This window comes from Pseudosporangium ferrugineum (genome assembly GCF_003002065.1).
GTDB classification, from domain to species: domain Bacteria; phylum Actinomycetota; class Actinomycetes; order Mycobacteriales; family Micromonosporaceae; genus Actinoplanes; species Actinoplanes ferrugineus_A.
In genome coordinates, this window is the sequence record NZ_PVZG01000016.1 from 1 (window position 1) to 115343 (window position 115343).

Below are 115343 nucleotides of genomic sequence, written 5' to 3' on the forward strand. Positions count from 1 at the left end.
GATTCCGCAACCCCGAAAACCAGCGGCTACGCACCCGCACCGCCACCACCCGCCGACACCGCGGACACCTCAACCCCGCTTAACTTCGAAGAGCCTTCAATCTCTGTAGCCGAGCCACCGCACTGTCCGCGGCAGAACAGTGCGCGCTCAGGACAGCTCCCCGTGCGCTCAGATCAAACAGAGGCATTTTCGGTCCCCATTGGGACAAGACTGCCGCTGCTATACGAGGTAAGGAATTACGACCAGCGGGGAGGGCGAAGCCTTCGGGCCAGATTTAGCGATGGGCGCACAGCACCGCCACAACCTCCAGCGCGATGAAGAGGCCCATCACGGCAATGCACCACCGGATCCGCCTGCCGCGATCTTCGGGTGTGAGAACAAGCGCATGCCCGGACCTATGCACGGGCTTCCTGGCCCGCGACACCAACGGATCTCGGAATCCGGAGAACCTGCGGTTACGGACTCCACTCCGCCACTACCGCGTCGCCACCGCGGACACCGCAATTCCGCTAACTTCGAAGAGCGGATTGAGGGTACGCGTTCAGAGATACTGTGTAAGCCAGTCGGGAATGCTCTGATCGTCAACCCCCCACGACTCCACCACCGTCTCGTCCTCCTGCCAGGTGTTTTCGTTGCCATCGAAGAACTTCTGCCTGTGGCACTTGTACTTGACGACGGTGTCACCCTCGAGCCGGTACTCGTTCCAGTAGTAGTTCTGCTTCCCGTGGCCGTTCCACTCCCGGGTTGTGTAGATCGTCGCCATGGAGGCAAAGTGTAGCCAGGACGGCAGTGAGACGCCGCTGGACCTTGGCCGCAGTGTTGGATGCAGGGCGTCCAGCTACGCATCGGCGCTGACTTTGAGTCCAGGCACCCTGGCACGATAGAGGCACAGGCCGAGAAGACGCTCACTCGTTTCCACGATCAGCCCGGCCACAGCGAGACACCGCCGCAGGCCGCCGACCGATCGGATTGCGGCATGAGAGTGACATGATCTCAGCGAGGCTGCCCTTGGAGCCTCAAACGATATCATCTTTGACTGAGTTGGATGTCGGGGGTTCAATTCGGATTTCGCCGTTAGGCGCATATGCGAACCAGCTATCCCCACCGCCAGCCGTCAGTGACACTGCGCCATGCCCGGGGTTCGCCCAGCGTTCCGCAATGAATCTTGTAGCACGGCGCGCGTGAGATAGCAGATACACGGCTGCGGCAGCAAACGCAACTGTTAATATGATGATGATTCCGTAGTATGCTAACTCGACCAGGTAGAACTTACCCAAGATCCATATGGCCAGTGATGCAGCTCCCGTAAGGGTGGTCACAATAAGGATGGCTGCAAGGCCAAACAGGAACGGCCCCACGTGCGTCTGATCGTCACGCTGCAGTGCCACGTCCCGCCGCCGATATACAACATCGGCCTCTTCATTGTGAAGCTTCGCCCCCTTCCATGCACGCCAGGCACCCCCGTCCGCCGCGAAGGCGAAGGATACTGAATCGCCAGGATCCAGCTGACCGATCTTGTATCTCGGGCCCGCGAACGCCGGGTCTTCGTCCGTGATGTCCCGCACCCCCAACTCTGGTTCCGGAATCGGGTCAAGTTCACGCTGGAGGATCTTGGCTCCCTCTGGTATATCAAATCGAACCGATTGGTTCTTGATGGACGTGTTGCCGGCGTTGGTGATGGTGTAGCGCACGTTGACCAAACGGTCGACCTCGCGGCCTCGGTAACTTATCTTGACTCGGTCAGCCCGCTTTGCTCCATAGTTGAGTTCTGGTTGTTCGACCTCCAGATCCCATGCCAAGAGAGTTTTGGGTCCTCGTCTAGTTTTAATTATTTCCAGAAGATAACCACTTACAAAGCCCAGCAAGGCCGCTACTACCGGAATGACTAACTTGCTCGACGACCAGTCAGAGGATTCTTGCCCAGCTGCTGCCATGAGGAACGAGGACATGTAGGCAATCTACAAGGGAGGAGTCCGCCCATGGTGATGCGGTACAGGGTGGTGGCACTCGCCCATCACAGTAGTCGATCTACGGACTAGAGGTTCACGAGCAGTTGCCCGTCTGTCGGAGGTGATCGTCTGCGCTTACCTCTACTGTCGACCGGCCCGGCTTGGCAATCTTCGAGACTTGATCGAACGCACTCTTCTCGGCAGTTGAGGGCGCCAGGTCCGCGGAGAATGCGATCTCCGTAAGGCGAGGAACGCTCGAGAACAGATTTCCTGCAAGCGGTGGATGGTGCCGTGACGCGACTCCCCGGCCGCGCCGGTGCCACCGCGCCCGGCCGGAGCGAAGCGTGACGACGACCTTCGAGCCCAGCCCGGAAGCGGCGCCCGGTCATCGTGTCAGCACGGCCACCGCGTTCGCTACGCAGGCGACGAGCCAGCGGTCAGCGACGGGATCCGCGACGATGTCCACCGGACCGCGGCCGTGTTTTCCGCCGCCGAGATCGTATTCCTCGACCCGGCGCTCGGTCGCGGTGTCGATGACGATGACGGTCCCGGGCTCCCAGAGCGCGACGAGCAGGAGCGCTCCGTCGCGGCTGAGCGCGATCCCGTACGGCTGGGGGCGTGACATCGCGACGCCGAGCGACACCCCGCGGCGCGTACTCAAGGTCTGCGTGGTGATGCTGCTCGACACCTCGCACGTGCCGGTATCCACGACGGTGATCGCTTGGGACCATCGGCAGGCGACGTAGAGGCGGTCGCCGTCAGGGCTGATCGCGAGAGCGCCCGGCCCGTCCCCGACCGGCACGGTGGCCGTGGCGGTCAGCGTACGCGTGTCCACGACGCTCACCGTGCCCTTGCGGAAGTTCGCTACGTAGAGCCGGTCGCCGCCGGGAGACTGGGCGAAGGCGCACGGCCCCTCGCCGACCTCGATCGTCGCGGTGACCGCGCGGGCCTGGGGATCGAGCACGGACACGGTGCGCCCGCCTATGCCGGCTACGTAGACCCGGTCGCCCGCCGGGCTGACCGTGAGGGCACGCGGTTCCGGGCCCACGCCGATGCGGGCAGTCTCCTTGTGCACTGCGGTGTCGATGATCGACACCGAGTTCGAGCCGAGGTTGGCGGCGTACACCTCGCCCCGCGACGGATGCGCGGCGACAGCGATGCACCGGCGGCCGACCTTGATCCGCTCGATCTCGGTGCCCGCCACGAGGTCCACGACCGACACCGTGCCCGCCCGCCGGTGTCCCAGGAACGCGTGCATGCGATTGTTGGCCAGGTAGGCATGGCCGTGGCGCGGATCCAGGGCCAGACCCTGCGGGGTGTCTCCCGCGGCGATCACCCGAATGTCCACTCTGCGCTTGCCCCTCATCAGCGACGTCCAGCCAGACTACGACCACATTCGGAGCGAGGGGAGCCGGAGCCGGCGTTACCGTTGACGGGTGATCGGCAATCTTGAGACGTTCCAGGACGAGCTGGCCGCCTGCGGGTTTCCGCCGCTGGTCAACAAGCTGGCCGGGCCCGGCTTCCGGGGCCGGGTCGCAGCCCGTGAGCTCGGGCCGCTGCGGCTGGTCTCCCTCGAGACGCCCGAGAGCGTCTGCGTCGGGCGGGAACGCGACACCCTCGACGGCGAGAACCTGGCGATCAAGGTGATGATCCGGGGCCGGACGCGGATCGGCCAGGGGGGCGGCGACGCCGAGCTCGGGCCGGCCGACCTGGTGCTGCTCGATCCCACGCGTACGCTGCGGTTCGAGAGCACCGCTTCGGCGCACGTCACCATGGTGTTCCCGCGCCGGGAGCTTCGGCTGCGGCCCGCTCAGGTCGACCGGCTCGCCGGCGAGCGCATCGACGGCAGCCACGGTCCGGGCGCTCTCGTCTCCGTGCTGGCCCGGGAGTCGGCGCGGCTGGCGACCGAGTTCCGCGAGGCGGAGGCGCTGCGGTCGGCGGCGGCCGTCATCGAGCTGATCGCGGTCGCCCTGGAGGCCCGGCTGGGCGACGAGCAAGCGGCCCCGGACGAGTGGCTGCGGAACCGGATCGCCGGCTACATCGAGGCCCGGCTGGCCGACCCCGGCCTGTCCCCGCCCGGCATCGCCGCCGCCCACCACATCTCCGTGCGCCGGCTGCACAAGCTGTTCGAGGACCAGCCGCTCACCGTCGCGGCCCTGATCCGCCGTCGCCGCCTGGAGCGCTGCCGGGCGGAGCTGACCGGCAGCGGGCGTACGGTCACCGCCGTGGCCGCCCGGTGGGGGTTCTCCGATCCCGCGCACTTCAGCAAGCTCTTCAAGACGACGTACGGCTACAACGCCCGCGCACTGATGACCAGCAACCGTGCACGGACGGCCAAGACGCGCCCGGCCGGCCCGGAACAGGATGGTGGTCACCAAGGTCGGCAATAGCGTTGGGAGACAGTCGTGGCGAAGGTGAACATCGTCCGCCCCGGTGAGGGCGAGATCCTCGGCAGCGGGGCGCAGCAGATCCGCATCCTGGAGAACGGCGAGCACACCGATCACCGGCTGGGGTTCGCCGAGGTCACCATCCCACCGGGCACCCCGAGCCCGTTGCAGCACCGCCACGCCCAGCACGACGAGGGCTTCTACGTGCTGGCGGGAACGTTCCGGTTCACCGTCGGCGAGGACCAGTACGACGCCGGACCGGGCACCTGGGTCATCGTGCCGACCGGGGCGCCGCACACGTTCGCCAACGTCGGCGACGTCAACGCGGTCATGCTGAACACCTTCACGCCGGACCTGTACGTGCAGTACTTCCGCGACTTCAAGGCCATGATCGATTCCGGGCAGCCGATCAACGCCGAGACCATGACCCCGCTGTGGAAGAACTACGCCACCGAGATCTCCAACGAGTACGCCTCGTGAGAACGACCGCTGCGGCCGCCCGGAGGTGACGCGGCTCGTAGAGCTCGCGGCCCCGATCCGTCGTCGAGTTGGCCTCAGAGGGCCCGCGCCGGAACCCCGGCGCGGGCCCGCGCTCTTCCCGCCCGGCGTAAGCCGTTGCGGGCCACCAGCCACTTCACCTGCCCCGAGGTTGGCCTTGCCCATGCTGTCCTCTCATCGAGGCGCTGAACCCTGGCGGGAGTTGATCACCCCGCGGGGGGTTCCCAGGAAAGCGGTGGTCGGCCCCGGATGCTGTACTGGAGCGGATATTCGCTCCGGCGGCCAGTACAGGTGGAGGCGTCGCGTAGGACCACGCTTCTTGTCTCCGCGTTTGTGAACCGATGGCCGTCGTCTGGCCGAGGTCAGGTGTCTGCGCGTACGGGGTATATGGAGGCGGAGGCGGGACCTGCTGGTTCGGGGCGCCTCCGCCGTAGGCCTCGAACGGTTCACCGTGGTAACCGTCGGCCATCACCGGAGATGGCGAAAAAGGCGGGCCAGAGGGTGTCCGGCCGGTGGCCGGGGTTGCCGGATAGACGCGCCAACCCGGCGGGACAGACGTGCCCGCGGAAACCGGAGAAGGCATCTGCGGGAACGCAGATGGGCCTGTGGTCGGGGATACCGGAGAAACGGCCTGCATCGTCGGCACATTCGGGCGCTCCAGCGACCGGGATGCGACGTTCTCAAGCCCGTCCCATTGTTGTTGGTCGGGTGCTGTCGTGGTCGGCGCCCGACTACCGGCTTCGCTCGCCCGGCGGTCATGGAACCGCTGTCGCATCCCGTAGAGTTCTTTCTCGGCCTGTTGAATCTTTCCCAGATTTGTCAGCACTCCGCCAAGCCTGCTATGGCTTGTTCCCTTGTTCTTGGCCCGCGCCTTGTCTTTCAGCACGTTCAAGGCCTTTTCCAGTGGTGGCAGAACAGACTCTTCGAAATGCCGCTTCTGCCCGGCATACCACTCGCCACCGTCTGATCCACGCACATAGATACCGCCATGATCACCCCGGCCCTGCAGGTTGTGCTTCCGCCACTGCGCGACCGCCTCGTTGATGGCTTTGATCTTCTTGTCATCATTGGTGATGACAAGAAGATTATTGAGTTTGATGACCTCGCCAAGAGAATAGCTGGTGCTTTGGTACAGGCGATCCAGCCGCTCGGCGAATAATTGGATTTCTCGCTCGTTCGTCATACGTTCCCTTCAAACCTCGATGCCCACCTTCCACCAGACCTTTCGCAAAATCGCGATATGACCGGACGGCCACTCACGGCTGTTGGCCCTCCTTCGAGGTGCGGCGGGTGTGGCGTTCTTCGTGTGAACGTGGCGCGCCGATCTCAGGTTCACGATCCAGTGCCACGTCATCGTGACTTTCCCGCCCGCCCCCGCGACTCTGCCCGGTCATCGACAGCTGCCGATCCGGCCACCGCCGGCCGCGGGCGATTTGGGCCGCCGAGGGGACAGCAGGCCTCGGTGCGCCGCTGACCGCACGGCCGGCCGCCGAGGTGGCGACGCGGTTGATGTTCCCGCCAAGCCTGCCCCCTGCGACCATCGGGGCATCTCACACGCCGGCTGTGGTCAGCGGCGCCGGTCCGGGGTGCCGGCGCGGCGGAGGCCGGCGGCGAAGACGAAGATGCGGCGGCGGGCGACCGCCTGGCCGCGCCCGTCGAGCTGGTAGCCGTCGAGCCAGATCCAGCCGTCATAGGTGGGGCGGTCGTCGACCGCGATGATCCGGAACGCGAAGCCGGAGCGGCCGGTGAACTGGACGCTGGCCGCCCGGCCCACGAGGACGACGTCACCGGGGCCCAGGGGACGGCAGTCGCTCGCCGGGGGTGCCACGGGTTCACCATGCGGCCTGGGCGGGCGCAGCTCAATGGCACGGGCGGATCTGGCACGAAGGTAACCCGTCCGCGGGGCGGATCAGCTCCGGTGCGGCCACGTGCGGGCCGCGCCGAGGCGCCCGGAGGTGGCGCGGTGGAACCAGCTGTCGTGCCCGTCGCGGACCCGGACCCGGCCGCCGGCGCGCTCGTACGCGTCCCGCCAGTCCCGGACCGTCTCGAACGCGCCCTGGTCGAGGTAGTCGAGATGCAGTTCCAGCGCCACCGTCCCGCCCGGGGGCACGGCGGCGAGTTCGCGGGCCACCCGGCCGGCGCCGACGAAGGCGAGCGTGCCGGTGATGACCACCGTCCAGCGTCCGGGGCCCGGCGACGAGCGGGTGATCTCGCACCGCGCCAGCCGGGCCAGCATCACCAGCACCGCCGCGGCGATGCCCAGCGCCACCCCGGTCAGCAGGTCGGTGAAGATCACCCCCAAACCCGTGATCAGGTACGTCGGCAGCTCGCGGTGCCGCGCGTACGTCCTGATCCGGGCCACGCTGACCAGCCGCAGTCCCATCACGACGAGCACGGCGGCCAGCGCGGACAGCGGGATCTGTTCGAGCAGCGAGCCGAGGAACAGCACGGACAGGGCGATCCAGAGCCCGTGCAGCACGGCGGACGCACGGGTGCGCGCCCCGGCCGCCACGTTGGTGGAGCTGCGGACGATCACCCCGGTGACCGGTAGCCCGCCGAGCGCTCCGGAGACGGCGTTGGCGGCGCCCTGGGCGACCAGTTCCCGGTTGAGGCCGGCCCGCTCGCCGTCGTGCAGCTTGTCCACGGCGACCGCCGACAGCAGCGACTCCACGCTGGCCACCAGGGCGATCGTGACCACCGCGAGGGCGATCTCGGCCGGGGCGGCGTCCGGCCACCGCGGCAGGCCGAGCTCGCCGATCGGGTCCGGCGGCAGGTCCACCCGGGCCGGCTCGAGGCCGGCCAGGCTCGCCGTGGCGGTCGCGGCGGTCACCGCCACCAGCGCCCCCGGCAGCAGGGACAGCTTCACGAACCGGGGCCACAGCAGCAGGATCGCGGCGGTGAGCAGGCCGATGAGCAGGGCGCCGCCGTGGTGGGCGGCGACCTGCCGGTGCAGGTCGCGCAGGCTGTCCCAGGCCGAGCCCTGCGGGTTCCCGCCGAGCACGACGTGGGCCTGGCTCAGTGCGATGACCACGCCGATCCCGGCGAGCATGCCGTGCACCACGGCGGGCGGGAGGGCGAGCGCGACCCCGCCGAGGCGGGCGGCGCCGAGCCCGATCTGCACGAGGCCGGCCAGGGCGACGACCGCCGTGGTGCCGGCCCAGCCGAGGTCGGCGACCGTGCCGGCGACGATCACGGTGAGCCCGGCCGCCGGCCCGCTGACCTGCAGCGGGGCCCCGCCGAGCAGGCCGGCCACGACGCCGCCGACGACCGCGGCGAGCAGGCCGGCGAGCAGCGGGGCGCCCGAGGCGGCGGCGATGCCGAGCGACAGCGGTACGGCTATGAGGAAGACGACGATCGATGCGGGCAGGTCGTGGCGGAACAGCGTGCGCCAGGCGTCCGGCGTAGGCATGGTGGAATCCCAACGATTAGGACATTTCGCCCACCATAGCCAAGCTGGGTAAACGGATGGTTACGCGGCTTCCGTGCCTGCCGACGAACGTCTGTGCTGATCTTTGTCCGATCGCACGAAGTGGAGTGTGACGGGGGCCACCATAATGCTCCAATGACCGCGCGCCACGGAGATCACACTCGGAGCGACGACGCTCCCGCCATCCCGCGGCGGGTGCGTCGTCCGAACCCCGCCATCACGGGCTTCCTGTGGGTGGTCGGCGGCGTGGCGTTCGTCGGCGGCGGGGCCAGCGACATCGCCGGGTACCCCTTCGACGGCGAGGCCCCCAGCATCGCGTTCCTGGTCGGCATCGTGTTCCTGGTGTTCGCCTGGCGCCGCAGCGCCAAGGCCCACCGCCTGGAGAACCAGGACCTCTGAGAACCCGCCCGGTCAGCGGCTGTCCGAGCCGGCGCCCGCGACCGCCGCCCGCCCCGCCTCCAGACGCGCCACCGGCACCCGGAACGGCGAACAGGACACGTAGTCCAGGCCCACCTCGTGGAAGAAGTGCACCGATTCGGGGTCGCCGCCGTGTTCACCGCAGACGCCCAGCTTGAGCCGCGGCTTCACCGCCCGGCCCTCCTCCGCGGCGATCCGGATGAGCCGGCCGACGCCGTCGCGGTCGATCGACTCGAACGGTGAGATGCCGAAGATGCCGAGCTCCAGGTAGCGCCAGAAGAACGCGCCCTCGACGTCGTCGCGGGAGAAGCCCCAGCCCATCTGGGTCAGGTCGTTGGTGCCGAAGGAGAAGAAGTCGGCCGCCTCGGCGATCTGGCCGGCGGTCAGCGCCGCCCGGGGCACCTCGATCATCGTGCCGATCAGCACCTCGACCCCGCTGCCCGCGACCACCTCGGCGACGATCTGCTCGCACTCCTGGCGCACCATCTCCAGCTCCTGCACGGCGCCGACCAGCGGCACCATGATCTCCGGCCGGGGGTCGAGGCCCTCCGCGGCGAGCTGCACCGCGGCCTCGGCGATCGCGCGGACCTGCATCGCGAACAGGCCCGGAATGACCAGGCCCAGCCGTACGCCGCGCAGGCCGAGCATCGGGTTCTGCTCGTGCATCCGGCGTACGGCGTCGAGCAGCTGGGCCTCCTCGCTGTGCTCCTCGCCGCGCTCGCGGGCGACGGCGACGTTGACGGCCAACTCCTCCAGCGACGGCAGGAACTCGTGCAGCGGCGGGTCGATGAGCCGCACGGTGACCGGCAGGCCGTCCATGGCCCGGAACAGGTCGACGAAGTCGGCGCGCTGCAGGGGCAGCAGGGCGGCGAGCGCGTCGTTGCGGGCGGTCTCCGTCCCCGCGAGGATCAGCCGCTCGACCAGTTCCTTACGGTCGCCCAGGAACATGTGCTCGGTGCGGCACAGGCCGATGCCCTCCGCGCCGAAGCGCCGGGCGCGGGCCGCGTCCTCGCCGGTGTCGGCGTTCGTGCGTACGGCCAGCCGCCGGGTCGCGTCGGCGTGGCCCATGAGCGTGTGCACGGCTTCGACCAGCGTGGACTCCACCCGTTCGCCCTCGAAGTACTGCACCACCTCGGAGGGGCGTACGGGCACCGCTCCCAGGTAGACCCGGCCGCTGGTGCCGTCCACGGAGATGACGTGCCCCTCCTCGACCGTACGGCCGTCCACGGTGAACCGGTCCGCGGCGATCTCGAGCTGGTCCGCGCCGCACACGCAGGTCCGGCCCATCCCGCGGGCCACGACGGCGGCGTGGCTGGTCTTGCCGCCCCGCGCGGTGAGGATGCCCCGGGCGGCGATCATGCCGGCCAGGTCCTCGGGATTGGTCTCGCGGCGCACCAGGATGACGTCCTCGCCGGCGGCGGCCAGCTCGACGGCCCGCTCGGCGGTGAAGACGGCCTTGCCGCTGGCGGCGCCCGGGGACGCGCCGATGCCGGTGGTGAGGGCGGCCGGCTCGGCGGAGAGGTCGAAGCGGGGGAACATCAGCTGGGCCAGCTGCGCGCCGGAGACGCGGCTCAGCGCCTCGTCGAGGCTGATCATGCCCTCGTGGACGAGCTGGGCGGCGATCCGGAACGCGGCGCCGGCGGTGCGCTTGCCCACCCGGGTCTGCAGCATCCAGAGCTTGCCGCGCTCGATGGTGAACTCGATGTCGCACAGGTCGCGGTAGTGCCCCTCGAGCTTGGCCATGATGGCCAGCAGTTCCTCGTACGAGCGCGGGTCGAGGCGCTCGAGCTCCTCGAGCGGCACGGTGTTGCGGATGCCCGCGACCACGTCCTCGCCCTGCGCGTTCGCCAGGTAGTCGCCGTAGATGCCCTGGGCACCGGAGGCCGGGTCCCGGGTGAACGCCACGCCGGTGCCGGAGTCCGCGCCGAGGTTGCCGAAGACCATCGCCACCACGTTCACGGCCGTGCCGAGGTCGGCCGGGATCCGTTCCTGACGGCGGTAGAGCACCGCCCGTTCGGCATTCCAGGAGCGGAAGACGGCCTCCATCGCGAGCCGCATCTGCTCCCGCGGATCCTGCGGGAAGTCGTATCCCGTGTGCTTGGCGAAAATGCGCTTGTAGCGGTCGGCGAGGGCCTTCAGGTCGGCGGCGTCCAGGTGCAGATCATCGGTGGCGCCCTTGGCTTTCTTGGCCTCTTCGAGCGCGGCGGAGAAATCCTCACCCGGCACGTCGCAGACAGTTTTCCCGAACATCTGGATCAATCGCCGGTACGAATCCCAGGCGAATCGGTCGTCGCCGCCGGCCTGGGCCGCGAGCCCTTCGACGCTGGCGTCGGTGAGGCCGACGTTGAGCACCGTCTCCATCATGCCGGGCATCGAGAAGGCGGCGCCGGAACGCACCGAGACCAGCAGCGGATCATCCGGGTCGCCGAGCCGGCGGCCCATCGTCGCCTCCAGGGCAGCGAGATGCTCGTCGATCTCCTCGGCCAGCCCCGCGGGGTTGGCGCCGGTGGCCAGATACGCCTGGCAGGCGCGGGTGGTGACGGTGAAGCCGGCCGGTACGGGGAGCCCGAGCCGGGTCATCTCCGCCAGGTTCGCGCCTTTTCCACCGAGGAGCTCCTTGAGATCCTTGTGGCCTTCCGAAAAATCGTAGACGTACTTCTCCCCGGCCATTGTCGCCTCCATTGCCATCGCAAGCGAACGCTCGTTAATGGTGACCCGGAGATTAGGCGCGGCGCCACTCGGCGCCCTAGTGTTCGTGAAAAACTGCACAAGCATTCGCGTGAAGGAGCGCGGAAGAGCGTGACATCGCGCAGCCGCGCGCACCTTCGCGCACGCCGCGGGCGCCCGGGCGCCCCGTGTCGGGCCGATCATGCTTGGTCGAAGCCGGAAATGGGCACGTCACAGGTTCGGTACATGAGCTGACCAGGCTCCGGGCCGACGGACTGAACTTTTTTCGACCTGGCGAGGCCGGCAGTTCCCGCCGCTGGTCGACGGCGCGGCACCGTCGGGCTCGATGGCAGGTGGAAAAAGGTTCACTGAGCGACATAGGCGGTTGACACATGACGGAGACACTGCGGGTCAGCGAGGGCGACGAGGACCGCACCACGACCACCGGGCTCACCCTCGGCGTCGAGGAGGAACTGCACGTCGTCGACCTGAGGACGCGGGAGCTGGTGCCCCGGGCGCCGGACGTGCTCGACCAGCTCGACGCGGCGCACTACTCCGCGGAGCTGCACCGTTCGGTGGTCGAGACCAACACCCCGGTGGCGGCCACCCTCGACGAGCTGCGCGAGGGCATCGTCGCGCTGCGCCGCCGGGCCATCGGCGTCGCCGAGTCGCTGGGGCTGGGGCTGGTCGCGGCGGGCACGGTGCCGGTCGTCGACCTCGACTCGCTGCCGGTGACGCCCACCTCCCGCTACCGCCGGATGCTGGACGAATACCAGATGCTCGCCCGGGAGCAGCTGATCTGCGGCGCCCAGGTGCACGTCGGCATCCCCGACCGCGACGAGGCCGTCTCCGTGGCCCAGCGGGTCGCCCCGGCGCTGCCGGTGCTGCTGGCCCTCTCGGCGAGCTCGCCGTACTGGATGGGCGAGGACAGCGGGTACGCCAGCGTGCGCTCGCTCGTCTGGATGCGCTGGCCGACCGCGGGTGACAGCGGCGTCGTCACCGACGCGGCCGACCACGACGCGCTGGTCGCCGACCTCATCGCGTCCGGCACGATCAGCGACCCCAAGATGGTCTACTTCGACGTCCGCCCGTCGGCCCACCTGCCCACCGTGGAGCTGCGGGTCACCGACTCCAGCCCGGACGCGGACACGGTGGTGCTGCTCGCCGGCCTCTTCCGCGGGCTGGTGCTGCGCGCCCGGCAGGACCACCGCGCCGGCCGCCCGGTGGTGCCCACCCGGCCGCCACTGCATCGCGCGGCGATGTGGCGGGCCGCCCGCTCCGGGCTGGAGGGCGACCTGCTCGACCTGCCCCGCTCGCCGGTGCCGGTGCCCGCCGCGGTCGCCGTCGAGCGGCTGGTCGCGGACCTGCGCCCGCAGCTCGAGGAGCTGGGCGACTGGGAGCAGGTGTTCGACCTGTCCGTGCAGGCGCTGAGCCGGGGCAGCTCGGCGGCCCGGCAGCGCCGCGCGCTGGCCCGGCGCGGGCGCATCTCCGACGTGGTCGACCTGGTCGTCGCCGACACCCGCGGCGGCGCGACCGGCATCGGGCCGGGCGGGCAGACGGTGCCGGCGGGGCTGACCCCGTACGCGGCGACCGGCGATGAGGCCTTCCCGGGCGGCGACGTGGTGCCGGCGTACCAGCCGATCCTCACGGTGCTCAGCTCGCTCGGGCCGGCCGGCCTGCGCCGCCGCGAGGACGCCAAGGACGACGAGCAGCGCGCCCGCGGCATCACCTTCAGCGTGGCCGGCGAGGCCGCGACCCGGCTGTTCCCGTTCGACCTGGTGCCGCGCATCGTGCCCGCGGACGACTGGGACCGGCTGCGCGGCGGGCTGATCCAGCGGGTCCGGGCCCTCGACGCGTTCGTCAACGACGTGTACGGCGACCGCACGGTGGTCGCCGACGGCGTCGTGCCGGACTGGGTGATCGACGGCTCTCCGGAGCTGCGGCCCAGCGGCGCCCTCGTCCACCGCCCCGGCGTCCGCGCCCAGGTGGCCGGCGTCGACCTCGTCCGCGACGCCGCCGGCGGGTGGTGCGTGCTGGAGGACAACCTGCGGGTGCCGTCCGGGATCGCGTACGCGATGCAGAACCGCCGCCTCACCGAGGCCGTGCTCCCCGAACTGCCCCGCCCGGACGGGCTGCTCAGCCCCGAGGAGACGCCCCGGCTGCTGAAGCGGGCCCTGCTGGACGCCGCCGGGCCGGCCGCCGGCGACGACCCGCGCGTGGTCGTGCTCAGCCAGGGCCCGGACGATTCGGCGTGGTTCGAGCACCGGATGCTCGCCGAGGAGATGGGCGTGCCGGTGGTCCGCAGCACCGAGTTGCTCGTCGACGACGGCGTGGTGCACCGGATCGAGAACGGCCGCAAGCACCGCGTCGACGTCATCTACCTGCGGATGGGCGAGGACAGCCTGGTGCACTCGCCGGGCGCGGACGGGATGCCGCTGGGCCCGAGCCTGGTCAACGCCCTGCACGCCGACACCGTCGTGCTGGCCAACGCGCTCGGCAACGGCATCGGCGACGACAAGGCCGTGTACGCGTACGTGCCCCGCCTCATCGAGTACTACCTGGGCGAGAAGCCGCTGCTCGCGGACGTGCCGACGTACCTGTGCGGCATCCCGGAGCAGCGCGCGGAGGTCCTGGGCCGGCTGGAGGAGCTGGTCTGCAAGCCGGTCGACGGCTACGGCGGCGACCGCATCGTCATCGGCCCGCACGCGACCCCCGCCGACCTGGCCGCCGTACGCCGGCAGATCCTCACCGCCCCGCACCGCTGGGTGGCGCAGGAGGTGGTGGACCTGTCGACGCACCCGGTCTTCGACGGCCACCAGCTCGCGCCGCGCCACGTCGACCTGCGGGCCTTCGTCTTCACCGGCACGGAGTCCGTGGTCGCCCCGGCGGCCCTGACCCGGGTGGCCCCCGCCGGGAGCATGATCGTGAACTCCTCGCGCGGCGGCGGCAGCAAGGACACGTGGTTGCTGGGCTAACCCCTTTACGACCGCGACACATATCCGAAACGGAACCCGTGGAGGTTGGGAAGTCATGTGCGGAATCGGTGGCGAGCTGAGGTTCGACGGCCGGGCGGCCGACCCCGGGGCCGTCCGGGCGATGCTGCCGTGCCTGGAGTCGCGCGGCCCCGACAGCGAGGGCCTGTGGCACCGCGGCGCGGTCGCGTTCGGCCACCGCCGGCTCAAGATCATCGACCTCTCCGAGGCCGGCCACCAGCCGATGACCGACGAGCAGCTCGGCCTGACCCTGGTCTTCAACGGCTGCATCTACAACTACCGGCAGCTGCGCGAGGAGCTGCGGGGCCACGGCTACACCTTCGTCTCCACCTCCGACACCGAGGTGATCCTGAAGGCCTACCACCGGTGGGGCGCCGACTGCGTCAAGCACTTCCTGGGCATGTTCGCCTTCGCCGTCACCGAGCACGCCACCGGCACGGTCATGCTCGCCCGCGACCGGCTGGGCATCAAGCCGATGTACCTCGCCGAGTCCCCCGGCCGGCTGCGGTTCGCGTCGACCCTGCCGGCCCTGCTCGCCGCCGGCGACGTCGACACGTCGCTCGACCGGGTCGCGCTCCAGCACTACATGACGTTCCACTCGGTGGTGCCCGCGCCCCGGACGATCGTCTCCGGCATCCGCAAGCTGCCGCCGGCCACCGTACGCATCATCAAGAGCGACGGTACGTCCACCTCCACGGTCTACTGGGAGGCGTCGCACACCCGCGTCGACGCGCCCTCGAGCCGGCCGGAGTGGGCGGAGGCGATCCACGCCGGGCTGCGTACGGCGGTCGAGCGGCGGATGGTCGCCGACGTGCCGGTCGGGGTGTTGCTCTCCGGCGGGCTGGACTCGTCGTACATCGTCGCGCTCCTGGCCGAGCAGGGGCAGCGCGGGCTCACCACCTTCTCCATCGGCTTCGAGTCCGCGGCCGGCGAGAGCGGCGACGAGTTCGCGTACTCGGATCTCATCGCCAAGCAGTTCGACACCCGGCACCACCAGATCCGGATCGGCCGGGGCCGGTTCCTGCCGGCCGTGGCCCGCACGGTCGCGGCGATGAGCGAGCCCATGGTCAGCCACGACTGCGTCGCCTTCAACCTGCTCAGCGAGGACGTCTCGGAGCACGTCAAGGTGGTGCAGTCGGGGCAGGGCGCGGACGAGATCCTGGCCGGCTACAGCTGGTACCCGCCGCTGGCGGACGTGCCCCGGGACCGGGCCGTGGACGCGTACGCGAAGGAGTTCTTCGACCGGCCCCACGCCGAGCTGGCCCGGCAGCTGAACCCGGAGTGGCTCCTCGGCGACGACGTCAGCCGGGAGTTCGTCGCGGCGAGCTTCGCCCGGCCCGGCGCGACCACCGCGGTCGACGCGGCGTTGCGGCTGGACTCGCAGGTGATGCTGGTCGACGATCCGGTCAAGCGGGTGGACAACATGACGATGGCCTGGGGGCTGGAGGCGCGCGTACCGTTTCTGGACCACGAGCTGGTCGAGCTGGCGGCGGCGTGCCCGCCCGAGCTCAAACTGGCCCAGGGCGGCAAGGGAGTGCTCAAGGACGCGGCCCGCGGGGTCGTGCCCGACGAGGTGATCGACCGCACCAAGGGCTATTTCCCGGTGCCGGGCATCCGGCACCTGGAAGGGCCGATGCTGGAGATGGTCCGCGAGGCGCTGCACGCCCCGGCGGCCCGCGCGAGGGGACTTTTCCGGCAGGAGTACGTTGACGCGTTGCTCGCCGACCCGAACACTCCTCGTACGACCCTCGGGGCGAACCAGCTGTGGCAGCTCGCACTGCTGGAGATGTGGTTGCAGGACAAGGGGATCTAGAAGCCGGAGGAGGACCTGTATGACCGGTCAGCTCAACCGTGTCGACGTCACCGTGCTGCCCGCCGGGTGGCTGACGAAGGGCTCCTACCCGTCGGAAGTCAGCGGCAGCTGGTCGCCGGCGTTGTCGCCGGACGGCCGGCACATGGCGTACGTGTCCGACCGCAGCGGCACGCCCCGGGTGTGGGTGCAGCCGGTCGGCAGCGAGCTGACGTTCCTCGTCGACACGGGTGAGGAACCGGTCCAGTCGGTGCACTGGTCCACCGGCGGCGGCTGGCTGGCCTGCGTGATCGCCCCCGGAGGCGCCCCGCGTACGGAGGTGTGGCTGGTCCGCCCGGACGGCTCGGCGCTGCACCAGGTCGCCGGCTTCGGCGCGGACACCGCGGAGAACGTACGCTGGCTGCCCGGCCGCCCGCTGCTCGCCCTGACCGAGAACCTGGCCACCACCGTGCTCGTCGACGCGGAGCACGGCACCCGCGAGGTGGTCACCGAGGGTGAGCTGGTCTCCCTCTTCGACGTCTCGCCGGACCGCCGCCGCGCCCTGCTGCGCCACGGCCCCCGCGGCGGCCGCTACGTGGCGGTGCGCGACCTCACGACCGGGGTCGAGGAGTACGTCACCAGCGGCGAGCAGGCGTGCTTCGCCCCGGACGGCGCGATCTACGCGCGCGGCGACGCCGGTGAGCGGCCGGTGCTGCTGCGCGCCCGGGACGGCCACGCCGAGATCCTCGCCGAGTCGGAGACCGCCGAGGTGGAGGCGTTCGCGCTGACCTCGGACGGCGCGAAGGTGGCCGTGCTGTGGAACGCCGGCGGCGGGATGTCCGAGCTGACCGTACGATCCGCGGCCGGCACCACCCGCGTGCCGCTTCCGGGCTCGGTGGTCTCCGGCCTCGGGTGGAGCCACGACGGCAGCACCCTGGCCTTCACCGCCGAGGGCCCTGGTCAGCCGCACGGCGTCTGGGTCTGGGACGGCGGGCCGCCGCGCGCGGTCTCGGTCGAGGAGCCCGCCCCCGGCGCCGTGCACCCGGTGCTGCGCCGGTTCCCCTCGCACGACGGCCTCGAGATCAGCGGCTGGTTGTTCGAGCCGCCCACGCCCGGCCCGCACCCGGCCGTCGTCTGGCTGCACGGCGGCCCGGAGGCCCAGGAGCGCCCCGGGCACGGGCCGCTGTTCCAGTCCCTGGTCGACCGCGGCATCGCGGTGTTCGCGGCGAACGTCCGTGGCTCCTCCGGCTTCGGCCGCGGCTTCGTCAACGCCGACAACGGCCCGCTGCGGTGGGGCGCCGTCGCCGACGTGGCCGCGTGCGTCGCGCACCTGGTCGGGAGCGGGGTCGCCGATCCCGCGCGGGTGGGCTGCATGGGCCGCTCGTACGGCGGCTACCTGACGCTGGCGGCGATGACGACGTACCCGGAGCTGTTCGCGGTCGGCATCGACGTCTGCGGCATGGCCAACTTCGCCACCTTCTACGAGCACACCGAGCCGTGGATCGCCGCCGCCGCCGTCGCCAAGTACGGCGACCCCGTCCGCGACGCTGCGCTGCTGCGCGACCTTTCGCCGATCACCCGGATCGACCGGCTGCGCGCACCGCTGATGGTGGTGCACGGCGAGAACGACAGCAACGTGCCCGTCATCGAGGCGGAGCAGGTGGTGGCCGCCCTGGCCGAACGCGGCGTCGAGCACCGGTACCTGCTCTTCCCGGGCGAGGGCCACGAGTTGCTGCACCGCTCGTCGCGCGCGGAGTACCTGCGGGAGACGGTCGGCTGGCTCACCCGGCACCTGCGGGCGCCCGCCCTGCTCGGGGTTGATCTATGACGGGGCACACGCCCGGTTTGTGACGCTCCTCGTTGGCGATCGCCGTCGGTCCGCGAAAGGGTGGGTCGGTACGCGAGCGGACGGAGTGGGTTACATGCTGGGCGGTGCCCGGGCCTGGGCGGTGTGGACCGCCGGGCTCTCCGCGTACATCGTGGCGGTGCTGCACCGGACGTCGCTCGGGGTGGCCGGGCTGGACGCGCAGGAGCGGTTCGGCATCGGCGCGGGGGCGCTGGCCTCCTTCGCGGTGCTGCAGCTCCTCGTGTACGCGGCCCTCCAGGTCCCCGTCGGCCTGCTGCTCGACCGGTTCGGCTCGCTGCGGCTGGTCGTCGCGGGCGCGCTCGTGATGGCGTCCGGGCAGGCCCTCATGGCGGTCAGCGGCGACCTCGGCGGGGCGGTGGCGGCCCGCGTGCTGGTCGGCGCCGGCGACGCGATGACCTTCATCAGCGTGCTGCGCCTGGTGCCCCAGTGGTTCCCTGCCCGGCGGGTCCCGGTCGTCACCCAGCTCACCGGCATCGTCGGGCAGCTCGGTCAGGTGCTCAGCGCCGTACCGCTGGCGGCCCTGCTGGCCGGCGCCGGCTGGACCACCGCGTTCGTCTGCGCGTCCGCCACCGGGGTCTTCGTCGCGATCGTCGCGCTGGTCGCGGTGCACGACAGCCCGGGGCGCCGGATCAGCTCGGGCGACGCCGTCACCGCCCGCCAGCTCGGCGCCGACCTGGCGAGCGCCTGGCGGCATCCCGGCACCCGGCTCGGGCTGTGGACCCATTTCACCACCCAGTTCCCGGGTACGGTCTTCGCCCTCATGTGGGGCTACCCCTTCCTGATCGCCGGCGAGGGGCTGTCCCGGGGCGCGGCCAGCTCGCTGCTGACCCTGTTCGTGCTGGTCGGCATGGTGGGCGGCCCGATGCTGGGCGTCCTCGTGCAGCGCCACCCGATGCGCCGCTCCTGGCTCGTGCTGGGCGTCATCGCCGCCAACGCGCTCGGCTGGGGTCTCGTCCTCGCCTGGCCCGGCCGCGCCCCGCTCGCGGTCCTGCTCCTGCTCGTGGTGGTGCTGGGGCTGGGCGGGCCGGGCTCCATGATCGGGTTCGAGTTCGCCCGCACCTTCAACCCGCCCCACCGCCTCGGCACGGCCACCGGCATCGTCAACGTCGGCGGCTTCGTGGCGTCGCTGCTGTCGATCATGCTGGTCGGCCTCATCCTGGACGCCCGCACGGGCGGCCTGGCGGGCTACGACATCGCCGACTTCAAGGTCGCCATGTCGGTGCAGTACGCGATCGGCGCCGTCGGCGTGGTGGGCATCCTGCGCACCCGGCGGCTGGCCCGGCAGCGGATGGCGGCCGAGGGCATCCACGTCCGTCCCCTGCGCGAGGTTCTCGCCGAAAGAGGATGGTTTACCGCGGACCGGATCGGTAAAAGCTGAAGCTTCGTGCCCGGTTCGACAGTGTCTCGAAGAGAGGAGGACATGAGCGAGCAAGCGCCGGACCGGTTGTGGTCCGGGATCCAGATCAGCAAGGTCATCGCCGGCACCCTCGCCGCCGTGACCGCCGCGGTGCTCGGCTCCTTCCTGGGAGTTGCCGGCACCCTCGCCGGAGCCGCGCTGGCCAGCGTGGTCGGCTCGATCGGAACGGAGATCTTCAACAACTCACTGAAACGCAGCACCAAGCGCCTCCAGGAGGTGGCACCGACCTTCATCAGGGTCCCGGCCGCGGTGGGCACGCCCCCGGTCGCGGCGGCTACCGAGGAGGAGAAGCCCTCGCACACCGTGGCGCCGGAGCCCAGCCGCTTCGCGATCCGCTGGAAGCCCGTCGCGCTCGGCGCGGCCGCCGTCTTCCTGGTCGCCATGGGCGTGATCTTCATGGTCGAGGTGACCGCCGGCCGGTCGCTGGCGTCCCTCACCGGCCACGGGTCGAAGGCGGGCACGACGATCACCAGCCTCGTCTCCAAGAAGGACGACTCCGCCGCCAGGGACGAGAAGCCGGCTCCGAAGGTCTCCGAGTCGCCGGCGCCCGACGGGCCGGACGCCGCGGAGCCCTCGGCGACCGGGAGCCCGGCGCCCGGCACGACCGAGAGCCCGGACGCCCCGCCGACCACCTCGGCGACCGGCGAGCCCACCACGGCGCCGGCCACCCAGGCGCCCGAGCCGACCGGCGCCACCGGCGAGCCCGGGCAACCCGACCAGCAGATCGCGCCGGATCAGCAGATCGCACCGCAACAACCCGATCCGACGACCGAGTAGGAAGGCCGCCACCGTGAACGTCACCGAACTCCTCGCCGAGGCGTACGGACGCCTGCCCGATCTGGTGGGCACCGCCGTGGACGGCCTCGGCCCGGACGAGCTCCGCACGGCCCCGGACGGACGGGGAAACACGGTCGGCTGGCTGGTCTGGCACCTGACCCGGGTGCAGGACAGCCACGTGGCCGAGCTGCTGGACGAGGAGCAGGTGTACGTCACCGGCGACTGGGCGTCCCGCTTCGGCCGCAAGCCCGACCCGCGGGACACCGGCTACGGTCACGGTCCGGCCGACGTCGCCGCGGTCCGCCCGGAGAGCGCCGAGGCCCTGCTGGAGTACTACCGGGCGGTCCACGAGCGCACGATCGCGTACGTGTCCGGCCTCACCGGCAAGGACCTGGACCGCGTCGTCGACGAGGCCTGGGACCCGCCGGTCACGCTCGGCGTCCGCCTCGTCAGCATCCTGGACGACGACATCCAGCACGCCGGCCAGGCGGCGTACGTCCGCGGGCTCCTCAAGCCCTGACCGGCTCGCACCGCGGGGCGTGGCGCCCGGCCGGGCCGCGGGCGCCACGCGCTGTCCGGCCCGCTATCCGGCCTTCGGGGTCCAGGCGGGGTCGCGGCCGGCGAAGGCGATCACCCGCTCCAGCGCGGAAGCGTCCGGCGAGACCGGGAACTCGGGGCCGAACGGCATGCCGGGACCACGCCATTCCGGCTTGATCGTCTCCCGGTAGTAGGCGAGGGCCCGTTCGGCGGTCGCCTCGTCCGGCTGCCAGGGCAGGCCTGTCGCGGTGGCCAGGTCCCAGCCGTGGGTCATCACCTCGACTCGAGCCGGTCCGGCCCGGAGTAGGTGTGCGGGTCCACGCCCGCGGAAGCCGCACGGCTCCCACCCGGGGGAACCCCGCCGCGAACCGGGTCCGGCGTCAGCGGAACTCGCCGACCTGCCGGCTCCCCAGGACGCTCAGCAGGGCCAGCGACTCCGCGTCGCGCGAGCCCCGCGGCGCGGAGTAGAGCACGAGTTGCTGGTCGCGGTCGGTGAGCGCGAGCACGTCGCAGTCGACGGTGACCTCGCCGACCGCGGGATGCCGGAAGGACTTGCGCAGCATCGGCGCGTGCTCGACGTCGTGCCGTTCCCAGAGCCGCGCGAAGTCAGCGCTGCCGGCGCGGAGCTCGTCGACCAGGCCGTTCACCACGGGATCGGCCGGGTAGCGGGCCAGGGCGGCGCGCAGCTGTTGCACGGCGCTGTGCCGGAATCCCCCGTCGTCGACGACCCCGAACAGGGTCGCGTCGCCGTCCACCGGTCGCAGGAACGCCCGCCGGGCAAGGTTGCGGTCCCGCGGCGGTACGGCGGCGAAGTCCTCCATCACGGTCGCCGCGAGCTCGTTCCAGGCGAGCACCTCGAACGCCGCCGACAGCACGAAGCCCGCGGTCTGCGGCATCCGGTCGAGCAGGGCGACGATGCTCCGCCGCACGTCGCGGCGGTGCAGTCCGGTCCGGCTCGGCGCGGTGCCGGCGAGCACGTGGAGATGGTCGGACTCGGCGCCGGTGAGCCGCAGCGCGCCCGCGATCCCGGCGAGGACCTCGGCCGACGGGCGCGGCGCGCGGCCCTGCTCGAGCCGCACGTAGTACTCGGTGGAGATGTGGGCGAGCACCGCGACTTCCTCGCGGCGCAGCCCGGGGGTCCGGCGCCGCGGGCCCGCGGGAAGCCCGGCGTCCTCCGGCCGCAGCCGCTCACGCCGGCTGCGGAGGAACGCCCCCAGCTCCTGCTTGTCCATCAGCGGGAGGACGGCTCGGTCAGCGGCAGCTTGACCAGGAAGCGGGTGTCCCCCGGCCGCGACTCCAGCACGATGTCGCCGCCGTGGCCGCCGACCACGATCCGGTAGGAGATGTCCAGGCCGAGGCCGGTGCCCTCGCCGACCGCCTTCGTGGTGAAGAACGGCTCGAAGACCCGCTTGCGCAGCTCCTCGGGGACGCCGGGGCCGGTGTCGCCGATCGACACCACGACGTGGTCGTCCTCGCGGAACGTACGGACCGTCAGCGTTCCGGCGCCGCTCATGGCCTGCACCGCGTTGTCGATGATGTTGGTCCAGACCTGGTTGAGCTCCGCCGGGTGGGCCGGGATCTGCGGCAGGGTGCGGTCGTAGTCCTTGACCACCTTCACCCCGTTGCCGATCTTGTGGCCCAGCATCACGAGGGTGCTGTCCAGCCCGGTGTGCACGTCGATCCACTGGTGCGCCGCGCGGTCCAGCTGCGAGTACTGCTTGGCGGCCGACACCAGGGAGGAGACCCGGCTGGTCGCGTCCTCGATGTCGCTCATCAGCTGCTCGGTCTCGAGGGCGTACCCGATCCAGTGGATGGCCTGGTCGAGCAGCTCACGCGTGCCGACCTTGGCCTCGATGTCGTCGAGGCAGTCGATGTCCAGGCCGCCCTGGGCGAAGACCGGGGCGAGGTCCCAGCCGCCGGTGACGTTGCGCTGGTCCATCCAGTCGCCGAGCTCGTCCTCGCGGTCCGCGGCCTGCATGGCGGTCAGCGCCGGCGCCTTCGCGGCCCGCTCGATGACCTCCTCCTGGAGCTCGACGAGCGCGTCCAGACGGTCCGGGTCGACCCGGCCGGCGGCCAGCATGCCCAGCTTGTGCCGCATGCCGGCGACCCGCTGGCGCAGCGCACCGGTGGCCCGGGAGGCGGCCGCGGCCGGGTTGTTCAGCTCGTGCATCAGGCCGGCGGAGAGCGCGCCGAGCGCCATCAGCCGCTGCCGCTCGCTGATCGCCGCCTGGGTGTTGCGCATGCCGAGGGTGAGGCCTTCGAGCAGGTGGATCGCCATCGGGAACCACTCGCGCATCATCCAGGCGAAGTCGGCGGCGGACAGCACGAAGAAGTCGGCGTCGTCGAGCGCGCGCATGGAGGCCATGTAGCGGTGTTCGATGCCCTCGTCGCGGATGTACGCCTGGGTCGCGCCCATGTACACGCCGCGCTGCTCCGTACGCGTGGTCATCACGTCGTCCTGGCCCACCCGCCGGGTGAGCGAAATCGTGCCGCTGAGCAGGACGATGAACTTCTCCGCCGGATCGCCCTCGCGGAGCACGAGCGCGCCGGCCGGGGTGTGCATGGTGCAGCCGTGCGCGGCGACCCAGGCGAGCTGGTCGTCGGTCAGCTTCTCGAAGAGGAACAGCGTGCGCAGCTCGGCGGGCGTGAGCGTGCCGGGTTCGCAGGGCTGCAGGCGGATCTCCTCAACCTCGATGTCGCTCATCTACTGTGCCTCCAGGTAACGATGGACCAGCGTGACGGCCATCGCGCCCTCGCCGACCGCCGAGGCCACCCGTTTGACGGAGTTGGCCCGGACGTCGCCGGCGGCGAAGATGCCGGGAACACTGCACTCCAGGTAGAACGGATCCCGGTCCCGATCCCATCCCGATGGGCGTGTGCCGTTCGTCAACAGATCCGGCCCGGTGTAGACGAAGCCCCGTTCGTCGCGCGCCACGGCGTTGCCGAGCCAGTCCGTGCGCGGCTCGGCGCCGATGAAAACGAAGAGGTAGCCGCACTCGACGGTCGTCTTGAGGCCGTTCTTGCTGTCGCAGATCGTGATGGCCTGGAGATGCCCGTCACCCTCGGCCCCGACGACCTCGCATCGGGTCCGCACCCGCACGTTGTCGATCTTGTTGAGCTGCTGGATGAGGTAGTACGACATCGACGCCTCGAGGGAGTCGCCGCGGACCAGCAGGGTGACCGTGCGGGCGTACCGGGAGAAGAAGAGCGCGGCCTGACCGGCGGAGTTCGCGCCGCCGATGATGTAGACGTCGCTGCCGGCACACAGCGGCCCCTCGGTGGCGGCCGAGCCGTAGTAGACGCCGGACCCGGTCAGCTCGGCGACCCCCTCGGCGGCCAGCGGCCGGTACGCGACCCCGGTGGCCAGCACCACCGAGTGCGCGGACACCTCACCGCCGTCCGCGAAGGTCAGCGTGCGGGCCGAGCCGTCCGCCCGCAGCCCGGTCACCTCCCGGGTGTTGAGCACCTCCGCCTCGAACTTGCCGGCCTGCCGCCGGGCCCGGTCGGTCAGCTGGGCGCCGGAGATGCCGTCGGGGAAGCCCAGGTAGTTCTCGATGCGCGAGCTCTGCCCGGCCTGGCCGCCGACCGCCTGCCGCTCCACGAGCAGGGTCTTGAGCCCTTCGGAGGCCCCGTACACCGCGGCGCCCAGGCCGGCCGGGCCGCCACCCACGATGATCAGGTCGTAGAAGTCGCGGTGGGGCGCGGTGGAGAGGCCGGCCGCCTCGGCGAGATCCGACGGGCTCGGCTGGGCCAGCGCCCGGCCGTCGGCCGTCACCACGAGCGGGATCGACTCGGGGCCCACCCCGGCGGCGTCGAGCAGGCGGCGCCCCTCCGGGTCGTCCGCGCCGAGCCACCGGTACGGCACGAGGTTGCGCGCCAGGAAGTCCCGGATCTGGTACGACGGCTCGCTCCACCGGTGCCCGACGACGCGGATGTCCTCGACCTCCCGGTCGCCGGTCGCCTGCCACGCGTCGAGCAGCGCGTCGATCACCGGGTAGAGCTTCTCCTCCGGCGGGTCCCACGGCTTGAGCAAGTAGTGATCGACGTCCACCACGTTGATCGCCTGGATGGCGGCGTCGGTGTCCGCGTACGCGGTGAGCAGCGCCCGCCGCGCGTTCGGGAACAGGTCCATCGCCTGCTCCAGGAACTCGATGCCGTTCATCTGCGGCATGCGGTAGTCGGCGAGGATCACCGCGACCCGGCCGCCCCGGAGCTTGAGGTCGCGCAGGGCCTCCAGGGCGTCGGCCGCCGAGGCGGCCCGGATGATCCGGTAGTGCTCGCCGTACCGGCGGCGCAGGTCGCGGGCGATGGCCCGGGACACCGAGGGGTCGTCGTCGACGGTCAGGATGGCGGGGTGGCCCATATGAGTCCTCCCGGTCGGGGGTCGCTTCAGACGTACGTGAACGTGGGGGAACCGGCGACCTTGAAGGCCACCTCGTCCCGGAAGCACCACCACCAGTCCTCACCCGGCTCGTACGACTGCACGAGCGGGTGGTCCTCGGCGTGGAAGTGCGCGGTCGCGTGCTTGCCGGGCGACGAGTCGCAGCAGCCGACGTGCCCGCACGTCATGCAGACGCGCAGGTGCACCCAGCGGCCGCCGGCGGCCAGGCACTCGACGCACCCGTTGCCGGACGGCGTGACGTCGGCGGCCCGGTCGAGGTGGGCGCAGGCGGTCTCGGTCATCAGAGTTTCTCTCCAGTCTGGACTCCGGCGGCGAGCACATCGGTGAACTCCGGATGGCGCTCCACGTACCCGGCGACGAACGGGCAGGTCACCAGCACCGGCGTGGACCGGCGGCGGGCGTCGTCGAGGGCCGCGGCGGCCAGCCGGCCGGCCAGCCCCTGGCCCTCGAAGGCCTGGTCGATCTCGGTGTGGGCGAGTTCGACGCGCTCGCCGTGCCGGCGGTAGTGCAGGACGCCGGCCAGCTCACCGCCGAGCAGCACCTCGTAGCGGGACTGCTCGAAGCTGTCCACGACCACCGCGTCGCCCGGGTCGCCGCCGCCGACCTGGGCGCTGCCCTCCACCCGCAGCTTGCGCCGGGCCCGCTCGTAGAACGAGGTCCGGCCGAAGCGGATGACCTGGGCGGCGGCCGGCACCGGGATGACCCGCAGCTGGTCGCCGGCGCCCGCGTAGCCCTGGATGATGCCGTCCACCTCGATGGCGAGCCGGCCGCTGGTGGCGGCCACGTCGAGCTCGAGCTGCTCGTCCGGCGAGAGCATCAGCGAGCGGTTGAAGGACGAGTGCGCCGCCGACGCGCTGACCAGGATGCCCTCGACGTTGGGCGACACGATCGGGCCGCCCGCCGAGAAACTGTACGCCGTGGAGCCGGTGGGCGTCGCGACGATCACGGCGTCGGCCGCGTACCGGACGAAGTTGCTGCCCTCGACGTTGATGCCGACGTGGGCCAGGCCGTCGCCGGGCACCCGGACCAGCGCGATGTCGTTGAACGCGGACACCTCGCGGCCGTCGGGCAGGACCGTGCGCACCGCCGTACGCGATTCGATCGTGAAGTTGTGCTCGTCGATCGAGGAGAGCGCCCCGGCGAGATCGGGCAGGTCCACCTCGGCGAGGAAGCCCAGCCGCCCGACGTTGACGCCCAGGACCGGGGTCTTGCGCCCCTCGACCAGCCGCATCGTGCGCAGCATCGTGCCGTCGCCGCCGAGGCTGACCAGCAGCCCGGCGCGTTCCACCATCTCCTCGGCCGAGACCGCGACGGCGTCGCAGTCGATCCGGGTGATCTCGTCGTGCAGGCCCAGCACGGTCACCTCGCGGGACTCCGCCCAGCGGACGATCGCGTCGATGGCCGAACCGCAGTCCCGTCGCGGATGCAGGACCAGCCCGACGACCTTCACCATGCCCATGGCCCACCTCCTGTGCTCGGGCCGGACATCGTCCGGCGGCATGTCAGCGTTCAGCCTCGCACGTCGGCGGGGCAACGGCGAGAGTGCCCGGAACCGGTACCGGGTGCGGGAAATGTGAAAGTTTCTTGACAGCGATGTCAAATATCGACAGACTCCGATCTAGAGAGCGCTCTCCTTCCCCGTATCCCCAGATCAGCGGAAGGACTCCCCCATGTCCCCTGCGTTCAAGGCGTTCGGCGTCACCGCCGCGGCGCTGACCGTCCTCGGCGTCTTACCCCAACCCGGCTTCGCGGCCGAGAAGCCCGCGCCGGCCGCACCCACCGCGGCTCCGGCGTTCGACATGGCCCCGGGCATGGTCGAGGCCATGCGGCGGGACCTGAAGCTGACCGACGACCAGATCGCCGGCCGCCTCGCCACCGAGGCCGCCGCGCCGGTCGTGGAGAAGCGGCTGCGTACCCGGCTCGGCGCCGCCTTCGCGGGCGCCTGGATCCCGGAGGGGGCCGACCGCCTCACCGTCGCCACCACCGACGCCGGCCAGGCGGCCCTGATCCGCGCCGAGGGGGCCGTACCCCGGGTGGTCAGCCGCAGCGATCGCGACCTCGGCGCCGCCCGCGCCAGGCTCGACCGCAACGCCGCCCGGGCCCAGGGCACCGCCGTACGCGGCTGGTACGTCGACACCGCGAGCAACAGCCTCGTGGTGATGGCCGAGCCGGGAGCGGCGGCGCAGGCCCGCAGGTTCGCGGCGGACAGCGGCGCCGGCCCGGTCACCGTGGTCGACGCCAGGCAGCCCAGCCCGATGTACGACCTCCGCGGCGGCGACCAGTACGTGATCAACGGCAACACGCTCTGCTCGGTCGGCTTCCCGGTCGCGGGCGGCTTCGTCAGCGCCGGCCACTGCGGCGGCGTGAACAGCCCGACGCTCGGCTACAACAACGTCTCGCAGGGCACCTTCGCCGGCTCTTCGTTCCCCGGAAACGACTACGCGTGGATCCGCACAAACGGCAACTGGACGCCGCAACCGTGGGTCAACAACTACTCGGGCGGCAACGTCGTCGTCGCCGGCTCGCAGGAGGCGGCGATCGGCAGCTCGGTCTGCCGGTCCGGGCGCACCACCGGGTGGCGCTGCGGCACGATCCTCGGACGCAACGAGACCATCGTGTACGCCCAGGGCTCCGTCTCCGGCCTCGCCCGCAGCAACGCCTGCGCCGAGCCGGGCGACTCCGGCGGCTCGTGGATCTCCGGCAACCAGGCGCAGGGCGTGACCTCGGGCGGCTCCGGCAACTGCAGCTCCGGCGGCACGATGTGGTTCCAGCCGGTCAACGAGATCCTCAGCGTGTACGGCCTGTCGCTGACCACCAGCGGCGGCGGTGGCGGCAGCACGAGTTCCGTGGTCAGCAACTGGAACAACAAGTGCATCGACGTACCGAACTCGAACTTCTCCGACGGCGTCCAGCTCCAGATGTGGGTCTGCAACAACACCGGCGCGCAGAAGTGGACTTTCGTCAACGGCACGCTGCAGACCTCGAACAACAAGTGCATGGACGTCGCGTGGGGCTCCACCGCGAACGGCGCCGCGATCCAGATCGTCGGGTGCAGCGGCAACCCGGCCCAGCAGTTCGTCCTGTCGGCCGCCGGCGACCTGGTCAACCCGCAGGCGAACAAGTGCGTCGACATCAAGGAGTGGAACGGCAACGACGGAGCCGTGCTGCACCTGTGGGATTGCGTCGGCGGCGCCAACCAGAAGTGGCGACGAGCCTGAGATATCTCTTCGAGGAAGCACTGCCCGCCGATCGGGCCGGAGACGATCGGCGGGCAACTCCCGGAGGAAATCCGGGCAGTAATTGGAATATCACGTCTCTGAATAAGCTCTTGCAGGCCGCGCGGCGCTCGGGGTTCCTATAGTTATCTCACCCCCGTCCCGTCCTCAGTGGAGGCAATTCCCCATGCCCCGCAAGCGCGCTCTTCTTCTCTCCGCAGCCGCCGTGGTGGCGGCTGCGGGGACGCTATGGATCGCCGCGCCGGCGTCCGCGGCCGCCACCACGGCGGTCTTCACCAAGACGTCCGACTGGGGCACCGGTTGGCAGGGCGACGTAACGATCACCAATGGCGGGTCGCCGCTGACCTCGTGGAAGGTCGAGTTCGACCTTCCCGAGGGCGGCACGGTGGGCAGTTTCTGGGAGGCCGACATGGTCGCCGACGGGCAGCACCGCACGTTCACCAACCGGGCCTGGAACGGCGCGCTCCCGGTCGACGGCAAGGTCTCGTTCGGCTTCATCGGCACGGGCGGCGACCCGGTAAATTGCAAGATCAACGACCTGCCGTGCTCCGGCGCCCCCGCCCTCGACGGGGGATCGGCGGGCCCCGGTCCCGGCCCCGGCGTTGCCGTACCCGGCCTTCAAGGCGCTGACGCGCAGCTGGCGGCGGTCCCCGGCCCTCAGCCGGACGACAACCAGCCCTTGCCGCCGGCGAGCGACCGGCTCCCGGTCACCATCACCAACAAGTCGGGCCGCTCCGACGCGGTCCACCTGTACGTCCTCGGAGTCAACCTGACCACCGGCAAGCTCGGCTGGGCCGACGCGGCCGGCACGTTCACGCCGTGGAGCGACGGCGCGGCCGTGCCGGTGCCGGCCCCGGACGCGTCCATTCCCGGCCCGGCCGACGGCGCCAGCACCACCATCAAGATGCCGAAGAACCTCTCCGGCCGGATCTACATGTCGTTCGGCGACAAGCTCAACTTCCGGCTCACCAGCGACGGCCTGGTCCAGCCCGCCCCGTGGGCCGGCGGCGACCCCAGCAGGGACATCCTGTTCGACTGGACCGAGTTCACCTTCAACGATGCTGGTCTGTGGCTGAACAGCTCCCAGGTCGACATGTTCGCCGTTCCGTCCGTCGTCAGTGTCCGGGGCGGCGACGGACGGACCACCCGCACCGGCGAGTTGAAGCCGGGCGGCCGGCAGAAGGTCATCGACGCGATCAAGGCCGATCCCGCCTACGCCCCCAGCATCCAGACCCGCTCCGACGGTACGGTGCTGCGCGTGCTCGCCCCCGGAAAGGCGGAGGCCGCCGGGTTGATGAGCAGCACGTACCTCGATCCGTACATCGACCTTGCGTGGAACGCGTACACGAGCAAGACCTTGACCGTGGTGCCGTTCGGCGACCGCCCGGACACCAAGTTTTTCGGCCGCACCAGCGGCAACATCATGAACTTCACCGACGGCACGGACAAGGTCGTCGCCTCGTTCACCAAACCCTCGACGGGAAATGTCTGGGGCTGCGACGGCACCCTGAGCGCGCCCAACGACCTCGTGGTGGGCCCGATCGCCCGCACCCTGTGCGCGGCGATGCAGCGCACGACGCTCGGCACACTCGACACCCAGCCGAGCGGCAAGGCGGCGGACTTCTACAAGGGCGAGCCGTCGAACCACTACGCCAAGGTCATCCACGACCAGATGGCGGACGGCAAGGCATACGCCTTCGCCTTCGACGACGTCCAGAACCAGGAGTCGCTGGTCCACTCGGGCGACCCCCGCCAGGCCGGAATCGTCATCAGCCCGTTCTGATCTGGGTCATGACCGGGCGGACTGTCACCTTGTGGCGACCCGCCCGGTCTTGGCTTCTCCTACTCACGGCAGGCGCCTCCCCGGTCGGCCGGAGGCTTCACGGACGGGCGGCAGCGCCCGCGCGATGACTCGATGACCAGAAGTTATCGATATCTCAGCACCGAAGTGTTATTGCCTGGTGGCGGGCGGATTCGGTACGCGCTTGCGGTCAGCAGCACTTTAATCACGCTCTTAATTAATGGCGCACCGGTAAAGATTCCTAATAATTGGCGGGCACCTCTTCCGTTTCCACAGTGGAGGCAAGTCCCCCCATGCGCCGCAAGCGAACATTCATCCTCTCCGTGGCCGCCGTGGTGGCGGCGGCCGGGACCGCCTGGATCGCCATGCCGGCGTCCGCGGCCGCCACCACGGCGGTCTTCCGCAAGACGTCCGACTGGGGCTCGGGCTGGCAGGGCACCGTCACCATCACCAACGGCGGCCCGTCCGCCATGAGGTCGTGGAAGGTCGAGTTCGACCTGCCCGCGGGCGGCACCGTCGGCAGCTTCTGGGAGGCCGACATGGCCGCCGCCGGCCAGCACCGCACCTTCACGAACCGCGGCTGGAACGGCACGGTCCCGGTCGACGGCAAGGTCACGTTCGGCTTCATCGGCACCGGCGGCGCCCCGGTCAACTGCAAGATCAACGGCAGGCCCTGCACCGGTACGGACGGCGGCGCCACCCAGCCGCAGCCGCCGGCGGCCACCTACGCACCGGTGAAGCCCCCGGTCGCCGTGCCGAGCAGCGCGCCGGCCACCAGGCCCACCACCCAGGCACCCACCAGGCCGGCGGACGACGAGGCCGACAAGGCCGTACCCCCGGCGGGCAACCTGCTGCCGGTGAAGGTCACCAACCGGACCGGCCGCAACGACGCCGTCCACCTGTACGTCCTCGGCGTCAACCTGACCACCGGCAAGCTCGGCTCGGTCAACGCGGCCGGCACGTTCACGCCGTGGACCGGCGGCGGGGCCGTGCCGGTGCCGGCCCCGGACGTGTCCATCCCCGGCCCGGCCGACGGCGCCAGCACCACCATCAAGATGCCGAAGAACCTCTCCGGCCGGATCTACATGTCGTTCGGCGACAAGCTCAACTTCCGGCTCAGCAACGGCGGCCTGGTCCAGCCCGCCCCGTGGGCCGGCGGCGACCCGAACAGGGACATCCTGTTCGACTGGAGCGAGTTCACGCTCAACGACTCCGGCCTGTGGCTGAACAGCTCCCAGGTCGACATGTTCGCCGTGCCGCACATCGTCAGCGTCCGGGGCGGCAACGGCGTGACCACCCGCACCGGCGAGCTGAAGCCGGGCGGCCGGCAGAAGGTCATCGACGCCATCAGGGCCGAGCCGGCGTTCGCCAAGAGCATCCAGACCCGCTCCGACGGTACGGTGCTGCGCGTCCTCGCCCCCGGAAAGGCGGCGGACGCGGGGCTGATGAGTGGGACGTACCTGAACCCGTACATCGACCGGGCGTGGAACGCGTACACGAGCAGGACCTTGACCGTGGTGCCGTTCGGCGACCGCCCGGGCACCAAGTTCTTCGGCCGCACCAGCGGCAACGTCATGAACTTCACGGACGGCGCGGGCAAGGTCGTCGCCTCGTTCACCAAGCCCTCGACGGCCAACGTGTGGGGCTGCGACGGCGCCCTCGGCGCCCCGAACGACCAGGTGGTGGGCCCGATCTCCCGCACCCTCTGCGCGGCGATGCAGCGCACGACGCTCGGCACGCTCGACACCCAGCCGAGCGGCAAGGCGGCGGACTTCTACAAGGGCGAGCCGTCGAACCACTACGCCAAGGTCATCCACGACCAGATGGTGGACGGCAAGGCGTACGCCTTCGCCTTCGACGACGTCCAGAACCAGGAGTCGCTGGTCCACTCGGGCGACCCCCGCCAGGCCGGAATCGTCATGACCCCGTTCTGACATCCCGCTCCACCCCGGCGGGCCGCCACCGGCGGCCCGCCGGCCCGCTGTCCGAGGGCCCCGCACCACCGCCCCCGCGCCGCCGCGCTCGCACCACCGCGCCCGCGCCGCGCCCGGACCAGCCGCCCGCGCGCACCCGCGCCCGCCTCCGCGCCGCCGCACCACCCCGCCCGCGCTCGCGCCCGCGCCGCACCCGGACCAGCCGCATGCGCGCACCCGCGCCCGCCTCCGCCGCGCACGCGCTCGGCGCCGCCATCCATCGCAGCCGCCGCCTGATCGGGTCGCCTCGTTTGCCTCCGCCGGCGCGGCCACCTCGCACCGCGCCCGCGGCAGGCCGGCGCGGGCCGTCCCCGACGCCCGCCGGCTAGTGGGCGACGGCCAGGGCCAGTTGCTTGTGCTCGACCGGGAGGCGGTGCGGCCGGACCACGACGAAGCAGACCAGTGAGGCGGCGAGCATGCCGCCGAAGACGACGATGGCCATGGCGACCGCCCCCACGCCGAGGACCCCGACCAGGGGCGCCGCGACGGCGCCGACGCCGAACTGGACCGCGCCCAGCAGGGCGGCGGCGGTGCCGGCCGCTTCGCCGTGGCGGCCCAGGGCGATGGCGGGGGCGTTCGGCATGATCAGGCCGACCATGGCGAGCACCAGCCAGAGCGGGACGAGGACGCCGAACAGCCCGCCGATCTCGGTGACCGCCAGGACCAGCAGGACGGCACCGAACCCGAGGCCGGCCGTCAGCGAGCCGGCCAGGATCTGCTGGGGCGTCCAGCGGCGCAGCAGGCGCACGTTGAGCTGGGTGGCCCCGATCAGCCCGACCGCGCCGCCGGCGAAGACGTACGCGAACTGCTGCTCGCTCAGACCGAAACCGTCCTGGAGCACGTACGACGAACCGCTCACGTACGCGATCAGCGCCGCCATCGAGAGCCCCGCCACCAGGATGAGGCCGACGTAGACCCGGTCGGTGAACAACCGGCCGTAGTCCCGGATCGTGCCGGCGACCCCACCGCTGCGGCGGCGCTCGACGGTCAGCGTCTCGGGCAGCACCACCGCGGTGGCCGCCATGATCGCGGCCGCGGCCAGGGTGAGCACCACGAACACCCCGCGCCACGAGGTGAACTGCAGCACCTGCCCGCCGATGGTCGGGGCGAGGATCGGCGCGACGCCGACCACGAGCATGAGCCGCGAGAACAGGCGGGCCGCGGCGAACCCGTCGAACAGGTCCCGCACGATGGCCATCGCCACCACCGAGGCGGCGGCGGCGCCGAGGCCCTGGAGCACCCGCAGCCCGCCGAGAACGGCCAGGTTCGGCGCGATCACGCACAGCACCGAGGCGAGCAGGTGCACCCCGACGCCGGCGATCAGCGGCGCCCGGCGCCCCACCGCGTCGGACAGCGGCCCGACGAGCAGTTGCCCGAGCGCCAGGCCGACGAGCGTGCCGGTCAGCGTGAGCTGGACCGCGGCCGCGGTGACACCGAAGTCGTCGGTGATCGTCGGCAACGCGGGCAGGTACATGTCGATGGTGAGCGGCCCGAGCGCGGTGAGCAGCCCGAGAACGAGGACGATCCGGAAGCGGCGCCCGGCGGGAAGCAGCTCTCCGGGCGAGAGGTCGTCGTCGGGCGGGGTCAGGGTGCGAGTGTCAGCCACAGTTGCGACAAGCCGCCCCGCGCCGGGATTCTTCCGTCGGGGCGGCTTTGGTAACAACGGTCACAACCCCCGCGCGAGGCCTCCTACCAGCTGATATATCGCTTGCGATCAAGACGCCGGACCCTCAATCTGCCAGGGCCGGACCGGCGGGCACCGCTATCCCGTGCCGGCGAGCCAGGCGGTCTCGCCCCGGTGGAACGCGTCGAGTTCGGCGGGCCGGTCGTCGCCGAGCAGGTCCTGACTCACCGTCACGCCGCGGGTCGACTGGATCCAGGTGAGGAACCGGTAGGACGGCCGGAGCCCGGCGAGCGAGCCCGGGTCCACCGGGAGCGCCTCGCCCGCGTGCACGGGGCGGAGCTCGTCGCGCTCCAGCAGCACCTCGAAGCTCATCAGCCGCCACCGTCCCCCGTCCCGGACGGCGCGGGAGAAGAACCGGCAGTAGGCGTGGAAGTCGACCTCCACCCCCTTCACCGTGGTCCGGTTGAAGATCTTCGCCGGGCTCTCCACGGTCGCCCGGTCGCCCTGGACCCGTGCGTACGCGGGAAAGACCCAGTGCTTGCTGTTTCCGGTACGCGCCATCCACGCCTTCGTCGCCTCGACGTACGCCTCGCCGCCGTGTCCCTCGTACCAGGTGGTCCGGACGTAGGCGTCGTCGTGGAAGCAGTCCCGCATGACGTCGAAGAGCCGCTGGTCACGGGCGAAGCGTTCCCGCCGTACCAGGTCGAAGAGCTCCTCCCGGTCCAGGAGGGCGGTGAGCCGCTCGTTCATCGCGGGTACCCGAGGACGGCCTTGACCTCGAGGTACTCCTCGAAGCCGAACCGCCCGAACTCGCGGCCGTTCCCCGACTGCTTGTAGCCGCCGAACGGCAGGCTGCGGTCGAACGGAGCGCCGTTGAGATAGACCCGGCCGGCACGGATGCGGTTGGCGACCCGGCGGGCGTGGTCGGGGTCCTTCGACTGCACGAAGCCGGCCAGCCCGAACGGCGTGTCGTTCGCGATCTCGACGGCCTCGTCCTCGGTCTCGTAGAGCAGGATCGACAGCACGGGGCCGAAGATCTCCTCGCGCGCGATCCGCATCGTCGGCGTGACGTCGCCGAACACCGTCGGGCGTACGTAGAACCCCTTGTCGAGCCCCTCGGGGTGGCCCGGGCCGCCGGCCACGAGCGTCGCACCCTCGTCGATCCCCGACCGTACGAGCGCGGTGATCTTCTCCCGTTGAGCCTGGCTCACCACGGGCCCCATCGTGGTCGACGGATCGAGCGGGTCGCCGAGACGGACCTGCTCGACCGCCCGGCGCGCGGCGGCGTACGCCTCGTCGCGCTGCGAGCGGTGCACGAGCATCCGCGTGGGTGACTGGCAGTTCTGGCCGCCGTTGGTGTAGCACGAGTGCACCCCGGCGACGACCGCGGACTCCAGGTCCGCGTCGGGCAGGATGATGTTGGCCGACTTGCCGCCGAGCTCGAGCGCGACGCGCTTCACCGTGTCGGCCGCGAGCTTGGAGACCCTGATGCCGGCGCCGGTCGAGCCGGTGAGCGAGACCATGTCGATGCCGGGGTGCGCCGCGATCGCCTCACCGACCGTGGGACCGTCACCGTTGACGAGGTTGAACACGCCGGGCGGCAACCCGGCGTCGTGGATGACCTCGGCGAGCACCATGGCGCTCAGCGGCGCGATCTCGCTCGGCTTGAGCACCACGGTGCATCCCGTGGCCAGGGCCGGGGCCACCTTCGACGCGACCTGGTTCAGCGGCCAGTTCCACGGCGTGATGAGACCGCAGACGCCGATCGGCTCGCGCCGCACGAACCCGGCGCCCATCTCCTCCTCGAAGCGGTAGTCCGCGAGCACGCGGGCCGCCTCCTCGAAGTGGAACAGCGCCACCGTGGCCTGGCGTTCCGTCGAGAACGTGATCGGCGAGCCCATCTCCCGCGTCATCGTCCGGGCGATCTCGGGCAGCCGGGCCCGGAATCCGGCGATGATCCGCTCCAGGTACTCCCGCCGTTGCTCCACGCTGACCTGCGAGTACGCGACGAAGGCCGCGCGCGCCGCCGCCACCGCGCGGTCGACGTCCTCGGCCGTCCCGAGGCTGATCGTCGCGAACGTCTCCTCGGTCGCCGGGTCGAGGACGCCCAGGGTCCGTGGCGCGGCCGGATCGACCCAGGCACCCCCGATATAAAACTTAGTGAACATCTCGCTCCAATCGGACGTCGAGGCGCGAACGGAGTTCGGCGAACGAGATCCCCCACGTCTCCCGGACGACGACCCGGTCGTCCCCGGTGATCTCGAACGTGGCGACGTCGGTGTAGATCCGGTCCACGCACCGCAGCGCGGTGAGCGGATAGGTGCACTCCCTGACGATTTTGGGCTCGCCGGCCCTGGTGAACAGCGACATCAGCACGAAGACCCGCTTGGCGCCCACGGCGAGGTCCATCGCCCCGCCGACCGCCGGGATCGCGCCGGGCTCGCCGGTGTGCCAGTTGGCGAGATCCCCCGACGCCGAGACCTGATAGGCGCCGAGGACGCACAGGTCGAGGTGGCCGCCGCGCATCATGGCGAACGAGTCGGCGTGGTGGAAGTACGAGGCGCCGGGCAGCTCGGTCACCGGCGACTTGCCGGCGTTGATCAGGTCGGGGTCGATCGCGTCGCCCGTCGCCGCGGGTCCCATGCCGAGCATGCCGTTCTCGGTGTGGAGGATGACCCCCGCATCCGGGGGGAGGTGGTCGGCGACGGTCGTGGGCTGGCCGATGCCGAGGTTGACGTACGCCCCGCGGGGAATGTCACCGGCGAGCACCCGGGCCATCTCGTCGCGTCCGAGCGGGCCACGGTCGGTGTGCTCGACGACGCTCGCGGACACCGGCCTCATGACGGCACCCGCACGATCCGGTCGACGTAGATGCCCGGGGTGACCACGGCCTCGGGGTCCAGCTCTCCCGGCTCGACGACGTGCCGCACCTGCACGACGGTGGTCGTCGCGGCCGTCGCCATGACCGGCGCGAAGTTGCGGGCCGTCTTGCGGTAGACGAGGTTGCCGAGGGTGTCCGCGGTGTGGGCGCTGATGAGCGCGACGTCGGCGGCGATCGGCAGCTCCAGGACGTACGTCCGGCCCTCGATCTCCCGGGTCTCCTTCCCCTCGGCGAGCAGCGTCCCGACTCCGGTGCGGGTGTAGAACCCGCCGATCCCGGCTCCGGCGGCGCGCATCCGCTCGGCCAGGGTCCCCTGCGGCGCGACCTCGAGCTCGATCTTCCCGCTGCGGTACAGCTCGTCGAAGACCCACGAGTCCGTCTGCCGGGGGAACGAGCACACGATCTTTCTCACCTGCCCGGCAGCGAGCAGCGCCGCGAGCCCGGTGTCCGCGTTCCCCGCGTTGTTCGACACGACGGTGAGGTTCCGCGCTCCCTGCCGGATCAGGGCGTCGATCAGCTCGAACGGCATGCCGGCCGTGCCGAAGCCGCCGACCAGCACCGTCGAGCCGTCGGCGATGCCGCTGACCGCCTCGTCGGCAGACGCGCACAGCAGCGTCATCCGACGTTCTCCAGCACGACCGCCAGGCCCTGACCCACGCCGATGCAGATGGCCGCCACGCCCCACCGTTCACCGGACTCCACGAGCCGCGCCGCGAGGGTCCCGAGGATGCGCCCGCCCGAGGCGCCCAGCGGGTGCCCGATGGCGATCGCCCCACCCTTGGCGTTGACGAGCTCGGCGTCCCGCAGCCCGAGCTCGAGCCAGGCGTCCACGCAGGCGATCGACTGTACGGCGAACGCCTCGTTCAGCTCGACGGCGCCGATGTCCTCCCAGGTGACGCCCGCCCGCGCGAGCGCGTCGTTGGCGGCCTGGACCGGGGCGTAGCCGAACTGCTGCGGCTCCAGCGCCGTCCAGCCGCGACCGGCGATCCGCGCGACCGGGTCCCGGCCGATGGTCGCGGCGGCGCCCGCCGAGCCCAGCAGGACCGCGCTCGCGCCGTCGTTCAGCGGCGAGCAGTTGCCGGCGGTGATCGTCCCGTCGGGCCGGAACGCCGGCTTCAGCCGGGCCAGCGCCTCCAGCGAGGTGTCGGCCCGGATGCTCTCGTCGCGGACCAGGTCGGCGCCGGGCACGGGCATCACGAGGTCGTCGTAGAAGCCCTTCTCCCACGCCTCCGCCGCGAGCCGGTGCGACCGGGCACCGAACTCGTCCTGCCGCTCGCGGGAGATCGCGAACCTCTCCTGGAGCTGCTCGTTGCACTCGCCCAGCGAGGCCGTCCACTCGGCGGGCATCCGCTCGTTCACCAGGCGCCAGCCCAGCGTCGTGGAGACGGCGGTGACGTCGCCCGCCGGGAACCGCCGCGACGGCTTCGGCAGGACCCACGGCGCCCGCGTCATCGACTCCACGCCTCCGGCGATCGCGATCTCCGCGTCGCCGGCCTCGATCATCCGCGAGGCCATCATGGCGGCGTCCAACGACGAGCCGCAGAGCCGGTTCACCGTGGTGGCGCTCACGGTGACGGGCAGGCCCGCCAGCAGTACGGCCATCCGGCCGACGTTGCGGTTGTCCTCGCCGGCGCCGTTGGCGTTGCCCCAGAACACGTCGCCGACCAGGCCGGGATCCAGCCCCGGCGAGCGGTCGAGGAGCGCCTTCAGGGCCGTCGCGGCCAGATCGTCGGTCCTCGTGTCGGCCAGGGCTCCGTTGAACCGGCCGAACGGGGTCCGTACCGACGCGTACACGAATGAGCTGTTCATCGGGTCGTCTCCACTTCCTGCCCCAGCTGCGGAGGCGTCGGGTCGTGCCAGTTCGGGAGGACGTGCCGCCCGATCAGGTCGAGCGTGTGGCGGGCGACGGCCGGCGGCGTGCCGTACGGGGCGACCCGCAGCTGCACGGAGGTGACCCCGGCCCGGGCGTACCGGGCGAGCGTCTCGTCGATCTCACCGGGCGTGCCCACCATGGGAAGTTCGGGCTCGGCGGGGCCGTCCGCGCCCAGCCAGGAGCCCCGTTCGGTGTAGTAGCCGGTCGCCGCCGTCAGGTGGCGCGCGGCGAGCTCGCGGGCGGTGGCGGCATCCTCGTGGACGACGCAGAACCGGGTGGTGGCGACCACTCCCCCGGTCCCGCCCGGCCGTTCGCCGCGGCACGACCAGTACGCGGCCGACTGCTTGATCAACAGGTCGTCGCGATAGTTGGTCGCGCCGTAGAACCCGTCGGCGAGCGTCGCGGCACGACGGGCCGAGGCGGCCACCTTGCCGCCCACCAGGATCCGCGGCCCGCCGCGCTGCACCGGGGGCGGGATCGCCACCGGCGAGTCGGCGTCCGCGCCGGCGGACCAGGCGTCGCGCAGCAGCTTCAGCGCGGCGTCGAAGGCCGCGCCAGCCGGACCTGACTCGCTCAGCCCGGCCCGCCGGGCGACCTCCGGGGCGCCGAGCCCGAGCCCGAGGGTGAGCTTCCCGCCGCACAGCTGGTCGAGCAGCGCGGCCTCGTACGCCAGCTTCCGCGGGCTGTACGCGCGCAGCAGCAGCACCGCCGACCCCAGCGCCAGGGACGTCCGGCCGGCCAGATGCGCCAGGACCATCAGGGCGGACGGGAGGTGGAACGGCTGAGAGGCCGCGTGATAGCTCTCCCCCACCCACACGGAGTCGAAGCCGTGCCGCTCCGCGTGGGCGAGGATCGAGACCGCGCGATCCACCTGTGGGCGGACCGGCTCCCGGGAGCTCAGGTCGAGCGCGACCCCCAGCCGCATTCAGCCGGCGCTCTCTGCTCGCTTGATGACATCCTCGTGGGAGAAGTCGTTGAACGCCTTGAACATCTCGTCGGTGTAGATGTCCTTGGCCGGGAACTTCTTGATCAGTCCGGCGGAGGCCAGGAAGTCGAGCGAGCGGGTGAACGCGGCCTCGTCGATCGAGCCCAGGGTCTTGTCGTCGAAGCCCTGTCCCGCCAGGCGCACCTCGAGGACCTTGATGCCGTCGGCCAGCGCCTTCGCCTCCGGCTCGGACCCGCGGGTCTCCGGGTGGAGCTTCCACAGGTCGCGGATCGCGGCCTCGGGGTTGGCCTTGGCGAAGACGAACGCCTTCATCACCGCGCGGCCGAACCGCTGGAGGACGTCCTTCTTGGCGTCGAGGTTCTTCCGGGTCGTCGCGAAGCCGCCGCCCCACGCGTCCGCCGTCTCCTTGACCGGGAGCGGGGTCAGGGTGACGCCGGCGTTCCGGACGAGCTGGTACTGGATGTCCCAGAGCGCCAGGGCATCGACCTGGCCGCCCTTGATGGCGTTGATCTGCTGGGCGCCGGCGCCGATCGGCACCAGGGTGACATCGTTCTCGCTCATCCCGTTGAGCTTCATGGCGGTCCGGGCGAACGTCGCGCCGGAGCTCGCGACCGCGGAGACGCCGATCTTCTTGCCCTTCAGGTCGGCGATGCTCTTCACGCTGGAGCCCGCCGGCACCTCCAGGCTGTAGATCCACTTCTCCCAGTAGGAGCTGAAGTAGGCCAGGTTCAGGCCCTTGTCGCGCCCGATGGCCACGGGCTCGACCGTCATGAGGCCGAGGTCCGCCCCGCCGGCGGCGACCTGCTGCGCCGCCTGGGTGGCCGACGGGAACAGGTTGGTCGTGACCTTCAGGCCCTCCTCCTCGTAGAAGCCCTCGGCCTCCACGACCGCCATGACCGCGTAGCCGGCGTTCCAGCTCGGGGATGCCATCGCGAACCTCACCGGCGTCAGCCCGCCGGACTTCGCCGAGTCGCCGGAATCGCTGTCGGAACCGCCGCACGCACTCAGCGTTGCGGCCACGCACAGGGCGGCGACCGCACCACTAACGACCTTCAACGCTCGTTTAGGTTTCACGATGGAACCTTCCTAATGGCTGGGTAGCGGGTAGGTGTCTTCGTTGAGCACTCGGCCCGGCGTCAGGGAGAAGTCCAGACGCGGCGGGCAGAAGATGTCGATCAGCTGGTTGGTCCCCGGACCCACGGCCTCGCTGGTGTGGATCATCGGCGGAGGGATCACCGCCACCGAGGGACTGCCGCACCGCAGGTGCCGGTCCTCGCGCCACTCGCTGCGGCGCTTCGACCACGGGGTCCGCAGGTGGTGGACGTACTCACCCTCCACGGCGAGCGAGCACTGCTCGAAGTCGTCGTGGTCGTGCGGCGAGAGGCTGTCGGGATCGCGCGGGCCGACCCTCGGCGCCAGGAAATTGATCATGAAGGTGCTGCACCGGACGATCTGGCCCGGGCGTACGGCGTCCTGGGTCACCGTCAGGTCGGCCAGCCGGTAGGGCCGGATGCGGTAGCCCTCCGGCGGGTCCGGCCACGGCTCGAACGGCCTGGTGTTCGGGTGCGGTTCCGCGTACGAATCCCGGTTGCGCGCCCGGTCCAGCAGGTCGGTGGACCGGGAGCTGAACAGCCGCACGACGGTGCAGTCGCCGGCGCCCACGATCGCGCTGTCGCCCGGCGGGATCATCACCACCGCCTTGCCCGAGACCGACGCGACCTCCCCGGACGCCCGGACCTCGACGCTGCAATTCTCGTACGGGAGGATCGCGACGTACTCGTCCGGCTGATCACCCCGCTCCAGCACGTCGCCGGCGACCAGCGTCGTGTGGGCGAGCACGAAGTTGTGCCCGCGGAAGTACCACGTGGACGATCCCCCGGGGGTGGTCTCGTCGGGATCGCCCGTACCGAGGTCGGAGAACTCCACGTCGGGCGGGGTGGCCAGGGTGGTCATCGCCTGTCCTTTCGGGTCAGCGGCACGAAGCCGGTTCAGTCGTCCAGGCCGAGCAGGAAGGCCGGGTTGTCGCAGAAGATCTGCCGCAGCGACCTCTCGTCCAGGCCGAGGTCCAGCAGCGCGGTAGCGACGCGGATGTAGGAGTCGACCGGCAGCGGCCGATCCTTCTGGCCGAGGTCGGAGGCGATCACGGTGTGCTCCGGGCCGATCTTCTCGATCCAGTCCAGGAGGATCTTCGGGTTCCACTTCTTGGTCCCCTCGGGGTCGTAGAAGCCGGTCTCGTGCTCGATGAACGCGCCGTAGCCGATGAGCTCACGGCACTTCGCCTCGTCCGCGCCGATGACGTAGTCGGGGTGGTTGAGCAGCATCCGGGTGACGCCCTTGTCCTTGGCCGCGGCGAACAGCTGGGTGATCGACTCGGTCTCCATGTGGCCGCCGGTCACCATCGCGCCGGTCTCCTTCACCAGGTCGAGCACCTCGTGGACCTCGGGGATGAGCTCACCGTCCGCCCCGTGGATGTCCACCCGGGACGACGGCACCTCGACGCTCGCCGTGGGGAAACCGACGCCTTCCGGATGGCAGTCGATGTGCCGGCCGGCCGAGAACGTCGGGAACCACACGGCTTTGCCGCCCATCCGCAGCGACATGGCCACGGCCTGCGGATTGATGCCGCCGACCATGCTGTTCAGGGTGATGCCGCCGAAGACGGGGGTCTTGATCCCCGCCAGCCGGTCGCTCATGGAGAGCAGGTCCATGACGGTGTTGTGGTGGTGGGACTTGACCAGCACCCCCCGCATGCCGAGCCGTTCGCCGTCCTTGCCGGCCTCCGCATGGTCGATGCGCCGGGGGAACGGGTTCGGGCCGGAATGGCAGTGCAGGTCAACGCAACCGTTCAGCAGCTTGATGATGGCGGGCGAGTCAGTCATGAAGTCTCCTGGCGTCGGCGGCGTTCGCATCACAGACTGAGAGTCCGCTATCCGGTCTGTCAAGAGAGTGTTTCGGATGCTGCTTCCGCGAAACCCGCTGGAAAACCTTGCCGTGGGATGCGAGCCGTGCTTACTCTCCGTCCGTACTGCGAACTACACGCACACTTTGCGGACATTCAACGAGACGGGTGAGCGCCAATGGCGGAGGGCCAGGACGAGCCGGTGACTGCTCGCGAACAGGACATCCAGGCGGTGAGCCGGACCGCGCAGATCCTCGGCCTGTTCGCTCCGGAGACCCCGGAGCTGTCCGTCGCGGAGGCCACCCGCCGGCTCGGCCTGAAGCGGACCACGGTGCACCGCTACTTCAGCTCGATGATCAGCTCCGGCCTGCTCGAGCGGGTGGAGGACTCCGCGCTCGTCCGTCCCGGACCGTCGATCCTGCAGCTCGGCAGCTTCACGCTGGGACAGCAGCGCATCATGCAGATGGCGCCGGCCTACCTGCGCGAGCTCGCGCTCGAGATCAAGGTCAGCACCGTGCTGTCGCTGTGGGGCGCCTCCGGCCCGGTCGTCTCGCTGGTGGAGGAGGCCGACCACGCCACCCTGGTGACGGTGCGCGTGGGCTCACAGCTCGCCCTGAACTCCTCGCAGGCCAAGGTCTTCCTGGCCTTCCTCCCCGACCAGTTCCACGCCGACCGGCTCACCGGCAGCCTCCCCGAGCCCCAGCGCGCCGAGACCCGCCGGCGCATCGAGGCGATCCGGCAGGCCGGCATGAGCAGCGACGTCAACCACCGCGGCATCTGCGTCCTCGCGGCGCCGGTGTTCGCGGCCACCGGGATCTGCGCCACGATCGCGGCCGTCGGCACCGAGCGGATGCTGCCGGAGGCGCTGGACTCCCGGGAGGCCATGGCGTTGAGGTCCGCCTGCAGGCGACTGACCAAGGAGATGGGCGGCACGTGGCCCGAGACGACCCATTGAACTTTTTTCAACGTGGCGAGGCCGAACGCGCCCGCCACTGTCGACGGCCCGGCACTGTCGGGCTCGATGTCAGGTTGAAAAAGGTTCACTGATTGCCATCTGGTGAGGAAGGACCGACATGCCGACCAGCACCGACACCGACTGCGTGATCCGCTTGGATTCGCTGTCCATGGTGTACCCCACGAAGTCCGGCGGGACCGTCCAGGCCCTCGACGACGTCTCCCTCAGCGTCCGGGGCGGTGAGTTCATCTCCATCGTCGGCCCCAGCGGCTGCGGCAAGAGCACGCTGCTGCGGATCATCATGGGCCTGTCCCGCCAGACCTCCGGACGGGTCACCTTCGGGCCGTCCGAGGACACCCACCGCAACCAGCTCGGGATGGTGTTCCAGCAGCCGCTGTTGCTGCCCTGGCGCACCGTACGGAAGAACCTGCTGATGTCGCCGGATCTTCACCGCGCCCGCGACGCCGCGACCCGGGCGAAGGCCGACGAGCTGCTGGTGATGCTCGGGCTGGAGGAGTTCGGCGACCGGTACCCCAACGAGCTGTCCGGCGGGATGCAGCAGCGGGTCGGGATCGGCCGCGCCCTCATGCACGACCCGCGCATCCTGCTCATGGACGAGCCGTTCGGCGCGCTGGACGCGATGACCCGCGATCAGATGGGGCTGGACCTGCTGAAGATCTGGGACCAGGACCGCAAGACCGTGCTGTTCGTGACGCACAGCATCCCCGAGGCGGTGCTGCTCGCCGACCGCGTCGTGGTCATGACGCCCCGCCCCGGCCGGTTGGCGGACGTCGTCGACGTCGCGCTCCCCCGGCCGCGGCGGCTCGAGAACATCAACACGCCCGAGTTCGGCGAGATCGTCCTGAAGATCCGCAAGCTGCTCGACTCCGAGCACAGCGCCCACTAGGAGAGCTGATGTCCACCAGCACCAAGCGCCACGCAGCCGAACGAGAGGCACCGGAGGGCGAGCCGGTGGAGGCCCCCGCGAGGCCGGGCACCCCGGTACGGGGGCGCCGCCGCCGGGTACCGGAGATCACCTACAGCGTGCTGGTATTCCTCGGGTTGCTGGTGGTCTGGCAGGTCGTCGTGAAGCTGTTCGACGTCTCCACCATCCTCGTCCCCGCGCCCACGGCCGTCGCCGGCTCCCTGGTCGACGGCTTCCAGGACGGCAGCCTGATGACCCACTCGGTCGTCACCCTGAAGGAGATCCTGCTCGGGTTCGGCATCGCGGTCGGCTCGGCCCTGGTCTCCGCGGTGCTCATCACCCAGTTCCGGCCGGTGGAGCGGGTGCTCTTCCCGCTGCTCATCCTGACCCAGACCATCCCGAAGGTCGCCATGGCACCCCTGCTGATCGTCTGGTTCGGCATCGGGATCAGCTCGAAGGTGCTGACCGTGGCCCTGATCGCGTTCTTCCCCCTGCTCATCAACGCCGTCCTGGGATTCCGGTCCGCCGCCCACGAGCAGGTCGAGATGCTCCGGTCCTTCGGCGCGTCCCGGGCGCAGGTCATGCGGCACCTGCAGATCCCGTCGGCGCTTCCGCACATCTTCGCCGGGCTGGAGGTCGCCGTCATCCTGTCCGTGACCGGCGCCGTGGTCGCGGAGTTCGTGGGCAGTTCGGAGGGTCTGGGCTACCTGATCCAGGCGAGCAACTTCACCCTGGACGTGGCCCGGACCTTCGCGGTGATCGTCGTGCTGTCGGCGATCGGCATCGCCCTGCACGCGGTCGTCGTGCGGCTCGGCAAGTGGCTGGTCTTCTGGACCGCCACCCCCACCGAGACCGCCGGCGAGGTCTGAGCCATGACACGGGTACGCGACGGAATCAACGGCGGCACGCTCGGGACCTGGATCAAGCTCGCCAGCCCCGAGAGTGTCGAGATCATGGCGTACGCGGGCTTCGACTTCGTGGTCATCGACCTCGAGCACACGGCGCTGGACCTGGGCGCCACCTCGACCCACATCGCGATGGCCCGCGCCCTCGGGGTGGACCCGCTCGTCAGGGTGCCCGACCACGGCCTGAGCGTGATCCAGCGGGTCCTGGACGCCGGCGCGGCCGGGGTGGTCGTGCCGCACGTCGACACCGCCGAACAGGCCCGGGAGGTCGTACGGGCCACCTGCTTCCCGCCGCGCGGCGACCGCGGGTCCGGCGGCACCAGCCGGGCGGGACGCTGGGGGCTGCTGCCCCGGGCGGACTACCTCGAGTACGGCAACGAGCAGGCCCTGTGCGTCGTCCAGCTCGAGAGCGAGACGGCGATCCGTAACTCGCGGGAGATCCTGGCCCTCGACGGCATCGGTGCCGCGTTCGTCGGGACGGCCGACCTCTCGATGTCGATGGGCGTCCCGGCGGGAAGCGACGAGGTGGACCGGCTCGCCGGGTCCGCCCTGGCGGCTGCCGCCGCGGCGGGCGTTCCCATCGGCACCGCGTCCGCCACGAGCGACCAGGCCCGGGCCGCGCTGGCCCGGGGCTACGACTACGTGGTGGTCAGCAACGACACCTCGATCCTCGCCAGTGGAGGCCGCGCGATCGTGAACGCGTTGAGAACGCCCGTCGCCGAGCGGGCCGCCCGGTGAGCGCGCCCCGCGTCGCCATCGTGACGGGCTCGAGCTCCGGGATCGGGGAGGGCATCGCCCGCGCGCTCGCGGCCGAGGGCTACGCCGTCGTGGTGACCTCGTCCACCTCGGTCGACGCCGGTGAGCGGCTCGCGGCCGAACTCCCGGGGGCGAGCTACGTCCGGGCCGACATCGCCGACCCCTCCGACGCCGTACGCCTGGTGGAGACGACCGTGGCGCGGCACGGCCGGCTCGACCTGCTGGTGAACAACGCCGGGGTGTCGCGGCCCGTCCCGCACACCGACCTGGATGCGGTCACCGCCGACGACTGGCACCGGATCCTCGGCGTCAACGTCGTCGGGACGTGGCAGGTCTCCGTCGCCGCCGTGAAGGTCATGGAACCCGGCGGCCAGATCATCAACATCACCTCGGTGGGCGGCTCGCGGCCCCTCGGCAGCTCGATCCCGTACTCCGTCAGCAAGGCCGCGCTCGACCAGCTGACGAGGCTGCTGGCCAAGGCGGTGGGTCCGGGCATCCGGGTGAACGCGATCGCGCCGGGCCCGGTCGAGACCCGGCTGACCTCGGACAGCCTCGCCACGCGGGCCGCGCGCACCGCGGCGATGACACCGCTGGGCCGGCTCGGGCAGCCCTCCGACGTCGCCGCCATGGTCCTCGCGCTCGTCAAGGTCCCCTTCGTCACCGGTGAGGTGATCCGCGTCGACGGCGGCATCAACCTCGTCACCCACGTCGACACGCCCCGCGGCGACGCCTGATTCGGGGGGTGTGCGACTCCTATGGTCGCCACGGCCGGGAACGGCTCGGCTACCAGGACTTCCGCCGGCGGGGCGAGAGTCGATCCCATGACCGATTCCATCGTTACCTCACCGCAGATGTCGCCGGAGCAGATCGAGGGGTTCCTGAGCCAGTTCGCCGAGGGCTGGGGGTCGACGTTGCGATCGCCCGTCTGGCACTCCCCGGCGGAGGCCGGCCTCGAGTTCGAGGAGGTCACCTTCCCCTCGCGGGACGGCGTGCCGCTGGAGGGCTGGTTCATCCCCTCGCCCGGCTCCGACAAGGTCGTCATCGCCAATCACCCGTTGTGGTTCTCCCGCTCCGGGCTCCCGGCCCATCTCGAGCCGTGGAAGTCGATCTGGGGGCCCACCGGCAACGACGTCGAGGTCGACTTCGTTCCCGACTACAAGATCCTGCACGACGCCGGCTATCACGTGCTCGCCTACGACCTGCGAAACCTGGGTACGAGCGGCGCCGCGAACGGCGGTGTCATCACGGCCGGCGTGTACGAGGCCCGCGACGTGCTCGGTTCGCTGGCGTACGTCCGTGGCCGCGAGGACCTGAAGGGCGCGAGCATCGGCCTGTTCAGCCGGTGCATGGGCGCCAACGCCACCATGTTCGCGATGCGGACCGACCCGGCCGCGTTCCGTGACGTGCGCTGCCTGCTCGCACCGCAGCCGCTGTCGCCGCGGATCACGATCGAGCAGACCCTGAGCCTCGCCGGGATTCCGCTCGCCGGGCACATCGACGATCTCGAGCAGCGGATCCGCCGCCACAACAGCCTCTACCTCGACGACATGTCGCCGGTGGAGCCCGCGCGCAGCGTCACCGTCCCGACGTTCCTCTACCAGGTACGCGACGACGTCCTGACCCGGCCGAGCGACGTCCAGGCGATCTTCGACAACATCCCCGTCGCGGACAAGCGGCTCTTCTGGATCGAGGGGTCGACCCGGCGCTGGGACGGCTACCGCTACTTCGCGCAGAACCCCGGCCCGATGCTCGACTGGCTCGCCGAGCACATGGCCTGACGGCGCGGGAGGGCGGGCGCCGGCCCGCCCTCCGCGGTCACTTCGGCCGCGGGCTCTCCGGACCCTGGCGCAAATCCTGGGCGTACGAAAGACTCCGGGCATGCGTGATCTCCCCCGCCGCTGGGCCTGGCTGGGCGTGCTCGTCATCGGGCTCGCGCTCTACGTCATCGTCCTCAGGACCCTGGTCCGGACGCAGAACCCCAACTTCATCCCGTCGCTGCTGCTGCTCGGCGCGACCGTGGTGCCGCTGGCCTTCCTGACCTTCGCCCAGGCCCGGACCGGGCGCTGGCAGGTACCCGCCTCCGCGCTCGTGGTGGCCGCGTTCTTCGGCGGCGTGATCGGGGTGGTGGTCGCGGGCACGCTGGAGTACGACGCGCTGCGCGGCCTCGGCGCGCTCCCCATGCTCTTCGTCGCCCTGATCGAGGAGTCGGCGAAGATGATCGTCCCGGTCGTGCTGCTCTTCACCCTGCTGGCCCGGCGCGGGCGGCGGCTGCCGTCGGACGGGCTGGTCATCGGGGTGGCGTCCGGCATGGGCTTCGCCGCCCTCGAGACCATGGGCTACGGCTTCACCGCCCTGCTCGACTCGCGCGGCAACATCGGCGCGGTCCAGGAGACGCTGTTCGTCCGCGGCCTGACCGCCCCCGCCGGCCACACCGCCTGGACGGGCCTGACCTGCGGCGCCCTCTGGGCCCTGGTCGCCTCGCCGACGGGCCGGAAGCTGCTCGCCTTCCTCGGCACCTTCGCCGGCGCGGTCGCGATGCACACGGCATGGGACACGTTCGGCGGCGTCCTCCCGTTCGTCATCCTGGCGATCCTGAGCCTGGGCTGGCTGTTCGTCGCCCTGCACCGCTACCGGACGTTCGCCGAGCACACCCAGTGGGCACCCCGGGAACCGCTCACCACCTAGGAGTTCCTACGCATATCTGCTAATAGCACCGCTTCGTCCCTTCCTGCGAGCCTCATGGCGAGGTCCGACGCCCGGCCGACCGGGCGACGAGGGAAGGAAGAAGCGATGTCCAGCTTGATTGCGAAGGTGCTGTGGCCGGCGATGGAGAAGCTGGAGCCCGGCTCGCTGCTCGGCGGGATCCTCGCCGACAAGCCCGGCTACCACAACACCCGGGACCGGCTGCGGCAGCAGGGACGCCGGTGGGACTACTCCATCCGCTGGCCGAGGGACCGCCGGGGACCGGGCGACGAGGCCGCCGCCATCGACTGGACGTTCCCCGACGCCCAGGCCGGCCACTTCGGCACCATCGCCCGCTACAGCAAGCGGCTCCGGGACGCCGGCCGGGTCGAGGATCCGCGGACGTACGCGATGCGGGAGTTCTACGGCAACACCGACCGGGACCGCGAGGTCGAGGGCTGGGACTTCGTCCGGGACAAGGTCGCCCACTCGAGCGATGACACCCACCTGTGGCACATCCACATCAGCGTGCGGCGGGCGTACGTGAACGACCGGAAGGCGATCGACGCGATCGTGTCGATCCTCAGTGGTGAGTCGCTGACCGACTGGCAGCGCCGATGGGACGCCCGGCCCCGGGCCGCCACCGCGGCCCGCGTGCTCGGCTGACCGCTCACCCGCCCGTCCACGTCAGGAGATCGCCATGCCCGAGGACCGTCCCGCCCCGCTCGTCGACCTGGAACCGGCCGGCAAACCCGTCTACCTCAAGTACGACCTGCCCGATCCGCGCTCGTTCTCCGCCCGCAGCTACATCGATCTGGACCTGCCCCGCGAGGCCTTCCGGGAGGTCCGGCCGGGCGTCGCCGCCGCGCCGGACGAGGGCGGGGCGACGATCAACGGCGAGGAGTCCGGCGTACGCGCGGCGCCGGCGATTCAGGTTCCCGACTCCGTGTCGGTGCCCGCCGACGGCGACCCCGCGGCCCCGCCGATCGTGGCGCCGGGCGAGCGGCTGACCGCCGAGCTGGCCGCGCTGACCCGGCAGGACGTGGCCGACCTCGCCCGCGCCGGCCGGCAGGTGCGGGTGTACCGGACGATCACCGGCCAGCTCGACTACCGGACGGCCGCCGGGCCGCCGAGCCCCGGCCCCCGTCCGGCGGGGGCGGGCCGGGGCCGCGCTCCTGCCGCCCGGGCCGCCGGACCCGCCGGAGCCCGGGGACGGCGGCGGCACCTGGACCCCGTCGCTGCACGTCTTCATCGACTCGCCGGCCGGCGGCTCCGGCCCGCACACCGGTCCCGCCTCCGGGCTCACCCTCACCGTGAGCGGGCGGTGGACGGCGCCACGGGTGCCCGGCGTTCCGGCGATCGAGGTGACCGCGCCGGGTGCCACGGCGGCGGGCGCGGTGCAGGTGACCCACGGGCGGTTCCGGGCGGACCTCCGGATCCCGGCGAGCGGGCAGCACACCGTCACCGTCAGGGGGACGATCGAGGCGACCGGCACGGAAGGGGAGCCCGTCACGGTCACCGACACCGCGACGGCGACCGTACGCGTGGAGCTCGACGCGACCGACCCGGCGCCGCCCGCCACGCCGCCGGCCGCGGTCTTCGAGAGCCCGGCGGATCGCGCCGTCGTCCTGACCCAGCACGGCACCGCCAAGGTGCCCGTACGGGGCCGGACCACGGCCGGCGCGGGCCGGACCGTCACGGTCGTGCAGCTCGGCACGGGCGAGGAGACGATCCCGGTGAAGCCCGCCGAGGACGGCACCTGGGCGGCCGAGGTCGTGCTGTCGGGCGCCGGCGAACGCATGCTGTCGGCGGTCGCGGTGGACGACCGCGGCGTCGCCTCCCAGCCCGCCCGGCGGACCGTGTCCCTCAGCGACCAGCTGCCGTTCCGCCGCCTGCTGAGCCGGCTGCTGCTCGTCGAGACGCTCACCATGTCGGTGATGCCGTCCGCCTGCGCGCCGGGCCGGGTGGTCCGCACGATGTCGCTCGCCCCGGGCGAGAAGACGCAGATCAGCGTGAAGTCGTACACGCGGACGGAGACCGAGCGCAAGGAGGCCGCCAGCATCGTCGACTCCAACGCGACCGAGTGCGTGGGCCAGTTCACCCAGGCGTTGCAGGAGCAGCAGAGCAGCACGGCGGCGCACGCCGAGGCGCAGAACTACAAGATCAATGGCTCCGCGGAGGCCAGCTGGGGCTGGGGGCGGGCGAGCATCAGCGGCGAGTACAGCGGCTCCGCCAACTCCACCCGCCAGGAGACGACGGCCAACGTCCTCAATGCGGTGCGGGTCCACTCCGACAAGGCGTCCGCCAACCGTACGGTCACGGTGAACACCGAGTCGCGGGCGCAGCAGCAGTCCGGCACCGAGGAGTCCGTGACCCGCGAGATCGCCAACATCAACGCCTCGTGCGCGCTGACCGTGGTGTTCCGCCAGCTCAACCAGGCGTACCTGACGGTCGTCCACCTGACCAACGTGAGGGTGGCGTTCTACACCGAGGACCTGATGCTCGACGCGCAGGGCCGGCCGCAGTACCTGCCCGAACCCGATCCCGTCACGAAGCAGCGGGTGCTCGACATCCGCCGTACCTATCGGGAGGTGTCGCTGCCCGAGCTCGACGGCCTGCTGCTCGAGGCGGTCGGCGAGGACTACCGGGAACGCGTACGGCGGGCGATCCTGCACGCGCTCTCCGGGATTCCCGATCACCAGGACCGGCTGCAGCGCGCGTACGAGGCGGTCGTGCCCACCGCGGAGGACGGCACTCCGGTGCCCGCCGGCAGGTATCTGCGGTTCCCCCGTGACCTGCGGACCACCGTGGTCGACCCGATGAGCGGCAGGTCCGTCGAGGTGCCCGGCATCGTGCTGGCGCACAGTCACGTCACCAACCAGACCGACAGCCTGGTGGCCAGCATGCTGCTGGACCCGGGGAACGGGCTGGACCCGTATTCGCGGAACCTACAGGCGATGGCGATCGAGGAGCAGCGGATCGGCATCGCCGAGCGGCAGGCCGCGCTGGACCGGCAGGCGCTGGCGCGGCGCATCGTCGCCGAGAAGGACGAGGCGGCGGCGGCCGTCTTCGCCAGGGTCTTCCCGGCGACGCCGCCGGCACCGGGCCCGGCCGGGCAGCCGGTGCCGGCCCCCGTCTCGCAGCCGGTGCCGTGAACACGCCGGACGCACGGGCGGCCGTGCTCACCGCGGTGCCGGGCGGGCGGGCGGCGACGCCCACGACGGCCGTCCCCGACCGGTCCGCGGTCACGGTCTCGGACGCGGTGGTGCCCGGTCCCGGCGCGCTGCTCGGCCTGGACCAGCTCGTCGTCGCCCTGGCGGAGCTCGGCCGGGCGCTGGACCCGCTCGGCGACGAGCTGAAGCTACGCGTCGGCGGCACGATCCTGGCCCACCCGGTGGTGTTCGCCGTCTCCTTCGTCGAGGGCCTGGTGACCGAGGTGCTGACCACGGTCTGGCACGTCGTCCAGCTCGTCGCCGAGGCGGTCGTCTGGATCCTCGAGCTCGCCGGGTGCGTGCTGGCCGCCGAGGCGGTGGAGCTGATGTCGCTCGACGAGTTGAAGGCCTGGGTGCTGGCCCGCGAGGTGTGCGCGCCGGTACGCCGGGCCGTGGTGGTGCTCGCCGGCGTGCTGCGTACCGGCCTGGAGCTGGCCGGCGTGCTGGAGCAGGTCGCCGACGTCGCGGGCCGGCGGCCGGGCCGGGACTGGGGAACCGTCGTGGAGGAACGCGTCCGGGCGGTCACCGTGGCGGCCCGGGTGCTGGCCCGCAACGCCGACCGGTTCCGGCCCGTGCTGCGGGCCTACGCGGACGACCCGGCCGCGGTCGGCGAGGCGCTCGGTCGGCTCGCCGGCGTCGCGGCAACCGTGCTCGTGCCCGAGCTGGACCCGCTCGTCCTGGCCGCGCGGGCGCTCAAGGTCCGTACGGCGGCGCGGTTCGTGGAGCCGCTCCGCGAGACGGCCGGCGCGCTGCCGTCCGGGCGCGAGACGGCGTTGCTCGACGGGGCGCTCGACGACCTGGTCGAGGGCGTCGCCGAGGAGTTCCGGCGCCGGGGCCGGCCCTCCCCGTACGCGACCGGCCCGTCCCGGCGGGTGCTGACCGACCTGGAGAGCATCCTCGGCGCCGGCCGGGCGGTGGAGGAAGCGCGGCTGCTGCTGGAGGAGAGCTTCGTCCGGGCCGGCCGGAGGATCGATCTCAGGATCGGCTCCTACCGGGAGCTACGGACGGAGGTCATGGTCGTCAACCGGCGGGGCAGGCTGGCCGCCCTGTTCGAGATGCATGCCGATCGGACGGCGCTCGCCGGGGCGGACGTGGCGGTGTGGCAGGGCGTACGCCGGGACCACTTCGCCCGGATCTGGGAGCGCGCGCACATCATCGACCGGCGGCTGACGAAGGCGCAGTTCGAGGCGGACCTCCGGGCGGTCACCGGCTGGGCCGACGGCGAGGAGGCAGCCTGCATCGTGGTGACCGCGGCCGACCATCGGCTGAGCGTCGAGAAGCTGCTGCGCGAGAGCTTCGGCGGGCTACCGGAGGAGTTCAACCCGCACGAGCTGGAGTCGATCACCACGGCGTTCCGGAAGCTCACCATCACCGTGAAGGACGACGTGGCGACCGCCCACTATCTCGGGCGGTCCACCACGACGACGAGCCGGCTCGTACGGTGGATCGACGAACTCTGGCGCGGGTTCCCGCGGATCCACCGGGAGGTCGACCGGGTCCTCGGACCCATCGTCGCCCAGCTGGAGAAGATGGGCCGCTGAGCCGCATCCTCGCCTGAATTATCATGTTTAATCCAGGCATGACGGCGCTGGCTGCTCGCGACTACCGCCGGGTCCTGGACCTGGCGACCACCCTGATCGACGGTCTCACCACCGACAACTACCCGTTCCTCATCGCGGCGCAGCTCAACGAGTCGCTGCACGGCACCGCGACGATCTTCATGGACCGCTACCACCTCTCGGCCGGCAGCACGGCGGGCGTCGCCTGGGCGCCCGACGAGATCGCGTCCATCCCCTGGCGGGAGCGGGCCCGCGACTTCGGCCCGCACCACCCGCTGGCCCGGGTGTTCTCCCGGCACAACGACACCGGGCCGCTGACCGTCAGCGACGTCACCGGCCCGCTGGCGTGGCGGACCACGTCCACGTACGACTCGTGCCGGCAGGACCTGGACGGCGGCATCCATCACCTGGCCCTGCCGCTGCCCAGCCCGAAGGGGGTCGCCACGGCGTTCCTGGTCTGCCGCTCCGGCCGCGACTTCACGCCGCGCGAACGGGCGATGGCGGCGCAGGTCCATCCCCTGCTGCTCGCGGTGAACCGGCACGCGATCGAGGCCGGCCGCCTGCGGCAGCGCGTCGAGGCGGAGCGCGGGCCGGCCCACCCGGACGGCGAGCGGGCGGACCTGGGACTCACGCCCCGCGAGCTGATGGTGCTGGCGCTGGCCGCCGAGGGGCTCACCGCCGCCACGATCGCGCGCCGGATGGGCATCTCCCCGCACACGGTCAACAAGCATCTCGAGAACGCGTACCGCAAGTGCGGCACCCGGGACCGGTTGTCCACGGTTCTGCTCGTCCAGGGGCTCGGCCTTATTCCGCGGACGTCCGCTTCCAGTAGCCCATGAACGCCACCGCGCGCCGGTCCAGGCCGCGTTCGCCGACGAGGTGCCGGCGGAGCGAGACGACCGTGCCCGACTCGCCCGCCAGCCAGGCGTAGAAGGTGCCGGCCGCCTCCTCCGGCACGTCCCAGATCGGGCCGCCGGGGGCGGGCGGCGCGGCGGCGACCGTGGCTGCGGGGCCGCCGAGAACGGCCCGGACCGCGGGCTCGATCCGGTCGCCCGCGGCGCGTACCAGCCAGGTGATGTCGTGCGGGCCGCCGATGGGCAGGCGGTCCGCGTGGTGCGGCACCTCGAGGATCGCGCGCGCCGGGCGGTCCAGGCTCTCCAGGATCGAGGCCGCCGCGGGCAGGGCCGTCGCGTCCGCCGCGAGCAGGAGCAGGTCCGCCGTCGCCGGGGGTTTCCAGGCCACGTCGGTCACCGGATGGCCGTGGGCCGCGCCGATCATCACCACCGGGTCGCCGGGGGCCGCCGAGCCCGCCCAGCGCGACGCCGGCGAGGTGTCGCCGTGCAGCACGAAGTCCACGTCGAGTTCGCAGACGGCCGGGCGGAAGGCGCGGACGGTGTAGATAACTCAGCACCGGCCGGGGGCCCGGCCCGCGTAGTAGGTCCGGGCCCGCGCCACCAGCGCCGGCGACCCGCACTCCTGCGCCAGCTCCAGGCCGTCCCGCAGCACGCGCCGCGCCTGGGGCCGCCGCCGCGCCAGGTTCAGCAGGCCGCCGAGGTCGACCAGGGCCGTCGCCCGTTCGAACCGCCGGGGCGTGCCCTGCAGGACGCGTACCGCCTCCTCGGCCGCCGCCATCCCCGCCGGGCCCGGCCGGACCTGCCCCTGAATCCGCAGCGCGCGGCCGAGTGCCGACGCCAGCCCGTGCCGGCGGGTCAGCGCGACCTCCTCGGCGGCGAGCCGCTCGGCCGCCTCCGCCGCGCCGATTCCGGTGAGGACGGTCGCCGCCGCGGACCGCCAGGGCAGCACGCCGGGATGGTCGGCGCGCAGGGTGGCGACCCGCTCGCCGCAGCGGTACAGGTCGGCCAGGCCCTCGCCGGGGCGGCCGACGGCGGCGTGCAGGCGACCCCGGACGTAGCGCAGCAGCAGGAATTCGGGCTCGTCCGGCAGCTCGGCACCGAACGGGGCGGCGGCCAGCAGCGCGTCGGCGGACTCCAGGTCGCCGAGGTCGAGGCGGACCGCGAGCCGGCGGGACAGGAGCAGGGCGGCCATCGCGCTCTGCGGCTGCGCACCGGAGACCTCCAGCAGGTCGGCGGCGGCCTCGGCGTCGCGGCGGGCCTGCGGGAGGTCGCCGAGGCGGCGGGCGGCCGAGCTGCGTTCCGAGTACGCCAGCACGAGCCCGGCCGCGGAGCCGTCGCGCCCGGCCACGTCCACGGCGATCGTGCAGCCGGCGTACGCGACCGCGAGATCGTCGGCGTCCGAGAGGCGGCGCAGGGCACCCAGGTATCGCGGCAGGTCATCGGGGCAGGCCGGGGGTGCGACCGGCACCGGGCGGGCGCCGCGGGCGGCGAGGTCCGGGCCTCGGTCCGCCAACCTCGGCCGTTCGTCACGGACGGTCATGCAGGGTCTGTACCCCTCCGGGCGCTCGAGTCACCTGACGGGAAGCCATCCCTAGCGTTCCCTCCCGGGCGCCGATGCACAATGGGCCGCGACCGGCCGGTGACGACCCTCCTATCCGGACGGCCGCGGCGGCTGACCACCCAGCTCGCCGAGCAGCTCGCATATGCCAGGCCGCCTGAGCCTTTGACATCTCATCTGCGAGGCCTAAGCTGGCGGTCGTGACGACGTACCGGATCGGTGAGGCGGCGGAGCTGCTCGGCGTCAGCGTGGACACCCTGCGGCGCTGGATCGACGGGGGCCGCCTGCCCGCCGCCCGCGACGGCAACGGTCACCGCAGCCTCGCGGGCACGGATCTGGCGGCCTTCGCCCGGTCCCTGGCCGAGGAGCCGGGACCGGAGGCGCACCGCTCGTCGGCGCGCAACCGGTTGCGCGGCATCGTCACCGCCATCACCCGCGACGCCGTGATGGCCCAGGTGGACCTCCAGGCCGGCCCCTTCCGGATGGTCTCGCTGATGAGCCGCGAGGCCGTCGACGACCTGGGCCTGGAGGTCGGCTCGGTGGCCGTGGCCGTCATCAAGTCGACGACGGTGGTCGTGGAGCAGGGGGACGACAGGTGAGAGTGCGGGCGTTCGTGCTGGCCGTGGTGCTGGCCGTGGCGGGATGCGGCGACGGCGGTGATCCACCGGCCGCCGGCGGCGTGGGCGGGACGGTGACCGTGCTGGCGGCGGCGTCCCTGACCGAGTCGTTCGGCCGGGTCGGGACGCTCTTCGAGCAGCAGCACCCCGGCGTGAAGGTCACCTTCTCCTTCGGCGGCAGCTCCGGCCTGGCGCAGCAGATCACCGCCGGGGCGCCCGCCGACGTGTTCGCGGCCGCGAGCCCGGCGACGATGAAGACAGTCGTCGACGCCGGCGACAGCGCCGGCGAACCGGTGACGTTCGCCCGCAACCAGCTCGTCCTCGCCGTACCGAAGGGAAACCCGAAGGGCCTCACCTCCCTCGCCGCGCTGGCGAAGCCGGAGGTCAAGGTGGCGCTCTGCGCCGCGCAGGTGCCGTGCGGCGCCGCCGCGGCGAAGGCCCTCACCGCCGCCGGGGTGAAGGTCACCCCGGTCACCCAGGAGCAGGACGTCAGGGCCGCGCTCGCCAAGCTCAAGCTGGGCGAGGTCGACGCCGCGCTTATCTACCGTACGGACGCCCGCGCGGCCGGCGGCGACGTGGACGGCGTGGAGTTCCCCGAGTCCGCCTCGGCCGTGAACGACTACCCCGTGGTCGCGCTCAAGAAGGCGCCGAACCCCTCGGGGGCCGGCGCGTTCGTCACCTTCGTCCGGACGCCGCAGGCCCAGCAGGTGCTGGCCGACGCGGGGTTCCAGCGGCCCTGAACCGGGCGCGCCGGCGGGCGCCGCTGGTCCTGGCGCTCCCCGCGGTCGCCGGGCTGGCGTTCCTCGTGCTGCCCCTGCTCGGCCTGCTGATCCGGGCGCCCTGGCAGACTTTGCCGCAGCGGCTGACCGCGCCCGGCGTGCTGGCCGCCCTGCGGTTGTCACTGCTCACCGCCACCCTCGCGACCGTGGTGTGCCTGCTGCTCGGCGTACCCCTGGCCTGGTTGCTGGCCCGGACCACGTTCCCGGGCCGCGGGTTCGTGCGGGCCCTGGTGACCGTGCCCCTGGTCCTGCCGCCGGTGGTCGGCGGCGTCGCGCTGTTGCTGGTCTTCGGGCGCCGCGGCCTCGCCGGGGAGTGGCTCGACGCGACGTTCGGCCTCACGCTGCCGTTCACCACCGCGGGCGTGGTCGTCGCCGAGGCGTTCGTGGCGATGCCGTTCCTGGTGATCAGCGTCGAGGGTGCGCTGCGCGGGGCGGACGCGCGCTACGAGGAGGCCGCGGCGACGCTGGGCGCCGGCCGGTGGACCACCTTCCGCCGGGTCACGCTGCCGCTGATCGCCCCGGGGGTGGCGGCCGGCGCGGTGCTGTGCTGGGCGCGGGCCCTCGGCGAGTTCGGGGCGACCATCACGTTCGCGGGCAACTTCCCGGGCCGCACCCAGACCATGCCGCTGGCCGTCTACCTCGCCCTGGAACAGGACCTGGACGCGGCGATCGTGCTGAGCCTCGTCCTCCTGGTCGTCTCGGTGGCCATCCTGGCCGGCCTCCGCGACCGCTGGCTGGGGGCGGCATGAGCGCCGGCGCACGACTCGGCACGAGCGGGCCGGCATGAGCCTCGACGCGCGGATCGTGGTGCGCCGCCCCGGTTTCGTCCTGGACGCCGAGCTGGCGGCGGAGCCGGGCGAGGTCGTGGCGCTGCTCGGCCCGAACGGCGCCGGCAAGACCACCGCCCTGCGCGCGCTCGCCGGGCTCATCGCGCTCGACGACGGGTACGTGACCCTGGACGGCCACCGCCTCGACGATCCCGCCGCCGGCGTCTTCACCGCGCCCGAGCACCGCCGCATCGGCGTGGTCTTCCAGGACTACCTGCTCTTCCCGCACCTGTCCGCGCTGGAGAACGTGGCGTTCGGGCCACGCTCCCGCGGGTCGTCCCGGGCGGACTCCCGCGCCCGGGCCGCGGACCTGCTGGCCCGGGTGGGGCTGGCCGAGCACGCCCGCAGGAAACCGCGCGAGCTCTCCGGCGGGCAGGCGCAGCGGGTCGCCCTGGCCCGGGCCCTGGCGACCGAGCCGCGGCTGCTGCTGCTCGACGAGCCGCTGGCGGCGCTGGACGCGCGCACCCGGCTGGAGACGCGGGCCCGGCTGCGCGGCCACCTCGGCACGCACGCCGGGCCGACGGTGCTCGTCACCCACGATCCGCTGGACGCGATGATGCTGGCGGACCGGCTCGTCATCCTGGAGGAGGGCCGGGTGGTGCAGACCGGCGACGCGGCCACGGTCACCTCGAGGCCGCGCACGGACTACGTGGCCCGCCTGGTCGGCCTCAACCTCTACCGGGGGCGGGCGGACGCCGGCGCGGTCCGCCTCCCCGGCGACTTCGTGCTGACCACGGCGACCGAGCGCAGCGGGGACGCGTTCGTCGCCTTCCCACCGGCCGCGGTGGCGCTCTACGCCGACCGCCCCGACGGCAGCCCGCGCAACACCTGGCCGGCCACGGTCGCCGCGATGGCCCGGCACGGCGACGCCCTGCGCGTCGAGCTGACCGGGCCGATCGCGGTGGCCGCGGACGTCACCCCGGCCGCGGCGGTCCAGCTCGGACTCGAGCCGGGCCGCCGGGTGTGGGCCACCCTCAAGGCGACCGAGGTGACGTCCTATCCGGCCTGACGGTCAGCCGGCCGTGAAGGTGTACGAGCCCGAGGCGAGCGCGTACGAGGCGATGCCGCCGGCGAACCCCTGCGCCACGGCCTCGGCCGGGGCGGTGACCGCGGCCGCGGACGACGCCGGGACCTCGATCGTCGCGGTGCTGTTCGGCGGCACGACGACCGACAGGGTCAGCTTCCCGCCGCTTCTGCTCCACTGGGTGCGCGTCTGGCCGTACCCGGTGACCAGGGACGTCGTCGCGGTCGTGAGCGACCCGCCGGGCCGGGGCGCGATCAGCAGCTTCTGGTACCCCGGCGCGGCCGGGGCGAGCCCGCCGACCGTACGGTAGAGCCAGTCGCCGACGGACCCGAGCCCGTAGTGGTTGAAGGAGTTCATCCCGGGGTCCTGGAGGCTGCCGTCCGTCCGGATGCCGTCCCAGCGCTCCCAGATCGTGGTGGCCCCGCGGGAGTTCATGTAGCCCCAGCCGGGATAGTCCGGCTGCTGCAGGACCTGGTACGCCGTGTCGAGATGCCCGTGCTCGGCCAGCACCGGCAGCAGGTTCTCGACGCCCATGAACCCGACCGACAGATGCCCGTTGCGGGACGCGACCTTCGCGGCGAGCTTGTCCGCCACCGCCTGGACCCGCTCCTGCGGCACCAGGCCGAAGGCGAGCGCGAGCACGTAGCCGGTCTGGCTGTTGCCGCTGACCGTGCCGTCCGCGGCGACGAACCGGCCGGTGAACGCCGCGCCGATCCGGTCGGCGAGGTCACCGTACGTGGCCGCCTGCTGGGTACGCCCGGTCACGGCGGCCATCCGCGACACCAGCCGCGCGGACCAGCCGAAGTAGGCCGTACTCGTCAGGTCGTTGGCGGTGTTGTCGTTGACGTTGAGCCAGTCGCCGTGGGTCTCGTGGTTGCGGATGAGGTCCGCCCCGGCGGTGGACTTCAGGTACTCGACCCAGCGCGCCATCGCGTCGAAGTGCTTGTCCGCGGCGGACAGGTCGCCGTAGCGCTGCCAGAGCACGTACGGCACGACCACGCCGGCGTCGCCCCAGCCCGCCTTGCCGGCCATGCCGAGCACGTCCGGGGCGACGTCGGTGAACGCGCCGTCGGACCGCTGCGCGTCGACCATGTCGTCGGCGAACTTCGCCAGCAGCCCCTGGGTGTCGAAGTTGAACGTCGACGTGGCACCGAAGGCCGCGATGTCGCCGGTCCACCCGAGCCGCTCGTCGCGCTGCGGGCAGTCGGTCGGGATCGACAGCATGTTGGAGCGCGCACCCCACAGGATGTTGTGCTGCAACTGGTTGACGAGCGGGTCGGAGGTGGAGAACGTGCCGGTGTCGACGCCGTCGGTCCAGGCGGCGAGGCCGGTGAGGCTGTCCGCGGTGGGCGTGCCCGGGAAGCCGGTCAGCTCCACGTAGCGGTAGCCGTGCACGGTGAAGTGCGGCTCGAAGGTCTCGGTGCCGCCGCCGGCCAGCGTGAACGAGTCGGTGGCCTGGGCCGCCCGCAGGTTCGCGGTGTAGAGGGTGCCGTCGGCGTTGAGGATCTCGCCGTGCCGCAGCGTGACCCGGGTGCCGGCCGGGCCGCTGACCCGCAACCGGTTCCAGCCCGCGAAGTTCTGCCCGAGGTCGGCGATCCACACGCCCGGCTTCGGCTGGGTGATCCGCACCGGCCGCAGTTCCTGCCGCACGGTGACGCCGGGGTCGACCTGGGCGACCAGGCGCGGCGCGGCGGCCGTGCGCACCACGACGGGCTGCGCGGCTCCGCCCGCGATGCGGGCGTCCTGATCCTCGCCGTGGTACAGGTCGTCGGAGACGATCGGGCTCGCGGTGGCCGACCACGATCCATCGGTACGCACAGAGCCACGCGTCCCGTCCGCGTAGTCGATGGCCAGTTCCGCCGAGTACCACGGTGAGGTGCCGTACCGCTGGCTGCCGGCGAAGCCGAGGTTGCCCGAGTACCAGCCGTTGCCCAGCAGCGCGGACAGCGTGTTGTCACCCCGCTTGAGCGCGGCGGTGACGTCGTACGCGCGGTACTGCAGCCGCTTGGTGTAGTCGGTCCAGCCGGGCGCCAGCCGTTCCGGGCTCACCCTCGCGCCGTTGAGGTACGTCTCGTGCAGCCCGAGCGCCGTGGCGAAGAGCCGGGCGCGGGCGACCGGCTTGCCGACGCTGAACGTCTTGCCCAGCCGCGGCGCCGGGTTGGCGACGGTGACCTGGTCGCCCCACGGCCCCGACCGGTACGCCGCCCCGACCCGGGCGGACGCCCAGGCGGCGTCGTCGAAGCCCGGCTGCTCCCAGCCGTCCGGGGCGCTCTGCGCCGACTTCCACGACGCGTCGGTGACCGTCGTCGCGGCGCCCTGGAGCTTGGCGAGCACGCCGGCGGGGCCGTTGGTGGTGTTGGTGGCGGCGATGGCGATCGTGTTGCGGCCGGCCTGGATCTGCGCGGTGACGTCCACTGTGGTCGCCCGCTTCCACGAGTCGGGGACGCGCCGCGACGAGCTGACCCGGACGCCGTTCACCCAGGCGTCGGCGGTGTCGTCGCCGGTGACGACGAGCGTGGTGCGGCCCGGCGTGGCGACGTCGACGGACCGCCGGAAGTAGCGGGTGCCCGCCGGGACCTCGGCGGCCGGGTCGCCCTCGGGGTACCAGATCCAGGAGGCGCCGGCGAGGTCGGCTCCGCCCGGTGCGCCGATGAAGGCGGCCTGCCAGGCGGCGAGGGCGGTGTCGAAGCGGGCGGGGGCGCTCCACGGGCTCGGCCGGCCCTCGGCGTCCCAGACCCGCACCCGCCAGTGGTACGTGCGGTTGGCGGCCAGCGCGGGTCCGCCGTACGCGATGTCGACGGACTGCCGCGACGCGACCGTGCCGCTGTCCCAGACGTCCGCCGCGCCCGGCGTGGTGCCGACGGTGACCTGGTAACGGCCCTGCACCTGGCCCTTCGCGGCGGTGCTGAGCCGCCAGCCGAAGCGCGGCTTCGCCGCGTCGATGCCCACCGGGTTCGTGCGGCGCTCGGTGGTGAGCCCGCCGACCGTGACCGGCGACACGGCGGCGCGCGCGGGCAGCTCGACGTCCCGCCGCCACGGCCCGCTGCCGTACGCGCCCAGGTCCTTGGCCGCGACCCAGCGCTGCGGCACGGCGTCGGCGGCCTGCCACGACCCGTCGGTGCCCAGGTCGGTGACGCCCTGCGCGGAGGCGACGCGCAGGCGGGCGAGGACGCCGGCCGGCCCCGAGTTGTTGCGCGCGGCGATCAGGACGGTGTTGGCGCCGGGCCGCAGCGCCGCCGCCAGGTCGATCGCCTGGGCCTTCTTCCAGGAGTCCGCCGTACGCGGCGACCCGGCGAGCCACGTGCCGTTGAGCCACACGTCGACGGTGTCGTCGCCGGTGACCAGGATCTCCGTCTCGGTGTACGGCCCGGCCGGCGCGGTGAACGTGCGCTGGAGGTAGCGGGTGGCGGCGGGTGCCGACGTGGCGGGGTCCCCCTCCGGGAACCAGATCCAGTGTGCACCCGCGAGCGTTTCAATCCTCTTCTTCCGATGGCCGGCGGAGGCCGGAGCGGTGGTCAGCGGCAGAGCGACGATCACGGCCAGGGCTGCCATCGCAGCCCTGGCCATCGCGGTTCTTGCCATGCGGTTCTCCTCGGTGGATGAGAAGGGCACGGAGACGGTCATGTATTTAAACGTTTCAATAACATGACCTCCTGAGCGTAAGCTAGATCACAAGATCACTCAAGAGAGCGGTTACCGTGGACCCGTGCAAGCTCTCGAACTCGCCGACTTCCGCGCCGCCGTCGCCCGCCTCTACCTGGGCCCGGCCGACCTCGCCGGCTTCCGCGCCGCCCGCGACGACCTCTTCGCCACCCATCCGCAGTCGGCGATCCCCCGCGGCCGGCCGTTCGACGGCCTGAAGTACTACCCGCCCACCGATGAGTACGTCGCCGAGGTGCCACTTCGCGACGCCCCCGGCCACCTCTCCATCGACACCGGCGGCGAGGACGGCGTCTGCCGCTACGAGCGCGTGGGCATCCTCGGCACCCCGTGGGGCGAACTCTCGCTCTGGTGGCTGTCGGCGTACGGCGGCGGCCTGTTCCTCCCGGTCCGCGACACCACCAGCGGCCCGGAAACGTACGGCGGCGGGCGCTACCTGACGGACACGGTCAAGGGCACCCACGGCCGCGGCGTGGAGATCCTCGGCCCGTCGCGCGTACGCCTCGACTTCAACTACCTCTACAACCCGAGCTGCGCGTACGACGACGAGTGGCTCTGCCCGCTGGCGCCGCCGGAGAACACCCTCGCCCAGCCGATCCGCGCGGGCGAACTCAAATACCACTGACCGTCCGCCCGGCCGCCATCCCCGGGTGGATCGGACAACCGTCCGGGCCGGACCACCCGACCGCCGGGCCGGACCACCCGACCGCCGGACCGGACCACCCGACCGCCGGGCCGGACCACCCGGCCGCCGGAGCGGATCGGCGCCCACCCGGCCGCCGGAGCGGATCGGCGCCCATCCGGCCGGTCCGGGGCCGGCCGGCACCTGCCCGGATCGCCCGCCGGGGCGGATCGGGCCGCCCGCCCCGGCAGCGTGGCGACCGCCGCTACCGCTCGTTTCCGGCGCGCAGCCAGGCGATGTAGTCGGCGGCGGCCTCGGCGGTGTCGTACCGGGGCTCGAATCCGGTGTCCTCGCGCAACCGGGTGATGTCGAGCCAGCTCACCGGGCGGCCCCCGCCCGAGGGAAGCTCATACCGGAAGCCCGGCTCGACGGACCCGATCGCGGTGACGACGTCCGCGTTGCTCGTGGCGCGGCCGGAGGCGACGTTGTACGTCGAGTGGTTCACCTTGCCGGCGAGCTGCAGCAGCGCGAGCGCCCGGCCGGTGTCCTTGACGTAGAGCAGGTCGAGAGCGTCCTCCGCGTGCGGCGGTGCGATGAGCCCGGACAGGTCGGGTTCGCCGCGCCGGGCCGCGGCGTGCGCCAGGGAGGGCGCGGCGAAGAACGGGTCGGGCAGGTGGCCGCCGGGTCCCCACGTGCCGGAGATGCGCGCGTTGACGATGTCCACGTCGGTCACGTCCGAGAGGTGGCCGGCCAGGAGCTCGGTGATCTTCTTGAACGTCGGGATGGCGTGGAAGTGCGCCAGCGGGATCGGCGCGTCCTCGGTCATCGCACCCGCGGCGGCGAAGCCGTAGACGCCGATGGTGCTCGCGGTCACGACGCGGGGCACGCCCCAGGCCTGCGCGGCCCGGACGATGTTGAGGAACGCGTCCAGGGCACCCCGCGTGGCCTCGATCGGGTCGGCGTCGGTCACCGGCCACGGCAGGGCGACGGCGAGGTGCACGATCCCGGTGATCGGGTACCGCCGGCCCACCGCGAGCAGGGCGTCGAGGTCGGCCACGTCGGCCTGGACGACGTGCAGGGGCAGGCCGGCCAGGTGCGGGGGGATCTGCGGCGCGCGGCGCTGGAGCAGAACGCACTCCTCGCCGGCGTCGGCAAGGGCGCGGACGGTGTGGGAGCCGATGAAGCCGAGCCCTCCGGTAACGAGGATCATGGTCGCGCCTTTCGCAGATTGTCTGATCATCAGCAGTGCTGACGATCAGAGTAGGCCTAAGATGGGACCGTGTCCACCGAGCCGAGCACCACCGCCGACCCGCACGAGGTCCTGGGCTACCTCCTCAAGCACGCGAACCTCAAGCTCACGGCGCTGGCGGACGCGGCGCTCGAGCCGCTGGGAATCGACAGCAAGGACTTCGGAACGCTCCGGGTCCTGGCCCACCGGGAACCGGCGTCGCAACTCCAGGTGGCACAGACCCTCGGCATCGACCGCACCACGATGGTGGCGCTGCTGGACGCGCTCGAACGCAAGGGCATCATCACCCGCCGGCCGGACCCCACGGACCGGCGCAGAAACGTCGTCGAACTCACCGACCAGGGCCTGCGCACGTACGACGCGGCGCAGGAGGCGTACGCAAAGGCCGAAAGCACATTCCTGGCCGCGATCAGCCCGACCGCGACAAGCCAGTTCCGCCGCACCCTCCGCACCCTCCTGACGGACTGAGCCCGCGTCAGGCCAGGCCGGGCCGCCCGCCGCGGCCACCGGCGAGCGGCGATGCGCCAGGCCTTCCCGGACGGTCCGCGTGGAGTTCCGGGAACCCTCCGCGAAGACGCCGAGGCGGGCCGAAGCCGACGGGGCTCCCCCGCCCCGCGCGGCGGAAGCGCCTCCCGCAACCTGGTCGGCGCGATCTCCGTCCAGCTCGGAGGCCCTCGCCGGCCCGAATTCTGAACCGGACCGGGCCTGCGCATTGCCCAGAAACAGAAGATCCGACATGGTCAAGAAGATCCGTGGCCTGGCCGCGGCGGCGGTGATGCTCAGCAGCATCCCGGTCCTCGCCGTCACGCTCGGGGCACCCGCAGCAGACGGCGTACGCGTACGACCCCGGAAGCGACACCTGGCAGCGGCTGCCCGACATGCCGCTGAAGCTCGGGTCCGTCGGCGTCGCCGCCGTCCACGGCAAGCTGCATCTGATCGGCGGACGCGACTCCCACACGGTCGAACCGATCCCCGGTACGCCGATCTCGCAGGGCTTCGGCACGGTGCGTACCCACCTGGTCTACGACCCGGCGCGGCACCGCTGGTCCGAGGCGGCACCGCTGCCGGCCGACCCCCGCGACCATGCCGGCATCGCGGTCCTCGGCCACTCCATCCACGTCCTCGGCGGCCGGGCGACCACGGAGACGACCAACCTGGCACGCCACGACGTCTACGACACCCGGACCGGTCGATGGAGCACCGCGGCGCCCCTGCCGACGCCGCGCTCCGCGGGCGCCGCGGTGGTCCTCGACGGCCGCATCGTGTACGCCGGCGGCGAGTGCAAGGGCGATGCCGCCACCACCCCCACCGGCGTCTACGACGACGTGACGGCCTACGACTCCGCCGCCGACAGGTGGGAGACCGTGACCTCGATGCCGCAGGGCCGGCAGGCGTTCGGCGCCGCCCGGGTCGGCAACCGCGCCTACTTCACGGCGGGGGCGCTCACCTGCGGCGGCGGCGGAAGCGCCGACAACCTGGCGCTGAGCCTGCACTGATCCCCGGGAGGTGTCACCCGGCCGCGACGGAGGCCGGGTGACACCTCCGCCCCGCGCTCATCGGATCTTCAGCGAATTCCCAACCGCGCACCGCATAGTGGAGGGGCCCCACCGGCTATCAGGAGGTCATGATGGGTCCCGTGCTCACCGTAGTGAGCCTGCTGTTGCTGGTGTTGCAGGTGCTTCTCATCGCCCGCGCCGTGCTGGACTGGTCGGTGCTGCTCGCCGGGCCGCCCTTTCCCGGGTCGGTCCGGTCGCGGCTGTCCACCGGCGTCCGGGCGGTGACCGAGCCGATCCTGGCGCCCGTGCGCCGGGTCCTGCCCCCGCTGCGCGTCGGCGGGGCCAGCATCGACCTGGCCTTCATCGTCGTCTTCCTCGCCATCGTCATCATCCGCACGTTCCTCTGATGTCCGATGAGGACGATGGTCGTCCGACCATTGTGGACGACGGGGGATCCGGTCCGGCGTAACAGGGTCACCATCGGACACCCGCATAGTAGGATTTCGCGGTGGTCGACGTTTCCATCGGCGAGCTGGCCGATCGGGCACGCACCGTGGCCGAGCTCGCCGGGGTGCTCCGGCAATTGCGCCGACGGCATGCCCGGCACACCGCCGAGCCGCCGTTGACCTATCGCCGCCTCGCCGGACACACCGGCTGGTCGCACGGAGTGATCGGCGACTACCTGTCCGGCGTCTCCCTGGCGCCGACCCATCGCTTCGACGTGCTCGTCCGGCTGCTCGGTGCGACCCCGGCGGAGCAGGGTGCGCTCGCCACGGCCCGAGACCGGGTCGAGGAGGGCCGGCTGGCCGGTGCCGGCGAGAGCGCGCCGCCGGTCCCCCGGCAACTGCCGGGCGCGGTCCCCGATTTCGTCGGCCGTACCGAGGAGATGGCGGCCCTCGACCGGGCGGTGACCGCGAGCGCGAAGCAGGCGGTGGTGCCGATCGTCGCGCTGGCCGGCCCGGCCGGCGCCGGCAAGACGGCTCTGGCCGTGCAGTGGGCGCACCGGACGGCCCGGCGCTTTCCCGGCGGGCAGCTGTACGCCGTGCTGGGTGATGCCGATCCCGCCGCGGTGACCCGGCAGTTCCTCGTGGCGCTCGGCGTTTCGGCCGACCGGCTGCCGACGGGCACCGCCGGCCTGATCGGGCGCTATCGCAGCCTGCTGGCGCATCGGCGGACATTGATCGTGCTCGACGACGCCACCCGGGCCGACCAGATCCGGCCCCTGGTGCCCGGCACGGCCGGTTCCGCCGTCGTGGTCACCGGCCGGACCCCGTTGATCGGGCTGGTGGCGGCAGAGGGCGCGGTCGCCGTCGCGGTCGCCGGCCTGCCGCCCGCGGAGGGGCGGCGGCTGCTTGCCGCCCGGCTGGGAAACCGGGCGGTGGGTGCGGACCCGGCGGTGGTCGACGAACTCGTCGCGTCCTGCTCCGGGCTCCCGGGCCCGCTGACCGTGCTGGCCTCCCGGGCGTTGGCCCGTCCACGGCTGCCCCTGGCCGCGCTCGCGGCGAAGGTGCACGGGGCCCGATGAGCGCTCCACCCGCCGGCACCTCGGCCGAACTCGCCGCCGCCCTGGCCCGGCTCCGGCTCGAGCGGCGAGCGGGTGCCCTGCTCAGCTACCGGGAGATCGCCGCGCGGGCCGGCTGGTCGCACGGCATCGTCGGGGAATACCTCGGCGGCCGGGTGCCGCCTCCGCCCGATCGGCTCGACCTGCTGCTGCGCCTGCTCGGCGCCACGCCGGCCGAGCGGCAGGCGCTCAACGCGGCCCGTGACCGGCTCGAGGACCCGCAGGCCGCACCGGTCGGCGCGGCGATCCGTCAGTTGCCCGCCGGCGTGGGCGGCTTCACCGGCCGCCGGCCGGCGCTCGATGAACTCGACCGGCTGCTCGGCGCGGCCGGCCCCTCCCCCGCGGTCGTCATCTCGGCAGTGTCCGGCATGGCCGGCATCGGCAAGACGACCCTCGCCGTGCACTGGGCCCACCGGATCGCGGACCGTTTCCCGGACGGGAGCCTCTACGTGAATCTGCGCGGCTACGACCCGGGAGGGCGCGAAGTGGCGCCGGCCGACGCGCTGCGCGGATTTCTGGAGATTCTCGGCGTGGCGGCCGCGCGTATGCCCGCGGACGAGCCGGCCCTGACCGCGCTCTACCGCAGCACCCTGGCCGATCGCCGGATGGTGATCGTGCTCGACAACGCGGCATCGTCCGGGCAGGTACGCCCCCTGTTGCCGGGTGCCCCCGGATGCCTGGTCGTGGTGACCAGCCGTGACCAGTTCACCGATCTGGCCGCCGAGGGTGCGCACCCGGTGCGGCTGGGCCGCTTCACGGCCGGTGAGGCGGAGAGCCTGCTGTCCACGAGGCTCGGCGACCAGCGGGTGCGGGCCGAGCCCGCCGCCGTGGCCGACCTCGTCGCGCTCTGCGCCGGGCTGCCGCTGGCCCTCGTCGTCGCCGCCGCGCACGCCGCCGTACGGCCGGACACACCGCTGTCGGTCCTGGCCGGGGAGCTCCGCGCGGCTGCCCTCGACTTCTTGCGTACGGGCGACGACGGCACGGACGTCCGAGGCGTGTTCTCCTGGTCGTACCGGCGGCTCAGTGCGGGCGCGGCCCGGCTCTTCCGGGTGCTGTGCGGCCATCCGGGGCCGGACATCGCCCTCCCCGCGGTGGCGGGCGCGGGTGGCATCCCGTTCGAGGAAGCCGACGATCTCCTCAACGAGCTGACCACGGCACATCTTGTGGAGGAGCGGACGCCGGGGCGTTTCGCGGCCCACGATCTGCTCCGCGCGTACGGGAAGGAGCTGTGGGAGAGCACGGACCCGGCAGCGGACCGCGAGGCCGACACTCGCCGGGCCTTCGATCATCATCTGCACACCGCGCATGCCGCCGCCCTGCTGATCAACCCGCACCGTGACGCGATGCAGATGCCGCTCGCGGCGATCGCCCCCGGCTGCACCCCCGAGGCCGTCCCGGACCGGGCGGCGGCGCTCGCCTGGTTCGCCGCCGAGCTGCCCACCCTGCGCGCGATGATCGACCTCGCCGCCGCGACGGGCGGGGACGCCACCGCCTGGCAATTGGCCTGGACGCTGACCGATTTCCTGAATCAGCGCAGCAATTGGACCGTCGAGCTGCAGACGCAGACGGTCGCGCTGGCCGCGGCCGAGCGGCTCGGGCATGTCGTCGGCCGGGCGCGTGCCACCCGCTACCTCGGCCGCGCGAACGCCATGCTGCAACGACCCGACGCCGCGCTGCCGCTGCTGCGCCGCTCGCTGGAGCTCTACGAAGGCCTCTCGGCGCCGGTCGGAGCCGCCCGCTGTCATCTGAACATCGCCTGGGTCCACGACCGGCAGGGTGCCCCGGAGTCCGCGCTGCACGCCTACGAGGTGGCACTCGGTCTGTTCCGGACGGCCGGCCACCGGATCGGGATCGCCTATGCCCTCAACGGGATCGGCTGGCTGCAGTCCCAGCTCGGCCGGCTCGCCGAGGCCCTCGCCACCTGCGAGGAGGCCCTCGTCGTGCAGCGGGAGCTGGACGACCGCTTCAGCGAGATGTGCCTGGTGGACACCATCGGCACGATCCATCATCGGCTCGGCGACCAGGCCCGGGCGGCCGAGCACTTCCGGCGCGCCGTCGCGTATTTCGCGGAGACCGGCAACGAGTTCCTGGAGGCCGACATCCTGGTACGCCTCGGCGACACCCACGAGGCGGCAGGCGACCCGGCCGCCGCCCGCGCGACCTGGAGGCTGGCCCTGGAGCTCTTCGACCGGCTGGGCCATCCGGCCGCCGACCAGCTCCGCGGCAGGCTGGAGCCGGTGGGGTAGGTCCGGCCACGGCCACAGGCGGCCGCCGGATCGGCGGCCGCCCGGGCTCCCCCGTCAGCCGAGCACGCGGGCCGCGATCCCCTCGTAGCGGAAGCCGCCGGACGCCGCGGAGATCACCTCGTCGTAGTTGGTGGTGTGGAAGTGATCCCCGCTGCCGGGGTGGTAGAGGCGGTAGAACGGAATGCCACTGCGGGAGTTCGCCGGGTAGACGTACGCCGCGATGCCTTCGTAGCGATAACCGCCGGCCACCGCCGACGCGACCTCGTCGAAGTTGGTCGTGTGGAAATGGTCGCCGTTACGGGGGTGGTAGAGCCGGTAGAACGGCACGAGGCCGGATCCCGCGGCCGGCGACACGAGCGCCCCGACGCCCTGGTAGGCGTATCCACCGGCTACCGCCGAGGCGACCTCGTCCTGGCTGGTGGTGTGGAAGATGTCGTGGTTCCGGGGGTTGTAGAGCCGGTAGAAGTTGGTGCTCGTGACCGTGCTGCTCGCGACCGTGCCGCTCGTGGCCGGCGCGGCGGCGTGCGCCGGGGCCGACAGTCCGAGCAGCGCGGCCACCATGGCCACGAGGGTGACGACCACCGTACGTCTGGTGACGCTCATCGCTGTGCTCCTCTGGGGTAGCGCTTGTTCCATGAGGACCATGGTTCGGCCTCCGAGGAGGGAATCGGCCCCTGTCCGGACACGGCCGGACACCGTTGGACAGCGTCCTGCCCGGGGTGCACGGCGAGCAGGCGGTCTAGGATCGACGCCGGACGCTCCCCTCCGGAGCGCCCAGGGTGGGCGGCCGGCGAGGTGGAGGCAACGTGAGCGACGGCGCGGATCCCCGCGGGGCGGACCGGTTCGACTCGACGGTCGCGCATCCCGCCCGGCGGTACAACTACTGGCTGGGGGGCAAGGACAACTTCGCCGCCGATCGGGCGTCGGGGGACGCCATCGAGGCCGCCATGCCGAGCATCCGGCTGATGGCGATCGAGAACAGGTGGTTCCTGGGGCGGGCCGTGGAGTTCCTCGCCCGGCAGGGTGTCCGCCAGTTCCTGGACATCGGCACCGGCATTCCCGCGCCGGGCAACACCCACGAGGTGGCCCAGGCGATCCAGCCGGCCACCCGCACCGTGTACGTGGACAACGACCCGATCGTCCTCACCCACTCCCGTGCCCTGCTCACCAGCGGGCCGGAGGGCGCCATCGCCTACCTGGACGCTGACCTGCGCAGCCCCGACGACATCCTGCGCCATCCCGACCTGCACGCCACGCTGAACTTCTCGGAGCCGATCGGGCTGCTCCTGGTGGCCGTGCTCCACTTCGTCCGCGACGACGAGGACCCGCAGGGCATCATCGACAAGCTCGTCGGCGCGCTGCCGCCGGGCAGCTACGTCGTCGTCTCGCACGCCACCTGGGAATACCAGTCGGAGGAGGCGATCGCCGAGCTGACCGCCAACAATCCCGGCGGCCGGTTCGTGGCCCGCACCGGCCGGCGCCTCGGCGAGCTGCTGCACGGCCTCGAGTTCGTCGATCCCGGCCTGGTGTCGGTGTCCCGCTGGCGGGCGGACGGGGCCCCGAAACCCCGCCCGTCCATCGAGGACGTCTCCTGCAACGGCGTCGTCGCCCGCGTCCCCTGACCGAGCCCAGCAGCACAGCCGGACCAGCAGCACGGCCGAGCCGGCAGCACGGCCGAGCCGGCAGCACGGCCGAGCCGGCAGCACGGCCGAGCCGGCAGCACGGCCGAGCCGGCAGCACGGCCGAGCCGGCAGCACGGCCGAGCCGGCAGCACGGCCGAGCCGGCAGCACGGCCGAGCCGGCAGCACGGCCGAGCCGGCAGCGCCGCTGCGCCGGCCCGGCGGAGAGCTCAGTCGTTGCGGGCCGCCTCGGGGCCGGTGAGGCGCCGCAGCAGCGGAAGGGTCGAGGCGATCACGGCCAGCGACGCCGCCACCCCGATCAGCACGATCACGTAGTACGCGACCCCGGGCGCCCGCAGCGACAGGTGCATCTGCGCCCGGAGGAACAGCGCGGCGCAGAGGAAGCCGGCACCGGCCGACACGACGGCCGCGGTCAGCAGCGGGGTCACGCTCTCCAGGGCCACCACCCGGCGCAGCGTCGCCAGCGGCACCCCGGTGAGGCGCAGCATGCTGAACGGCCGCTTGCGCTCGGCCAGTCCCCCGGCGACGGTCACGGCCAGGCTGAAGCCGGCGATCGCGAGGCTGGTCAGCACGACCACGTCGGCGAGCCGCCGCCAGCCGTTGAACACCTTCGCGCCGTCCGCTTCCCACTCGGCGGGGGTGATGGGCCCCCAGAGCGTCGGGTACGCCGTGGTGACGACCGTCCGGGCGCGCTCGACCGCGGCCGCGGAGCCGTCGGTCTCCACCACGAGCGACAGGGCGGGCAGCTCCGGCAGCCGGGCCGACGGGAAGTCCGCGGCCGGCCAGGCACCGGTGAACTCCGGCGGTCCGACGAGGTCCGGCCAGGCCCAGGCGATCCGGGCGCCGGGCTCGCACTGCCGGGCTCCGGCCGTACGGGCGATGTCGGCGCAGTCGGCCAGGCCGTCCGGGAAGAACCCCTGCCGCCTGGGCAGCTCGGCCGGGGCCGCGCGGACGACCGTCACCGTACGGACGCCGGGCACCGCCGCCAGCCCGGGCGGCACCACCGTGCCGGTCGGCGCGGTCTTCCGGTCGCGGAAGATCAGGCCGAGTTCGCCCGCGTAGCCGACGTCCCGGCGTTCCCGGTCGGCGGCGATCGTCGTCATCACGCCGACCGCGACGCTGGTCACGAAGAGGGCGAGCACCAGGCCGCCGACCGCGCGGAAGCCGGCCTTCGGGTCGTCGGCGAGACGCCGGGCGGCGATCAGCGACGCCGGCCGCCGGGCCCGCCGGGCCAGCAGCCGCGAGCCGGCCATGGTGAGCCACGGACCGGCGATCACCAGCCCGGCCATGACGATCAGGATCCCGGGAAGGAACGCGAGCACCTGGCCGTTCGTGGTGTCGGGCCGGCGGCCGACGAACCACGCGAGCTCCGCCATCCCCAGCGCCAGCGGCACGAGCCGGTACGCCCGCGGCGGCCGCGGCGTGACCCGCCGGCTCACCCCGAGCGGCGATATCCGTACGCGGCGCAGGGCGAACCTGGCCACCAGCGCCGCCGCCACCGGCACGCCCAGCCCGACCCCCAGCGTGCCGGCGAGGCTCGGGGACAGGTCGGCCGGGAACATCGGCGCGCCGGTGAACGGCACCGCCGCCAGGGTGCCGCGGAAGGCGTAGAAGAGCGCGAAGCCGCCGAGGGTGCCGGCCAGGGCGGACACCGTGGACTCGACCGCGGCGACGGTCGCCACCTGCCGCGGGGTGGCGCCGACCAGCCGCATGGCGGCGAAGCGCTGCTCCCGCCGGGTGGCGTTCAGCCGGGTGGCGGAGCCGATCAGGATCAGCAGCGGGAAGATGAGGGCGCCCGCCACCACGGCCAGGACGAGCTGGAGGCCGGCGGCGGGGATGCCGGACCAGCAGCCGCCGGGGCACCGTTCGGGCGCGGCGTCCGGCAGGTGCGAGACCCGGGTCGCGCCGGGCCGGGCCGACAGTTCCCGCGGGGTGTAGCCGACCACGGCGACCAGCGAGTCCGGCGCGGGCAGCGCCGCCGGGCCGATCGTTCCCGCCAGGTGGCCGGGGAACCGGGCGCCGAGCTGGTCGGCGGGCGCGCCGGCGAGCAGCTCCCGCAGCGCCGGCGACGCGAAGAACTCGCCGGGCCCGGGCAGCCGCGCCAGCCCCGGCGGTACGGGCGAGGCCGGCCCGGTGGCCGCGAGGTCCACCCGGCCGATCGTCCGCTTGTCGTAACTGTCGACCCGCAGCTGCCACCAGAGCGGATCCGGATCGCCCGGGGCGGCGGGTGTCAGGGCGGCGTTGGCCCAGCCGTAGCGGTCGTTCTGCCGTTCCACACCGCTCATCCCGGCGACGGCGCTGAGCAGCATGCCGACGCCGAGGGCCACCGCGACGGCGATGATGGCCAGCCGCAGCGCCGCCTCCCGGCCCCCCGCGACCGTGAGGCGGAGCCCGAAGCGGATCACGACCCGACCGGCTCTCCGGCGAGGGAGTGGACCTTGCCGTCGCGGACCACGACCTCGCGGCCGGCGTACGCGGCGACCCGCGGTTCGTGGGTGACCACGATGACGGTGGTGCCCTGCTCCCGCGCGGAGTCGACCAGCAGGTCCATCACGTGCTCGCCGGTGAGCGAGTCGAGGGCGCCGGTCGGCTCGTCGGCGAAGAGCACCCGGGGGCGGGCGACGAGGCCGCGGGCGAGCGCGACCCGCTGCGCCTGACCGCCGGAGAGCTCGCCGGAGCGCCGCCGCTCGAGCCCGTCGAGGCCGAGCCGGGGGAACCATTCCCGGGCGGCGCGCACCGCGGCCGTCCGGCGTACGCCGTGGAGCAGCAGCGGGAGCGCGACGTTCTCCTCGGCGGTGAGTTCGGGCACGAGCTGGCCGAACTGGAAGACGAACCCGAACGTGTCCCGGCGCAGGGCGCTGCGCGCGGTCTCGTCGAGGGTGTCCAGGCGCCGGCCGTCGAAGTGGATCTCACCGTCGTCCGGCGTGAGGATGCCGGCCAGGCAGTGCAGCAGCGTGGACTTGCCGGAGCCGCTCGGGCCCATGACGGCGAGGACCTCCCCGGCCTCGACGGTGAGGCTCGCGCCCCGCAGGGCGGGGGTCTGCCCGAAGGACAGCGTGACGTCGCGGGCGGTGATGATGCTCATCGGCGTACCTCCTTGGCGAGGGCGTCGAGGCGGGCCGCGGTGAGTTCGATCCACCGCAGGTCGGCCTCGAGGTGGAACAGGCCGTGGTCGGCGAGGAGCGCGTCGACGAGAGCCCCGCCGCGCTTGATCTCGGTGAGCTCGCGCATCCGGCGCAGGTGCGCGGCGCGCTGGGTGTCGAGGTATTCCTCCGCGGGGCGGCCCAGCATCAGCGCGAGGGTCACCTTGGCGAAGAGGGTGGTCTGCAGGTGCGGCTCGGGCTCGACCGGCTCGGTGAGCCAGGTGTCCACCTCGGTCGCGCCGGCGTCGGTGATGACGTAGCGCTTGCGGTCGGGGCCCTCGCCCGGGCCGACCTCGCTGACGACGACCTTGCCGTCGCGGGCGAGCCGGCCGAGGGTGGCGTAGACCTGCCCGAAGGAGAGCGGCTTGCCCCGCCCGAAGAGCGCGTCGTAGTCGCGCTTGAGGTCGTAACCGTGGCTGGGCTCCCGCTCGAGCAGCCCCAGAAGTGTCAGCGGCACCGTCATGCCGGCGACTATACGCTGAGAGTATACGCCGAAGGAATACCCGGCTCAGGCGCCGATCAGACGCAGGGCCGCCGGGCGTACGCGTACGGTCACCGGACCCGGCGGCAGCGGCTCCCCGTCGGCGTAGCAGGGGGTCGGGCGGTCGGTGGCGACGGTGACCTCGCGGACCGGGCGGGAGGCGATGCCCGGCATCGTCACGTGCTCGCCGCGGCGCATGGCCGCCAGCACCGGCAGCAGTCGGCGGCGGCCCAGGTCGCCGATCGTCACCAGGTCGAGCAGGCCGTCGTCGAGCAGCGCCGCGGGGGCCACGCGCAGGGCGCCGCCGTACCACGGGCAGTTGGCGACCACGACCGTGTTGCCGCGCAGCCGCTCGCTCGTCCCGTCCACGGTCAGCTCGTAGCCGACCGGCCGCCAGCGGGCGAGCACCCCCACCGCGGCGAGCTGGTACGCGATCGGCCGGCGCGGCAGCCGCCAGCGGTTCGCCGCGTCGTTCGCCGCCGCGTCGAGGCCCGCGCACACGCTGCCCAGCACGACCCGCTCCCCCGCCATCGCCACGTCGACCGGCCGGCTCGCCCGCCCGCACAGGGCGGCGGCGAAGGCGGCCGGGTCGTCGCGGGGCAGAGGCACCGCCCGGGCCAGGTCGTTGCCCCGTCCGGCCGGCACCACCCCCAGCTCGGCCCGGGTGCCGGCCAGCCCGGCCGCGACCGCGCCGGCCAGCCCGTCGCCCCCGGCCGCGAGCACCGCGTCACCCCGGGCCGCTGCCGCGGCGGCCAGCTCCGTGGCATGTCCGAGACCCCGGCTGTACGCGACCTGCACCCGGGCGCCGCCGTCTCGCAGCGCCCGGGCCAGCGCGATCATCGTCGCCGCGGCCGTACCGGCGCCGGCGGCGGGATTGACCACCGCCGTGAACGCGTCGCGGATCACGGGAGCAGGATCCCCGGGTTGAGCACGTTCGCCGGGTCGAGGGCGCGCTTGACGGCGTGCAGGGCGGCGACGCCGGCCGGGCCGATCTCCCGGGCGTAGAAGGGGCGGTGGTCGCGGCCCACGCCGTGGTGGTGGCTGATGGTGGCCCCCGAGGCCGCGATCGCCGCGCCGGCCGCCGCCTTGGCCGCCCGCCACTGCGCCACCGGGTCGTCGGCCTGCGCGGCGACGACGGTGAAGTAGAGCGAGGCGCCGGTCTCGTACACGTGGGAGACGTGGCACATGACGATCGGCGGGGTGCCGGCACCGTCGAGGGTGTGCGCGAGCGCGTCGCGGACCGCCGCGTACGTGTCCGGCAGCCGGTCCCAGAACGCCGCGGTCTCCAGGGTCTCCGCGAGGGCCCCGGCGTCGAGCAGCGCGTCGCGCAGGTACGGCGCCCGGAACCGGCCCGCCACCCACGCCCGCCCCGGGCCGTCCCCGAGAGGCTCGGCCCCGTACGACGCGAGCCGCCCGGCGGGGTCCGCGTCGCCGAGGTGGCCGACGACCGCGAGGCAGCCGCCGTTCGCGTCCGTACCGGAGCCGGTCGCCGCGTTGATCGCGGTCTCGACCTCGTCGGAGAGCCGGACCACCGCCGGCGTCGGGCCGTCCTGGGCCAGCGCGCGCACGGCCCGCAGCCCTGCGTCGAAGGACGGGAAGGCCCAGCCGGCGTACCGGATCTCGCGGGCCGGGCGGATCCGCAGGGTGAGCTCGGTGAGCACGCCGAACGCCCCCTCCGAGCCGAGCATCAGCTGACGCAGGTCGGGCCCGGCCGCCGACTGGGGTGCGCGGCCGAGGTCGAGGGTGCCCGCACCGGTCGCCGCCCGCAGCCCCACCACCATCTGGTCGAACCGGCCGTAGCCCGCGGACGCCTGGCCGCTGGACCGGGTCGCCGCGAAGCCGCCCAGCGTCGCGTACTGGAAGGACTGGGGGAAGTGGCCCAGCGTGAAGCCCTCCGCGGCGAGCAGTTCCTCGGCGCGGGGCCCGCGAACGCCGGCCTGGAAGGTGGCGGTCCGCGACGTGCGGTCCAGCCGCAGCAGCCGGTTCAGCCGGCTCAGATCGAGGGCCACCAGCCCGGCGTAGCCGTCGCGCACCGCCCGCAGCCCGCCGACCACCGAGGTACGGCCGCCGTGCGGCACCACGGCGATCCGGTGCTCCGCCGCGATCCGCAGCACGTCGAGCACCTCGTCGTGCGACGCCGGCCGGGTCACGCCGTCCGGCGCGTGGGGCAGGGCGCCGGACCGGGCGGTGAGCAGGTCCTCGGTGGACATGCCGGTGGCGTGCCGCAGCCGCGCCTCCGGCGAGACGTCCAGGCCGGGGAAGGCGGGCAGCGGCGCCGGCTCGGGCAGCACCGGCTCGGCGCCGGGCCGCGGGCCGGTCACGCCCAGGGCGGCGGAGAGCAGGTCGCGTACGGGGGCCGGCAGCGCGACCGGCTCACCCCAGCGGAAGGTATTCATGAGTTACACTGTGACATGTGACGTCAGATCGTAACAGGGCCTCCGGTGACGACGCGCTGCTCGACGCGGCACGCGACTGTGTGCTCGCCGTGGGGCTGCGGCGCACCACGCTGACCGACGTGGCACGGCGGGCCGGCGTCTCCCGCATGACGATGTACCGGCGCTGGCCCGACATGGCCACGCTGATGGCCGACCTGATGACCCGCGAGTGGAGTGCCCTCGCGGTCGCGGCCGAGGACGAGGCGGTCGGCCTGACCACCCGCGACCGCATCGTCGACGGCCTGGTCCGCGGCGCCCGGGCGCTGCGCCGGCACGCGATGTTCCGGCGCGTCATCGAGCTCGACCCCGAGGTGCTCCTGCCGTACCTGGTGGATCGGCGCGGCAGCGTGCAGGACGCCATCCTCGCGCACCTGATCGTCTCGATCGGCGAGGGCCGCGACGACGGGTCGCTGCGCCGCCAGGATCCGGTCCTGCTGGCCCGCGCGGCGGTGCTGGCCACCCACGGCTTCGTCATCTCGGCGTCGACCATGACCGGCCCGGCCGGGACCGGCCGCGAGATCACCGAGGACGCGCTCGACGACGAGCTCCGCCTGCTCCTCGACCGCTTCCTGCGGCCGTGAGCACCACGTCGCTGACCGCGGCCCGCCGGGCCCGTGAGCTCGCCGGGCTGGCCGGCGGCGACCTTGTGGACGTCCTCGTCGTGGGCCTGGGGGTCACCGGCGCCGGCGTCGCCCTGGACGCGGTGTCCCGCGGGCTCTCGGTGGCCGCCGTGGACGCCGGGGACCTCGCGTACGGCACCTCGCGCTGGAGCTCGAAGCTGGTCCACGGCGGGCTGCGGTACCTGGCTGGCGGGCACCTGGCGCTGGCGTACGAGAGCGCCACCGAACGGGACACGCTGCTGCGGCGTACGGCCCCGCACCTGGTCAGCGCGCTGCCGTTCGTGCTGCCGCTGACCCCGTTCGTGCCGGGGAGCCGGGCCTGGCTGACCCGGGCCGGGTTCGCCGCGGGCGACGCGCTGCGGGTGGTGGCGGGCACCCCGCGGGCGGCGCTGCCCCGCTCGCGGCGGATCCCGGCGGTGGAGGTGCGGCGGCTGGCTCCGGCCGTACGCCGCACCGGGCTGCGCGGCGGCCTGCTGCAGTGGGACGGGCAGCTCGTCGACGACGCGCGGCTCGTGGTGGCGCTGGCGCGTACGGCGGCCGGCCTCGGCGCGCGCATCGTGACCCGCTGCGCCGCGGAGGAGCTGCACGGGCGCGGCGCCGCCGTCCGCGACACGCTCAGCGGCGAGCGCCACGAGTTGCGCGCGCGGGCCGTGGTCAACGCGACCGGCGTCTGGGCGGGCGGGCTCGACCCGGCCGTCCGGCTGCGCCCGTCCCGCGGCACCCACCTGGTGCTGCGAGCGGCCTCGCTGGGCCACCCCGCGGCGGCGCTGACGGTGCCGGTGCCGGGCGAGCGCAACCGGTTCGTGTTCGCGCTGCCGCAGCCGGGTGGTCTGGTCTACGCCGGGCTCACCGACGAGCCCGCCGACGGGCCGGTCGACGGGCCGGTCGACGACGTGCCCCGGCCCGGCCCGGCGGAGGCCGGCTTCCTGCTCGACGTGCTCGGCACCGCCCTGGACGTCGCGCCCACCGACGCCGACGTGGTGGGCGTCTTCGCCGGCCTGCGCCCGTTGCTCGCGGGCCGGGCGGGCACCACCGCCGACCTCTCCCGGCGCCACGCGGTGCGCACCTCGGCGAGCGGTGTCACCACGGTGGTCGGCGGCAAGCTCACGACGTACCGGAGGATGGCGCAGGACGCGGTCGACGCCGCGGTGACCCACGCGGGCCTGCCGGCCGGCCCCTGCCGGACGGCGCGGTTGCCGCTGGTCGGCGCGGCACCGCCGGCCCGGCTGGCCCGCCTCGCCGCGCCGCCCCGCCTGATCGCCCGCTACGGTGCCGAGGCGCCCGCGGTCCACGCGCTCGGCGCCCGGGAGCCGGCGCTGCGCGAGCCGGTCGCGCCCGGCGTCGAGGTCACCGGCGCCGAGCTGCTCTTCGCGGTGCGCCACGAGGGCGCGCTCACCGAGGACGACCTGCTCGACCGGCGTACCCGGATCGGCCTGGTGCCCGCCGACCGGGAACGCGCCCGGCCCGCCGCCCGCGCCGCCCTGCGAGGGTCCTGAGGCGGAAGCCATGACAAATGTCAGTGGCTGAGTGAGTGCTCGCTCATTAAGCTTCCGGGCGTGACTTCCCCGTCCGAGGGGGTCCGGCGCCGGAGGGTGCCGGCCCTCGCACCCGACGAACGCCGGGCCGCGCTCATCGCCGCCACGGTCCCGCTGCTGCACGAATGCGGGATCGAGGTCAGCACCCGGCAGATCGCCCGGGCCGCCGGGGTCGCCGAGGGCACCATCTTCGGCGTCTTCCCGGACAAGACCTCGCTGGTCGTCGCCGCCCTGCTGCACGCGCTCGACCCGCAGCCGACGCTGGACGCCATCGCGGCCATCGACCCGGCCGCCGGGCTGCGCGAGCGGCTGGCCCGGGCCGCGACGCTGATCAACACCCGGTTCACCGAGAGCGCCCACCTCATGGCCGGCGCTCGCAAGCTGGTGTTCGCCACCGGCGGTCATCCCGAGGCGGCGGCCCGGATGGCGGAGTCACGCGACCGGCTCACCGAGGTCCTGACCGACCTCATCGCGCCCGACGCCGGCCGGCTCCGGCGACCGCCCGCCACGGTCGCCCGGCTGCTCCTGCTCTTCTGCGGGGCCAACTCGTTCGGGCCGTTCGGCGACCCGGCCCGCTTCGACGGGGACGAGCTGGTCTCCCTGCTGCTCGACGGGCTGATCGTCCGTCCCACACCGACCACGGGGGTGCCTGACAGGTGCTGATCCAATTGTTGCGCGCGCGGCTGCGGGCGTACGGAAGACCGATCCTGCTGGTCGTGCTCTTCCAGTTCGTCGCCACGCTGGCCACGCTCTATCTGCCCACCCTGAACGCCGACATCATCGACAACGGCGTCGTGCCCGGCGACACCGGCTACGTGATGCGCGTCGGCGCCGGGATGCTGGGGGTGACGCTGGTGCAGATCGCGGCCCAGGTGGCGGCGGTCTACTTCGGCGCGCAGGCCGCGATGGGCGCGGGCCGGGACATCCGGGCCGCCATCTTCGCCCGCGTCATGGACTTCTCCGCCCGCGAGGTCGGCCAGTTCGGCGCGCCGTCGCTCATCACCCGCACCACGAACGACGTCCAGCAGGTGCAGATGCTGGTGCTGATGACCTTCCTGCTGATGGTCTCGGCGCCGATCATGTGCGTCGGCGGCATCCTGCTCGCGCTGCGCCAGGACGTGCCGCTCTCCGGCCTGCTGCTGGTGATCGTACCGCTGCTGCTGATCGTCGTGGCGGTGCTGATCGCCCTGATGCGCCCGCTGTTCCGCAGCATGCAGGTGCGCATCGACAAGGTGAACCGGATCATGCGCGAGCAGATCGCCGGCATCCGGGTGATCCGCGCGTTCGTCCGCGACGACCGCGAGCAGGCCCGCTTCGGCGGCGCCAACGACGAGCTGACCGACGTCTCGCTGCGGGTCGGCAAGCTGATGGCGCTGATGTTCCCCACGGTGATGCTCATCGTGAACGTGTCCAGCGTCGCGGTGCTGTGGTTCGGCGGGCACCGCATCGACGACGGCTCCATGCAGGTCGGCGCGCTCACCGCGTTCCTCAGCTACCTGATGCAGATCCTCATGGCGATCATGATGGCCACGTTCATGTTCGTCATGATCCCCCGGGCCGAGGTGTGCGCCGAGCGGATCGAGGAGGTGCTCGGCACCGAGACGTCCGTACGGATCGCCGCCGCACCGCTCACCGAGCTCACCCGGCACGGCGAGCTGGAACTGCGCGACGTCGACTTCCACTACCCCGGCGCGGAGTCGCCGGTGCTCTGCGGCGTCAGCCTGTCGGCCCGGCCCGGCGAGGTCACCGCGGTCATCGGCAGCACCGGCGCCGGCAAGACGACCCTGCTCAACCTGATCCCCCGGCTCTTCGACGCCACCGGCGGCGAGGTACGGGTCGACGGCGCCGACGTCCGTGACCTCGACCCCGCCCTGCTGTCCCGGCTCGTCGGCCTGGTGCCGCAGCGGCCGTACCTGTTCAGCGGCACGGTCGCGTCCAATCTGCGGTACGGCAACCCGGACGCCACCGACGAGGAGCTGTGGGCGGCGCTGGAGGTGGCGCAGGCCCGCGACTTCGTCGAGCGGATGGAGGGCGGGCTGGCGGCCCCGATCGCCCAGGGCGGCACCAACGTCTCCGGCGGCCAGCGGCAGCGGCTGGCCATCGCCCGGGTCCTGGTCCAGCGGCCCGAGATCTACCTCTTCGACGACTCGTTCTCGGCGCTCGACTACGCCACCGACGCGGCGTTGCGGGCGGCGCTGGCCCGGCAGACCGCCGACGCGACGGTGGTGATCGTGGCGCAGCGGGTGAGCACGATCCGCGACGCCGACCGGATCGTGGTGCTCGACGACGGGCTCGTGGTCGGCACCGGCACCCACGCCGAACTGATGGACGGCAACGAGACGTACCGCGAGATTGTTCTTTCCCAGCTCACAGAGCAGGAGGCCGCAGCGTGACGGCGCCGAACCGCAGACCGGCCGGGCCGCCGATGGGCGGGCCGGGACGCATGATGGGCGGCGCCATGCCCGTCGAGAAGCTCCAGGACTTCAAGGGATCCACCAAGCGGCTGCTCGGCATGCTGCGCCCGCAACGGATGCTGGTCGGCCTGGTGCTGCTGCTCGGCATCGCCAGCGTGGCGCTCTCCGTGGCCGGCCCGCGCATCCTCGGCCACGCCACCGACGTCATCTTCGCCGGCGTGATCGGCAGGGGCCTGCCCGAGGGCGTCCCCAAGGATCAGGTCATCGCGCAACTGCGGGCCCGCGGCGAGACGAACCGGGCGGACATGCTCGCCGGCATCGACTTCGTGCCCGGCCAGGGCGTGGACTTCACCCGGCTCGGCCACATCCTCGTCTGGGTGCTGGCGCTCTACCTCGCCGCCTGGTTCTTCGGCGTGCTCCAGGGCCGGCTGACCGCCCGGGTGGTCCAGGCGACCGTGTACCGGCTGCGCCAGGACGTCGAGGCGAAGCTGTCCCGGCTGCCGCTGTCCTACTTCGACCAGCAGCCCCGCGGCGAGGTGCTCAGCCGGGCCACCAACGACACCGACAACATCGCGCAGACGTTGCAGCAGACGCTCGCCCAGCTCGTCACGTCGGTGCTGATGATCATCGGCGTCCTCGGCGTGATGCTGTGGATCTCGCCGCTGCTCGCGCTGATCGCCATCGTCACCGTGCCGGTCTCGGTCTGGGTCACCACCCGGATCGGCAAGCGGTCGCAGCCGCAGTTCGTCGCGCAGTGGGCGACGACCGGCCGGCTCAACGGCCACATCGAGGAGATGTTCACCGGCCACTCGCTGGTCAAGGTCTTCGGCCGCGGCAAGGAGGCGGCGGAGACCTTCGAGGAGCACAACGCCAAGCTGTACGCGTCCAGCTTCCGGGCGCAGTTCATCTCGGGCCTCATCCAGCCGGCCATGATGTTCATCAGCAACGTCAACTACGTGCTGGTGGCGGTGGTGGGCGGCCTGCGGGTGGCCACGGGCGCGCTGTCGCTCGGCGAGGTGCAGGCGTTCATCCAGTACTCGCGCCAGTTCAGCCAGCCGCTGACCCAGGTCGCGAGCATGGCCAACCTCGTGCAGTCCGGCGTGGCCTCGGCCGAGCGGGTCTTCGCCCTGCTCGACGCCGAGGAGCAGCGGCCCGACCCGCCCAGCGCGGGGATGCACCCGGTGGAGGGCCGGATCGCCTTCGAGCACGTCTCGTTCCGCTACCTGCCGGACCGGCCGCTGATCGAGGACCTGTCGTTCACGGTCGAGCCCGGCCAGACCGTGGCGATCGTGGGGCCGACGGGCGCCGGCAAGACCACGCTGGTCAACCTGCTGATGCGCTTCTACGACGTGACGTCGGGGCGGATCACCCTGGACGGCGTGGACATCGCCACCATGCCCCGGGCCGAGTTGCGCGAACGCATCGGCATGGTGCTCCAGGACACCTGGCTGTTCGGCGGGACGATCGCGGAGAACATCGCGTACGGCGCGGACGACCCGTCGGAGGCGGACGTGGCCGCGGCGGCCGAGGCGGCCCACGTGGACCGGTTCACCCGGACGCTGCCGGACGGCATGGACACGGTCATCGACGAGGAGGGCGGCAACGTCTCGGCCGGCGAGAAGCAGCTCGTCACGATCGCGCGGGCGTTCCTGGCGGAGCCGAGCATCCTGATCCTCGACGAGGCGACGAGCTCGGTCGACACGCGTACCGAGGTGCTGATCCAGCGGGCGATGAACCTGCTGCGCTCGGGGCGTACGTCGTTCGTCATCGCGCACCGGCTGTCGACCATCCGCGACGCCGACGTGATCCTGGTGATGGAGGAGGGCGCCATCGTCGAGCAGGGCACGCACGACGAGCTGATCGCCGCGGGTGGCGCGTACGCCCGGCTCTACTCGGCCCAGTTCGCCCAGGCGGCGATCGACGTGGAGTGACCCACCCGGGTACGCGGAAGGGGGCGGCCCGCTCGGGCCGCCCCCTTCGTCACTGCCTACTGCTTCAGCGGATCCGGATGCGCAGGCTCTTCGAGGTGTTGGTCATCAGGCCGACGTCGCCGTCGCCGTAGACCGTCGCCTTGTAGAGGTACGAGGCGCCCGACCGGAGGCCGGTGAGCGTCCGGACGTACTTGCCGTTGGCGTCCAGCTGGCCGAGGCCGACCGTGCTCCAGGTGCCGTTGCTGTTGGCGCGCAGGATGCGCACCGACAGGCCGGCCACCCGCGGGTCACCGAAGACGCTCAGCACCGCGGTGCCCCGGCTGGAGGAACGGGCGTAGAAGTCCGGGTCCTCCTTGAGGTACACGGTGATGGCGTTCGACTGCTGCTCGCCCACGGTCGTCCGGAAGTGCCAGCCGGTCGTCGTGAACTTCGGGAAGAAGCTGTACGCGCCGGTGTCGTTCGCCGTGGTGGTGCCGAGGCTCTCCCACGCCTTGTCCTCGGGAGCGCCGATCGGCGAGCCCCAGAGGGTGACCGTCGCGCCGGCGGCGGCCGTACCGTTCAGCCGCAGCGAGCCCACGCCGAGCCGGTAGCTCGCCGAGGAGGTCAGGGTCGGCGCCGGCGCGTCCGTGCCGCCGTCGCTGGCCGCGATCGTGACGACGCCGTCGATGACCTTGCCGGCACCGAAGGCGGTGCCGCTGGCGAGGATCGTCTCCGGGCCCTCGCTGGTGGTGTCGTCGACGATCTCCAGCGGGTTGCCGACGTCGACCGACGCGCCGGACGGCGTGCCGCCCGAGACGTACACCGGGACCACGCCCGGGTTGATGAAGTCGGCGGGCGACGCGGCGACGGTGCCCTTCACCGACGCGCCCTGGAAGGTGACGCTGAACAGGCTCTGGTCCTGCGCCACACCGTTGGTGATGGCCCGGACCTGCACCTTGTCGCCCTCGTTGGCCTTGGCGCTGACCACCTCGATGGTGGGGGCCTCGTCGTCGTTGGTGATCGTGAGGGTGGCCGTGCGCACGTCCGCCGCCACGTTGCTCGACGACGGCGTGAGCTGCACCTGCATCGACTCGGTCAGTTCGTAGACGTCGTCGCCGTTGACCAGGAAGTAGACGTATCCGGTGGTCTGGCCCGCGGGCACGATCGCCGTGGCGGCCGGCTCGACGTAGTCGAGGACGCCCGGCAGCGGGTTCGCGCTCACCGAGGTGGTCGCGGTGCCCTGGATGTCCTGGACGGCGAACTCGACGTTGGACGAGGCGGCGTTCGAGAGCTTGATCGGGAAGACTGCGACCGAACCGCCGTTGCCCTCCGCCATCGTCACCGATCCGACCGTGACGGTCGGCTTGGCGTCGTCGTCGGTGATCTGGATGCTGACCGGGGCCAGCGGGGCCGGCACCGTCGCCGTCGAGCTCGACAGCGTCAGGTCGAAGGCCTCGTTGCCCTCGTAGACGGTGTCGCCGATGATGTCCACCGTGAACGTCTTGGTGGTCTCACCGGGCGCGAAGGTCAGCGTGCCGGAGGTGGCGGTGAAGTCGGCACCGTCCCACGCGCTGTCGCCCGCGGTGAGGTAGTTGACGGACACCGTCTGGCCGGACGCCTTGTTCAGCTTGACCGTGAAGGTCTGCGCCACCTTGCCGGAGTTGCCCTCCGGCACCCGGCGGGTGCTGGGCAGCAGCGACACGGTCGGGCTGTCGTCGTCGTCGGTGATGCCACCGGTCGCGACGGTCTTCGTGCCCAGCGCCGCGATGGTCGGGGCCGAGATCGTCGCGTGCAGGTCCTCCGGGTCGACCTCGTCGGTCGAGTCCGCCGTCGTGCTGACGGTGAAGTTCTGCTGCGTGCTGCCGTTCGGGATGTTGGCGTTCACCGTGGTGGCGGGGAACGTGACCGTGGCGTTGGTGACGGCGGTGTAGTCCTCGCCGGCCTTGGCCGTGCCGTGCGAGGCCGCGGTCGTCGAGTCCAGGTCCGAGCCGGGGCCGTCCGCGGTGCTCGCGGCGACGGTGACCGCCCGCTCCGACGGGCCGGAGAGCCGGACCGGGAACTTCAGCGGGTCGCCCTCGTCGGCGGTCGTGGGGTCGATGGTGACCTCGGGCTGGTCCTCGTTGTCCGAGATGGTGACCGTGGCCGTCCTGGTGCCGGTGACCGTCGCGCTGGCGCCGCCGGTGATGGTGAAGCTCTGCTCCGCCTCCTCGTACAGCGGGTCATCGGTGATCGCGATGGTGAGCGGGGCGCTCTGCGGCTGGCCGGGCGCGATGTCCAGGGTGGTGTTGGCCGGGATCGCCACGTAGTCCTGTCCCGCCTTGGCGGTGACGTCCGCCGAGGTGACCGGGATGCTGATCGCCTTGCCGGACGTCGCGGAGAGCTCCGCCCGGACGGTCACGGTGCCGGCGGCCTCACCCGGGGAGCTGTCGTCGAGCTGCAGCGTGTAGGTGGGGGCGTCGTCGTTGTCCGTGATCGTGCCGGTGGCGGTGATCGTGTCGGCGCCGAGGGTCGCGGTGACCGTGAAGGTCTCGCTCTCCTCGTCCATCGAGTCGTCCGTCGTGCTGATCGTGATGGGCAGCGTCTGCGTCGTGGTGCTGCCGTCACCGAGCGGGAAGTTCACCGATCCGCTGGCCGGGGTGAAGTCGTCGAGGTCGGCGGCGTTCGGGCCGCTCGGCGTGGCGGTCCAGGTCAGCGTTTCGGCCGCGAGCGGCGCGACGCCGGTGCGGACGATGTTGAAGACCAGCGGCTGGCCCTCGGTCGCCGACACGGACGTCGACTGGAAGGTGTAGCCGGGAATCGCGGCTTCGGCGGGCGAGGCGACCATGACGGCCGGAACGAGGCCGATCACACCGGCGACGGCGGCGGACAGCATCGTCCGGACCGACTTGGGGCCACGCAGCATGAACGGTACCGAGCCGCTCTTGGCCGCATGGACTGGTTGATAGCGCATGTACTTCTGTCTCCTTCGGCGGCTGGGCCGCCTCCCGCTCGGGAGGTCCCTGGCTTTGCGTCCCCGCCTCTCGACGGGTTTGCCTTTCTCGGTGCCGCACGCGACGGCGGGTGGAGCGCCGGCTCGCGCCGGTTCGGCGCGTCGAAAGCACGGGAGAAAACTCGCACTTGGGAACTGCGCCGACCGTACTGTAACCACGGATTTGCGGGGTTGTAGGGGAAATGGACTTTTCGGTCGGATAGCCCCCTCGGCGCGGTTTTGTGCCGACTCGGCTCGCGAGTGATCATCTTTTCGTCCGACCGCCGGCCGCCGGTACGGTCGGCCCATGGCGTACGACGAAACGCTCGCGGCACGGGTACGCGACCTGCTGGCGCCCCTCCCCGGGGCGTGCGACAAGCGGATGTTCGGCGGCCTCGGCTTCCTGACCGACGGGCACCTGACCGTCGCGCTGAACCACGACGACCTGATGGTCCGCGTCGGGCCGGACGCCACCGCGGAGGCCCTCACCCGACCCGGCGCCCGGCCGTGCACGATGGGCGCCCGCACGATGCGCGGCTGGGTGCTCGTCGACGGCGAGGTGCTGGACGACGACGTGCTGGCCGGGTGGATAGAGCGGGCGCGCGCGTTCGTGTCGACCCTGCCGCCGAAGTGACCCGCCCGGCGCCACGATTCGGGCTCGCGGCGGCGGTGCTGGCCCTGACCGCCACCACGCTGGGACCTCCGGCCCCCGTCTCGGCCCCCACCCCGGCTCCGCAGGAACCGGGGTGGCGGCTCGTCTGGCACGACGAGTTCGACGGCTCCGCGGTCGACCGGGCCCGGTGGAACGTGCGCGACGGCGAGGGCCGCGACATCGACCTCGGCTGCAATGTGGACAGTCCGGACAACGTCCTCGTCGGCGGCGGCACCCTCACCCTGCGCGCCCTGCGCCGGGAGGTGGCCTGCGGCTCGCAGACCCGGCAGTACACGCAGGCGTACCTGGACACGATCGGCAAGGCGTCGTGGACGTACGGGCGCTTCGAGATCCGGGCCCGGTCGCCCGGAGCGCCGGCCACCTCCCAGGGCCTGTGGCCGGCGTTCTGGCTGCGCCCCGACGACGGCGGCAACGGCGAGATCGACGTGATCGAGCTGCCCGGCGGCGCCCGGTGGTACGACCGGTTCACCGCCGCGATCTTCTGGGACTACAGCCCGGTCAAGCAGGACACCAGGATCGCGCTGCCGGGCGGCGGGCACCCCGGCGACGGCTTCCACACGTACGTCACCGAGTGGGACGCGACGTCGCTGCGGTGGTACGCCGACGGACAACTCGTCTGGACCCGGGACCGCGGCACCACCCCGTGGTACGGCGACGCGTTCGGCAAGCCGTACAACCTGCGGCTGAACTTCCAGGTCGGCGGCTGGCTGGGGGCGCCCGGCGCGGCGACCCGGTTTCCCGCGGACTTCGTCGTCGACCACGTACGGGTGTACCAGCGGTGAGCGCAGGTGGCCGCGGCGATGGACGTTCACCTATCGTCTAGGACGTGCTGAACGAGTCGACGCGGGTGTCCGTACCCGGGCAGCGAGCCCCGTCCGACCCGCTCGCCGCCACCGGCGACCCCCGGCAGCGGCAGGACGGCCTCGGCTGGGTGACCCGGGCGCTCTTCGACGACCCCGGCGTGACCCTCACGATCGGCGACGACCCTGCCGCCGCGGCCCGGTGGGCGGTCATCCCGTCCCTCGCCGACGCGCGCTTCCTGCTCCCCCTGGCCTCCCGCCGGGTCACCGCCGCGTCGCTGCTGGCGTACAACGCGCTGCGCCCGCCGAAGGTCCGCGCCGGCCGGGCCGCGGTCGGCTCGCTCGCCCGCGCCGGCCTGCTGGGGCTGACCCGGGCGCCGATCCTCTCGGCACGCACCCGCGGGCCCGGCGACCTGCTCGCCTCGTTCCTGGCCGACCGGCTCGGCGTGCCCCGGCTGCACGCCGCGATCGGCATCCGCCCGCCGGACCCGCACCACAAGCCGACGCTCCAGCTCTTCGACGACCGCGGCCGCCCCCGCGGGTACGCGAAGATCGGCTGGAACGACGGCACCCGGGCGATGGTCCGCGCCGAGGCCGCCACGCTGGGCGAGCTGCCCTCCGGCGGCGGCTTCCCGCCCGCGCCGCGGCTGATCCTGCACACCCGCTGGCGCGGCCGGGAGGTGGCCGTCATCGAGCCGATGCCGCGCACCGTGCGGCGCATCCGGCGCCCGGACCGTCCCCGCGTCGAGGCCATGCTGGCGGTCGCGCGCCGCGGCGGACCGGCCACCGGGCCCCGGCCCGTCGCCGACCTGGTGGAGACGTGGCGGCGCCGGGCGGAGGGCGCCGATCCGCGCATCCACGCCTTCATCGACGCCCTGGCCACCGGCCCGGAGCTGGAGTTCGGCGACTGGCACGGGGACTGGGTGCCGTGGAACATGGCCCGGCACCGGGGGCGGCTGCTGGTGTGGGACTGGGAGAACCGGTCCACCGGCGTACCGGTCGGCTTCGACCTGGCCCATCAGGCGTTCCAGACCGCCCTGTCCACGCGCGGGCGGCCCGCCGCCGACTGCGCGGCCGCGGTGGACGAGGCGCTGCGGGCGTACGGGCCGGAGCTGGGCCTGGACCCGCCGCGGCAGCGGTTCGTGGCCGACGGCTACCTGGTGGAGCTGTGGCTGCGCACGTACGAGCTGTCCGGCGGCGGCGCGGGCTGGAACCCGAAGCTGCACCCGGCGCTGCTCGACGTGCTGGCCACCCGCCTGCCGCGATGAGGACGCCCGCGCTCGCCGCCGTCGAACGGTGGTATCGCGAGCGGATAGCGGGCCTGCTCAACTCCGGCGACGCGGTCGCGGCGCGGGTGCGGGCCAGCGCCCTCGCCGTGCTCTCCTCCGGGGGCAGGCTGACCACGGTGCAACGGTCGATGCTGACGTCGGCGATCGAGGAGCTGGAGCGGCGGCCCTGGGGCACCTATCCGCACAGCGCGGAGATGCTGCACCTCGCGCGGCTGGTCGCCGCCGCGGCTCAGGACCAGTCGAAGGTCATGCCCAGCCGGTCGGCGAGCGCCGCGTTGTACGGCCGGAAGTAGGCGGCCAGCTCGCCGCGCACGGCGTCGTCCATCCCCCGGCTGGGGCGGTCGTTGAAGACGTCGTACGCGGGCAGCTCGTACGCCGGCAGCCCGATGAACTCCAGGACGCGCGCGTACGTGGCGGCGGGCTCCCGGTAGAACGTCTCGCTGGCGACGAAGAGCAGCTGGGAGCGGTCGAAGCGGTCCAGCCACGGCTCCAGGTGTTCCAGGTAGCGCCCGCGCGCCCGGTACGTGTACCAGTCGTACGGCCGGGAGAAATAGCTCGGATCGGCCAGCAGCCGGTCCCGCTCCCCCGCCGTACGCTCCTGTTCGGCGGCCAGGGCGTCCGCGAAGTCCAGCGGCTCCACGCCCTCGCCCCGGCGCTCCTTCCAGTGCGAGTACGCCCGCTCGACCGGGTCCCGCAGCAGCACGATCATCCGCGCGTCCGGCATCAGCTCCGCCACCCGCCCGGCGGTCGGAGGATGGAACATGTAGAGCGGCGCGGCCTCGCCCACTTTGGACGGTCCGCCGTGCCGGCGCTCCAGCGCGTCCCGCTGCCGCCGCGTCGGGAAGTGCGACCGGTACCAAGCCTCGCCCCGGTGCCAGTTCTCCTCGAAGTAGTGCGACGTCTTGGTGTTCCACGCCGGGAAGAGCCGCGGCACGAGCGGATGCTGGATCAGGTACCGCCACAGCGAGGTGGTGCCGCCGCGCTTGGTGCCGATGACGAGGAAGTCCGGCAGCGGGCGGCGGTCGCTGGTGCGCTCGCCGTACCGGACCAGCAGCTCGCGGAGCTGCTCCCGGGCGCCGCGCGGCGCGGCACCCTTGATCAGGTCCTTGACGCTCACGCGGGCTTCTCCTTGGGGTTGAGACGGGCCAGGGCCCGCCGGACGCGGCGGTCGGCGAGCAGGGCGAGGGCGCCGGCGGCGAGCAGGGCCAGGGCGATCGCGAGGCCCGGCAGGCCGCGGCCGGCGATCAGCGTGCCGGTCAGGGCGGCGGCGCCGGTCGCGGCCGAGACCGCGAGGGCGCAGACCGCGACGGTACGCCCGAAGAGCGGCTCACCCAGCGCCCGCCGGGCCAGCACCGCCGCCAGCGCGTTCTCCGTCACGATCCCCGCCGCCCAGGCCACCGCCGCACCGAGGGCGCCGTGCGCGGGCACCAGCACCAGGCACAGCACGACGTTGAGGGCGAGCCCGGCGACGGTGGCCGCCAGATGCCCCCGGCTGTTGCCGCTCATCAGCAGCACCGTCTGCACCAGCCCCACGCCGACGTTGACCAGCATGGCCACCGCCAGGACGGCCAGGGGCGCGGCACCGGCCCGGAACTCCCGGCCGAACAGGGCCAGGAACGCCGGGGCGAAGGCGGCCAGGATCAGGTACGCCGGCCAGGACAGCAGGACGATCGCCAGGCTCGTACGCCGGTAGACCCGCGCCGCCTCCCCGCGCCGCCCGTCGCCGAGCAGCCGGGAGAGTTGCGGGGCGACGGCGACCCGCAGCCCCTGCATGACGAGCAGGCCGGCGAGGGCGTACCGGCCGACGGCGGCGAAGACCCCGGCCTCGGCCTGGGTGGCCAGCGCGCCGGTCAGCAGCACGCCGACCCACATGCTGCTCGCGTCGATGGCGACCGACGCGGCGCGGGGCAGCGCGAAGCCCCAGAACCACGGCCAGTCGGCGGGCTCGGGGCGCAGCGACGCCCCGGCCCCGATGCCCAGCGGCGCGACGACCAGCGCCGCCGCGATGAGCAGCGCGGCGCCGACCGGCAGCAGCCAGCCGCCGAAGCCGAGCAGCACTCCCCCGCCGGCCAGCACCGCGGCGATCATCAGCGCCGGCCGGGCGATCGGCACGAGCAGGAACTGCACCGCCACGTACGCCGACACAGGCCGGGTCGCGCGCACCGCCGCGAGCAGGATCGTCGCGGCGACGATCACCGGTACGCCCGCGAACGCCAGCCGGACCAGCGCGGTGCCGTCCGGGTCGTCGAGCAGCGCCCGCGACACCGGCCCGGCGGCGGCGATCCCGGCGGCCGCGACCAGCAGCGCCACGCCCAGCGGCGGCAGCACGGCCAGCGGCAGCAGCCGGGCCGCGCCGCCGCCGGGACCCCGCTGCCGCCGGGGCACCGCCCACATCAGCCCGGTGTCGGCGCCCAAGCAGCAGACCGCGCCGGCGATGGTGACCAGCCCGATCACAGCGAACAGGGCGCCGGAGCCGTCCGCGCCGAACGTGCGCACGATGGCGGTGGTGAGCACGAAGCCGAAGACGCCGTTGACCGCGGCGCCGGCCAGCCCGACCGCGCCGCTGCGGGTGCTGCGCCGCACCTCGTCCCGGTCCGCGACCGCGGTCATGCCGGCTTCTCCCTCGGTTCCCGGTTGACCGGCCCGTCGACTGCGGCCAGCCCCAGGCCGACGGCGAAGAACAGCACCGACATGTTCGGATCGATGTACGCGTAGAACGGCGTCACGATCGCGGCGATGACCGGCAGCGAGCTGAGCCACAGGCCGGCCGGGGTCACGGCGGCGGCCAGCCGCCGGGCCACGAGCAGCAGGATCAGGTAGAAGCAGATGGTCGCCGGGATGCCGTGGCTGTAGAGCAGCTGCCAGATCATGCCCTGGGTGCCGAGCGGCTCGGCGGCGTGCGTGGTGTCGACCGACTTCGGCTGGCCGAACCCGAGCAGCGGCGAGTGCATGACCGCGGCCCACGTCTGCGCGTACAGGTCGAAGCGGTCGGAATTGGTGTCGGTCGTCGAGGTGCGGCGGGTGATCAGGTCCAGGACCGGGATGAACAGGGTCACCACCCAGCCGGCGAAGAGCAGGCCGCCCACCGGCAGCATCATCCGCATCCGGCCGTGCAGGGCCTCCCGGCCGAGCAGGTAGAGCACGCCCGCGCCGAGCCCGATGAACATCCCGCGGTTCAGCGTGAGGAAGGCCGGCACCACGGAGAGCGGCAGCGACACCAGCAGCACGATCCGGAGCACGCCCCGGCGCACCGAGGTCACGTACGCCAGCACGAACGGCACGAGGAAGCAGTAGGCCGTACCCCAGTTGTTGGTGTACGGGTACGGCGCCGCCGGCCGGTAGATCGGGTTGCGGCTCGACGGGTTGAACTCGGTCGCGTCCAGCCGGGCCAGGTCGGTGATGAAGCGCTCGCCCCGCACCGAGTCCGGCAGCACCATCGTCAGCGGGCTCGGCACGCTCAACTTCGGCGCGATCACGCCCAGCCAGCCCAGCGCCACCATGGCGAGCCAGAACAGCGCGAGCGGGTTCGCTATCCGGGCCCACCCCACCCGGTCCCGGGCCAGGTTGTAGACGTAGATGCCGACGATCAACGCGGTGAACAGGTGGCCCAGCCGCATCCCGAAGATCAGCAGCGAGGTGACGCGTTCCAGCCGGGTGGCGCTGATCGCGACCAGGCCCAGCAGGATCAGCCAGAGCCAGGTGCCGGTGGGCATCCGTACGTCGCCGCGGGTGGTGAGCAGGGCGAGCAGGATCACACCGAAGAAGGGCCAGACGAAGTACCAGACGCCGAGGCCCCACCAGACCGGCATGAGCCCGAACATCACGGTCAGCGGCCACACCGGGAGCTTGGCCGTGCGTACCCGCCAGGCCTTCGGGTCGAGCACCCCCGGTTCGACCGCGGCGACCGCGCGCGCCCGGGCCGGCGCGGTCGCTCGTGCGACGCGCCGGGCCCGCACGGACGTCCGGGCCAACCTCAGATCCCCCTGCCGCGCTTCTGAGCCATCCGCAGCACCCGCTCACCGGTCATCAGCCGCAGGATCACCGGTACGGTCACCAGCACGCGCTTCTCCCGCGGGTTGAGCCGCACCACCGCCGCCAGCTCCCGCAACGCCTCGAGGCGCCGGTTGCCCGAGGCCAGGGCGAACGCGATCTGCCCCCGCAGCCGGGCCAGTCCGGCGCGGTCGCGGGCCAGATCGGGGTGCTTGGCGATGAGGTAGCGCTGGGCCTCGACGATGGTGGCCCACCGGCCGAAGTAGAACGAGCCGCCGTGCCAGTCCACGATGACCAGCGGCTGCCGCACGACGGCGACCGGCGTGTGCGAGGAGATCCGCAGCAGCCACTCGTAGTCCTCGCTGTAGCCGCCGGGGATGTCCTCGTCCACGTCGCCGGCCGCCTCCCACGTGGCGCGGCGGACGAGCATCGTGCTGGAGTGCACCTCCATCACCCGGTCGGCGAGAAACTCCTCGTACGTCACCAGCTCCCGCTCGAGGACCCGTTCCTTGTCGATGCCCGGGCCGCGCAGCCGCAGCCCGCAACTGACCGCGCCGATCGCCGGGTCGGCGAGCAGCTCGACCTGGCGGCTCAGCTTGGTCGGCAGCCAGAGGTCGTCGTCGTCGCAGAAGGCGAGCAGCTCGCCGGTGGCCGCGTCGGCGCCGCTGTTGCGCCCGCCGGGCAGGCCCGGCCGGCGGGTGTTGGTGATGAGCTTGAGCGACCGGTCCGGGCCGGTGGCGACGCCGAGGTCGCGGACGTCCACGTGGTCGTAGACGACGATGCACTCGACGGCACCCGGGTAGTCCTGCTGGAGGATGCTGGTGACGGCGCGTTCGAGCAGGCCGGGGCGGTCCCGGGTGGCCACGATGACGCTGACGTCCGGGTAGCGGTCACGCACCGCGGCCCCCGGTCAGGACGAAGCCGACCGTCTGGGCGCCGGCCGACCGCAGCCGGTCGACGAGGCGGCTCAGCTCCGCGTTGCGGGTCCGGTCGCGGGCCACGACGAGCACGGCGACGCCGCTCTGCGCGGCGCGGACGCCCCGCTCGTCGGTGTCCGAGGGCGGCGCGTCGATGACCACGACCCCGGTGTCGGGCTCCTCGCCGAGGGTGCAGAGCCGGACCACGCCGCCGCCGATCAGCACGACCAGCGGGGCGCGGGTCTCGGCCTCGGTCCGGGGCTGCGCCGGAGGCAGCGGGATGGTCACCGAGGCGGGAGCGCCGTTGCGCCCCGAGTTCGTGTCGATGATCAGGGTGGCCTCGGGGTCGTTGGAGCTGACCCGCGCCCCGGGGCGCGCCTCGGCGAGGCGTACCCCGGAGGTCTGGGTGCGGGTGACGCCGGGCGCGACCGTCTGGCGGCCCGGACCGGTCGCCGGACCCGAACCGTTGAGCTTGGCGCCGGGCGGCGTGACCGTGCGCGGCCGCGGCGGCGTCCGCTTCTGCGCACCGAAGAGGATCGGCTTGAGGTGCTCCTGCGCCTCCGGCGGCGCGACCAGCGTGACGTCCCGGCCGGCTTCGGCGAGGGCCACGGCCAGGTTGCCGCTCACCGTCGTGCGGCCCTCGTCCTCGCGCCCGGAGAGCACCACCAGCGCCCGGTCCGGATTACGGTCGATCCATTTCAGTACGGCCAGGGACACGTACCGCGCGTCGGCGGCGGCACCGTCGCCGGAGCGCTTCCCGGCGGCGCGGACCACGCCGAGCGCGGGCACCCCGACGATGTCGGCGGCCTGGTCGATCGAGCGGATGCGGCGGTCCAGCGCCTCGCGGGCGTGCGCCACGACCATGCCGAGCAGTAGGCCGCCCAGCACCGCGGCGGCGACGTACAGCATCGCGGCGTCGTGGCTGGACGGCACCGGGGCGCGGGCGGCGGCGGCGATCGAGCCGGGGCTCAGGTCGGCGGAGGCCACCTTCGCGCGGGCGTTCGCCAGCTGCGCGATCTGGTCGTTGAGGGCGTTGACCTGGTCCAGCCTCGCCTGGGTACGCGGCGACATGTTCTCGGCGGTGGACGCCGTGCCCTCCGGGAGCTCCTTCTGGGCGCTGCGCCGCTGCGCCGTGACCGACTTGATGGTGTTGTCGTACGACAGCATCAGCGCGGCCCGCTGCTGCTTGTAGATGCCCTCACGAACCCGCAGGTACGTCTCCGCGGCGGTGTTCGCCCCGGTGATGGCGCTCTGCTCGGTGTCGTCGGAGAACTGGAACCGCAGCACCTGACCGCCGGTGGGCACCTCGGTGGTGAGCGAGTCGCGGACGTCCTCCGGGTCGCGCCGCAGGATCTCGGCGGTGGAGTCGATGACGTCGTTGCCGAGGGCGATGCCGTTCTCGGCGGTCATGTTGATCGCCCGGTCCGCGCCGCTGGAGGGCAGCGTGAACGGGTCGGTGACCACGGGACGCAGCACGACGACCGCGGTGGCGCGGTAGGTGGCCGGGAGGAAGACGAGGTAGGCGCCGACGAGGGCCACGACGATCGCGGCGACCGCCACCACCCCGGGCCAGCGGCGCAGCGGAATCCGTACGACGTCCGCAAAGCCCACGACCCGCTGCCGGCTCGCGGCGACGGAATCAGTCACATCCATGTGTCGTCTCTCCCCGACATGTGCAGTTGTGGTTCCGATGCCGGAAGGTACCCGGCCGGGCTGCGCCGCCCGGCCGGGGCCGTCCCGCGTGTGGCGTCCTTCGCTACGAGGTGGCGAAGAACAGCGTCGGGTTGTTCCAGTTGGTGGCCGTCGTCTTCGGCGCCACCACCGTCGCCGAGGCGCCGGCGACCGCCGTGGCCGCGGCCGGGTCGAAGGTCACCTTCCGCAGCGAGCCGTCGGTGGAACCATAGACGAGCTTCCCCGCCACCCAGGTCATACCACGGACCGTGCGCCAGTCGATACCCGTCGTGGGCAGGGTGAAGGCGGTGCAGCCGACCACCGAGCCGTCCGGCGTGAGGTAGCGGTAGAACAGCGAGTTGCTCGACGAGGTCGTGTAGTACATGCGGCCCTGGAGGAAGAAGGCGCCGGTCATGCTGGCCGCGGTGAACCACGAGTTGTAGCCGCTGCCGACCCAGGGCGCGCTGAGGGTGCCGCTCGCCAGGGTGGAGACGTTCAGCACGCTGCCGCTGGCCGCCGAGGAGTCCGTCTTCGCCCAGTAGACCTTGTTGGACAGCGCGAACGCCGCCTTGGCGCCGGTGAGCTGCGGCTGGTTGACGGTCGACGCGGTGCCGATGCCGCTGGCGGCGTACGAGACCTTCTTGACCTTGCCGTCGCCCGCCCCGAGGTAGAGGAAGCCGGAAGCGGCCTGGGGCGCGTCCTGCACGGCGATCGTCCGGCCGCCCGAGCTCGGGAAGTAGCCGAGCCGGCCGTGGTACTCGTTGCCGAGGCCGTCGGAGTCCTGGCCGATGAACAGGCCGCTCGGGCCCTTCCACATCTCCCACATGATCGGGCCCCAGCTGGTGCCCCCGGTGGGAAGCTGGCTGCCCGGCGAACGGCCCGGGTTCCAGGCGAGCGGCACGCCGTTCTGCTGGTCCAGCGCGGCGATGCCGTACCGGCCCACCGCGCCGGCGCCGGCGGAGTCGTCGCCGTTGGTGTTGTTCTGCCAGCGGAAGTGCCCGCCGATGTAGACGACGCCGTCGGCGACCTCGAGGGACGTCACCGAGTCGCTACCGGTGAAGTCGACCCAGGTGGCCTTCACGTCGGTGCCCCGGTCCGCGGTCTCCCACCGGGCGGTCGAGTCGCAGTAGCCGTCGCCGTCACCGCCGTCGGCGACGATCACGAAGTAGCTGCCGTCGTCGGCGAAGTCCACGTCGCGCGCGTAGAACGGGAACGCGGTGCTGGCGCAGGCGGGGACGTACCGGTCGGTGTTCCAGTTCGCCACGGCGGGCGTGCCCGAGGTGTCGATCATGACCACCTGGTTGCGGGCGGCGCCGTTGACCTTGGTGAAGTTGCCGACCGCCACGACCGTGTTGCCGTTGGGGGCGACCGCGAGGCCCCACACCAGCTCGGTCGAGTCCGGGTACGGCCGCGCGCCGCTCGCGTCCACCTGGAACGTGGAGTCGATCGCACCGGTGGTGGCGTCGAGCCGGGCCAGCAGCGAGTGCTCGGTGCCGTTGACCCAGTGGAACGCGCCGGCGATGTAGAGGTGGTTGCCGTGCACGATCGCGCGGCGCACCACACCGCCGTCGGCGCGGCCCGCCCAGCTGGTGATCGTCGCGCCGGTCGCCGGGTCGAGCTCGACCAGGTTCTTGCGGGCCACCCCGTTCACCGTGCCGAAGCTGCCGCCGACGATGAGCTTGCCGTCCGGGCTGACCGCGAGGGTCTGCACGGCGCCGTCCAGCACCGGCTTGAACCCGGTCTTCAGGGCTCCGGTGCCGATGTCGTACGCGATGAGGTTGCTCGCCGTGGACCACGCGGTGGCACCGGCCGCCTTGACGCCGGTGAACGACCCTCCCGCGTAGACCGTGGTGCCGATCTGCGCGAAGGCCCGCATGCTGCCGTTCTGGGCGTGCGGCGTGTTGTCCGCGGGGTTCGCCGTGACGAGGGTGGCCGCCTTGCTCGGCGGCACGTACACGGCGCTGGCGGGGATGGCGGTCAGGGCGACCGTCAGACTCATCACCGCGGCCGGCACCAGGATCCTGGTGAGCGGCCGCGGCCGGAGTCGACGCTTCAGGGACACGGGTTCTCCTAGTCGGAATGCGGAAACTGACGCTGTGCTGGTCAAGCTGCTCGGCTCGGGAATCGCCGGGCCGGCCGGCGGCCCGGCGGGCTCAGCAGGAACGGGGTGACCCCGAGCGTGGCCCGGATCGACCAGCCCGCGGCCGTCTCCAGGTCGGCCAGGGTGAGGCCGCCCACCTCGCGTGCCACCACCAACTTCCTGCCCTCCAGCTCCCGAGCCATCGCCACCTGATGGTCGTCGACGTGCTCCCCGTACGCCTTGCGGCGCGGCACGTAGATCGCGCGCTTGCCGGCCTGCATGGCCGCCAGCGCCGAACCCACCCCGGCGTGCGAGATGACGACGTCGGCCTCGGCCATGGCCTGCCGCATCTCCGCGGCCGGCACCTCCCGGCGCGCGCCGGCGGGCATCTTATCGATGACGGTGGACCCGACTTGCCAGAGGATGTCCCACTCCGGCGGTAATAGTCCGACCAAGCGCGTGAGGAGACGCGGGAAGGTGAACCGCTCGTGCGTGCCGAGGGTCACCACCACCTTGCGGACGGGCGGCGGCTCGGTCAGCGCCTCGGCCTCGAACGCGTCGAAGATGGACCCGCCGTAGTGCCAGGCCCCGCCGGCCCACGACGGACACTGCGTGTAGAGCCCGACCCGGCGCAGTCGGGCCGCCAGCCGGCCGGTCAGCGACGGCCCGTCCGTCCGCGTCGCGCTCTCGATGTACGTGCACCGGATGCCGGCCGCCGCCGCGGGCACGAAGAACGCCATCGCCACGGCCGCGCCGGTGCTGATCACGTGCTCGTAGCGCTCGGCCCGGAACATGCGCTGGGCGACGGCCATGTCGCGGACGACGCCGGCCACGTCGCGGCTGCTCACCGGCGGAACGTAGACGACATCCTCGCCGGCGAGCAGGGACCGGCTCTGGACGCTGTCGAAGGTGACCCACCGGCGCGCGCCGAGGCCGAGCCGGGGCGCCAGGTCGTGCAGCTCCGCGAGGTGGCCGCCGGTGGAGGCGACGAGGAGGGCGGTCACGGGGCCGCCATTTCCGCGGTCTTGCCCACTGCCGGGGCCTTCTCCGCTGCCGGGGCCGGGTAGCGGCCGGCCAGGACGCAGACCGCGACCGCGTAGCCGAGGAACAGGATCGGGCCGAACATCAGGCCGCTGATCACGTCGGTCAGCCAGTGCTTCTCGGTGTACATCCGGGAGTAGCCCTCGTAGGACGCCATCACGAGCACCACCGTGCCGAGCGCCACCTGCCAGCGCCGGTTCAGCCGCCAGGTCAGCGCCGCGAAGAGCGCGACCGCCCCGAACGTCATGACGATCCGGGCGATACCCCCCGACGGGTACGTGCCCAGCCCGGTCGGCGGGTGCCCCCGGTCCACCATGGCCGCGAGGATCGCCTGCACGTACTGCTCGAACGGGAAGCTGGCCAGGATCGCGACGAGCGGGATCCAGAACCGCCGCCGCCACAGCACGGCGAAGCCGACGGCGGCCACCACGACCACCTTCTTCAGCGGATCCCGGTCGCCGAGCGTCGTGTAGAACCAGTTGAAGTCCTCGAACCCGGGCGTACGGCGATCCGTGATCCACAACAGCACCGGCCAGTCGACCGCGTCCTCCAGGCTGTGCGCGAGCAGCCCGAGCGGCCAGCAGACCGCGACCACGACGGCGCCCCAGAACAGCAGCAGGCACAGCGCGGTCACCGGCCGGCCCAGCGTCACGACGAGCCCCGCGACGGCCTCCCGCGTGCGGGTCGCCAACCGGCCACGGGCGAGCCGGCGGCCCGGCCCGTACGCGAGCAACGGCGCGGCCACGGCGGGCACCGCGACCGAGAGCGCGGCGATGAAATACAGCAAAACCACGAACTGTCCCCACATCCCGTACGGCGGTCCCGACGCACGATTCCGTTGATTGCCGGGCGCGTCTAGTACGCGCCTGCGCCCCGCATCACGACCATCGCGGTCCGCATGAGGATGACCAGGTCCATCGTCAGCGACCAATTCTCCACATAGCGCAGATCCAGACGGACCGAGTCCTCCCACGACAGGTCCGACCGCCCGCTGACCTGCCACAGCCCGGTCATCCCCGGCCGCACCACCAGCCGGCGCCGCATGTCCTGCGGATACTGCTCGACCTCGTCCGGCAGCGGCGGGCGCGGCCCCACCAGCGACATCTCCCCCAGCAGCACGTTGAGCAGCTGCGGCAGCTCGTCGAGCGAATACCGGCGCAGGAACCGGCCGGACCGGGTGACCCGCGGATCGTCCCGGATCTTGAAGAGGACCTCGGAGAACTCGTTCTGCTCCCGCATCGCGGCCAGGCGCGCCTCGGCGTCGGCGTGCATGGTCCGGAACTTGTACATCCGGAACATCTCCCCGCCGCGCGCCACCCGCACCTGCCGGAAGAAGACCGGCCCGCCGGAATCCAGCTTGATGATCACCGCGATGGCGGCGAACACCGGCGCGAGCAGCACCAGCAGCAGGGCGGCCACCGAGACGTCGAACACCGACTTGATCAGCCGGCGGCCGCCGGAGAGCCGGGGGTGCTCGATGTGCATCATCGGCAACCCGTCGACCGGGCGTACGGTGATGCGGTCTCCCGCCGTGTCCACCAGGGACGACGAGACGATGAGGTCGATGTCGTCGCGCTCCAGCTCCCAGGCGAGCCGGCGCAGCATCGGCCCGTCCAGCTCGGGGCAGGACAGCACCATGACGGTGTCCGCCCCGGCCGCCGCCGCCGAGTTGGCCGCCGCGCCGAGCGCCCCGAACACCGGCACGTCCACCGTGCGCGCCGCACCGGCCAGCTGGTCGGCGGGCAGGCAGGCGCCGATGACCTGCAACCCGTGGTGGTAGCGGCGGTGCAGCTGGCTGGTGAGCTGGGCGACGGCGGGCGCGTGACCGAGCACGAGCACCCGGTGCATGCAGGCACCCCGGCGCCGCGCCCGGTGCAGGACCTTGCGCAGCGCGAACCGGCCGGCCAGGGACAGCGCGGTGGTGAGGACCAGGACGAGCAGCAGATAGCCGCGGGCGAGATCGGCCTTCGCCACGTACGACGCCAGCGCCATGCCCACGGTCAGGCGCACCCCGGCCCGCAGCACCCGCTGATACTCCTCGCCGCCGACGAACAGGACGCGGCGCTCGTACGCGTGCGTCAGCGCCAGCAGGCCCACCCAGACCGGCGGGATGAGGGCGGAGAGGGCGAGATACCAGTTCGCGTACGCCGCGCCCTGGAAGCGCAGCACGAAGGCGGCCAGCGTGGCCAGGAGGGTCGCCCCGAAGTCGATGATCAGGAGCAGCTTGACGTAGCGCGCCTCCCACATCCAGCGGTCGGCGTGGCCGCGGGCCCAGATGTCGCCACCGGCGAGATCGGGATGATCAGCGATCTTCGGAATGTCCTGCGTATCGGCGTTTCCCGCCGTCGTACCCGTCGTCACAACGCCTCTGCCTCCGGTGAGACCCCACGCCCACTAGGCAATTTCGCGCACACCATCTGTTACACGCCCCCACCCTTTGGCCCATGACGTACAAGGCAGGACGCCCGGGCGGTGAACGCTGGCGAGGACCGATGAAAAACGGTCCTCAGTTTTCGGGACCCATCCGCGGCCAGGGCGCCGGGGCGGGCAAACGCTGGTCCACATCGGACAAATTAACAGCCGCACCGGTACGGCGGAAGGGTCGCCGAGACGACCGTTTCCGGTCCGCTTTCGAGGGATTGGTCGCTGCTATTTGCCCGATAGAGGAATTCGCGGCTTCGCACCGTAACACAGCACGGGCCGCCGTCACCCCGGCCAGGCAAAGGTGATCATCGATTTAGCGGGCGGAGTGGGTGGATCGTCCGTATTGGACCGGCGTGCGCCGATGTGAGACACGCCCATCGATGCCGGTTCTTGACAACCATCGATTCAGTGCGGCCGCCCGCCGTGGCAGCGCTCCCACCATTCAGCCGCTGCTCAGACCCGGAAAACCCGCCGATCGGGTTCCGGCCCTCGACGGCCGGTCACTCCCAGCGGAAGGAGCGCGCGGCGGCGGTGAGGGAGACCGCCGCCCAGAGCGTCAGGCTCAGCCAGATGACGCCCGGGACCGCCGTACCCGCGGTGAGGGTGTCACGCAGGGCCTCGGCGTGCGCGGCGAGCGGGAGCAGGAAGTAGCCCGCCGAGCCGAGGTCCGGCGCGGCGAACATGATCCCCCCGGCCGCCAGCATCAGCACGTAGATCAGGGTCGCCGCGGCGGTCACCGTCTCCGGGCGCAGCAGGCTCGCGATCAGCAGCGCGAGACCGCAGTACGCGGCGGTCGCCAGCACCGTCACCCCGATCGCCGGCAGCACCTGCGCCAGGTCCGGGCGCCAGCCGGCCGCGACGCCGACCACGCCGAGCGCGACGACCTGGAGCAGGACCAGGCAGAGGATCGCCGCGGTCTTGGCGAACAGCAGGCCGGGGCGGGTGAGCGGGGAGGCGCCGAGGCGTTTCAGGACGCCGTAGCTGCGCTCGTACCCGGTGGTGATCGCCTGTCCCGTGAAGGCCGTCGACATGACCGTCAGGGCGAGCACCCCCGGCACCACGTAGCCGAGCCGGTCGTCGCCGGGCACGTTGGTGGCGTTCGTCAGCCCCGCGCCGAGCAGGACGAGGAGCGGCACGCCCATCGCGAGCACGACGGCCTCGCCCCGGCGGGCGGTGAGGATCAGCTCCATGCGCACCTGGCGGCGCAGGATCGCCCGCAGGGGTGCGCGTCCCGGTGCGGGCGTGAAGGTGCCGGTGGTCATCGCGTCGCTCCCGCGGTCAGGGCCAGGTAGACGTCCTCGAGGGTGCGGCGCCGGGTGTTGACCGCGGTCACCTGGGCCCCGGCGGCGGCGAACCACCCCAGCACCGCCGCGATCGCCTCGGTGTCGAGGGCACCGGCGATCGCGTACTCGCCCGGGGACTCCTCGGTCACCTTCACGTCGAGGGTGGCGGCGAGGGTGAGGCCGGGCTCCGCGCGTACCTGAAGAAGGTCGATCCCGGCGGCGGCCGTGAGCTCGGCCGGCGTGCCCGTGGCCGCGACCACGCCGTCGTTCATGATGACGACATGGTCGGCGAGGCTCTCGGCCTCGTCGAGCAGGTGGGTGGTGAGCAGGACGGTGACGCCGTCGGCCCGCAGGCTCTCGACCAGCTTCCAGGTGGTCTGCCGCGCCCCGACGTCCATCCCGGCCGTCGGCTCGTCGAGGAAGACGAGCTCGGGACGCCCCACCAACGCCACGGCGAGCGACAGCCGCTGCTGCTCGCCGCCGGACAACCGCCGGAACGTGGTCTTGGCGAACTTCCGCAGCCCCAGCCGGTCGAGCAGCATGTCCACATCGAGCGGCCGCGCGGCGAACGAGGCGAACAGCCGCAGGATCTCGCCGGCGGTCGCCCACGGATAGACGCCGCCCGACTGCAACATGATCCCGAGCCGCGGCATCAGCGCGTCGTGGTCGGCCACCGGATCAAGGCCGAGAATCCGTACGGATCCCGCATCGGGCCCGCGGAACCCCTCACAGACCTGGAGCAAACTGGTCTTTCCGGCCCCGTTGTCACCCAGCAGGGCCAGGATCGACCCGCGCGGCACCGTCAGGGAGACCCCGTCCACCGCGGTGACCTCGCCATACTTGACGACGACGCCCTGCACTTCGACGGCGGCCTCAACCATGGGCAGAACTGTACTGGCAGGGGCCTCCCCCGCCGCCGCGCGTCCTGCCGGTGTGGCCCACACCCCCTGCCGCGGCCTCCCGGCCCGCGAGATCAAGTCACGAAGCGGCGTCGAAACGCCGTCGATCATCCCGGAGCGTCCGGGCTTGGCTAAAGTCGATGTGGGAGCGCTCCCAGCGCCCCACGCCACGCGGGGGCAGGCCGCCGGCCCGGACCGGTTCCCACCGGAAACCTGCACGTCACGCAGGTGACCGGGCCGGCGGCCTGACATCGGCCCCGTGGCACCGACGGTTGCCCGCGGCGCGCTTAGTAGGGTGCTCCGCATGACAGGCACGGTCACCCCGGTGGAAATCTTCACGGACGGCGCCTGCGTGCCGAATCCCGGACCCGGCGGCTGGGGCGCCGTGCTGCGGTGGGGCACCACGGAGAAGGATCTCTGCGGCGGCGAGGCGAACTCGACGACGAACAACCGCATGGAACTGATGGCCCCGATCCGCGCCCTCGAAAGCCTGACCCGCGCGCCGCTGCCGGTCATGCTCTACACCGACAGCATCTACGTCCGGGACGGCATCACCAAGTGGATGCCCCGCTGGAAAGCCAACGGCTGGCAGACCTCGGCCAAGCAACCGGTGAAGAACGTCGACCTCTGGCAACGCCTCGAGGCCGCCGTACGCCGCCACGACGTCCAATGGCACTGGGTCAAGGGCCACGCCGGCCACCCGGAGAACGAACGCGCCGACCGCCTGGCCGCCCGAGGCCTCCAGGAAGCCCTCGCCGCCCGCTGACCCCCTTGACCGCCGGGGCCGCCCGCCAACCAACCCGGGCCGCCGACCGACCCGGGCCGCCGACCGACCCGGGCCGCCGACCGACCCGGGCCGCCGACCGGTCCGGGCCGCCGACCGGTCCGGGCCGCCCGTCGGGGGCCTCGCCGCCCACCGACCGACCCGCGTTGCGGGCCGCCGCCCAAGCGCCACGCCACCCACCTGGCCGCGAACGGATACCTCAGCCCACCCGCCTGATCAGGACGATCGGGGGCGGGGCACGGAAGGGAGCTTGCGGGTCTCCTCCTCGCCGGTGCCGGCGGGTGCGGCGCCGCGGACCTTGGCGCGGGCCACGCGGTCCGGCGGGAGGCGGTAGGTCGGCCCCTGGACCAGTTCGTCGGGGACCAGGTGCCGGCCGCCCCTGGAGGAGGCCGCCACGGAAGGCTCCGCCGCGGCCCCCGGCGCGAGGCGGGCACGGGAAGGCGGCGCAGGCTCGGGCGCGGGGTCAGCAAACGGAGCCGGCGCGGCGTCGGCAAACGGAGCCGGCGCGGGGTCGGCGGGGGAAGTCGGGGCCTGAAGGAGGATTCCGTTCTCGGACACCGAGCCGGCCAGCACTCCCGGGCCTCCGGGCACCGGCGCCGTCGTGATCACCGCGGAGGTCACGGCGGCGGTGCCGCGTACCGCTCGGCGGGGGCCGATCAGGCGGGCCGCCATGCTGAAGACGCTGCGGGTTGCCGTGTCGTAGCCGTCCCGGTAGGCCTCGTCGCGGTCCAGGCCCGTGCGGTACCACTGGTGCAGGCGGCCCGCCGCGTAGCCGGTGCAGGCGGTGAACGCGGCGAGGAGCGTGATCAGGAGGGCATCGTGTCCGGGGGCGGTCATGAGAACGATTCTCGCCAAGGCATCGACCTTGAGCTATAGCCCTTTTGACGTACCCCGATCGGTCGACAAGTGGCGTAATTGTGCTCCATCCCACGTCAGAGGCGGTGGAGCCGCCTAGTCCGCGGGCTCGCCGCGTTCGTCCTGTGCGCCGCCGGTGAGCCGCCGCGCCCGCGCCCGCCGCTTGCCGTCGTGCATGGCGGCGACCCGCGCCACGGGGATGGTGCGGCCCTCCGCCACCAGCCCGGCGTCGAGCTTCTGCGGCTGGGGCATCGCCGACGCCCACGGGTCGCCGTCCGCCAGCAGCGCGGGCGCCGTCCGTACGGTGAAGTCCGCAGGCTTGATGTCGTCGAGCCGGTCCCAGGCCACCGGGAAGGAGACCGGCACGCCGGGCCGGATCCGCGGGCTGTACGCGGCCGCCACACTCGCGCCGCCGGAGCGGGTGGCGTCCAGGAAGACCTTGCCGTGCCGGTCCTCGCGGAGGAACGCGGTCGTGGCCAGCGCCGGGTCGAGGCGTTCGGCGCGGGCCGCCACCGCCCGGGTCGCCGCGGCCACGTCCTCGGTGGCGGCGGTGCCGTCGAGCGGGACGAAGACGTGGAGGCCCTTGGCGCCGCTGGTCTTGACCGCGCCGTCGAGGCCCGCGTCGGCGAGCGCCCGGCGCACCAGCCGGGCGGCCCGCACCGCGAGGTCGAAGCCGCCGCCCTCGGGCGGGTCGAGGTCCATGATCAGGTGGGTGGGGCGGTCGCGGGAGTCGATCGTCATGAGGGTGGGGTGATATTCGACCGCGCGCTGGTTGGCGAACCACAGCAGCGTCCTGCGGTCGTTGCAGAGGGCGTACAGGACCTCGCGGTGCGACGCCTCCGCCCAGACCCGGGTGCGGGGCACCCACTCCGGCGTGTACTTCGGCAGGTTCTTCTGCATGAACTTGTCCTGGCCGCGCAGGACGCGCATCACCGAGAGGGGGCGGTCGCGCAGCACCGGGATGATCCGGTCGCGGACCGCGTCCAGATAGTCGACCAGGTCGCGCTTGGTCGCGCCGGCGCCGGGGAAGAGCTCCTGGTCCAGGTTGGTCAGGGGTACGCCGTCGCGCTCCTCCTTCTCGGCCGCCACCCGGCTCAGCCCGCCTGCACCATGCTGATCGCCGGGACCACCATGACCAGGGTCAGCACGGCGTAGACCCCGCCGGTGAAGTACAGGCCGTTGCGGGTGGCGATGACCGCGCCGACGAACGGCAGGATCACCGCGAGCATGGCCGCGAAGAGCAGGGTGCCGGGCTGGCGCTCGCTGCCGAGCAGGCCCCAGCCGAGCAGGAACGGCACGGACACGAGCCAGACCAGCGTGACGAGGAGGACCTGCAGGGCCGCCTCCGCGCGGCGGGCCGCCGCGCGCCGGTCGTCCCGGATCTCCTGCGCCGTCCGGTGCACCGCGGTGCCGCGGGCCAGCGGCGACCGCTCGATCTCCAGGGTCACGTCAAGCACTCTAGGGGAGCCGCTGCCCGCTCGCCCGTCGAGCGATGTCATCCGTTCGCGTACCGATACCTCAGGCGGGCGGGCGCTCTCCGCTGCCGCGGGGGATCAGGGTGGTGCCGATGGTCACCGTCCGGGCCGGGCCGGCGAAACCGCTGATCCTCTCGTACGCGAGCCGCGCCGCCTCCCGCCCCATCGCGACCGGGTCGTGCGCGACCACCGTCGTGCCGATCACGTCGGCCAGGTCGAAGTCGTCGAAGCCGATGAGCGCGGGGTTGCCGGGGTGTCCGCGCAGCGCCCGCAGCGCCCCGGTGGTGAGCCGGTTGTTCGTGGTGAACAGCGCGGTCGGCGCCGGGTCCAGGGCGAGCAGCTCGCGGACGGTCTCCTCGGCCCGGCGCACGTCGTGCACGTCCGTACGCAGGTAGGGCCGCCATTCCTCGTTGCCGCCCGCCGCCATGGCCTGGACGAACCCGTCGTGCCGCCCGCGCTGGGGCGCCATCCGGGCCAGGTCGGTGATCAGGGCGATCCGCCGGTGGCCGCCGCGCAGCAGGTGCTCGCCGGCCGCCCGGGCGCCGCCGATGTTGTCGATGAGCACCGCGTCGGCGGTGGGGCCGTCCGGCGGCCGATCGAGGAAGACGAACGGCACCCCGTGGTTGCTCTCGACCGCCAGGTATTCGTGACGGACCCCGCTGGGCACGACCAGCAGCGCCCGGACCCGGCGTTCCAGGAACGCGTCGACCAGGGCCCGTTCGAGCTCGGCGTCCTCGTCGTTGTTGGCGGTCACCAGCTGCAGCCCGTGCTGGCGCAGCTCGCGCTCGATGCCGCTGGCGACGGCGCTGTAGAACGGGTTGGTGAGGTCGCCGCTGATCAGGCCGACCAGCGCCGAGGTGGCGCCGCGGCGCAGCTCGCGGGCGATGCCGTTGAGCCGGTAGCCGAGCACGTCCGCGGCCTCGCGCACGCGCCGGCCGGTGGCCTCGGCGACGTTCGGCTCGTCGTTGAGGGCCCGGGACGCCGTCTTGAGGCTCACGCCGGCCATCGCGGCGACCTGGGTGAGCGTGGGTCGGCGCAGGTTCGCCCCGTCGACGACTCCGTCGGCGGACCGGGATGCGGACATCGTGCTCCGAGGTGGTGATGACGGACGGTGGGCGGTGCGGAGCAAAGTATGACATCGATGTCGGCGGCATCGGCGCCGCGGTGCCCGAAACCCGTCGTTCGCGCAGTTTAGTGGCATGTCCGGCACCTCGACCAGTGTGCATTTCCGGCCGATCAGGCAGCATGGGCCGCATGGTTCCCCGGTGGAGTGTGATCGGCGCGCCGTCGAGTGCGGGTGCGCACACGCCCGGCGTCGAGCGGGCGCCGGCGGCGCTGCGCGCGGCGGGGCTGCTGACCGCCCTCGACGACCGCGGCGTGCAGGTGCAGGATCTCGGCGACGTGCCGGGCTTCCGGTGGCGGCCCGACCTGTCCCGCCCCACGGCCCAGAACGCCGCGGCGGTGGCCCGGGTGGCGACCGACGTGGCGCGCGCGGTGGCGTCGGCGCCGGGCGTACCGCTGGTGCTCGGTGGCGACTGCACGGTCACGCTCGGGCTGGTGGCGGCGAGCGGCAGCCCGGCGCTGGTCTACATCGACGGCGGCCCGGATCTCTACACGCCGGACACCCGCCCGCACGGCAACCTGGACGCGATGGGCGTGGCGCACCTGATCGGGCTGCCGGGCTGCGACCCGGCGGTGGCCGCGGTGGCGTCGCTGCCGCCCGAGCGGGTGATCGCGTACGGGTTCGACCTGCCGCCCGGCGACCCGGAGCGCGATCTGGTGGACCGCCTGCGGCTGACGTACGTGCCGGGCAACGAGGTGCGCACCGGCCCGGCGAAGGCGGCGGCCCGGGCCCGGTTCGCGGCGGAGGCGGTCGCGCAGAGCTTCGTGGTCCACGTCGACGTGGACGTGCTGGCGTTCGCGCAGGCGCCGTTCGCGGACGTGCCGGAGCCGCTCGGCCTGACCCTGCGCGAGCTGGTCGAGACGCTGTCGGTGCTGGTGGCGAGCCCGCAGTTCGCGGGGATGTCGGTGACCGAGGTGAACCCCGACCACGTGCCGCCGGAGGTCGGCCTCGGACCGCTCGTCGAGGCCCTGGCCGCCGCCCTGAGCTAGGCGAGGTCGCGCCAGAACATCACGGTGGCGCGGACGCCGTCGAGGGCGGCGGTGGCGCCACCGCCCTGAGTTAGGACCTATGCGAGGTCGCGCCAGAACGCCACGGTGGCGCGGACGCCGTCGAGGGCGGGGGTGGCGCCGCCGAACTCGCGGCGCAGGTAGTCGGCGAGGTCGGCGCCGTACAGGATGACGTCGGTCTGCATCACCGACAGCACCGGATGGCCCGAGCCGCCGCGGCCGGCGGGCAGGTAGCGGTGCGAATAGACCGGGATCAGCCGCGGCGCCGTCACGAGGAAGCCGCGGGCCACCGCGAGCGCCGTGCCGGGCGCGGCCGGGCGCGGACCCCAGCCCTCGTACCAGAAGTCGTTCTCGAGCACGTCGAAGAGCACCCCCTCGACGGGCAGCGCGAGCTTCTCGCGGAGCTGGTCGCGGTCGCCGTCGCGCCAGTCCGGCCAGCCGCGGCCGGCGGGCAGGCCGGCGGCGAGGAACGCGCGGTGGTCGTCGGCGAAGGAGAACCCGAACTCCTTCTCGACGGCGTCGAGTTCGGCGTCGGAGAGCCCGGGCCTGATCGGGAACCGGGCGTACGAGGCGAGCAGCGCGGCGGGGGAACCCTCATCGGTCACGGACGTGAGCCTAGGGGTGTGGTCCCGAGCACCGGAAGAGTCGGATCCGGAAACGCACACGATCCAACATGGCCGGAGGCGTACCCGACGCGGCGGACACCCGGCCGCTCGACCATATGCCTAGGTGAAGGGCGGGGGCAAGGGCCGCGGGACGCCAACCTGACATCGATGTCATTTCATGGGCGATCGTGTGCGCGGAAGCCTTGCGTATCGATGCACTTGCACGTGACGATGTGTCGCGGATGTTTCCTCTCGGTTCCGCACAGCCTGCGACAAGGAGATGGCATGCACCGCCCACGATGGGATGTCGCCCTGTTATCCTTGAGCCTCATAGCGGCGGCCGCGGCCGTCGCCACCTCAGGCGCGGCCCAAGCGGCCGGCGCCACCGCCTTCCGGACGTCCTTCGAGGCCGGTGACCCGCAGCCGGCCTGGAAGGACACGGTGGAGGACGGCCGCAGCGCCGGCGTGACCGGCAACGTCACCTTCGGCACGCTCGGCAGCCTGCGCTGCCACGTCACGGCCGTGGCCGTGAACGCCCAGCCGAACGGCAACGAGGGCGGCAAGAACCTCAACGACGGCGACCCGGGCACCAAGTGGCTGGTCGACACGCCGACGAGCTGGGCGCAGTACACCCTCGACACCCCCACCGAGGTGATCAAGTACGCGCTCACCTCCGCCAACGACGCCCCCGAGCGGGACCCGCGGGACTGGACGCTGGAGGGATCGGCGGACGGCACCACCTGGACCACAGTGGACACGCAGACCGGGCAGTCGTTCAGCGAACGCTTCCAGACGAAGTCGTACACGGTCGCGAACCCGGGTTCCTTCCTCATCTACCGGCTCAACATCACCGGCCACCCCTCGGGCAACCTCACCCAGCTCGCCGACCTGGACCTGATCCAGGCCGCCACGGCCACCCCGGTGGACGGTCCGATGCAGAGCAGGGCGGGTCAGGGCCCGGCCAGCTCCCCGACCGCCAAGGGCTGCGTCGGCTTCACCGGCCTCAAGTCGCTCGAGGTCGCCGGCCGGCACACCGCCGAGGGCCGCGGGTACTCGTACAACAAGGTTCTCGACGTCGATGTCGCCGTGACGGCCGACACCGAGCTCTCCTACCTGGTCTTCCCCGAGTTCAACCGCGACGACCAGGCCAACCCGGCCACGTACACCGCGGTCGACCTGGCCTTCACCGACGGCACCTACCTGTCCGGCCTGAAGGCCCTCGACCAGAACGGCATCGTGGTCAGCCCGGCCGCGCAGGGCGCGTCGAAGACGCTCTACACGTCGCAGTGGAACAAGCGGACCTCGCGGATCGGCAAGGTCGCGGCCGGCAAGACCATCGACCGCATCCTGGTCGGGTACGACAAGCCGTCCGGTCCCACCACCTTCCGGGCCTGGTACGACGACATCGCCCTCGCCGAGGTCGCGCCCGCGAAGCCGAGGTCGCACCTCTCCGAGTACGCCGAGACCCGCCGCGGCACCCAGTCCTCCGGCGACTTCTCGCGCGGCAACAACTTCCCGGCGACCGCTGTCCCGCACGGCTTCAACTTCTGGACGCCGATGACGGACGCGAACACCACCCGGTGGCTGTACGAGTACCACCGCTCGAACAACGCCGCGAACCGCCCCACCATCCAGGCGTTCTCGTCGAGCCACCAGCCGAGCCCCTGGATGGGTGACCGGCAGACGTTCCAGCTCATGCCGTCCGCGGCGACCGGCACTCCGGACGCCGACCGGCAGAAGCGGGCCCTCTCCTTCAGCCACGACAACGAGGTCGCGAAGCCGTACTACTACGGCGTCACGTTCGACAACGGCATCAAGGCGGAGTTCGCGCCCACCGACCACGCGGCACAGTTCCAGTTCACGTTCACCGGCGACAGCTCGAACGTCATCTTCGACAACGTGAACGGCGACGCCGGGCTCACCATCGACGCGGCGAACCGCTCCGTCAGCGGCTGGTCCGACGTCAACAGCGGCGGCGGCTCCTCGGGCATGACCCGGATGTTCATGTACGCCACCGTCGACGCGCCCCTCGTCGCGAGCGGCATGCTGCCCGCCGGCAACCGGCCGTCGACCGGCTACGTCAAGGTCGACACCACGCAGGACAAGACGGTGACCGTACGCATGGCCACGTCGCTGATCAGCGTCGAGCAGGCCCGGCACAACCTGGACCTGGAGATCGCCGCCGACGCCACCCTCGCGTCGGTGCGGGACAGGGCGCAGGCCGCGTGGGACGCCAAGCTGCGCACCGTCGAGGTCGAGGGCGCGTCCGAGGACCAGCTCGTCACCCTCTACTCCAACCTGTACCGGCTGTTCCTCTACCCGAACTCGGGGTACGAGAACACCGGCACCGCGCAGAGCCCGGTCTACAAGCACGTCGTGCAGTCGGCGGTGACCTCGCCGGGCAGCTCGCCGACGGAGACCGGCGCGCCGGTCAAGGACGGCAAGGTGTACGTGAACAACGGGTTCTGGGACACCTACCGCACGACGTGGCCGGCGTACTCGCTGCTGACCCCGGACACGGCGGGCGAGATGGTGGACGGCTTCGTCCAGCAGTACCGCGACGGCGGCTGGATCTCCCGGTGGTCGTCGCCCGGATACGCCAACATCATGGTCGGCACCAGCTCGGACGTCGCGTTCGCGGACGCGTACCTGAAGGGCGTGCCCGGGATCGACGCCGAGGCGGCCTACCAGGCCGCGGTGAAGAACGCGACGGTGAACCCGCCGAACGAGAACGTCGGCCGCAAGGGCCTGGCCAGCGGAATCTTCAAGGGCTACACGCCGAGCGACGCCACCGGCGAGGCCATGTCCTGGGCCATGGACGGCTACATCAACGACTTCGGCATCGCCAACATGGCCGATGCCCTGTCGAGGAAGGGCGGACCCAAGGCCGCCGAGTACGCCGAGCAGGCCGAGTACTTCCGCAACCGGGCCATGAACTACGTGCACATGTTCGACGAGAAGGTGGGCTTCTTCCAGGGCAAGGACACCGCGGGCAACTGGCGCCGCAGCCCGGAGACGTACGACCCGCGGGTCTGGGGCTACGACTACACCGAGACCAACGGCTGGAACATGGCGTTCCACGCGCCGCAGGACGGCCAGGGCCTGGCCAACCTGTACGGCGGCCGGGAGGGTCTGGCGAAGAAGCTGGACACGTTCTTCTCGACGCCCGAGACGGCCCAGTTCACCGGCTCGTACGGCGGCACGATCCACGAGATGCTCGAGGCCCGCGACGTACGGATGGGCCAGTGGGGCTTCAGCAACCAGCCGTCGCACCACATCCCGTACATGTACGACTACACGGGCCAGCCGTACAAGGCCCAGAAGATCGTCCGCGAGGCGCTGTCCCGGCAGTACCTCGGCAGCGAGATCGGCCAGGGTTACCCGGGCGACGAGGACAACGGCGAACTGAGCGCCTGGTACGTGTTCAGCGCGCTCGGCTTCTACCCGTTGCAGATGGGCACCCCGGCGTACGCGATCGGCTCCCCGCTGTTCACCAAGGCCACGGTCAACCTGCCGGGCGGCAAGAAGATCGTGGTGAACGCCAAGAACAACAGCGCGGAGAACGTGTACGTGCAGTCGCTGAAGGTGAACGGCGTAAGCCAGACGTCGACGTCCCTTCAGCACTCGGCGATCGCCGACGGCGCGGTCCTGGACTTCACCATGGGTCCGGAGCCGTCCTCGTGGGGCACCGGCGAGACCGCCGCCCCCCGCTCGCTGACCAACGGTGACGAGGTGGCCAAGCCGCTGCGCGACCTGACCGGACCGGGCAAGGGCACGGCGTCCGACCCGGTGCTGGTGGACGACACGTCCGCCACCCGTACGGTGTTCAGCACGGCGACGCCGTCGTGGAACTACCGGTTCACCAGCGGTGGCGAGCAGGCCGACTACTACACCCTCACCTCGGGTGCGGTGGCCGGCGACCCCAAGGCGTGGAAGCTGTCCGGCTCGTACGACGGCACCACCTGGACGACGATCGACGAGCGGGCGGACCAGACGTTCGACTGGCGGCTGCAGACCCGGCCGTACAAGATCGCCAAGCCGGGCCGGTACGCCCACTACCGGCTGGACGTCACGGTCAACACCGGCCAGACGACCACCACGCTGGCCGAGATCGAACTGCTCGGCACGCCGGCCCCGGCCTGCACCACGACGATCTCCGACAAGGTGGTCGGCGCCATCACGGTGAAGTCCGGCGTCACCTGCATCAAGGACGGCGCGACGGTCACCGGCCTGGTGACGGTCAAGAAGGACGCGTCGCTCTACGTCTCCGACGCGACCCTGCGCGCGGCGGTCACGGCGACCCGGGCGGACGCGGTGTCCGTGCTGCGCTCCACGGTCACCGGCCCGGTCACGGTGACCGGCTCGGGCCCGGTCCACCTGGAGGGCTCGACCATCAACGGCGCGGTCACCCTGCTGAACAACCACAGCGCGACCGTCGTCGCGGGCGACACGATCAACGGCCCGCTCGCCTGCACCGCCAACCTGCCGAAGCCGGTGAACAACGGACTGCCCACCGCGGGCACCGGCCCACGCCTGAACCAGTGCGCCGGGCTCTGACGATCCGCTGACAGGAGCGCCGCGGACCCCCGCCAGGGGCCCGCGGCGCTCTACTGTGAGGGCATGCCTGACGAAGATCTCTGGGCCGCCGTCGTCGCGGGCCGCCTGTGCACCCTGGCCACGATCAAGAAGGACGGCCGCCCGCAGCTGTCCGACGTCAGCTACACCGCCGACCCGCAGACCCGGGTGCTGCGCGTCTCCACCCGCGGCACCCTCGCCAAGGTCCACAACCTCCGCCGTGACCCCCGGGCCTCCCTGCGGGTGGGGCCGCCCGGCGGCGGCTACGTGGCGGCCGAGGTGACGGCGTCGTTCTCCCCCGCCGCCACCGACGAGCACGACGCCACGGTGGAGGAGCTGATCGACGTCTACCGCCTCATCGCCGGGCAGGACCACCCCGACTGGGCCGACTACCGCCGCGCGATGGTGGCCGACGGGCGCCTGGTGCTCCGGCTCCAGGTCGAGCGCCTGTACGGCTGGATCACGGGCTGACCGCCGGCACCGGTCACAGGTGCCCGGAGAAGGGCACTCCCCGGAGCCGCCGGCCGAGCCGCGTGCTAGCCATCGAGGTGGCGGGCGAGGACCACGGCATGGTTGCGGTCGTGCGGGGCTCTGGCGGCGTACAGGAGGGTCACGACGGGGTGGGCCGCGACGATCTCGCGGAGCTCGCCGACCGCGGGGTTGTCCCGCAGCTCGGCCTCGTAACGGGCGGCGAACTCGTCGAAGCGGTCCGGCCGGGCGTGGAACCAGGTGCGGAGCTCCGTGCTGGGCGCGACCTCCTTGAGCCAGCGGTCGAGGCGGGCCCGCTCCTTGGAGATCCCGCGCGGCCACAATCGGTCGACCAGCACCCGGAACCCGTCGTCCGCCACCGGCTCGTCAT

97 protein-coding genes, 1 pseudogene and 1 riboswitch (1 of these 99 running past the window's edge) are annotated in these 115343 nt (G+C 72.4%); of the genes and pseudogenes, 47 read left to right on the plus strand and 51 right to left on the minus strand.

Features of this window, described 5'->3' with window-relative positions; all coding sequences use genetic code 11:
- Positions 1-541: 541 nt before the first annotated feature.
- From CLV70_RS28530 to CLV70_RS28535, 3 genes are all read right to left on the minus strand, one after another.
- Positions 542-763, minus strand: a complete 222-nt coding sequence (locus tag CLV70_RS28530; protein ID WP_106129711.1) for a hypothetical protein — start codon at positions 761-763, stop codon at positions 542-544.
- A gap of 253 nt (positions 764-1016) precedes the next feature.
- Entirely contained in the window at positions 1017-1949 is a 933-nt protein-coding gene (locus CLV70_RS39255; RefSeq protein ID WP_146164191.1) for a COG1361 family protein, read from the minus strand.
- Positions 1950-2334: 385 nt separating this feature from the next.
- The gene (locus CLV70_RS28535) at positions 2335-3285 is read right to left on the minus strand and encodes a YVTN family beta-propeller repeat protein (RefSeq protein WP_158277841.1); all 951 of its coding nucleotides are present in this window, start codon (positions 3283-3285) and stop codon (positions 2335-2337) included.
- A 100-nt stretch (positions 3286-3385) separates the two neighbouring features.
- On the opposite strand from CLV70_RS28535, the gene CLV70_RS28540 reads away from it, so the two are divergent.
- Positions 3386-4339: a helix-turn-helix domain-containing protein gene (locus tag CLV70_RS28540; protein ID WP_106129713.1), complete on the plus strand. Its 954-nt coding sequence runs from the start codon at positions 3386-3388 to the stop codon at positions 4337-4339.
- A 15-nt stretch (positions 4340-4354) separates the two neighbouring features.
- Positions 4355-4816: a cupin domain-containing protein gene (locus CLV70_RS28545; protein ID WP_106129714.1), complete on the plus strand. Its 462-nt coding sequence runs from the start codon at positions 4355-4357 to the stop codon at positions 4814-4816.
- A gap of 154 nt (positions 4817-4970) precedes the next feature.
- Here CLV70_RS28545 and CLV70_RS39260 read toward each other — a convergent pair whose 3' ends face one another.
- The 3 genes from CLV70_RS39260 to CLV70_RS28555 form a co-directional block, all read right to left on the minus strand.
- Complete coding sequence (locus tag CLV70_RS39260; protein WP_146164192.1) at positions 4971-6017, minus strand: hypothetical protein; 1047 nt, start codon at positions 6015-6017, stop codon at positions 4971-4973.
- A gap of 384 nt (positions 6018-6401) precedes the next feature.
- A complete protein-coding gene (locus CLV70_RS28550) occupies positions 6402-6662 on the minus strand; it encodes a hypothetical protein (protein ID WP_170148671.1) in 261 nt (86 codons plus the stop codon).
- An 81-nt stretch (positions 6663-6743) separates the two neighbouring features.
- A complete protein-coding gene (locus CLV70_RS28555) occupies positions 6744-8243 on the minus strand; it encodes a SulP family inorganic anion transporter (RefSeq protein WP_106129715.1) in 1500 nt (499 codons plus the stop codon).
- Between the two features lie 153 nt (positions 8244-8396).
- Between CLV70_RS28555 and CLV70_RS28560 the strand changes: the two genes are divergently transcribed.
- On the plus strand, positions 8397-8660 hold the full coding sequence (locus CLV70_RS28560; RefSeq protein ID WP_106129716.1) for a hypothetical protein: 264 nt from the start codon (positions 8397-8399) through the stop codon (positions 8658-8660).
- A 12-nt stretch (positions 8661-8672) separates the two neighbouring features.
- On the opposite strand, the gene ppdK is transcribed toward CLV70_RS28560, so the two are convergent.
- Positions 8673-11348 (minus strand): pyruvate, phosphate dikinase, encoded by a 2676-nt coding sequence (gene ppdK / locus CLV70_RS28565; RefSeq protein ID WP_425440238.1) that lies wholly within the window; start codon positions 11346-11348, stop codon positions 8673-8675.
- A 389-nt stretch (positions 11349-11737) separates the two neighbouring features.
- On the opposite strand from ppdK, the gene CLV70_RS28570 reads away from it, so the two are divergent.
- From CLV70_RS28570 to CLV70_RS28595, 6 genes are all read left to right on the plus strand, one after another.
- Positions 11738-14320 (plus strand): carboxylate--amine ligase/circularly permuted type 2 ATP-grasp protein, encoded by a 2583-nt coding sequence (locus CLV70_RS28570; RefSeq protein WP_106129718.1) that lies wholly within the window; start codon positions 11738-11740, stop codon positions 14318-14320.
- A 55-nt stretch (positions 14321-14375) separates the two neighbouring features.
- Entirely contained in the window at positions 14376-16151 is a 1776-nt protein-coding gene (locus tag CLV70_RS28575; protein ID WP_106129719.1) for an N-acetylglutaminylglutamine amidotransferase, read from the plus strand.
- Between the two features lie 19 nt (positions 16152-16170).
- Entirely contained in the window at positions 16171-17955 is a 1785-nt protein-coding gene (locus tag CLV70_RS28580; protein WP_106129720.1) for a S9 family peptidase, read from the plus strand.
- 94 nt (positions 17956-18049) lie between these two features.
- Positions 18050-19372 carry an MFS transporter gene (locus CLV70_RS28585; protein WP_106129852.1) on the plus strand — a complete coding sequence of 441 codons (1323 nt, stop codon included), beginning with the start codon at positions 18050-18052 and terminating at the stop codon, positions 19370-19372.
- Positions 19373-19414: 42 nt separating this feature from the next.
- The gene (locus CLV70_RS28590) at positions 19415-20188 is read left to right on the plus strand and encodes a hypothetical protein (protein WP_106129721.1); all 774 of its coding nucleotides are present in this window, start codon (positions 19415-19417) and stop codon (positions 20186-20188) included.
- A 13-nt stretch (positions 20189-20201) separates the two neighbouring features.
- Positions 20202-20708, plus strand: a complete 507-nt coding sequence (locus CLV70_RS28595) for a mycothiol transferase (RefSeq protein WP_106129722.1) — start codon at positions 20202-20204, stop codon at positions 20706-20708.
- 63 nt (positions 20709-20771) lie between these two features.
- Here the strand turns inward: CLV70_RS28595 and CLV70_RS28600 are convergent, their stop codons facing one another.
- From CLV70_RS28600 to CLV70_RS28625, 6 genes are all read right to left on the minus strand, one after another.
- Positions 20772-20999 (minus strand): DinB family protein, encoded by a 228-nt coding sequence (locus CLV70_RS28600; RefSeq protein ID WP_106129723.1) that lies wholly within the window; start codon positions 20997-20999, stop codon positions 20772-20774.
- A 106-nt stretch (positions 21000-21105) separates the two neighbouring features.
- Entirely contained in the window at positions 21106-21957 is an 852-nt protein-coding gene (locus CLV70_RS28605; protein WP_106129724.1) for a helix-turn-helix transcriptional regulator, read from the minus strand.
- Positions 21957-23429, minus strand: coding sequence for an ATP-binding protein (locus CLV70_RS28610; protein ID WP_106129725.1), 1473 nt, complete (start codon positions 23427-23429; stop codon positions 21957-21959). The genes CLV70_RS28605 and CLV70_RS28610 overlap by 1 nt, the downstream gene beginning before the upstream one ends.
- Positions 23430-25088: an NAD(P)/FAD-dependent oxidoreductase gene (locus CLV70_RS28615; RefSeq protein WP_106129726.1), complete on the minus strand. Its 1659-nt coding sequence runs from the start codon at positions 25086-25088 to the stop codon at positions 23430-23432.
- Between the two features lie 26 nt (positions 25089-25114).
- Positions 25115-25408, minus strand: a complete 294-nt coding sequence (locus tag CLV70_RS28620; protein WP_106129727.1) for a UBP-type zinc finger domain-containing protein — start codon at positions 25406-25408, stop codon at positions 25115-25117.
- Positions 25408-26586: an NAD(+)/NADH kinase gene (locus CLV70_RS28625; protein ID WP_106129728.1), complete on the minus strand. Its 1179-nt coding sequence runs from the start codon at positions 26584-26586 to the stop codon at positions 25408-25410. Before CLV70_RS28625 ends, CLV70_RS28620 begins: the two co-directional genes overlap by 1 nt.
- Before the next feature lie 211 nt (positions 26587-26797).
- On the opposite strand from CLV70_RS28625, the gene CLV70_RS28630 reads away from it, so the two are divergent.
- The 3 genes from CLV70_RS28630 to CLV70_RS28640 all read left to right on the plus strand — a co-directional run bounded on the left by CLV70_RS28630 (position 26798) and on the right by CLV70_RS28640 (position 32098).
- Positions 26798-28345: a ricin-type beta-trefoil lectin domain protein gene (locus CLV70_RS28630; RefSeq protein ID WP_245908512.1), complete on the plus strand. Its 1548-nt coding sequence runs from the start codon at positions 26798-26800 to the stop codon at positions 28343-28345.
- Between the two features lie 184 nt (positions 28346-28529).
- Positions 28530-30146: a beta-1,3-glucanase family protein gene (locus CLV70_RS28635; RefSeq protein ID WP_106129729.1), complete on the plus strand. Its 1617-nt coding sequence runs from the start codon at positions 28530-28532 to the stop codon at positions 30144-30146.
- Between the two features lie 311 nt (positions 30147-30457).
- Positions 30458-32098 (plus strand): beta-1,3-glucanase family protein, encoded by a 1641-nt coding sequence (locus CLV70_RS28640; protein WP_245908513.1) that lies wholly within the window; start codon positions 30458-30460, stop codon positions 32096-32098.
- A 364-nt stretch (positions 32099-32462) separates the two neighbouring features.
- On the opposite strand, the gene CLV70_RS28645 is transcribed toward CLV70_RS28640, so the two are convergent.
- From CLV70_RS28645 to CLV70_RS28690, 10 genes are all read right to left on the minus strand, one after another.
- Positions 32463-33743, minus strand: coding sequence for a multidrug effflux MFS transporter (locus tag CLV70_RS28645; protein WP_106129730.1), 1281 nt, complete (start codon positions 33741-33743; stop codon positions 32463-32465).
- A gap of 156 nt (positions 33744-33899) precedes the next feature.
- Positions 33900-34511, minus strand: coding sequence for a nuclear transport factor 2 family protein (locus CLV70_RS28650; protein WP_106129731.1), 612 nt, complete (start codon positions 34509-34511; stop codon positions 33900-33902).
- The gene (locus tag CLV70_RS28655; protein WP_106129732.1) at positions 34508-35929 is read right to left on the minus strand and encodes an aldehyde dehydrogenase family protein; all 1422 of its coding nucleotides are present in this window, start codon (positions 35927-35929) and stop codon (positions 34508-34510) included. The genes CLV70_RS28650 and CLV70_RS28655 overlap by 4 nt, the downstream gene beginning before the upstream one ends.
- Entirely contained in the window at positions 35919-36602 is a 684-nt protein-coding gene (locus CLV70_RS28660; RefSeq protein WP_106129733.1) for a 3-oxoacid CoA-transferase subunit B, read from the minus strand. Before CLV70_RS28660 ends, CLV70_RS28655 begins: the two co-directional genes overlap by 11 nt.
- A complete protein-coding gene (locus CLV70_RS28665; RefSeq protein ID WP_106129734.1) occupies positions 36599-37261 on the minus strand; it encodes a 3-oxoacid CoA-transferase subunit A in 663 nt (220 codons plus the stop codon). The genes CLV70_RS28660 and CLV70_RS28665 overlap by 4 nt, the downstream gene beginning before the upstream one ends.
- On the minus strand, positions 37258-38451 hold the full coding sequence (locus CLV70_RS28670; RefSeq protein WP_106129735.1) for a thiolase family protein: 1194 nt from the start codon (positions 38449-38451) through the stop codon (positions 37258-37260). Before CLV70_RS28670 ends, CLV70_RS28665 begins: the two co-directional genes overlap by 4 nt.
- Complete coding sequence (locus tag CLV70_RS28675) at positions 38448-39440, minus strand: LLM class flavin-dependent oxidoreductase (protein WP_106129736.1); 993 nt, start codon at positions 39438-39440, stop codon at positions 38448-38450. Before CLV70_RS28675 ends, CLV70_RS28670 begins: the two co-directional genes overlap by 4 nt.
- On the minus strand, positions 39441-40391 hold the full coding sequence (locus CLV70_RS28680; RefSeq protein ID WP_211303922.1) for an ABC transporter substrate-binding protein: 951 nt from the start codon (positions 40389-40391) through the stop codon (positions 39441-39443).
- 156 nt (positions 40392-40547) lie between these two features.
- Positions 40548-41414 (minus strand): cupin domain-containing protein, encoded by an 867-nt coding sequence (locus CLV70_RS28685; RefSeq protein WP_106129738.1) that lies wholly within the window; start codon positions 41412-41414, stop codon positions 40548-40550.
- A gap of 35 nt (positions 41415-41449) precedes the next feature.
- Positions 41450-42340 carry a DUF6282 family protein gene (locus CLV70_RS28690; RefSeq protein WP_106129739.1) on the minus strand — a complete coding sequence of 297 codons (891 nt, stop codon included), beginning with the start codon at positions 42338-42340 and terminating at the stop codon, positions 41450-41452.
- Between the two features lie 222 nt (positions 42341-42562).
- On the opposite strand from CLV70_RS28690, the gene CLV70_RS28695 reads away from it, so the two are divergent.
- The 11 genes from CLV70_RS28695 to CLV70_RS28750 all read left to right on the plus strand — a co-directional run bounded on the left by CLV70_RS28695 (position 42563) and on the right by CLV70_RS28750 (position 54193).
- Positions 42563-43315: an IclR family transcriptional regulator gene (locus tag CLV70_RS28695; protein WP_158277842.1), complete on the plus strand. Its 753-nt coding sequence runs from the start codon at positions 42563-42565 to the stop codon at positions 43313-43315.
- 118 nt (positions 43316-43433) lie between these two features.
- Positions 43434-44222, plus strand: coding sequence for an ABC transporter ATP-binding protein (locus tag CLV70_RS28700; RefSeq protein ID WP_106129741.1), 789 nt, complete (start codon positions 43434-43436; stop codon positions 44220-44222).
- Positions 44223-44230: 8 nt separating this feature from the next.
- Positions 44231-45109, plus strand: coding sequence for an ABC transporter permease (locus CLV70_RS28705; RefSeq protein ID WP_106129742.1), 879 nt, complete (start codon positions 44231-44233; stop codon positions 45107-45109).
- 3 nt (positions 45110-45112) lie between these two features.
- Positions 45113-45883 carry an HpcH/HpaI aldolase family protein gene (locus CLV70_RS28710; RefSeq protein ID WP_106129743.1) on the plus strand — a complete coding sequence of 257 codons (771 nt, stop codon included), beginning with the start codon at positions 45113-45115 and terminating at the stop codon, positions 45881-45883.
- Complete coding sequence (locus tag CLV70_RS28715) at positions 45880-46635, plus strand: SDR family NAD(P)-dependent oxidoreductase (RefSeq protein WP_211303923.1); 756 nt, start codon at positions 45880-45882, stop codon at positions 46633-46635. Before CLV70_RS28710 ends, CLV70_RS28715 begins: the two co-directional genes overlap by 4 nt.
- A gap of 87 nt (positions 46636-46722) precedes the next feature.
- Positions 46723-47679 (plus strand): alpha/beta hydrolase family protein, encoded by a 957-nt coding sequence (locus CLV70_RS28720; RefSeq protein ID WP_245908514.1) that lies wholly within the window; start codon positions 46723-46725, stop codon positions 47677-47679.
- A 100-nt stretch (positions 47680-47779) separates the two neighbouring features.
- On the plus strand, positions 47780-48586 hold the full coding sequence (locus CLV70_RS28725; RefSeq protein ID WP_106129745.1) for a PrsW family intramembrane metalloprotease: 807 nt from the start codon (positions 47780-47782) through the stop codon (positions 48584-48586).
- A 105-nt stretch (positions 48587-48691) separates the two neighbouring features.
- Positions 48692-49249 (plus strand): hypothetical protein, encoded by a 558-nt coding sequence (locus CLV70_RS28730; protein ID WP_106129746.1) that lies wholly within the window; start codon positions 48692-48694, stop codon positions 49247-49249.
- Between the two features lie 674 nt (positions 49250-49923).
- Positions 49924-51738 (plus strand): hypothetical protein, encoded by a 1815-nt coding sequence (locus CLV70_RS28740; protein ID WP_106129748.1) that lies wholly within the window; start codon positions 49924-49926, stop codon positions 51736-51738.
- Positions 51735-53336: a hypothetical protein gene (locus tag CLV70_RS28745; protein ID WP_106129749.1), complete on the plus strand. Its 1602-nt coding sequence runs from the start codon at positions 51735-51737 to the stop codon at positions 53334-53336. Before CLV70_RS28740 ends, CLV70_RS28745 begins: the two co-directional genes overlap by 4 nt.
- Positions 53337-53374: 38 nt before the next feature.
- Positions 53375-54193, plus strand: coding sequence for a helix-turn-helix transcriptional regulator (locus CLV70_RS28750; RefSeq protein WP_211303924.1), 819 nt, complete (start codon positions 53375-53377; stop codon positions 54191-54193).
- Here the strand turns inward: CLV70_RS28750 and CLV70_RS28755 are convergent.
- A complete protein-coding gene (locus CLV70_RS28755) occupies positions 54159-54755 on the minus strand; it encodes a siderophore-interacting protein (RefSeq protein ID WP_281260501.1) in 597 nt (198 codons plus the stop codon). The genes CLV70_RS28750 and CLV70_RS28755 overlap by 35 nt on opposite strands.
- 3 nt (positions 54756-54758) lie before the next feature.
- On the minus strand, positions 54759-55748 hold the full coding sequence (locus CLV70_RS28760) for a hypothetical protein (protein ID WP_106129751.1): 990 nt from the start codon (positions 55746-55748) through the stop codon (positions 54759-54761).
- A 218-nt stretch (positions 55749-55966) separates the two neighbouring features.
- Here CLV70_RS28760 and CLV70_RS28765 point away from each other — a divergent pair, with 218 nt between their 5' ends.
- Genes CLV70_RS28765 through CLV70_RS28780 form a run of 4 tightly spaced genes read left to right on the plus strand, consistent with a single transcriptional unit; the run spans position 55967 to position 58998 of the window.
- The gene (locus CLV70_RS28765; protein WP_106129752.1) at positions 55967-56365 is read left to right on the plus strand and encodes a TOBE domain-containing protein; all 399 of its coding nucleotides are present in this window, start codon (positions 55967-55969) and stop codon (positions 56363-56365) included.
- The gene (gene modA / locus CLV70_RS28770; protein ID WP_106129753.1) at positions 56362-57123 is read left to right on the plus strand and encodes a molybdate ABC transporter substrate-binding protein; all 762 of its coding nucleotides are present in this window, start codon (positions 56362-56364) and stop codon (positions 57121-57123) included. The genes CLV70_RS28765 and modA overlap by 4 nt, the downstream gene beginning before the upstream one ends.
- Positions 57120-57911: an ABC transporter permease gene (locus CLV70_RS28775; RefSeq protein ID WP_106129857.1), complete on the plus strand. Its 792-nt coding sequence runs from the start codon at positions 57120-57122 to the stop codon at positions 57909-57911. The genes modA and CLV70_RS28775 overlap by 4 nt, the downstream gene beginning before the upstream one ends.
- 34 nt (positions 57912-57945) lie before the next feature.
- Complete coding sequence (locus CLV70_RS28780; protein ID WP_106129754.1) at positions 57946-58998, plus strand: ABC transporter ATP-binding protein; 1053 nt, start codon at positions 57946-57948, stop codon at positions 58996-58998.
- Between the two features lie 3 nt (positions 58999-59001).
- On the opposite strand, the gene CLV70_RS28785 is transcribed toward CLV70_RS28780, so the two are convergent.
- Positions 59002-62595: an alpha-L-rhamnosidase gene (locus CLV70_RS28785; RefSeq protein WP_245908515.1), complete on the minus strand. Its 3594-nt coding sequence runs from the start codon at positions 62593-62595 to the stop codon at positions 59002-59004.
- Between the two features lie 124 nt (positions 62596-62719).
- On the opposite strand from CLV70_RS28785, the gene CLV70_RS28790 reads away from it, so the two are divergent.
- A complete protein-coding gene (locus CLV70_RS28790; RefSeq protein ID WP_106129756.1) occupies positions 62720-63298 on the plus strand; it encodes a DUF1684 domain-containing protein in 579 nt (192 codons plus the stop codon).
- Positions 63299-63560: 262 nt separating this feature from the next.
- On the opposite strand, the gene CLV70_RS28795 is transcribed toward CLV70_RS28790, so the two are convergent.
- Entirely contained in the window at positions 63561-64505 is a 945-nt protein-coding gene (locus CLV70_RS28795) for an NAD-dependent epimerase/dehydratase family protein (protein ID WP_106129757.1), read from the minus strand.
- A 69-nt stretch (positions 64506-64574) separates the two neighbouring features.
- On the opposite strand from CLV70_RS28795, the gene CLV70_RS28800 reads away from it, so the two are divergent.
- The 5 genes and pseudogenes from CLV70_RS28800 (at position 64575) to CLV70_RS28820 (ending at position 69847) form a co-directional block, all read left to right on the plus strand.
- On the plus strand, positions 64575-65012 hold the full coding sequence (locus CLV70_RS28800) for a MarR family winged helix-turn-helix transcriptional regulator (RefSeq protein ID WP_106129758.1): 438 nt from the start codon (positions 64575-64577) through the stop codon (positions 65010-65012).
- A 356-nt stretch (positions 65013-65368) separates the two neighbouring features.
- A pseudogene (locus tag CLV70_RS28805) lies at positions 65369-66040 on the plus strand (Kelch repeat-containing protein); the annotation flags it as partial.
- A 131-nt stretch (positions 66041-66171) separates the two neighbouring features.
- A complete protein-coding gene (locus CLV70_RS28810) occupies positions 66172-66447 on the plus strand; it encodes a YggT family protein (RefSeq protein ID WP_106129858.1) in 276 nt (91 codons plus the stop codon).
- Positions 66448-66548: 101 nt separating this feature from the next.
- Positions 66549-67565 (plus strand): AAA family ATPase, encoded by a 1017-nt coding sequence (locus CLV70_RS28815; protein WP_106129760.1) that lies wholly within the window; start codon positions 66549-66551, stop codon positions 67563-67565.
- Positions 67562-69847, plus strand: a complete 2286-nt coding sequence (locus tag CLV70_RS28820; protein ID WP_106129761.1) for a tetratricopeptide repeat protein — start codon at positions 67562-67564, stop codon at positions 69845-69847. The genes CLV70_RS28815 and CLV70_RS28820 overlap by 4 nt, the downstream gene beginning before the upstream one ends.
- 54 nt (positions 69848-69901) lie before the next feature.
- On the opposite strand, the gene CLV70_RS28825 is transcribed toward CLV70_RS28820, so the two are convergent.
- Positions 69902-70450: a hypothetical protein gene (locus tag CLV70_RS28825; protein ID WP_106129762.1), complete on the minus strand. Its 549-nt coding sequence runs from the start codon at positions 70448-70450 to the stop codon at positions 69902-69904.
- A gap of 203 nt (positions 70451-70653) precedes the next feature.
- Between CLV70_RS28825 and CLV70_RS28830 the strand changes: the two genes are divergently transcribed.
- Positions 70654-71469, plus strand: coding sequence for an SAM-dependent methyltransferase (locus CLV70_RS28830; protein WP_106129763.1), 816 nt, complete (start codon positions 70654-70656; stop codon positions 71467-71469).
- 227 nt (positions 71470-71696) lie between these two features.
- On the opposite strand, the gene CLV70_RS28835 is transcribed toward CLV70_RS28830, so the two are convergent.
- From CLV70_RS28835 to CLV70_RS28855, 5 genes are read right to left on the minus strand one after another with little or no spacing between them, the layout of a single operon-like run.
- Positions 71697-73892, minus strand: coding sequence for an ABC transporter permease (locus tag CLV70_RS28835; RefSeq protein ID WP_106129764.1), 2196 nt, complete (start codon positions 73890-73892; stop codon positions 71697-71699).
- Positions 73889-74572 carry an ABC transporter ATP-binding protein gene (locus tag CLV70_RS28840; RefSeq protein ID WP_106129765.1) on the minus strand — a complete coding sequence of 228 codons (684 nt, stop codon included), beginning with the start codon at positions 74570-74572 and terminating at the stop codon, positions 73889-73891. The genes CLV70_RS28835 and CLV70_RS28840 overlap by 4 nt, the downstream gene beginning before the upstream one ends.
- Positions 74569-75093, minus strand: coding sequence for a PadR family transcriptional regulator (locus CLV70_RS28845; protein WP_106129766.1), 525 nt, complete (start codon positions 75091-75093; stop codon positions 74569-74571). Before CLV70_RS28845 ends, CLV70_RS28840 begins: the two co-directional genes overlap by 4 nt.
- 45 nt (positions 75094-75138) lie before the next feature.
- On the minus strand, positions 75139-76017 hold the full coding sequence (locus tag CLV70_RS28850; RefSeq protein WP_106129767.1) for a diacylglycerol/lipid kinase family protein: 879 nt from the start codon (positions 76015-76017) through the stop codon (positions 75139-75141).
- The gene (locus CLV70_RS28855; protein ID WP_106129768.1) at positions 76014-77507 is read right to left on the minus strand and encodes an FAD-binding oxidoreductase; all 1494 of its coding nucleotides are present in this window, start codon (positions 77505-77507) and stop codon (positions 76014-76016) included. The genes CLV70_RS28850 and CLV70_RS28855 overlap by 4 nt, the downstream gene beginning before the upstream one ends.
- A gap of 17 nt (positions 77508-77524) precedes the next feature.
- Between CLV70_RS28855 and CLV70_RS28860 the strand changes: the two genes are divergently transcribed.
- From CLV70_RS28860 to CLV70_RS28880, 5 genes are read left to right on the plus strand one after another with little or no spacing between them, the layout of a single operon-like run.
- On the plus strand, positions 77525-78127 hold the full coding sequence (locus CLV70_RS28860; protein WP_211303925.1) for a TetR/AcrR family transcriptional regulator: 603 nt from the start codon (positions 77525-77527) through the stop codon (positions 78125-78127).
- A complete protein-coding gene (locus CLV70_RS28865; RefSeq protein ID WP_211303926.1) occupies positions 78124-79662 on the plus strand; it encodes a glycerol-3-phosphate dehydrogenase/oxidase in 1539 nt (512 codons plus the stop codon). The genes CLV70_RS28860 and CLV70_RS28865 overlap by 4 nt, the downstream gene beginning before the upstream one ends.
- 60 nt (positions 79663-79722) lie before the next feature.
- On the plus strand, positions 79723-80364 hold the full coding sequence (locus CLV70_RS28870) for a TetR/AcrR family transcriptional regulator (RefSeq protein WP_106129769.1): 642 nt from the start codon (positions 79723-79725) through the stop codon (positions 80362-80364).
- The gene (locus CLV70_RS28875; RefSeq protein WP_106129770.1) at positions 80358-82094 is read left to right on the plus strand and encodes an ABC transporter ATP-binding protein; all 1737 of its coding nucleotides are present in this window, start codon (positions 80358-80360) and stop codon (positions 82092-82094) included. Before CLV70_RS28870 ends, CLV70_RS28875 begins: the two co-directional genes overlap by 7 nt.
- Positions 82091-84046: an ABC transporter ATP-binding protein gene (locus CLV70_RS28880; protein ID WP_425440239.1), complete on the plus strand. Its 1956-nt coding sequence runs from the start codon at positions 82091-82093 to the stop codon at positions 84044-84046. Before CLV70_RS28875 ends, CLV70_RS28880 begins: the two co-directional genes overlap by 4 nt.
- A gap of 64 nt (positions 84047-84110) precedes the next feature.
- Here the strand turns inward: CLV70_RS28880 and CLV70_RS28885 are convergent, their stop codons facing one another.
- A complete protein-coding gene (locus CLV70_RS28885) occupies positions 84111-86975 on the minus strand; it encodes a Calx-beta domain-containing protein (RefSeq protein ID WP_106129772.1) in 2865 nt (954 codons plus the stop codon).
- Between the two features lie 14 nt (positions 86976-86989).
- Positions 86990-87069: riboswitch (cyclic di-GMP riboswitch) on the minus strand.
- 231 nt (positions 87070-87300) lie between these two features.
- On the opposite strand from CLV70_RS28885, the gene CLV70_RS28890 reads away from it, so the two are divergent.
- From CLV70_RS28890 to CLV70_RS28905, 4 genes are read left to right on the plus strand one after another with little or no spacing between them, the layout of a single operon-like run.
- Positions 87301-87627, plus strand: coding sequence for a TfoX/Sxy family protein (locus CLV70_RS28890; protein ID WP_106129773.1), 327 nt, complete (start codon positions 87301-87303; stop codon positions 87625-87627).
- On the plus strand, positions 87624-88448 hold the full coding sequence (locus CLV70_RS28895) for a glycoside hydrolase family 16 protein (protein WP_158277843.1): 825 nt from the start codon (positions 87624-87626) through the stop codon (positions 88446-88448). Before CLV70_RS28890 ends, CLV70_RS28895 begins: the two co-directional genes overlap by 4 nt.
- A gap of 47 nt (positions 88449-88495) precedes the next feature.
- On the plus strand, positions 88496-89734 hold the full coding sequence (locus CLV70_RS28900) for a hypothetical protein (RefSeq protein WP_245908531.1): 1239 nt from the start codon (positions 88496-88498) through the stop codon (positions 89732-89734).
- The gene (locus CLV70_RS28905) at positions 89731-90048 is read left to right on the plus strand and encodes a hypothetical protein (RefSeq protein ID WP_106129775.1); all 318 of its coding nucleotides are present in this window, start codon (positions 89731-89733) and stop codon (positions 90046-90048) included. The genes CLV70_RS28900 and CLV70_RS28905 overlap by 4 nt, the downstream gene beginning before the upstream one ends.
- Here the strand turns inward: CLV70_RS28905 and CLV70_RS28910 are convergent.
- The 11 genes from CLV70_RS28910 to CLV70_RS28960 form a co-directional block, all read right to left on the minus strand.
- Entirely contained in the window at positions 89985-90872 is an 888-nt protein-coding gene (locus CLV70_RS28910; protein WP_106129776.1) for a sulfotransferase family protein, read from the minus strand. The genes CLV70_RS28905 and CLV70_RS28910 overlap by 64 nt on opposite strands.
- Positions 90869-92365 (minus strand): lipopolysaccharide biosynthesis protein, encoded by a 1497-nt coding sequence (locus CLV70_RS28915; protein ID WP_106129777.1) that lies wholly within the window; start codon positions 92363-92365, stop codon positions 90869-90871. Before CLV70_RS28915 ends, CLV70_RS28910 begins: the two co-directional genes overlap by 4 nt.
- Positions 92362-93726, minus strand: coding sequence for an O-antigen ligase family protein (locus CLV70_RS28920; RefSeq protein ID WP_245908516.1), 1365 nt, complete (start codon positions 93724-93726; stop codon positions 92362-92364). The genes CLV70_RS28915 and CLV70_RS28920 overlap by 4 nt, the downstream gene beginning before the upstream one ends.
- Positions 93727-93728: 2 nt before the next feature.
- Complete coding sequence (locus tag CLV70_RS28925; RefSeq protein ID WP_106129778.1) at positions 93729-94643, minus strand: glycosyltransferase family 2 protein; 915 nt, start codon at positions 94641-94643, stop codon at positions 93729-93731.
- Entirely contained in the window at positions 94636-96315 is a 1680-nt protein-coding gene (locus CLV70_RS28930) for a hypothetical protein (RefSeq protein ID WP_106129779.1), read from the minus strand. Before CLV70_RS28930 ends, CLV70_RS28925 begins: the two co-directional genes overlap by 8 nt.
- 103 nt (positions 96316-96418) lie before the next feature.
- The gene (locus CLV70_RS28935; protein ID WP_106129863.1) at positions 96419-98332 is read right to left on the minus strand and encodes an NHL repeat-containing protein; all 1914 of its coding nucleotides are present in this window, start codon (positions 98330-98332) and stop codon (positions 96419-96421) included.
- Between the two features lie 104 nt (positions 98333-98436).
- A complete protein-coding gene (locus tag CLV70_RS28940) occupies positions 98437-99417 on the minus strand; it encodes a glycosyltransferase (RefSeq protein WP_106129780.1) in 981 nt (326 codons plus the stop codon).
- Positions 99414-100247, minus strand: coding sequence for a phosphatase PAP2 family protein (locus tag CLV70_RS28945; protein WP_158277844.1), 834 nt, complete (start codon positions 100245-100247; stop codon positions 99414-99416). The genes CLV70_RS28940 and CLV70_RS28945 overlap by 4 nt, the downstream gene beginning before the upstream one ends.
- A gap of 62 nt (positions 100248-100309) precedes the next feature.
- Complete coding sequence (locus CLV70_RS28950) at positions 100310-101815, minus strand: sugar transferase (protein WP_245908517.1); 1506 nt, start codon at positions 101813-101815, stop codon at positions 100310-100312.
- 563 nt (positions 101816-102378) lie between these two features.
- Positions 102379-103140, minus strand: a complete 762-nt coding sequence (locus CLV70_RS28955; protein WP_106129782.1) for an ABC transporter permease — start codon at positions 103138-103140, stop codon at positions 102379-102381.
- Complete coding sequence (locus CLV70_RS28960; protein WP_106129783.1) at positions 103137-104042, minus strand: ABC transporter ATP-binding protein; 906 nt, start codon at positions 104040-104042, stop codon at positions 103137-103139. Before CLV70_RS28960 ends, CLV70_RS28955 begins: the two co-directional genes overlap by 4 nt.
- 322 nt (positions 104043-104364) lie before the next feature.
- Between CLV70_RS28960 and rnhA the strand changes: the two genes are divergently transcribed.
- The gene (gene rnhA / locus CLV70_RS28965) at positions 104365-104826 is read left to right on the plus strand and encodes a ribonuclease HI (RefSeq protein WP_106129784.1); all 462 of its coding nucleotides are present in this window, start codon (positions 104365-104367) and stop codon (positions 104824-104826) included.
- Positions 104827-105060: 234 nt separating this feature from the next.
- Here the strand turns inward: rnhA and CLV70_RS28970 are convergent, their stop codons facing one another.
- From CLV70_RS28970 to CLV70_RS28985, 4 genes are all read right to left on the minus strand, one after another.
- Positions 105061-105681: a hypothetical protein gene (locus tag CLV70_RS28970; RefSeq protein WP_106129785.1), complete on the minus strand. Its 621-nt coding sequence runs from the start codon at positions 105679-105681 to the stop codon at positions 105061-105063.
- 114 nt (positions 105682-105795) lie between these two features.
- Positions 105796-106788, minus strand: a complete 993-nt coding sequence (gene ligD / locus CLV70_RS28975) for a non-homologous end-joining DNA ligase (protein WP_106129786.1) — start codon at positions 106786-106788, stop codon at positions 105796-105798.
- Between the two features lie 5 nt (positions 106789-106793).
- Positions 106794-107147, minus strand: a complete 354-nt coding sequence (locus CLV70_RS28980) for a hypothetical protein (RefSeq protein ID WP_146164193.1) — start codon at positions 107145-107147, stop codon at positions 106794-106796.
- Positions 107148-107217: 70 nt separating this feature from the next.
- A complete protein-coding gene (locus tag CLV70_RS28985; protein ID WP_106129788.1) occupies positions 107218-108258 on the minus strand; it encodes a LacI family DNA-binding transcriptional regulator in 1041 nt (346 codons plus the stop codon).
- 170 nt (positions 108259-108428) lie between these two features.
- Between CLV70_RS28985 and CLV70_RS28990 the strand changes: the two genes are divergently transcribed.
- The gene (locus CLV70_RS28990) at positions 108429-109286 is read left to right on the plus strand and encodes an arginase family protein (protein WP_106129865.1); all 858 of its coding nucleotides are present in this window, start codon (positions 108429-108431) and stop codon (positions 109284-109286) included.
- 77 nt (positions 109287-109363) lie between these two features.
- Here the strand turns inward: CLV70_RS28990 and CLV70_RS28995 are convergent, their stop codons facing one another.
- The gene (locus CLV70_RS28995) at positions 109364-109909 is read right to left on the minus strand and encodes an SMI1/KNR4 family protein (protein WP_106129789.1); all 546 of its coding nucleotides are present in this window, start codon (positions 109907-109909) and stop codon (positions 109364-109366) included.
- Positions 109910-110194: 285 nt separating this feature from the next.
- Here CLV70_RS28995 and CLV70_RS29000 point away from each other — a divergent pair, with 285 nt between their 5' ends.
- Entirely contained in the window at positions 110195-114466 is a 4272-nt protein-coding gene (locus CLV70_RS29000; protein WP_106129790.1) for a GH92 family glycosyl hydrolase, read from the plus strand.
- 63 nt (positions 114467-114529) lie between these two features.
- Positions 114530-114955, plus strand: coding sequence for a PPOX class F420-dependent oxidoreductase (locus CLV70_RS29005; protein ID WP_106129791.1), 426 nt, complete (start codon positions 114530-114532; stop codon positions 114953-114955).
- Positions 114956-115020: 65 nt separating this feature from the next.
- On the opposite strand, the gene CLV70_RS29010 is transcribed toward CLV70_RS29005, so the two are convergent.
- Positions 115021-115343, minus strand: partial view of a DUF488 domain-containing protein gene (locus CLV70_RS29010; protein ID WP_106129792.1) — the 3' portion only. Its footprint extends 25 nt past the window's final position; 323 of the gene's 348 nt are visible here — the last part of the coding sequence; its start codon lies off the right edge, out of view; it ends in the stop codon at positions 115021-115023.

Coding starts and splice junctions, on each gene's coding strand:
- CLV70_RS28530 (WP_106129711.1), bottom strand. CDS start 763: ATGGCGACGATCTACACAACCCGGGAGTGGAACGGCCACGGGAAGCAG.
- CLV70_RS39255 (WP_146164191.1), bottom strand. CDS start 1,949: ATGTCCTCGTTCCTCATGGCAGCAGCTGGGCAAGAATCCTCTGACTGG.
- CLV70_RS39260 (WP_146164192.1), bottom strand. CDS start 6,017: ATGACGAACGAGCGAGAAATCCAATTATTCGCCGAGCGGCTGGATCGC.
- CLV70_RS28555 (WP_106129715.1), bottom strand. CDS start 8,243: ATGCCTACGCCGGACGCCTGGCGCACGCTGTTCCGCCACGACCTGCCC.
- CLV70_RS28560 (WP_106129716.1), top strand. CDS start 8,397: ATGACCGCGCGCCACGGAGATCACACTCGGAGCGACGACGCTCCCGCC.
- ppdK (WP_425440238.1), bottom strand. CDS start 11,348: ATGGCCGGGGAGAAGTACGTCTACGATTTTTCGGAAGGCCACAAGGAT.
- CLV70_RS28570 (WP_106129718.1), top strand. CDS start 11,738: ATGACGGAGACACTGCGGGTCAGCGAGGGCGACGAGGACCGCACCACG.
- CLV70_RS28575 (WP_106129719.1), top strand. CDS start 14,376: ATGTGCGGAATCGGTGGCGAGCTGAGGTTCGACGGCCGGGCGGCCGAC.
- CLV70_RS28580 (WP_106129720.1), top strand. CDS start 16,171: ATGACCGGTCAGCTCAACCGTGTCGACGTCACCGTGCTGCCCGCCGGG.
- CLV70_RS28585 (WP_106129852.1), top strand. CDS start 18,050: ATGCTGGGCGGTGCCCGGGCCTGGGCGGTGTGGACCGCCGGGCTCTCC.
- CLV70_RS28590 (WP_106129721.1), top strand. CDS start 19,415: ATGAGCGAGCAAGCGCCGGACCGGTTGTGGTCCGGGATCCAGATCAGC.
- CLV70_RS28600 (WP_106129723.1), bottom strand. CDS start 20,999: ATGACCCACGGCTGGGACCTGGCCACCGCGACAGGCCTGCCCTGGCAG.
- CLV70_RS28605 (WP_106129724.1), bottom strand. CDS start 21,957: ATGGACAAGCAGGAGCTGGGGGCGTTCCTCCGCAGCCGGCGTGAGCGG.
- CLV70_RS28610 (WP_106129725.1), bottom strand. CDS start 23,429: ATGAGCGACATCGAGGTTGAGGAGATCCGCCTGCAGCCCTGCGAACCC.
- CLV70_RS28615 (WP_106129726.1), bottom strand. CDS start 25,088: ATGGGCCACCCCGCCATCCTGACCGTCGACGACGACCCCTCGGTGTCC.
- CLV70_RS28620 (WP_106129727.1), bottom strand. CDS start 25,408: ATGACCGAGACCGCCTGCGCCCACCTCGACCGGGCCGCCGACGTCACG.
- CLV70_RS28625 (WP_106129728.1), bottom strand. CDS start 26,586: ATGGGCATGGTGAAGGTCGTCGGGCTGGTCCTGCATCCGCGACGGGAC.
- CLV70_RS28630 (WP_245908512.1), top strand. CDS start 26,798: ATGTCCCCTGCGTTCAAGGCGTTCGGCGTCACCGCCGCGGCGCTGACC.
- CLV70_RS28635 (WP_106129729.1), top strand. CDS start 28,530: ATGCCCCGCAAGCGCGCTCTTCTTCTCTCCGCAGCCGCCGTGGTGGCG.
- CLV70_RS28640 (WP_245908513.1), top strand. CDS start 30,458: ATGCGCCGCAAGCGAACATTCATCCTCTCCGTGGCCGCCGTGGTGGCG.
- CLV70_RS28650 (WP_106129731.1), bottom strand. CDS start 34,511: ATGAACGAGCGGCTCACCGCCCTCCTGGACCGGGAGGAGCTCTTCGAC.
- CLV70_RS28655 (WP_106129732.1), bottom strand. CDS start 35,929: ATGTTCACTAAGTTTTATATCGGGGGTGCCTGGGTCGATCCGGCCGCG.
- CLV70_RS28660 (WP_106129733.1), bottom strand. CDS start 36,602: ATGAGGCCGGTGTCCGCGAGCGTCGTCGAGCACACCGACCGTGGCCCG.
- CLV70_RS28665 (WP_106129734.1), bottom strand. CDS start 37,261: ATGACGCTGCTGTGCGCGTCTGCCGACGAGGCGGTCAGCGGCATCGCC.
- CLV70_RS28670 (WP_106129735.1), bottom strand. CDS start 38,451: ATGAACAGCTCATTCGTGTACGCGTCGGTACGGACCCCGTTCGGCCGG.
- CLV70_RS28675 (WP_106129736.1), bottom strand. CDS start 39,440: ATGCGGCTGGGGGTCGCGCTCGACCTGAGCTCCCGGGAGCCGGTCCGC.
- CLV70_RS28680 (WP_211303922.1), bottom strand. CDS start 40,391: ATGGCATCCCCGAGCTGGAACGCCGGCTACGCGGTCATGGCGGTCGTG.
- CLV70_RS28685 (WP_106129738.1), bottom strand. CDS start 41,414: ATGACCACCCTGGCCACCCCGCCCGACGTGGAGTTCTCCGACCTCGGT.
- CLV70_RS28690 (WP_106129739.1), bottom strand. CDS start 42,340: ATGACTGACTCGCCCGCCATCATCAAGCTGCTGAACGGTTGCGTTGAC.
- CLV70_RS28700 (WP_106129741.1), top strand. CDS start 43,434: ATGCCGACCAGCACCGACACCGACTGCGTGATCCGCTTGGATTCGCTG.
- CLV70_RS28705 (WP_106129742.1), top strand. CDS start 44,231: ATGTCCACCAGCACCAAGCGCCACGCAGCCGAACGAGAGGCACCGGAG.
- CLV70_RS28710 (WP_106129743.1), top strand. CDS start 45,113: ATGACACGGGTACGCGACGGAATCAACGGCGGCACGCTCGGGACCTGG.
- CLV70_RS28720 (WP_245908514.1), top strand. CDS start 46,723: ATGACCGATTCCATCGTTACCTCACCGCAGATGTCGCCGGAGCAGATC.
- CLV70_RS28725 (WP_106129745.1), top strand. CDS start 47,780: ATGCGTGATCTCCCCCGCCGCTGGGCCTGGCTGGGCGTGCTCGTCATC.
- CLV70_RS28730 (WP_106129746.1), top strand. CDS start 48,692: ATGTCCAGCTTGATTGCGAAGGTGCTGTGGCCGGCGATGGAGAAGCTG.
- CLV70_RS28750 (WP_211303924.1), top strand. CDS start 53,375: ATGACGGCGCTGGCTGCTCGCGACTACCGCCGGGTCCTGGACCTGGCG.
- CLV70_RS28760 (WP_106129751.1), bottom strand. CDS start 55,748: ATGACCGTCCGTGACGAACGGCCGAGGTTGGCGGACCGAGGCCCGGAC.
- CLV70_RS28780 (WP_106129754.1), top strand. CDS start 57,946: ATGAGCCTCGACGCGCGGATCGTGGTGCGCCGCCCCGGTTTCGTCCTG.
- CLV70_RS28785 (WP_245908515.1), bottom strand. CDS start 62,595: ATGGCAAGAACCGCGATGGCCAGGGCTGCGATGGCAGCCCTGGCCGTG.
- CLV70_RS28795 (WP_106129757.1), bottom strand. CDS start 64,505: ATGATCCTCGTTACCGGAGGGCTCGGCTTCATCGGCTCCCACACCGTC.
- CLV70_RS28810 (WP_106129858.1), top strand. CDS start 66,172: ATGGGTCCCGTGCTCACCGTAGTGAGCCTGCTGTTGCTGGTGTTGCAG.
- CLV70_RS28820 (WP_106129761.1), top strand. CDS start 67,562: ATGAGCGCTCCACCCGCCGGCACCTCGGCCGAACTCGCCGCCGCCCTG.
- CLV70_RS28825 (WP_106129762.1), bottom strand. CDS start 70,450: ATGAGCGTCACCAGACGTACGGTGGTCGTCACCCTCGTGGCCATGGTG.
- CLV70_RS28840 (WP_106129765.1), bottom strand. CDS start 74,572: ATGAGCATCATCACCGCCCGCGACGTCACGCTGTCCTTCGGGCAGACC.
- CLV70_RS28845 (WP_106129766.1), bottom strand. CDS start 75,093: ATGACGGTGCCGCTGACACTTCTGGGGCTGCTCGAGCGGGAGCCCAGC.
- CLV70_RS28855 (WP_106129768.1), bottom strand. CDS start 77,507: ATGAATACCTTCCGCTGGGGTGAGCCGGTCGCGCTGCCGGCCCCCGTA.
- CLV70_RS28885 (WP_106129772.1), bottom strand. CDS start 86,975: ATGCGCTATCAACCAGTCCATGCGGCCAAGAGCGGCTCGGTACCGTTC.
- CLV70_RS28890 (WP_106129773.1), top strand. CDS start 87,301: ATGGCGTACGACGAAACGCTCGCGGCACGGGTACGCGACCTGCTGGCG.
- CLV70_RS28905 (WP_106129775.1), top strand. CDS start 89,731: ATGAGGACGCCCGCGCTCGCCGCCGTCGAACGGTGGTATCGCGAGCGG.
- CLV70_RS28915 (WP_106129777.1), bottom strand. CDS start 92,365: ATGACCGCGGTCGCGGACCGGGACGAGGTGCGGCGCAGCACCCGCAGC.
- CLV70_RS28930 (WP_106129779.1), bottom strand. CDS start 96,315: ATGGATGTGACTGATTCCGTCGCCGCGAGCCGGCAGCGGGTCGTGGGC.
- CLV70_RS28935 (WP_106129863.1), bottom strand. CDS start 98,332: ATGAGTCTGACGGTCGCCCTGACCGCCATCCCCGCCAGCGCCGTGTAC.
- CLV70_RS28955 (WP_106129782.1), bottom strand. CDS start 103,140: ATGACCACCGGCACCTTCACGCCCGCACCGGGACGCGCACCCCTGCGG.
- CLV70_RS28960 (WP_106129783.1), bottom strand. CDS start 104,042: ATGGTTGAGGCCGCCGTCGAAGTGCAGGGCGTCGTCGTCAAGTATGGC.
- rnhA (WP_106129784.1), top strand. CDS start 104,365: ATGACAGGCACGGTCACCCCGGTGGAAATCTTCACGGACGGCGCCTGC.
- CLV70_RS28970 (WP_106129785.1), bottom strand. CDS start 105,681: ATGACCGCCCCCGGACACGATGCCCTCCTGATCACGCTCCTCGCCGCG.
- CLV70_RS28985 (WP_106129788.1), bottom strand. CDS start 108,258: ATGTCCGCATCCCGGTCCGCCGACGGAGTCGTCGACGGGGCGAACCTG.
- CLV70_RS28990 (WP_106129865.1), top strand. CDS start 108,429: ATGGTTCCCCGGTGGAGTGTGATCGGCGCGCCGTCGAGTGCGGGTGCG.
- CLV70_RS29000 (WP_106129790.1), top strand. CDS start 110,195: ATGCACCGCCCACGATGGGATGTCGCCCTGTTATCCTTGAGCCTCATA.
- CLV70_RS29005 (WP_106129791.1), top strand. CDS start 114,530: ATGCCTGACGAAGATCTCTGGGCCGCCGTCGTCGCGGGCCGCCTGTGC.